Annotated in this window: 89 protein-coding genes and 3 tRNA genes (1 of these 92 running past the window's edge); 39 read left to right on the top strand and 53 right to left on the bottom strand. The window is 50.2% G+C overall.

Annotated features, from left to right (window positions below; genetic code table 11):
• Together CSQ88_RS00835 and CSQ88_RS00840 are read left to right on the top strand one after the other, a co-directional pair.
• The coding region (locus CSQ88_RS00835) for an integrase core domain-containing protein (RefSeq protein WP_143449372.1) at positions 1-385 on the top strand (385 nt) is incomplete at its 5' end.
• Between the two features lie 224 nt (positions 386-609).
• Complete coding sequence (locus CSQ88_RS00840; protein WP_180273481.1) at positions 610-1230, top strand: hypothetical protein; 621 nt, start codon at positions 610-612, stop codon at positions 1228-1230.
• Between the two features lie 623 nt (positions 1231-1853).
• On the opposite strand, the gene CSQ88_RS00845 is transcribed toward CSQ88_RS00840, so the two are convergent.
• From CSQ88_RS00845 to CSQ88_RS00855, 4 genes are all read right to left on the bottom strand, one after another.
• Positions 1854-2639 (bottom strand): site-specific integrase, encoded by a 786-nt coding sequence (locus CSQ88_RS00845; protein WP_099396235.1) that lies wholly within the window; start codon positions 2637-2639, stop codon positions 1854-1856.
• Complete coding sequence (locus CSQ88_RS22875; RefSeq protein WP_180273482.1) at positions 2612-2788, bottom strand: hypothetical protein; 177 nt, start codon at positions 2786-2788, stop codon at positions 2612-2614. Before CSQ88_RS22875 ends, CSQ88_RS00845 begins: the two co-directional genes overlap by 28 nt.
• Positions 2789-2820: 32 nt before the next feature.
• Positions 2821-2958: a hypothetical protein gene (locus CSQ88_RS22880; RefSeq protein WP_180273483.1), complete on the bottom strand. Its 138-nt coding sequence runs from the start codon at positions 2956-2958 to the stop codon at positions 2821-2823.
• A 176-nt stretch (positions 2959-3134) separates the two neighbouring features.
• Positions 3135-5141, bottom strand: coding sequence for a M13 family metallopeptidase (locus CSQ88_RS00855; RefSeq protein ID WP_099396237.1), 2007 nt, complete (start codon positions 5139-5141; stop codon positions 3135-3137).
• Between the two features lie 242 nt (positions 5142-5383).
• Between CSQ88_RS00855 and flgM the strand changes: the two genes are divergently transcribed.
• Together flgM and CSQ88_RS00865 are read left to right on the top strand one after the other, a co-directional pair.
• Positions 5384-5668 carry a flagellar biosynthesis anti-sigma factor FlgM gene (gene flgM, locus CSQ88_RS00860; protein ID WP_099396238.1) on the top strand — a complete coding sequence of 95 codons (285 nt, stop codon included), beginning with the start codon at positions 5384-5386 and terminating at the stop codon, positions 5666-5668.
• A 1-nt stretch (position 5669) separates the two neighbouring features.
• A complete protein-coding gene (locus CSQ88_RS00865; RefSeq protein ID WP_099396239.1) occupies positions 5670-6134 on the top strand; it encodes a flagella synthesis protein FlgN in 465 nt (154 codons plus the stop codon).
• On the opposite strand, the gene CSQ88_RS00870 is transcribed toward CSQ88_RS00865, so the two are convergent.
• From CSQ88_RS00870 to leuC, 6 genes are all read right to left on the bottom strand, one after another.
• Positions 6131-6631 (bottom strand): C40 family peptidase, encoded by a 501-nt coding sequence (locus CSQ88_RS00870; protein ID WP_257212364.1) that lies wholly within the window; start codon positions 6629-6631, stop codon positions 6131-6133. The genes CSQ88_RS00865 and CSQ88_RS00870 overlap by 4 nt on opposite strands.
• A gap of 19 nt (positions 6632-6650) precedes the next feature.
• On the bottom strand, positions 6651-7172 hold the full coding sequence (locus tag CSQ88_RS00875; RefSeq protein WP_099396241.1) for a GNAT family N-acetyltransferase: 522 nt from the start codon (positions 7170-7172) through the stop codon (positions 6651-6653).
• Positions 7173-7277: 105 nt separating this feature from the next.
• The gene (gene nagB, locus CSQ88_RS00880; protein WP_099396242.1) at positions 7278-8012 is read right to left on the bottom strand and encodes a glucosamine-6-phosphate deaminase; all 735 of its coding nucleotides are present in this window, start codon (positions 8010-8012) and stop codon (positions 7278-7280) included.
• A 93-nt stretch (positions 8013-8105) separates the two neighbouring features.
• Entirely contained in the window at positions 8106-8744 is a 639-nt protein-coding gene (gene leuD / locus CSQ88_RS00885; protein WP_099396243.1) for a 3-isopropylmalate dehydratase small subunit, read from the bottom strand.
• Entirely contained in the window at positions 8741-8869 is a 129-nt protein-coding gene (locus CSQ88_RS00890; RefSeq protein WP_099396244.1) for an entericidin A/B family lipoprotein, read from the bottom strand. Before CSQ88_RS00890 ends, leuD begins: the two co-directional genes overlap by 4 nt.
• A gap of 11 nt (positions 8870-8880) precedes the next feature.
• Positions 8881-10287, bottom strand: coding sequence for a 3-isopropylmalate dehydratase large subunit (gene leuC / locus CSQ88_RS00895; RefSeq protein ID WP_099396245.1), 1407 nt, complete (start codon positions 10285-10287; stop codon positions 8881-8883).
• Positions 10288-10428: 141 nt separating this feature from the next.
• Between leuC and CSQ88_RS00900 the strand changes: the two genes are divergently transcribed.
• The 3 genes from CSQ88_RS00900 (at position 10429) to CSQ88_RS00915 (ending at position 12140) form a co-directional block, all read left to right on the top strand.
• Positions 10429-10863 carry a ribonuclease domain-containing protein gene (locus tag CSQ88_RS00900; protein ID WP_099396246.1) on the top strand — a complete coding sequence of 145 codons (435 nt, stop codon included), beginning with the start codon at positions 10429-10431 and terminating at the stop codon, positions 10861-10863.
• Positions 10854-11135 (top strand): barstar family protein, encoded by a 282-nt coding sequence (locus CSQ88_RS00905; RefSeq protein ID WP_099396247.1) that lies wholly within the window; start codon positions 10854-10856, stop codon positions 11133-11135. Before CSQ88_RS00900 ends, CSQ88_RS00905 begins: the two co-directional genes overlap by 10 nt.
• Positions 11136-11420: 285 nt before the next feature.
• Positions 11421-12140 (top strand): DUF4214 domain-containing protein, encoded by a 720-nt coding sequence (locus CSQ88_RS00915; RefSeq protein WP_099396249.1) that lies wholly within the window; start codon positions 11421-11423, stop codon positions 12138-12140.
• A 37-nt stretch (positions 12141-12177) separates the two neighbouring features.
• Here CSQ88_RS00915 and CSQ88_RS00920 read toward each other — a convergent pair whose 3' ends face one another.
• Together CSQ88_RS00920 and CSQ88_RS00925 are read right to left on the bottom strand one after the other, a co-directional pair.
• Positions 12178-16059 (bottom strand): translocation/assembly module TamB domain-containing protein, encoded by a 3882-nt coding sequence (locus CSQ88_RS00920; protein WP_099396250.1) that lies wholly within the window; start codon positions 16057-16059, stop codon positions 12178-12180.
• Positions 16060-17802, bottom strand: coding sequence for an autotransporter assembly complex family protein (locus CSQ88_RS00925; RefSeq protein WP_180273484.1), 1743 nt, complete (start codon positions 17800-17802; stop codon positions 16060-16062).
• On the opposite strand from CSQ88_RS00925, the gene CSQ88_RS22885 reads away from it, so the two are divergent.
• A complete protein-coding gene (locus CSQ88_RS22885) occupies positions 17801-18049 on the top strand; it encodes a hypothetical protein (RefSeq protein WP_180273485.1) in 249 nt (82 codons plus the stop codon). The genes CSQ88_RS00925 and CSQ88_RS22885 overlap by 2 nt on opposite strands.
• A gap of 558 nt (positions 18050-18607) precedes the next feature.
• Here the strand turns inward: CSQ88_RS22885 and CSQ88_RS00935 are convergent.
• From CSQ88_RS00935 to CSQ88_RS00965, 7 genes are all read right to left on the bottom strand, one after another.
• Complete coding sequence (locus CSQ88_RS00935) at positions 18608-19171, bottom strand: chalcone isomerase family protein (RefSeq protein ID WP_099396253.1); 564 nt, start codon at positions 19169-19171, stop codon at positions 18608-18610.
• A gap of 72 nt (positions 19172-19243) precedes the next feature.
• A complete protein-coding gene (locus CSQ88_RS00940; protein ID WP_099396254.1) occupies positions 19244-20449 on the bottom strand; it encodes an acetyl-CoA C-acyltransferase in 1206 nt (401 codons plus the stop codon).
• 212 nt (positions 20450-20661) lie between these two features.
• Positions 20662-23031: a 3-hydroxyacyl-CoA dehydrogenase/enoyl-CoA hydratase family protein gene (locus CSQ88_RS00945; RefSeq protein ID WP_099396255.1), complete on the bottom strand. Its 2370-nt coding sequence runs from the start codon at positions 23029-23031 to the stop codon at positions 20662-20664.
• 90 nt (positions 23032-23121) lie between these two features.
• On the bottom strand, positions 23122-24426 hold the full coding sequence (locus CSQ88_RS00950; RefSeq protein WP_099396256.1) for an OmpP1/FadL family transporter: 1305 nt from the start codon (positions 24424-24426) through the stop codon (positions 23122-23124).
• A gap of 231 nt (positions 24427-24657) precedes the next feature.
• Entirely contained in the window at positions 24658-27207 is a 2550-nt protein-coding gene (locus tag CSQ88_RS00955; protein WP_099396257.1) for an acyl-CoA dehydrogenase, read from the bottom strand.
• Between the two features lie 12 nt (positions 27208-27219).
• Complete coding sequence (locus CSQ88_RS00960) at positions 27220-27867, bottom strand: TetR/AcrR family transcriptional regulator (protein WP_099396258.1); 648 nt, start codon at positions 27865-27867, stop codon at positions 27220-27222.
• 252 nt (positions 27868-28119) lie between these two features.
• Positions 28120-28512: a YchJ family protein gene (locus CSQ88_RS00965; RefSeq protein WP_099396259.1), complete on the bottom strand. Its 393-nt coding sequence runs from the start codon at positions 28510-28512 to the stop codon at positions 28120-28122.
• Between the two features lie 123 nt (positions 28513-28635).
• Here CSQ88_RS00965 and CSQ88_RS00970 point away from each other — a divergent pair, with 123 nt between their 5' ends.
• The 12 genes from CSQ88_RS00970 (at position 28636) to CSQ88_RS01030 (ending at position 41061) form a co-directional block, all read left to right on the top strand.
• Entirely contained in the window at positions 28636-29301 is a 666-nt protein-coding gene (locus CSQ88_RS00970; protein ID WP_099396260.1) for an HAD family phosphatase, read from the top strand.
• A 578-nt stretch (positions 29302-29879) separates the two neighbouring features.
• Positions 29880-31028, top strand: coding sequence for a methyl-accepting chemotaxis protein (locus CSQ88_RS00980; protein ID WP_099396262.1), 1149 nt, complete (start codon positions 29880-29882; stop codon positions 31026-31028).
• Between the two features lie 225 nt (positions 31029-31253).
• Positions 31254-31625, top strand: a complete 372-nt coding sequence (locus CSQ88_RS00985; protein WP_099396263.1) for a response regulator — start codon at positions 31254-31256, stop codon at positions 31623-31625.
• Between the two features lie 11 nt (positions 31626-31636).
• Entirely contained in the window at positions 31637-31939 is a 303-nt protein-coding gene (locus CSQ88_RS00990) for an STAS domain-containing protein (RefSeq protein ID WP_099396264.1), read from the top strand.
• A 1-nt stretch (position 31940) separates the two neighbouring features.
• Entirely contained in the window at positions 31941-34124 is a 2184-nt protein-coding gene (locus CSQ88_RS00995; RefSeq protein ID WP_099396265.1) for a chemotaxis protein CheA, read from the top strand.
• A 22-nt stretch (positions 34125-34146) separates the two neighbouring features.
• Entirely contained in the window at positions 34147-34458 is a 312-nt protein-coding gene (locus CSQ88_RS01000) for an MCP four helix bundle domain-containing protein (protein ID WP_099396266.1), read from the top strand.
• 137 nt (positions 34459-34595) lie between these two features.
• Entirely contained in the window at positions 34596-36242 is a 1647-nt protein-coding gene (locus CSQ88_RS01005) for a methyl-accepting chemotaxis protein (protein ID WP_099396267.1), read from the top strand.
• 11 nt (positions 36243-36253) lie between these two features.
• Complete coding sequence (locus CSQ88_RS01010; RefSeq protein ID WP_099396268.1) at positions 36254-36793, top strand: chemotaxis protein CheW; 540 nt, start codon at positions 36254-36256, stop codon at positions 36791-36793.
• The gene (locus tag CSQ88_RS01015; protein ID WP_099396269.1) at positions 36793-37665 is read left to right on the top strand and encodes a protein-glutamate O-methyltransferase CheR; all 873 of its coding nucleotides are present in this window, start codon (positions 36793-36795) and stop codon (positions 37663-37665) included. Before CSQ88_RS01010 ends, CSQ88_RS01015 begins: the two co-directional genes overlap by 1 nt.
• 1 nt (position 37666) lies before the next feature.
• A complete protein-coding gene (locus CSQ88_RS01020; RefSeq protein ID WP_099396270.1) occupies positions 37667-38749 on the top strand; it encodes a chemotaxis response regulator protein-glutamate methylesterase in 1083 nt (360 codons plus the stop codon).
• Between the two features lie 8 nt (positions 38750-38757).
• On the top strand, positions 38758-39963 hold the full coding sequence (locus tag CSQ88_RS01025) for an EAL domain-containing protein (protein WP_099396271.1): 1206 nt from the start codon (positions 38758-38760) through the stop codon (positions 39961-39963).
• Positions 39964-40059: 96 nt separating this feature from the next.
• Positions 40060-41061 (top strand): methyl-accepting chemotaxis protein, encoded by a 1002-nt coding sequence (locus CSQ88_RS01030; protein ID WP_143449373.1) that lies wholly within the window; start codon positions 40060-40062, stop codon positions 41059-41061.
• A gap of 14 nt (positions 41062-41075) precedes the next feature.
• Here the strand turns inward: CSQ88_RS01030 and CSQ88_RS01035 are convergent, their stop codons facing one another.
• Complete coding sequence (locus CSQ88_RS01035) at positions 41076-42026, bottom strand: D-2-hydroxyacid dehydrogenase (RefSeq protein WP_099396272.1); 951 nt, start codon at positions 42024-42026, stop codon at positions 41076-41078.
• Positions 42027-42061: 35 nt separating this feature from the next.
• Here CSQ88_RS01035 and CSQ88_RS01040 point away from each other — a divergent pair, with 35 nt between their 5' ends.
• Positions 42062-42613, top strand: coding sequence for a DJ-1 family glyoxalase III (locus CSQ88_RS01040; protein WP_099396273.1), 552 nt, complete (start codon positions 42062-42064; stop codon positions 42611-42613).
• Positions 42614-42674: 61 nt separating this feature from the next.
• Here CSQ88_RS01040 and CSQ88_RS01045 read toward each other — a convergent pair whose 3' ends face one another.
• The 5 genes from CSQ88_RS01045 to CSQ88_RS01065 all read right to left on the bottom strand — a co-directional run bounded on the left by CSQ88_RS01045 (position 42675) and on the right by CSQ88_RS01065 (position 47515).
• Positions 42675-43490, bottom strand: a complete 816-nt coding sequence (locus CSQ88_RS01045; protein WP_099396274.1) for a CheR family methyltransferase — start codon at positions 43488-43490, stop codon at positions 42675-42677.
• A gap of 64 nt (positions 43491-43554) precedes the next feature.
• Complete coding sequence (gene ubiD, locus CSQ88_RS01050; RefSeq protein ID WP_099396275.1) at positions 43555-45078, bottom strand: 4-hydroxy-3-polyprenylbenzoate decarboxylase; 1524 nt, start codon at positions 45076-45078, stop codon at positions 43555-43557.
• A gap of 26 nt (positions 45079-45104) precedes the next feature.
• Positions 45105-46001, bottom strand: a complete 897-nt coding sequence (locus CSQ88_RS01055; protein WP_099396276.1) for a D-hexose-6-phosphate mutarotase — start codon at positions 45999-46001, stop codon at positions 45105-45107.
• Between the two features lie 39 nt (positions 46002-46040).
• Positions 46041-46460 (bottom strand): MaoC family dehydratase, encoded by a 420-nt coding sequence (locus tag CSQ88_RS01060; protein ID WP_099396277.1) that lies wholly within the window; start codon positions 46458-46460, stop codon positions 46041-46043.
• Positions 46461-46639: 179 nt separating this feature from the next.
• On the bottom strand, positions 46640-47515 hold the full coding sequence (locus tag CSQ88_RS01065) for a dienelactone hydrolase family protein (protein WP_099396278.1): 876 nt from the start codon (positions 47513-47515) through the stop codon (positions 46640-46642).
• A 398-nt stretch (positions 47516-47913) separates the two neighbouring features.
• Here CSQ88_RS01065 and CSQ88_RS01070 point away from each other — a divergent pair, with 398 nt between their 5' ends.
• A complete protein-coding gene (locus tag CSQ88_RS01070) occupies positions 47914-48744 on the top strand; it encodes an enoyl-CoA hydratase-related protein (RefSeq protein ID WP_099396279.1) in 831 nt (276 codons plus the stop codon).
• Here CSQ88_RS01070 and CSQ88_RS22660 read toward each other — a convergent pair.
• The 10 genes from CSQ88_RS22660 to CSQ88_RS01115 all read right to left on the bottom strand — a co-directional run bounded on the left by CSQ88_RS22660 (position 48695) and on the right by CSQ88_RS01115 (position 58161).
• Positions 48695-48877 (bottom strand): hypothetical protein, encoded by a 183-nt coding sequence (locus tag CSQ88_RS22660; protein WP_143449374.1) that lies wholly within the window; start codon positions 48875-48877, stop codon positions 48695-48697. The genes CSQ88_RS01070 and CSQ88_RS22660 overlap by 50 nt on opposite strands.
• A gap of 143 nt (positions 48878-49020) precedes the next feature.
• Positions 49021-50853, bottom strand: a complete 1833-nt coding sequence (locus CSQ88_RS01075) for a SurA N-terminal domain-containing protein (RefSeq protein ID WP_180273486.1) — start codon at positions 50851-50853, stop codon at positions 49021-49023.
• A gap of 129 nt (positions 50854-50982) precedes the next feature.
• Positions 50983-51059: transfer RNA gene (locus tag CSQ88_RS01080), tRNA-Asp, on the bottom strand.
• Between the two features lie 29 nt (positions 51060-51088).
• Positions 51089-51164: transfer RNA gene (locus CSQ88_RS01085), tRNA-Val, on the bottom strand.
• A gap of 141 nt (positions 51165-51305) precedes the next feature.
• Positions 51306-51578 (bottom strand): HU family DNA-binding protein, encoded by a 273-nt coding sequence (locus tag CSQ88_RS01090; protein ID WP_046352775.1) that lies wholly within the window; start codon positions 51576-51578, stop codon positions 51306-51308.
• Positions 51579-51662: 84 nt separating this feature from the next.
• The gene (gene lon, locus CSQ88_RS01095; RefSeq protein WP_180273487.1) at positions 51663-54077 is read right to left on the bottom strand and encodes an endopeptidase La; all 2415 of its coding nucleotides are present in this window, start codon (positions 54075-54077) and stop codon (positions 51663-51665) included.
• Between the two features lie 172 nt (positions 54078-54249).
• On the bottom strand, positions 54250-55500 hold the full coding sequence (clpX, locus tag CSQ88_RS01100) for an ATP-dependent Clp protease ATP-binding subunit ClpX (protein WP_099396281.1): 1251 nt from the start codon (positions 55498-55500) through the stop codon (positions 54250-54252).
• A 126-nt stretch (positions 55501-55626) separates the two neighbouring features.
• The gene (gene clpP, locus CSQ88_RS01105) at positions 55627-56259 is read right to left on the bottom strand and encodes an ATP-dependent Clp endopeptidase proteolytic subunit ClpP (protein ID WP_099396282.1); all 633 of its coding nucleotides are present in this window, start codon (positions 56257-56259) and stop codon (positions 55627-55629) included.
• 89 nt (positions 56260-56348) lie between these two features.
• Positions 56349-57656, bottom strand: coding sequence for a trigger factor (gene tig / locus CSQ88_RS01110; protein ID WP_099396283.1), 1308 nt, complete (start codon positions 57654-57656; stop codon positions 56349-56351).
• A 420-nt stretch (positions 57657-58076) separates the two neighbouring features.
• Positions 58077-58161 (bottom strand) — tRNA-Leu (locus tag CSQ88_RS01115).
• Between the two features lie 236 nt (positions 58162-58397).
• Between CSQ88_RS01115 and gspL the strand changes: the two genes are divergently transcribed.
• Genes gspL through CSQ88_RS01135 form a run of 4 tightly spaced genes read left to right on the top strand, consistent with a single transcriptional unit; the run spans position 58398 to position 61037 of the window.
• The gene (gene gspL, locus CSQ88_RS01120; RefSeq protein WP_099396284.1) at positions 58398-59453 is read left to right on the top strand and encodes a type II secretion system protein GspL; all 1056 of its coding nucleotides are present in this window, start codon (positions 58398-58400) and stop codon (positions 59451-59453) included.
• Positions 59454-59466: 13 nt separating this feature from the next.
• The gene (gene gspM, locus CSQ88_RS01125; RefSeq protein WP_099396285.1) at positions 59467-59934 is read left to right on the top strand and encodes a type II secretion system protein GspM; all 468 of its coding nucleotides are present in this window, start codon (positions 59467-59469) and stop codon (positions 59932-59934) included.
• The gene (gspN, locus tag CSQ88_RS01130) at positions 59931-60650 is read left to right on the top strand and encodes a type II secretion system protein N (protein ID WP_099396286.1); all 720 of its coding nucleotides are present in this window, start codon (positions 59931-59933) and stop codon (positions 60648-60650) included. The genes gspM and gspN overlap by 4 nt, the downstream gene beginning before the upstream one ends.
• Positions 60651-60698: 48 nt before the next feature.
• Positions 60699-61037 carry a P-II family nitrogen regulator gene (locus CSQ88_RS01135; RefSeq protein WP_099396287.1) on the top strand — a complete coding sequence of 113 codons (339 nt, stop codon included), beginning with the start codon at positions 60699-60701 and terminating at the stop codon, positions 61035-61037.
• Positions 61038-61219: 182 nt separating this feature from the next.
• Here CSQ88_RS01135 and CSQ88_RS01140 read toward each other — a convergent pair whose 3' ends face one another.
• From CSQ88_RS01140 to CSQ88_RS01165, 6 genes are all read right to left on the bottom strand, one after another.
• The gene (locus tag CSQ88_RS01140) at positions 61220-62755 is read right to left on the bottom strand and encodes a M28 family metallopeptidase (RefSeq protein WP_099396288.1); all 1536 of its coding nucleotides are present in this window, start codon (positions 62753-62755) and stop codon (positions 61220-61222) included.
• A 96-nt stretch (positions 62756-62851) separates the two neighbouring features.
• Positions 62852-64663, bottom strand: coding sequence for a M4 family metallopeptidase (locus tag CSQ88_RS01145; RefSeq protein WP_099396289.1), 1812 nt, complete (start codon positions 64661-64663; stop codon positions 62852-62854).
• 570 nt (positions 64664-65233) lie between these two features.
• Positions 65234-66466, bottom strand: a complete 1233-nt coding sequence (locus CSQ88_RS01150; protein WP_099396290.1) for a glycoside hydrolase family 18 protein — start codon at positions 66464-66466, stop codon at positions 65234-65236.
• Positions 66467-66546: 80 nt separating this feature from the next.
• Entirely contained in the window at positions 66547-67026 is a 480-nt protein-coding gene (tadA, locus tag CSQ88_RS01155) for a tRNA adenosine(34) deaminase TadA (protein WP_099396291.1), read from the bottom strand.
• A gap of 190 nt (positions 67027-67216) precedes the next feature.
• Entirely contained in the window at positions 67217-68875 is a 1659-nt protein-coding gene (gene recN, locus CSQ88_RS01160) for a DNA repair protein RecN (RefSeq protein WP_099396292.1), read from the bottom strand.
• Positions 68876-69059: 184 nt separating this feature from the next.
• On the bottom strand, positions 69060-69935 hold the full coding sequence (locus CSQ88_RS01165; protein ID WP_099396293.1) for an NAD kinase: 876 nt from the start codon (positions 69933-69935) through the stop codon (positions 69060-69062).
• 156 nt (positions 69936-70091) lie between these two features.
• Here CSQ88_RS01165 and hrcA point away from each other — a divergent pair, with 156 nt between their 5' ends.
• The 5 genes from hrcA to CSQ88_RS01190 all read left to right on the top strand — a co-directional run bounded on the left by hrcA (position 70092) and on the right by CSQ88_RS01190 (position 78289).
• Positions 70092-71099, top strand: a complete 1008-nt coding sequence (hrcA, locus tag CSQ88_RS01170) for a heat-inducible transcriptional repressor HrcA (RefSeq protein WP_099396294.1) — start codon at positions 70092-70094, stop codon at positions 71097-71099.
• A 90-nt stretch (positions 71100-71189) separates the two neighbouring features.
• Positions 71190-72239, top strand: a complete 1050-nt coding sequence (gene mltB, locus CSQ88_RS01175) for a lytic murein transglycosylase B (RefSeq protein WP_099396340.1) — start codon at positions 71190-71192, stop codon at positions 72237-72239.
• Positions 72240-72478: 239 nt separating this feature from the next.
• Positions 72479-76276 (top strand): DUF2339 domain-containing protein, encoded by a 3798-nt coding sequence (locus CSQ88_RS01180; protein WP_099396295.1) that lies wholly within the window; start codon positions 72479-72481, stop codon positions 76274-76276.
• The gene (locus CSQ88_RS01185) at positions 76273-77601 is read left to right on the top strand and encodes a DUF3999 domain-containing protein (protein ID WP_099396296.1); all 1329 of its coding nucleotides are present in this window, start codon (positions 76273-76275) and stop codon (positions 77599-77601) included. The genes CSQ88_RS01180 and CSQ88_RS01185 overlap by 4 nt, the downstream gene beginning before the upstream one ends.
• A 73-nt stretch (positions 77602-77674) precedes the next feature.
• A complete protein-coding gene (locus CSQ88_RS01190) occupies positions 77675-78289 on the top strand; it encodes a class I SAM-dependent methyltransferase (protein WP_180273488.1) in 615 nt (204 codons plus the stop codon).
• Positions 78290-78296: 7 nt separating this feature from the next.
• Here the strand turns inward: CSQ88_RS01190 and CSQ88_RS01195 are convergent, their stop codons facing one another.
• The 3 genes from CSQ88_RS01195 to CSQ88_RS01205 all read right to left on the bottom strand — a co-directional run bounded on the left by CSQ88_RS01195 (position 78297) and on the right by CSQ88_RS01205 (position 82515).
• The gene (locus CSQ88_RS01195; RefSeq protein WP_099396298.1) at positions 78297-79109 is read right to left on the bottom strand and encodes an ABC transporter substrate-binding protein; all 813 of its coding nucleotides are present in this window, start codon (positions 79107-79109) and stop codon (positions 78297-78299) included.
• An 81-nt stretch (positions 79110-79190) separates the two neighbouring features.
• Positions 79191-79934: a 23S rRNA (guanosine(2251)-2'-O)-methyltransferase RlmB gene (gene rlmB / locus CSQ88_RS01200; protein WP_099396299.1), complete on the bottom strand. Its 744-nt coding sequence runs from the start codon at positions 79932-79934 to the stop codon at positions 79191-79193.
• Between the two features lie 76 nt (positions 79935-80010).
• Positions 80011-82515, bottom strand: a complete 2505-nt coding sequence (locus tag CSQ88_RS01205; protein WP_099396300.1) for an EAL domain-containing protein — start codon at positions 82513-82515, stop codon at positions 80011-80013.
• Between the two features lie 171 nt (positions 82516-82686).
• Here CSQ88_RS01205 and mfd point away from each other — a divergent pair, with 171 nt between their 5' ends.
• The 6 genes from mfd (at position 82687) to serB (ending at position 93605) form a co-directional block, all read left to right on the top strand.
• Positions 82687-86085 (top strand): transcription-repair coupling factor, encoded by a 3399-nt coding sequence (mfd, locus tag CSQ88_RS01210; protein WP_099396341.1) that lies wholly within the window; start codon positions 82687-82689, stop codon positions 86083-86085.
• Positions 86086-86287: 202 nt separating this feature from the next.
• Positions 86288-86485 (top strand): DUF1737 domain-containing protein, encoded by a 198-nt coding sequence (locus tag CSQ88_RS01215; RefSeq protein WP_099396301.1) that lies wholly within the window; start codon positions 86288-86290, stop codon positions 86483-86485.
• A gap of 17 nt (positions 86486-86502) precedes the next feature.
• Positions 86503-90561: a DEAD/DEAH box helicase gene (locus tag CSQ88_RS01220; protein WP_099396302.1), complete on the top strand. Its 4059-nt coding sequence runs from the start codon at positions 86503-86505 to the stop codon at positions 90559-90561.
• A gap of 601 nt (positions 90562-91162) precedes the next feature.
• Positions 91163-91858: a YecA family protein gene (locus tag CSQ88_RS01225; RefSeq protein WP_099396303.1), complete on the top strand. Its 696-nt coding sequence runs from the start codon at positions 91163-91165 to the stop codon at positions 91856-91858.
• A 71-nt stretch (positions 91859-91929) separates the two neighbouring features.
• The gene (locus CSQ88_RS01230) at positions 91930-92679 is read left to right on the top strand and encodes an ABC transporter substrate-binding protein (protein ID WP_099396304.1); all 750 of its coding nucleotides are present in this window, start codon (positions 91930-91932) and stop codon (positions 92677-92679) included.
• An 86-nt stretch (positions 92680-92765) separates the two neighbouring features.
• Positions 92766-93605 (top strand): phosphoserine phosphatase SerB, encoded by an 840-nt coding sequence (gene serB / locus CSQ88_RS01235; RefSeq protein WP_099396305.1) that lies wholly within the window; start codon positions 92766-92768, stop codon positions 93603-93605.
• A 92-nt stretch (positions 93606-93697) separates the two neighbouring features.
• Here serB and CSQ88_RS01240 read toward each other — a convergent pair whose 3' ends face one another.
• The 9 genes from CSQ88_RS01240 to CSQ88_RS01285 form a co-directional block, all read right to left on the bottom strand.
• On the bottom strand, positions 93698-94258 hold the full coding sequence (locus CSQ88_RS01240) for a hypothetical protein (protein WP_099396306.1): 561 nt from the start codon (positions 94256-94258) through the stop codon (positions 93698-93700).
• The gene (locus tag CSQ88_RS01245) at positions 94248-96182 is read right to left on the bottom strand and encodes a lamin tail domain-containing protein (RefSeq protein ID WP_099396307.1); all 1935 of its coding nucleotides are present in this window, start codon (positions 96180-96182) and stop codon (positions 94248-94250) included. The genes CSQ88_RS01240 and CSQ88_RS01245 overlap by 11 nt, the downstream gene beginning before the upstream one ends.
• A gap of 975 nt (positions 96183-97157) precedes the next feature.
• On the bottom strand, positions 97158-97691 hold the full coding sequence (locus tag CSQ88_RS01255) for a hypothetical protein (RefSeq protein ID WP_143449376.1): 534 nt from the start codon (positions 97689-97691) through the stop codon (positions 97158-97160).
• A gap of 127 nt (positions 97692-97818) precedes the next feature.
• Positions 97819-99051 carry an HlyD family type I secretion periplasmic adaptor subunit gene (locus tag CSQ88_RS01260; protein ID WP_180273489.1) on the bottom strand — a complete coding sequence of 411 codons (1233 nt, stop codon included), beginning with the start codon at positions 99049-99051 and terminating at the stop codon, positions 97819-97821.
• A gap of 348 nt (positions 99052-99399) precedes the next feature.
• Positions 99400-101463 carry a lamin tail domain-containing protein gene (locus CSQ88_RS01265; RefSeq protein ID WP_099396310.1) on the bottom strand — a complete coding sequence of 688 codons (2064 nt, stop codon included), beginning with the start codon at positions 101461-101463 and terminating at the stop codon, positions 99400-99402.
• 224 nt (positions 101464-101687) lie between these two features.
• Complete coding sequence (gene recJ, locus CSQ88_RS01270; RefSeq protein ID WP_099396311.1) at positions 101688-103376, bottom strand: single-stranded-DNA-specific exonuclease RecJ; 1689 nt, start codon at positions 103374-103376, stop codon at positions 101688-101690.
• Between the two features lie 283 nt (positions 103377-103659).
• On the bottom strand, positions 103660-104658 hold the full coding sequence (locus CSQ88_RS01275; RefSeq protein ID WP_099396312.1) for a hypothetical protein: 999 nt from the start codon (positions 104656-104658) through the stop codon (positions 103660-103662).
• 85 nt (positions 104659-104743) lie between these two features.
• The gene (locus tag CSQ88_RS01280) at positions 104744-105211 is read right to left on the bottom strand and encodes a GNAT family N-acetyltransferase (protein ID WP_099396342.1); all 468 of its coding nucleotides are present in this window, start codon (positions 105209-105211) and stop codon (positions 104744-104746) included.
• 11 nt (positions 105212-105222) lie between these two features.
• The gene (locus CSQ88_RS01285; RefSeq protein WP_099396313.1) at positions 105223-106071 is read right to left on the bottom strand and encodes a PA4780 family RIO1-like protein kinase; all 849 of its coding nucleotides are present in this window, start codon (positions 106069-106071) and stop codon (positions 105223-105225) included.
• 239 nt (positions 106072-106310) lie between these two features.
• On the opposite strand from CSQ88_RS01285, the gene CSQ88_RS01290 reads away from it, so the two are divergent.
• Both CSQ88_RS01290 and CSQ88_RS01295 read left to right on the top strand, forming a co-directional pair.
• Positions 106311-106781: a YhcH/YjgK/YiaL family protein gene (locus CSQ88_RS01290; RefSeq protein ID WP_099396314.1), complete on the top strand. Its 471-nt coding sequence runs from the start codon at positions 106311-106313 to the stop codon at positions 106779-106781.
• Positions 106782-107089: 308 nt separating this feature from the next.
• A protein-coding gene (locus tag CSQ88_RS01295; protein WP_099396315.1) for a retention module-containing protein crosses the window boundary here: on the top strand, positions 107090-115343 show its 5' portion. It continues 2540 nt past the right edge of the window; the window shows 8254 of its 10794 coding nt (coding positions 1-8254); its start codon is at positions 107090-107092; its stop codon lies off the right edge, out of view.

The following is a 115343-nucleotide window of genomic DNA, read 5'->3' on the forward strand; positions in this document are numbered from 1 at the left end:
CCGTCCAGCAGTAAGCAATGACAACCCATATTCTGAATCACTATTTAAAACGCTGAAATACCGCCCGATGCAATTACCTAAGCCCTTCGACGACCTGCTGGCGGCGCGCCAATGGGCGACTCAAGTGGTGCATTGGTATAACAATGAGCACCGCCACAGCAGCATCCAATATGTGACGCCAACCGAGCGCCACGCAGGTCAAGATCAGGCCCTTTTACAGCAAAGAATCGCCGTCTACGAAGCCGCCCGGGCCGCGCATCCCCTGCGCTGGACAAAGGGCACGCGAAACTGGGAAAGAGTGAATATCGTCCACCTCAATCCAGAAAAATCACCGGAAGCGGAGACGGGTGCTGTAAGGAAAAAAGCAGAGCAAAGAACGGCATAAATATTAAACGATTAAGGCGACAACTGGTTTGACAATTACCGATTCAAGACATCGACACCCCGATCAACCTCCTTGCCAGTGTACAGTCAGATCATTTGTCCGAGTATTCACAGGATCGCTTCAATGAGACTCTAACGAGAGAACAAGTCTCTATCGACCTAGTGAAAAAACACTCGCACTTCCGTATCGAGCAGCTTGGGGAGTTGCAAAACATGATCGAGATAATGGACGACACTGAATTCGCCACTCTGGTGTTTCACTGGCTCCCTGCGACCAACTTTCTCAAGACCTTTGCAAAAATCATTGTCAAGCTTGTACCCCGAGTGTTTAGTAGCAACGGAGTATCGGTTAATCCCACTGATGTCATGATCGCAAAGCTGGCCGGTTACCTCAACGCTTCAAGTTATTCGGACTACCTGAAAAGCCAGATCTCTCATGCGCGGCAGCGGATAATAGAAGGAGAGAACCTTACTCTTTCTAAAGCTATCAATAATGATTTGAAGATAATTACCAATGCGTTCGGCTTTACCCTTCCTAAGCTTCTCGGACTGATAGAGGATGTCGTTAAACAGCACGCGGTAAAACGGGGGATCCGAAGTAAAATCGATTACGCGCACGTAAGAATGGTTTTTGAGGGGCATCACCTGCCAACAGGGATCAATGCTTTAGAGGAAATTGGAATTCCCATTCAGACTCTTCATCGTCTGACAAAGCGGATGGAGTTTCCCGAGCAGGCTGACGTTGATGCCCTCGGTCAATATCTTCGGGATACTCAGGGCTCTTGGTGCCAGTTCTTGGGGAGTGTGGATCAAGCTTTCATCAGACGTGCGCTTGGAGTAGCGTGACATCAGTTTTGAGCTACCGTACTTCAATTAATGAGCGCCTGCTCAGCGCTCCAAGTCCGGGCAGGAGCTTTCCCAGTCGCCAGCTTGCAAGCAACAAGTAGATGCTTTAACTGCAATCAATACGTGAACGAGCATTTCGCCCCTTGCCTGTAGCTGTCTGCTTAGGCCAAACAGCTATGGCCCGCCATCAAAAAAAAGTAGGCCGCAACCAGATGGTTTTGCGGCCTTGCTTTTTTCAAGCTTTGGCATCAGCACCTCGGCTTTAGAGTGCAGCCAAAACCTCTATGTAGATGGTCGAAATCAGTAAGCCACTACTGGATCACTGATTTCGTACATCGATAAAGAGCGTATGGCTGCCTGCTAAGGCCGATGTGCAGAAGCTCAGAGCAGCCCTCTGAGCGGCAGCTTTACGATCGCAACCGGGCGTTCCATGACCACAGCTAGGTGGCGAAAACAGTCGCTAAACAATTATCTCTATCGAGCGTAAACAGCCGCGCGGCCAAAGCGAACACAGCCCAAATCTAGTTTTAAATGACTATTGCACTTGAGGTAGTCTAGTTATCAGCGAAATGGACTCAGAGCCAGATGAAGCAGCAATAAAAACATATCGGGGTGAAAGCCATTTATCGCCTATCCCCTCGCCCTCCCATTACCACCACCGCCAGAATATCCCGGTGCAAATCTACAGCTCGCAGCTGGGTATAGCGTTTTAGGTTTTTCCAGCTTTTATGGCCAGACACCAGGGCCACTTCCTGTATTTGATAGCCTTGCTCAAACAGCCTGCTGATGCCTTCATGACGCAGATCGTGGAAGTGCAGGTCTTGAATACCAGCCTTGCTGACAATGCCGCGAAAGGCCACGCCAACTGATTCGGATTTATAGGGAAAGATAAATTCGCTGGTACGAGGCTGCGCCTGGATGATGCTTAGAGACGTACCCAGCAGCGGCACGGTTTGGTCATTGCCGATTTTTTTCTTTGGGTCTTTTCTGTCCCGGATCAAAATGGTGCGGTTTTTCTCGTCTAAATCACTCCATTGCAAGCGGGTGATTTCACTGCGGCGCATGGTGGTTTCAATGGCAAAGCGCACCAGATCCGCGATAGGGATTTGCCTGAAATGTTCGGTGGCTTTTGCTCCTGCCAAAATCAAGCCTAATTCTGAATCCTGTAATCGCCGCTCGCGCTCAACAGAGCCACTAATCATGCCCTTTTCTTTTAAGTATTCATTGGCCAATGAATACTGAGCAATATCTACATCTAATTTGGCAAATAATTTGGCTTCTTTTAATACACAACCCAAATAAATAATATCTTGCTGAATAGATTGCGGCTTTACGCCAAATGATCGGCGATGGCGAACATAATCAATAATTTTATCGGCGGTTAATTCCAAGATAGCCACGTCAGCCATTGGGGAGCGGGCCAGCACACATTCAGCACGCTGCGCTTAGACGCCCAGAGGTGTTTGTCTTTCTCAAAAAACTCTATATATTTATCGATCAGATCTTTAAGGGTTAAGCCTTTTAATTTGCGCTGAGCAATGGCCTCTTGCTCACGCATTTTCTCGGTCAGCAGTGCTGCCCACTCCTCCGCTAGGCGTGAATGCCTACCCCTGCGGCAAGAAAGCTTCTGGACTCATTTAACAGCAGCTTGCCGTCCCGCTTAAGCCTCACCTGCGCCTGATAAGAAACAGAACCATCTTTGTTTTGTAAACGGATAATTGAGGCCATAAGTGTGAAAGTGCTATCTCTGTTTTTTGACGCCTCAAGATAGCACTCAGCTAACATAACCCCGCTTTAAGTGCCTTTTTACCGTAACAACGCCGGATGAGTGCTAATTATGGCCACCGTAAAATCCAGGCAAAAAAAGGCGCTGAGATCACTCAACGCCTTATTTCAAGCCATTCTTACCAGATACGGATGCGTTCTTTAGCGGGCTTATACATGCCGTCGCCTTCTTTTACCTTAAAGGCTTTATAAAATGCATCGCTATTAACCGCTGCGCCATTGGCGCGGAATTGGCCGGGGCTGTGGGGGTCGGTTAGCAGCATTTGCAAGGTCATGGGCTCGCGCATTTTGCTGGCCCATACCTGGCTCCAGCCTAAAAAGAAGCGCTGCTCACCGGTATGCCCATCTATTTTTTCGGCGGGCTTGCCCCCTAAAGATAATTGATAGGCTTTATATGCCACAGCCAAACCGGATAAATCCGCAATATTCTCACCAAGAGTAAGTTTTCCATTAACGTGCTTGCCCGGAATGGCTTCATAAGCGTCGTATTGAGCGACTAATTTGCTGGTCAGTGCGGTAAATTCCTTTTTATCCTGCTTTCCCCACCAGTTTTTTAAATTACCGTCGCCATCATACTGGCTGCCCTGGTCATCAAAACCATGGGATATTTCATGCCCAATAACGCCGCCAATTGCACCATAATTCACGGCATCGTCTGCCGCAGGATCAAAGAATGGCGCTTGCAATATAGCTGCAGGGAAAACAATTTCATTCATGCTGGGGTTGTAATAGGCATTAACGGTTTGCGGTGTCATTCCCCATTTTTTGCGATCAATGGGTTTTCCTAATTGATTTAGCTCACGCGCGCTGGAGAACAACTGAGCGCGTTGCAAATTACCTAATAAATCATCTGCCTTAATCTCTAAGCTGCTGTAATCAATCCATTGCTCCGGATAGCCAATTTTCACGGTAAATTTAGCTAGTTTTTGCTGTGCTTTTACCTTTGTTGTGGCGCTCATCCAGCTTAAATCTTTAATTGAGCTGCGATAAGATGCTAATAGATTATTTACCATCACATCCATTTTAGCTTTTGCTTCGGGCGTAAAATACTTTGCAACATATAATTCGCCCACCGCCTCACCCAAGCTGCCATTTGTGGCTGCAATTGCTCTTTTCCAGCGTGGCTTTTGCTCTGGCACGCCAGACAAGGACTTACCGTGAAAATCGAAAGATAAATCCGTATATGCTTTAGGCAGCGCATTAGCGTATTGGTCTAAAACTTTAAATTTAAGCCATACTTTTACCGTGGCTAATGGTGTTTTAGCCAGGGTTTCACTCATTGATTTGATATAGCTTGGCTGGGAAACAATAACAGACCCCACTTTACCTGCTATACCCATCGCCTGCCAATATTCATCCCACGCAAAATCAGGTGCTAGTTTTTTTAATTCGGCCAGTGATTTTTTATTATAGGTTTTTTGCGGATCGCGATTATCTACTTTAGTCCATTGTGCTTTAGCCAGCTCGGTTTCTAATGCCAGTAAGGATGCAACATCAACCTCTGTTTCACCTGATAGTTTTAATAAACTTTCAAAATAAGTGCTTAAGGCTTTACGTGCAGCAATGAATTTTTCATCCGATTTTAAATAATAATCCCGGTCAGGCAGGCTTAAACCCGATTGATGCACATTCACGATATAGGCCGTTGAATTCTTTTCATCCTGCCCCACATAAATCCCCAGAGGGGCATAGAGCCCAGCCTTGCTCAACAGGGCTAATTGCTCTGCCAGTGCCTTGCTATTTTTGATCGCAGCAATATCTGTAAAAGTGGATTGCAAAGGCGCTAAACCGCGCTGCTCGATTAAGCTTTCATTCATATAGCTTTGATATAAATCGCCCACTTTTTTTGCGGCCGGGCCTGGTGCCGCATTTTGTGCCGCCATTTCTACCATTTCACGCACCTGGCCTTCTGCGCGATCACGCAAAATTAAAAATGCGCCATGCGAGGACTTATCGCTGGGTATTTCAGTGTTTTTTAACCATGTACCATTGACTGCCTGATATAAATCATCCTGCACCCGGACACTTTGATCAAAACGCTCAGAATCAAGCCCGGAGCGGGATGCGGCTTGTACACCCATTGCCAAAGAAGCTGTAATCAACGTCAACACAAGCTTTTGTTTCATTCAAACCTCATCAATAAGCAGCAGGCCGCTTAGTCAATTAAACAATCATTAAGATCAATGAATACCATTCTGTGGCATATAATGCCTCAATACTGTCCGAATCTGAAAGGAAATAAAAAATGAATGGTAAAATACATCTGATTTAAATAAATGAAGTGCTAAAGTTTTTACGGATCAGGTCGATACTTGGCATAATGACAGTACAGAAAGTCACACTGGCCAGTGACGAAGGATGACATACCATGAAAATCGATCAAAACAAGCCTCTGAATACGACGCCCAGCCGCAGCAGCGAGCGTACAACGAGCACACCTGCCGCAAGTACGGAGCGCGCTAAAACAGACAGCGTAACGATTAACCCACTGGCAGCTAAGCTGAATCAAATCGAGCAGAACTCAAAGCCTGCCTTTGATACTGAGCGTGTTGAATCACTCAAAAAAGCCATCAGCGAAGGGCGGTTCACCGTACGTACCGAAGCCATAGCTGGCAAAATCATTCAAAGCGCTCAAGAACTATTAGGCAAGTGATATGACCACCGACTCGCCTTTAAACAGCCTGCTGAACCAGGCCATCAGCAGCATGCAGACCTTATTAGACTTACTTCAAAAAGAGCAAAGTCATTTAATTGCCAATGAGCTGGACCCCCTCTTGGTGCTCACCACAGAGAAACAGGCTGCAGCAATCGATGCTGAGCAAGCCGGGCAGGCGCTCAGCCAGTTTTTTAATGCTCAGGGTATTGATCCGCAGCATGATGCCACTACATGGATCACAGAGCAGCCCCCTCATACACTCAGCCAGTGGCAGACTCTTTTAGAGATCACCCGCCAGGCTGCCGCATTTAACAGCAGCAATGGCAAGTTAATTGAAACCCGCCAGCAGCTGATCAATGGCTTTATGCAGCAAATTTTAGACGCCAGCCACAGCCGTCCGCTTTATGCTCCGGATGGCAAGCTTACATCGCTTCCGCAAGGCCAAAGGCGCGATTTAGCTTAAGGGTTGAGGGCCATCAGGCTGCGCCCGCCTTCAAACCGTTGTGCAAAATACGGGGTGGATAGCGATTCAACCCTTATTTTTCCTTTAGATGACGGCGCATGAATAAAGCGCCCGTCTCCCAAGTAAATGCCCATATGTGAAAACGATCTGCCCAGTGTATTAAAAAACACGAGGTCCCCTGCCTGCAGCTGATCGCTTGCAACAGGCCGGGCCAGGCTGGCAATTTGTGCCGCATTATGCGGCAGCACCGCACCTACGGCATTTTTGTACACAAAGCTCACCATGCCACTGCAATCTAGGCCCGCTTCCGGATTATTGCCCCCAAACTGATAGCTGACATCCAGCAGGCCCAGCGCATACATGACGATCTCGCGCCCCGCCCCTGCTGCCTGAATATTACTCAAGGATTTAGATGCCGGGTAAGCCACTTTGGTGCGGGTGGGCGTGGAGCTGCACGCGCTTAACACCAAAATACTCAGCAAAATAATCTTTCTCAATCTGAATCCTTTAACAAACTCAGCCATCCACTGGATTTTCAGGTGTAGGCAAAATCAATTGATAAAAAGCTAAATCCAGCCAGCGGCCAAATTTAAATCCTGATTGTTTAATCGTGCCTGCATGGCTAAAGCCAAGCTGCAGGTGCAGCGCAATGCTCGCGGTGTTTTCAGCATCGATTCCACCAATTAAGGTGTGATAACCCTGCTCCTGCGCTTTTTCAATAATAAGCAGTAATAGTTTTTTACCCAAACCCTGGCCACGATAATCAGGGTGGATATAAATAGAATGCTCAATGGCATATTTATAGGCCGGGCGCACTCTGAATGCACCATAGCTGGCAAAGCCCAATAAAACACCCGCATCATTTTCAAAACCCAGCACAGGCAATTGTCTGGCTTCTTTATCAGCAAACCAATCCACCATACTGGCTAATGGCCTTGGGGTGTAATCATAAAGCGCCGTAGAGTTTTCAATCGCTTCATTGAATATATAGAGAATTTGCTCAGCGTGCCGTGCATAAGTACAAGAAACAATCCGCATTATTTACTCTTAGCTTGTTTAATTTAATCAAAAAAAAACACCTCAGGAGCAATCCTTCGGTGTTTTTTTGCAAAAAAGCCCTCTGCAATAGAGGGCAGCAATCTGTTAAGAATGCGAACGCTTGTAATCCACATCGCAATCGGTCAGTACAATCACACGAGGATGTGTCTGCAAGAAAGAAGCTGGCACCTGGGTAGTAATTGGGCCATTTAAAGTGCGGTCAAGGATTTCAGCTTTTTCTGCGCCTTTAACCACCAGCAGAATTGATTTTGCGTGCAAAATAGAACCCATGCCCATTGTTAATGCATGCGTTGGCACTTCATCAATGCTGTTAAAAAAGCGTTTATTGGCTTCGCGTGTTTCAGGCTTTAAAGTCACTTTATGTGTAAAGCGCGACAAGGCTTCATCAGGCTCATTAAAGCCAATATGGCCATTATGCCCGATACCCAAAATTTGCATATCAACAAGGCCTTTCTGATAAATCAGCTCATCATAACGACGGCCTTCTTCATCCAGATCTTCGGCATTGCCATTGGGCACATAGGTATTTTCGGTGCGGATGTCGATATGATTAAACAGGTGGCTATTCATAAAGCTGCGATACGATTCCGGATGAGTAACGGGCAAACCAGCGTATTCATCCAGATTGAATGTTGTTACTTCTTTAAAGCTCACCAGCCCCTGCTGATACGTCTTTACTATTTCCTGGTAAATGCCAACAGGGGTGCTACCTGTTGCCATACCGAGGATTGCATTAGGCTTGGTGCGGACAATAGATAGTAATAAATCAGCACCTACGCGATTCAGTTCATTTTGATCTTTGAATTTATGTAAAATCATGATTGTGTGAATTCCGAAATAAGTAAAACAACCTAGATACTATACGTCAACTGAATAAGATTTGTTGATGCAAACCACATACCGCACAAAAAATCAGGAAAATAACCAGGGTTGTCCGATTTTTCGCTGCGCTTCAAAAGCTTTAATCTCTTCTGCGTGATGCAAAGTTAAACCAATTTCATCTAAACCATTTTGCAGGCAATGCTTGCGATGGCCGGTAATATCAAAACCAAACACCTGGCCTGAAGGCGTTGTGACGGTTTGAGCCAGCAAATCCACATTCAGGCCATAACCTTCAGAGGCCACACTTTCTGTAAACAGCTGTTCAACAATCGCGCTATCCAAAACAATCGGCAGCAGGCCATTTTTGTAGCAGTTATTAAAGAAGATATCGGCAAAGCTGGGTGCAATTACCACACGAAAGCCGTAATCTTCAATCGCCCACGGTGCATGTTCGCGGCTGGAGCCGCAGCCAAAGTTGTCTCTGGCCAGTAAGACTTCCGCGCCCTGATATCGCGGGTAGTTCAGCACAAAATCAGGATTAGGCTTGCGCTGGCTGTTATCCATACCCGGCTCGCCATGATCCAGATAACGCCATTCATCAAACAGATTCGGGCCAAAACCAGAGCGCTTAATCGACTTTAAAAACTGTTTGGGGATAATGGCATCGGTATCCACATTGGCGCGATCCAGCGGGCACACCAAACCATTTAATTGAGTGAATGCTTTCATTTACTGGCCGCCTTTTCGATGGCTTCGCCACCTTTTTTGATATCTTTGCCCATGCCTGACACCGTATTACAGGCCGTAAGCCCCAGCATCAGAACCATCAACGTCAGCGTTGCAATTTTTTTCATCCCTGATCTCCTTAGGCGAACTGGCGCACATCAACAAAGTGGCCTGCAATCGCCGCAGCCGCAGCCATTTCCGGGCTTAATAAATGCGTGCGGCCGCCCTGGCCCTGACGGCCTTCAAAATTCCGGTTACTGGTTGAAGCACAGCGCTCGCCCGGCTCTAAGCGATCCGCATTCATCGCAAGACACATAGAGCAGCCCGGCTCACGCCATTCAAAACCTGCCGCGATAAAGATTTTATCCAGGCCTTCGGCCTCTGCCTGCGCTTTTACAAGACCAGAGCCCGGCACCACCAGAACCAGCTTCACATTAGCGGCCTTGGTTTTGCCCCTGGCAATGCCTGCTGCGGCACGTAAATCTTCGATACGGGAGTTAGTACAGGAGCCGATAAATACTTTATCAATCTGAATATCAGTCAGCGGCGTATTGGCGGTCAGGCCCATATACTGCAGCGCGCGCTCATAGCTGCCACGCTTGACCAGATCCGGCTCTGCGGCAGGATCCGGCACGGCCCCAGAGATGCCCAAAACTTGTTCTGGCGATGTGCCCCATGTAAGCTGCGGCTCGATTTCTGCGGCATCCAGCGTAACCAGTGCATCAAATACCGCACCTTCATCAGAGACCAGTGTTTTCCAGTGCGCGACCGCAGCATCCCATTGCGCTGCATTAGGTGAGAAAGGCCTGCCTTTGAGGTAATCAATGGTTTTTTCATCAACGGCCACCATGCCTGCACGAGCGCCCGCCTCAATCGCCATATTACACAGCGTCATCCGCCCTTCGATGGAAAGCGAGCGGATCGCCTCGCCGCCAAATTCAATCGCGTAGCCCGTGCCGCCTGCCGTGCCTACTTTGCCAATAATGGCCAGTGCCACGTCTTTTGCCGTTACACCCCGGCCCAACACGCCATCCACGCGAATCAGCATGGCTTTCGATTTTTTGGCAACCAGCGTTTGCGTGGCCATCACATGCTCAACTTCAGAGGTGCCAATGCCATGCGCAAGCGCAGCAAATGCACCATGTGTGGAAGTGTGGCTGTCACCACAGACCACCGTCATTCCTGGCAAGGTTGCGCCATTTTCCGGGCCAACCACATGCACAATGCCTTGCTTCTGATCTTTAAAGGGATAATAAGCCAGCGCGCCAAATTCTTTAATATTGGCATCCAGTGTTTCTACCTGCAGCCGTGAGATCGGGTCTTGAATACCCTTATCCCAATGATCAGTTGGCGTATTATGATCGGCAGTCGAAACAATCGAAGACTTGCGCCATAGCGTTCTGCCCGCTAACTTCAAGCCTTCAAAGGCTTGCGGGCTGGTGACTTCATGCACCAGGTGACGATCAATATAAATAAGGCAAGTGCCATCGTCTTCAGTACGAATAACGTGGGAATGCCAAAGTTTGTCATAAAGTGTCTGAGCCATGGCGATAGTCTGGAAAAGTCAGGGTCTTCGAAACTAGCATAGAAGGCCTTTTGCCACAACCGTGTAAGCAAGACTTATGCCGATGTAGTTTAAATAAAAGAATTACACACCACTTCAAATACCACAGGAAAGGAAACCTCTATGCACAGACCACTTCTCGCCCTGATGCTGCTTGTTGCCAGCGGCTGGGTTCAGGCCGCATCTTGCCAGAGCGTAGCAGAAGGATTAAACCGTCAGCTGCACCCCGGCACCAATACCAGTGAGCTGACAGAAATACTCAGCAGTCTGAATCAGCAAGGCCGCCTGCCCGCCAAATTTGTCACTAAACGCGAAGCACAGGCCGCAGGCTGGCGCCCTGGCAGCAGTCTCTGGCAAAGCCTGCCCGGCAAATCCATTGGTGGCGATCGTTTTGGCAACCGTGAAAACCGCCTGCCGCGCGGCCAGTACCAAGAAGCAGATTTAGACTACCAGGGCGGAAAACGCGGTGCAAAACGCATTGTATTCAGCAAAAATGGCCCGCGCTTTATTACAGTCGATCATTATCAAACCTTTACTGAGGTGGCAGCATGTCAATAAACCAACGCGTTGTACTCCAGCATATTTACAAGCTCAATGATGCTTACCAGCAACTGGCCGAACAACTGGATTTTTCCAGCGATTTTATTAATAACCTGGATGCACTTTACGATGAGCTGAGTGGCAACCTAGAAGGCCCTATCCAGATCACATGGGAAAACACCAAGGAAGCGCAAGCCGCGCTGGGCGAGGAAGACTACGCGGCCTTACTTGCAGTATTCAACGATGCGATCGCAGACCGGGATGATTTAAGCCTTATCCTGAAGCCATAGGCACTGCTGACGCTTGATTTATTGCACGGCGCAAAAAACCGTGCCGGTGATAGCTGGCATGGCTGCACGGCGAATGCTCATCGCACTCGCAGCGCCTTGCGTGATTTAACTTGTTCAGCCCGAAAACTTGCAGCCAGTGCAGCCGTAAATAAAACCTGGTGCATTGCAGCAAAACAAACTTGGATCATTGCCCGCTCTTTCCTATACTCAGGCTCTGGCAAAACAAACTTAAAAGCGCTGCCAGAGCCATGATCTGTTTTCTGCTGCAGAACCCGGGGAGGTCTTATGGATTTTGAATATCAAAATTATCCAAAAAAAATAAATATAGGCTGTGGTTATGATTTAAAAACCGGTTATCTGAATATTGATTTAAATGAATATCACCAGCCTGATTTAGTCGCCGACTGTACCCAGCTCAAATGCCTGCCTTCTGCCTATTACGAATATATTCTGGCCAACGATATACTCGAACACATCCCCAGATTAAAAACCAGCACCACATTAAGGGAGTGGAACCGCCTGCTCGCCCATGGCGGCATGCTTGAATTGCAAATTCCTAATGTAATTGGCTTGTTAAATCTTTTAAAAAAACCAGAAAACCAGACACTGGCCAAACATGAAGAGCTTTTGCGCTGCCTGTTTGGCACGCAATGCTATAACGGTGATTTCCATTTTATCGGTTTTACCGAAATAACCATTAAAAACGTCTTGTATGAAGCTGGCTTCACCATCAAAAGCCTGAATTCCGTTGATGACTGGCTGTTTAATGTAAAAGCCGTCAAAACAGGCGAGCCCCTGTACGATGGCCTGATTGATATTCAGGAAGATGATGATTTTTTATTTGCCGCCTTTATGCACTTACTCAAACGCAAACCAGACAGTGGCGGGTTTGATCATTACAAAGCGCAATTAAGCAAAGGCATGGAAAGAGAAGCGATTGTAGAAAACATCAAGGGCAGTCAGGAATATATTCAGTTAAATAAAACAACTCAGACTCAGATATAAAACAAAAAAGCGCCGCCCAAGGGCGGCGCTTTACATCTTAATCAAAAGAGAATGTGTAATAAGCATCCCCTGTGGTTTCATCCGTACCAATACGTGAAACCAAAGACCAGCCTTTAGTCAGCTGCCAGGTAAACTTCACCGCATCGCGTAAGCCATTCACGCTTTTTTCCAGTGATACCCGTACATTCTTACTTAACTGCTTACCCACCGAAACCACCTGGGTAGAGCTGCCATCCTTTTCCCTCTGGCTGCTGAAACCCACATCATCGAGGCCAACCTTACCCAAAAGCCCTTCGCTAAAGCTTGAATTATCTCCGGAAGTCAGCAACGCATTGGCCACCTGCAGCATCAGAGCACTGTCTGATTTTTCCATGCTGTCTGAGCCATGGCCAAACAAGAGCCAGCTGAGTTTTTCACTATCCGGAACACTGGGTTCGGAGTAGAGCATCACCCGTGGCCGCAAGGCGGTGCCGTTCACCTGCACACCCGCCTCAACCTGCTGGCCCCTGCGCATGGCCAGCACATCCAGCCCGGGGTTATCAATGGGGCCCTGGAACGCCAGCACGCCGCGCTCAATATCCAGCTTTTGCCCGTATGCGCTATAAGTGCTGCGGGCATTGCCTTCATTTTCTGCCACCTGCACCACGCCATGCGCAGTAGGCGGCTGATTGGCTTGTGCGCGCAAACGCAGCAGACCAGCCAGCCTTGCATCTAATCCATACCCCCGGAAGCGGAAGTTTTTTCCAAGATCAATATCCATCTGCAAGGTAAGCTTTGGCCCCGCATCAACCGGTGCTTTACTGCGGCCTTTGATCACCACATCATCCGACAGCTTGGGCACATCGTTAGACTGAAAGCGAATATCCCCTTCATCTGCCTTCAGCTGGCCACTGACGCTCAGCGCCTTATCTTTGAGCATGATATTGCCCTGGCCGGACATCACCACCAGCATATCGGCCTTACTGATCAAAGTCAGCTTATTGGCCGTAACCTGGGCCGTGGCGCTGGGGCTTGGGCCTGCCAGATCAAACGAGCCTTTCGCATCCAAAGTACCCTGCCCGCCTTTAAACTGGAATTGCTGCAAATTAATTAGCTGCTTATCCAGCGTTACCCTCACCTTCCCATCCTGCAAAGCCAGCCCTGTTGCGGCATCCCGCACCGATATGCCATCACCGTAGATAAAGCCGGTCCAGTCGTTTTCTTTAGGTAATCCTGCGTGCCGCACTTCAAAACGCCCGCTCCCGGCCAGCGTTAAATCCGGCCCTAGCAGCGGGCCAAACATTGAAAGCTTAGGCACATCCCCCTTGATAAAGACATCAAGCGGTGCGCGCTCTGCCAAGCGCCAATTCACAGCATCCAGCAGCGCAGTACCATTCGCCTGCATCTGACCAAAACGGCCCGAGCTTAAATGACCGTTAAAATTCAGGCCTGATTGTTTCGCCAGTACCTGCAGCCTGAAGTCTTGCAAATCAAACTTTTGCGGTGCGGTGTTTTGCGTTACATACTTTAAATCACCAGATTGCCGGTGGATTTCCAGCTGGCCATCTAAGCTGCCCGCAGATTTAAGCACCCAGCGCCCGCCCAGCATCAGATTGCCACTGACTTCTTTTTGCCCCAGCAGCGTCAGCCATTGCCCAACCGACACCTGCTCCAGCTCACCTGCGGTATCCAGATTGCCATCCTGCCAGTTCAGTTTTTCAATATGCACCCGCGTATCGCCCATCAACAGACGTGCATCGCCAAGCCGCACCAGATTAGCACCGGCCTCCAGCGATAACGGCGCAGCCAGACTCAGGGCCAGTGGCTGATTCACCTGCAGGCCCTGCACACTGCCGCGCCAGACCCACTGATCGCTTAAGCCGCCCTCAAAGCGCGAGCTGACATCAATCAGACGCTCATCCTGCTTACCTTTTAACTGCAGGCTGGCGCTGTGTTTTTCCCGGCTGCCATCCGCTTTAAAGTTAAGCGTCTGAACCTGCACACCAGCCGCTTTTGCATCCGTGATATCGGCAAGAATATGCATTGGCCCTTTTAAATCAGACTGCAGCTGAGCATCCAGCACCGCCTGATTGACCGAGACGCCAAAGGGCGTTTGCAAGCCTGCAACTGCCAGCTGAGTGGCAATTTGCGGGCTGAGCATGGCACCTTTTAACTGCGCATCCCCGCTGATTTTGCCGCTGAACCCCGGGCCAAATTGTTGTAACTGCGGCAGGCTGATTTTCAGCTTCAGCACATCACTGGCAAGGCCAAGTGCCCCCTCTGCATCGATGCGGTTTGCACCCAATGCCAGCCATAAATCTGCATTCGAAACACGGGTTTCTTCTATATTCAGCTGGCCTTTACCACTAAGCACTTCGCCATTAAAACGGCTGTCACTCAGGCTGTAATCCACACTGGCTTTTAAAGCGGGCTGTAAAGCGCCGGCTAGTTTAAATTGTCCTGTCAGCGATCCTTTCGGGCTGGCTACAAATTCAGCAGGATTAAGACCCGTAAATTCACCCGACAATTTAAAGTCATTTTTTGCCACGCCTTTTGCATCAAGCAAACCCAGCTCACCCTGCAAGGCAACGCTGCTGTTAGCCCGGGATAAGCGTGCCTCACGCAAAACAATACGCCGCTCATGCTTGGGGTTTAACCAGCCCATATCCAGATCCAGCGCCGCATTACGCTGCGCATCGGCCAGTTTGGCCAGCACATCGGGCGCCAGCCACGGGCCTTTCAACTCAATCGTGCCACCCAGTGATGCAGGAGGCTGACGCGTAAAAAGCTTGGCCGGGTCAATTTTGGCCAGATCAAGCTTTAATTTCAGCTGACCTTTATCCAGTTGCCCCGCCCCTTTAATTTGTCCTTGCCCCAGCAAATCCAGCGACATGGATTTAAGCGTAACCGTTTCTTTTAAATACCCCAGCTTGCTGCTGATCTGCGTAAACGGCAACCCGCCCTGATCAATCGTTAAAGGCATAGCATTGCGGATTTCCAGCGCGCCACTGGCCGCGTTTTCACCCAATGGAACAACAGACAAAGACACATCAATCAGCGCCTTAGGCAAGCCTTGCATCAGAGCGGCAGGATTAAGCTGCTGCAACTTAATCTGACCTTCACTTAAAAGCTGATAGGTATAAGGGGCAAACAGATCCAGCCGTGCATTGATCATGGCGTTGAGCTGATTGCTTTTGATATCGCCTTTTAATTGCAATTTACGCAGCTCGCCATCAAGCATGATTTGGGATTGCAAGGGCTGATTTTCCACCTTACCCGCAAGTGACAGCTGGCCAGACGTCACAAAAGGCTGTGTCCCAACCAGCGCCAGATGCCCTTTAAAACTGGCATCCAACTGTGGCAGCTTTAACTTAAGCTGATCCAAAGTAATTTGATGGAAACGGCCATTACTGGCTAATTTGAAACGAATATCATCCAGATCGGGCGATCCCTTAATACTCAGCTTTTTAATCTGTGCCTGATCAATATGCAGACCAATTGGCAGAGTAATGCTTTCTGGCGGGGGCGAAGCAGGCTTATCCGGCGGGCTGGGTTTAATGTCTATTTCCAAATGGCCGATACTTAATTCATCCAGCGATAGATCGCGGGCCAGCAGGCTGTACGGGCTCCATGCAAGGCTCACTTTATCCACAGCAAGCCCCATATCTGCGGTCTTCAGCACGAGGCCACGCAGGGCGAAATCAGACCATAAAGAACCCTCAATTGCGCGCAGCTTTGCCACACCGCTCTGGTTGATTTGCTTTACCAGCCAGTCGCGCCCCATTTGTGAATCAAAAAAGGCCAGCGCAATGGTCAGTAAAAAAACAGGGATAACTAATATAAACAGCAGCCAGCCAATAAAGCGGCGCATTTTTGAATAGCGTGCAACGGGCTTGGTAGCCGGAGTTTCTGCGGCAGCAGGCGTTGGATTTGTCTGCATTTAAAAAGTCACTCCCATGGTGAAATGCACACGAAACTGATTTTCTTCCACGCCTCTCGCCACATCTAAACCAATTACCCCCACCGGGCTTACCCAGCGCGCACCCACACCCACACCAGTCGAGCCGCGCCAGTCTTTCCACTGATCCCCGACACCACCGTGATCAACAAACACCGCGCCAAGCCAGTCTTTATAAACAGGGGTCTGAAACTCTATAGAGCTGACCGCCATAACTCTGCCAGGAATGGTCGAGCCCCCAAGCGATAAGCCTAAACTTTGATAATCATAGCCACGCACCGACGATGAGCCACCGGTCCGGAACAACCAATCACTTGGCACATTAAAAAATTCTTTGGTAAAGGTATCACCGGCTTCCAGGCGGGCAACCACTACGCTTTTTTCACCCACAGGCCAAAACTGCACACCACGCCCATACAGGCGAACAAAGCTTTCATCCGACAGCAGGCCCTTAAGTGCGCCCCCGCCTTCCAGAGTAATCACATTACCCGAGCGCGGGTTTCTGAGCCGGTCTACATCACGCCTTACCCACTGATATTTTGCGGTTAAAGACTGAGGATCAGAAACCGTACCGTCATTTAGCTCGCGACGCTCTATTTGATATTCAATCGCAATTAATCGGTCAATATTCTTTTCAGTGCTGCTGCGGGATACCCCGGTCTTCCAGGTGCTGGTATCCAGGCCCTGAATATTTTCATTCACATAGCTGGCATAGACCCGGTGCTCGTACCCTGATGCAAAGCGGGGGAAGGTAATCCCGGCACTTGCTGACTGCTCTTTTTGCTGCAGGCGCACGCCACTATCCAGTACCCAGCCCCTGTCCATCAGATTTAAATAGCGATAATCAAACGAGCCGCGCATACCGGTATTGGTGCTATAGCCCAAACCTGTACTGATTTTGCTCAAAGGCGCTTCTTGCACCGTTACTTTTACGGGCGCAATAAAGGGGGCTTCGGGCGGCAGATCAACATCCACCAAAACCAGAGAAAAATGCGGCAGATTCTGTAAATAGGTTTGTAATTCTAATAAATCATTGCGGCGATATTCTGCGCCCTCACGAAACTGAATATTGTTGCGGATTAATTTTTCAGGATAGCGGGATAAGCCCGTGATGCTTGCCGGCCCATAAAAATAAGCAGGCCCGCTGTCAACATCAACAGTCAGATCAACTGTATTTGCTTCGGGATCAACACTGGCTTCGGCATGAACTAATTTGGCCGCCGGATAACGGCGATTCAGCAATGAGCTTACCGCGCCACGCTTGGCGCTATCCCAATCACTCTGGCGAAAGATGCTTCCCTTGGGCAGGGGCCAGTTTTGCTCCTGGCGCTCTTCCAAACGCTTCATCCGCACTTCGTCGGGGATAATGTCGCCCAGATAATTCACATCCACACTGCGAACCAGGGTTGGCTTTCCGGCATCCACATCCAAAGAAACAATCGCCGGGATGGTCGATTCGTCCATGCTGGCGGTCACCCTGGGCGAAAAATAACCTTCCGTCGCCAGCAGGCCGGCAACGGTATCCGGCGCATTATCGATCAGGCGTGAAAGCTGCTCTTTGGTCATCCTTTTTTCAGTTTTCCAGCGAGCAAGATCCAGGTGTTTTTCTAAGAGCGCCTGCAAATCATCGGGCGCTTCAATATTCAAAACATAGGGAAAATAGACACTTTGCTCTGCATCCGCAGCAGGCAGCTCTTCGGCCAGCGACAGAACAGGAAAAGCCATGAGCAAAACGAAAAATGACCGAACAATCATAGGGATGATTTTAAAAGAGGCAAGGCCGCTACTTTACCGCATGGGAGGCGCAGCGGACAAAAAAGAACCCGGTCTGTATACGCATCCAAAGACGCAGAACACAGAGCCGGGTAACAAGAAAGACCAGATGAAGAGTCAAAACATACTACACACACAACAACTTACTACTTACCACACTTACAAACAGCTAAACCACCAGATCAACGAGTTGCAATAAAACCCTGGGACTTCAACAGCAGGTTTTGAGCAGATTCGATGTTCTTAAAAATAATTTGCAAGGTACGCATTTGCATCTCCTTAAAAGTTTGGGTCAGAGATCTGTTCCCAATCAAGCAATGACGCTACTTTAGCAAAACTACATCTCACTTGCAAGTGTTTTTGTAATAAAACTACCTATATAAGTACAATAATTCACAGATACAACTACATTATTTTAAAAAATATGCAACATATTCAACGATATAAAATGTATTAACAGTAAAAACAAAACACACTCTTATGTAATTTAACTACAAAACATCAAACAAAAGCTCGCGGCGCCCTCCGGCCTCTTACGCGAAGCAGGAAAACCCAAGGTTAGCCGCAAAAATCACGCAAAACACAGGGCCGTTTGCAATAAAAAAGCGGCACAAAGCCGCTTGATAAATAAAAGCAAAGGAAAAGACAGAGACAAAAAAAACCAGCTAAAACCCACACCAAAAAAGCAGCATGCAAAGGCGCCAGATTGCACCCCTGCACTACCCGCTTTACGACCAGACCCTAGTTGTGATCCAGATCACTTCCCTAATAAAGCCGCCTTCAATGAATCGTTCACTGGTGCTTTTCCCAGCCAGATTGAAAGCATAGCCGCAGCAAAATCGTCACCAGCAATGGTTGCATAGACCTTACCGCGCACGGTAACGCGCGTACCCTGGCCCGGCATAAAGTCCAGCACAATCACATCTCCTTTAGCGGCGGTTTTAACCAGCTTAAAGATTTGCTCCAGCTCGGCAATTTTCGGCGCAAGAGCAGCCAGTGTGGCCTCACTCTGATTGGACTTCAAACCATCCACAAAACCTTCATGCATGGCGGCGGCGGAAACTTCACGCAGCATGCGCAGCTCCATACGGCGTGGCACAGGCGAATTCACCACGGCGCTGGCATCCTGGCTTTTTACCGGCAAATAAAGCGCAGCCAAGTACACATCAAAGAATACTTTTTTACGCACGCCCGCACCGTTGAGCGCCAATGACTGACTGGACAACTCGGCGCGATCGGCTAAATTCACCCCAGCCACTTCAAGCGCCATACTGCTCTGTGCTGCAAGCACAAAAGAAGCGCCTATCAGTAATTTTTTCATTTTTTCATTTCCTTGAAAAAAAACCCACGGATTTGAATCCGTGGGCAAAAGCCTTGATCTGCGAATAAAGCCTTACAAGGATTGAATAATCCCTGCAGCGCCCATACCGGTGCCGATACACATGGAGATCATGCCGTATTTGCCGGCCATGCCGTGACGACGCATGCCGTGCACGATGGTTGCCGCACGAATCGCGCCGGTAGCACCCAGCGGGTGGCCTAAAGCAATTGCGCCGCCCAGTGGATTCACCTTGCTCATATCTAGGTTAAGATCACGCGCCACGGCCAGAGCTTGCGCCGCAAAGGCTTCGTTCAGCTCGATCCAACCCAAATCATCGAGCGTCAGGCCAGCTAACTTCAGCGCAGCCGGAATCGCTTCTTTCGGGCCAATCCCCATGATATGTGCCGGAACGCCTTTTACGGCAAAGGTCACATAACGCGCCAAAGGCACGAGGTTAAATTGCTTCAGAATGCGCTCAGAAACCAGGATCACCGCGCCTGCGCCATCAGACATTTGCGAGCTATTACCCGCAGTAACCGAACCTTTAGCCGCGAATACGGTTTTGAGCTTAGCCAGGCCTTCCATGGTAGTGCCAGCGCGTGGGCCTTCGTCGGTATCACAAATCTTGCTGGTGACTTCAACTTCGCCAGTCGCCAGATTAGGCGTGCGGGCAAATACTTCCAGCGGGCTGATTTCGTCTTTGAATTCGCCCGTGGCAATCGCATGCAAGGCACGGCGGTTGGATTCCACCGCAAATGCATCCTGATCTTCACGGGACACATTCCACTGCTCGGCTACTTTTTCAGCCGTCAGGCCCATACCAAAAGCAATGCCGAGGTTTTCGTTTTTAGTGAAAATCTCAGGATTTAGGGAGATTTTATTTCCCATCATCGGCACTTGCGACATGCTTTCTGTACCCGCCGCAATCATCACATCGGCTTCGCCCAAACGAATTTTATCTGCGGCCATGGCAATGGCGTTCACGCCTGAGGAGCAGAAACGATTGATGGTGACGCCACCCACCGTATCCGGCAACCCCGCCAGCAGCACGGCCATACGGGCAATATTCATCCCCTGCTCGGCTTCTGGCATGGCGCAGCCCACAATCACGTCTTCGATCAGCTTAGGATCAAGCTGAGGCACTTGCGCCAGCGCACTTTTTAATACATGGGCCAGCAAATCATCCGGGCGAACATTGCGCAACATACCGCGCGGTGCTTTACCAACCGGGCTGCGCGTCGCAGCAACGATATAAGCTTCTTGAATCTGTCTGCTCATTTTGAGCTCCTAAAGTATTAGATCGCCGCAACCTTCCAAACCTGAAAACCATAAACATTCAACACGGAGAACACGGAGGAAAAGGAGAAAACCCACATATCTGTAACAACTCAAAATATGAAATGGAATTCATCATGATTTTCTCCGTGAAACTCTGTGTCCTCTGTGTTCTCCGTAGTTCAAGATTTGGGTGTTGCAGTTTTAGATGTCAATTAGTTACGCAGCGGCTTGTTGTTTTCCAGCATATACATGATGCGCTCTTGCGTTTTTCCGGTTTTCAGCAGCTTCATAAAGCGCTCACGCTCAAGCTTAAGGATCCATTCTTCATCCACCAGCGTGCCCGCATCTACATCACCACCGGTCATGATTTCGGCGATATGGCCGGCAATCAGGTAGTCGTGCTTAGAGATAAAGCCACCTTCCAGCATATTGATCAGCTGGCCCTTGATCGTGGCAGCGCCTGCGCGGCCCGCTACAGCAAAGGATTTTGGCTTAACCGGTGCTTTGTAGCCTGATTCGCTCATGGCGCGTACTTGCGCTTTAGCCACGTAGAGCAATTCATTCGGGTTAAACACGATAATATCTGAGCTACGCAGATAGCCAATTTGCTGGCCTTCTTCTGCACTCGTACCCACTTTCGCCATGGCGACTGACAGGTAGTAATCTTTCAGCGCGCCAACGATATCGCCTTTTGCTTCTTGCGAGGCGCGCAGTGCAAATTCTTTACACCCGCCACCCGCCGGCAAGAGACCCACACCGACTTCAACCAAGCCAATATAGGTTTCAAGGCAAGCCACAACGCGTGCGCAGTGCATTAAGAATTCACAACCGCCGCCAAAGGCATAGCCCTGAGCCGCGCCAACTACGGGCACCGCAGCATACTTCAGACGCATGCTGGCTTTTTGGAATTCGGCCACCATATTTTCGATCGAAGCGAAGTCACCCGTCATAAAGGCAGGGCCCATGCTGACTAGATCTGCACCCACCGAAAACGGCGCTTCCGGATGCCATACTACTAAGCCAGCAAAGCGTTCTTCCGCAATGGTAATCGCCTGATTTACACCGGCCAGTACATCTGGGCCAATGCAATGCGCTTTGGTTTTAAAGCTTAATACGGCAACGTCTTCACCTGGCTGCACCCACATGCGCACGCCATCATTTTCAAACACAGTTTCACCGTAAACAGGTGCTGCATCCCCCACCACGGTTGGCGGATAAAGCTGACGCTTATAAACCGGCAAGTTAGAGCGTTGTTTCAGCGCATTATCTGCCGCGCTGAACGAGCCTGCTGCGGTATGCACCGCATCACGCGCCGCCACCCAAGCGGGCAGCGAAACATCGCTCATGGCTTGGCCAGCGGCTGAATCCGCAGCAATTGCCGAAGCGATGTCTTTCCAGCCAGCAGCTTGCCACTGCTCAAACGGGCCTTGATTCCAACCGAAACCCCAACGAATCGCAAAATCCACATCTCGAGCGTTATCTGCAATGGTATCAAGGTGATAGCTGATGTAATGCCATACATCGCGCATGCAGGCCCAGAGGAATTGTGCTTCTGGATGAGCGGATTCGCGCAGTGCTTTAAAGCGTGCAGCCGGATCAGTGATTTTGAGCAGCGCCTTAACTTCATCGCTCCCCTTTTGTCCACCGGCAATATATTCGCCTGTAGCAGGATCAAGCATCAAGACATCACGACCTACTTTCTTGAATACGCCAGCCTTGGTTTTTTGGCCCAAAGCGCCGTTTTCAATCAGCTTTTGCATCCAAGCCGGTACGGTAAAGTATTTGTGCCAAGGATCGGACGCCAATTGCTCGGTCATGGTTTTAACCACATGCGCAAAGGTGTCCAAACCAACCACGTCGGCAGTACGGAAAGTGGCTGATTTCGGACGACCAAGACGCGGTCCAGTCAGATCATCAACTACATCAAAACGGATGCCGAGGCGTTCGGCGTGGTAAATCGTCGCCAGCATGGAGAACACACCAATGCGGTTGGCAACAAAGTTAGGCGTGTCTTTAGCGCGTACTACGCCCTTGCCCATACGGGTAGCAAGGAAGCTTTCCAGCGCGTCCATCATTGCCGGATCAGTCCGGGAATCGGCGATCAACTCAACCAGATACATATAGCGTGGTGGATTAAAGAAATGAATCCCGCAGAAACGGCTGCGCAATTGCTCAGGGACACCGCCTGCCAAGGAGTTAATCGACAAGCCCGATGTATTGGAAGCCAGAATAGCGTGTGGGGCTACAAAAGGTGCAATTTTTGCATAAAGATCGAGTTTCCAATCTAGGCGCTCAGCAATGGCCTCGATAATTAAATCGCAATCTTTTAGTTTTTCTAAATCAGAGCCGTAATTAGCAGGCTCAATATGATCCGCGCGCATCCCTGAGGCTAATGGCGACGGTTTCATTTTTTTAAGATTGGCAATTGCTTTAGTTGCAATGCCATTTGCATCACCTTCTTTGGCTGGCAAATCAAATAAAACGGTTTTAATTCCCGCATTGGCAAGATGGGCAGCAATTTGCGCTCCCATAACGCCCGCGCCGAGAACGGCAACCTGACGGATATGCACGGTATTGGCCATGTTTAGCCTCGCTAAAAGGAAAGGAAGAGCGGCGAGAGCCGCCCAGAGTCAAACGAAACCTCCCCCGCAAAGGGGAGGGATAAACAAAATTTAGAAGCGGTAATTCAATTGCGCGCCAAACACATTGGCATGAGCGGAAACATCAGCCTTAGTCAGCACGGCATTACTACTATCCACATTACTCATGGATGAATTACTAAATTTCACATAGGTATAAGCCACATCAACTGACATATTTTTATCAATTGCATAGTTAAACCCGGTAGAGAACCAATAACGATCGCTGTCTGGTAAGTTAGCAATACGATATTCTGCCGCATCAGCCGGAGACTGATCGTAAGCTAGGCCCACACGCAACTTCAAAGGATCATTGTATTGATAGCTCAGACCCAATGAGAAGCGATCAGTATCACGCCATTTTTGTGCGATATCGGCATTAAACCCTGCATCCGTTTTCAAAATTAAATCTTGAAATTTGGAATGCCAGGTATGCGTCCAATCACCCGTCAATGCGAATTGATGATTTAATTTTTTATAGAAATTAATGGCAAATGAATCTGGCGTATCTAAATCAACCGTACCATTTGAATTAAGCAGTTTTCCAGCCACCGAAACGCTCGGCGGGAAAGCAGATGGCACGGTAAACTTAGTATCACCTTGCAGGCTATGGCTTAGGCTAGAACGATAAGCCGCACCGAAGCGCAAACTATCATCTACCTTCCAAGTGACACCCAGATTAAATCCATAAGCCCAATTATCACCCTCGTAATCCATCGATCCATCAAGTGCCGGGCTAGGATTCCCACCTACGGTTAGCTTGCCTAAATCAATCATTTTCTTAAAACGTGCTTTCATATATTGCGCAGTAACCCCTGCGCCTACCGAAAACTGCTCATTGATTTTGTAGGCCACCGAAGGATTTAAAGCCAAAGTCATGAGCTCAAGATCAGTACCGTTGTAACGACCAATCCATTTGTCATCAAAATTAGTTTTATCACCAAATGGCACAAACATAGCCAAACCCAGGAACAACTGGTCGTTCACTTGGTGGGTGATATAAGTTTGTGGAACATAGACAGGAGCCGTTGGCGAACCACCATCGTTACCTGTTACAGGCTTACCACGACTATTTGTGGCATTCAGATTAGAGAAGCTGATGTGTGGATCGACCACCACCAAAGCACCCGAAATATTGGTGCCCCGCAAATTGGTCATCCCTGCCGGATTGTAAAACAGTACAGAAGCGTCCTCTGCCTCGGCAGCGTTTGAATTGGCAACACCCTGCGAGCTGACACTTTGCACACCAAAGTGATAACCGGATGCAAGCGCATTACCCGCAAAAAATAAGCTTGCCACACCTAAAGTACGAATTGCCATACGAATAGTTCCAGACATCGTCTATCTCCTACTGTGGCCAGTGGCCTGTGGTTTAGTCCTATGCAGTCAATCTGCAACAAACCCCAAGTACTCTGTTGGTACTTTCAAAGAAGGTAAGATCGCCTTACTCATACCTTTGCTTTTTGGGCCGTTTTAATTAGGTCTTAAATATAACGCAAGCTTATTTTTATTCAAACGTCTGTTTAGGCGCATTAGGGATTTCATCAAAGGATGAAATCCCCCTGCTTTTTATGACACTGGGCGTGTTTCTGTTGCTATTTTTACACTTTCTTGACCAGCGGCCTTAGCTACAACCGTGTTGTCGCTGACTTTAGGCTGATTCAAAATATCGCGATGAATAGCATTGTCATCAGAAGTGCTTAAGGTTGAATCAAAATCATCCACCATAATCACTTCACGACGTAAGCGGCGGGCCCGCTCTACCGCAGCAAATTCAGCGGCTGAGATCAGCCCTGTGCTCTGCGCTTCTACAAGGCGCTCAGAAGCTGTAATGCTCTTTAAGCTGCCTTTACGCTGTGCATTACGCAATTTGCCTTCCAGTGCTTCAGTATCAATCACTGCTTTTAATGCATGCTCCAGCACGCCTACAGGATCGTTCTCATCTTTAGAGCGATACATATATTGAGTCAGACGATCACGCGCTACCGATGGCTCCATCAGAAGACGGGCAATCTTAGTGCCATCACTGTCTGTCGCTGCTTTTAAGCTCAGGCCAAGCGGGAACACCAGGGCACGCATCAGGAACGCCAGCGCACGGCTTGGGTGATTCGCCATAAAGCCATCCATCGCCACCTGGCAATCGTAAAGCGCCGAATCAACTGCCCATGCCACAAGTGGCAAATCTTCTTTAGGAGCGCCGTCGTCGTTAAACTTTTTCAGTGCAGCTGTCGCAATATAAAGACCTGACAACATATCACCCAAACGCGCCGATAGTTTTTCACGGAACTTCAGGCTGCCGCCCAATGAAGCCATTCCCATATCTGCCAGGAAAGCAAAGGCAGAAGAGAAACGAACCACATTGCGATAACGCTGAGCCATTGCGCCGGATTTTGGCGAACCAACCAATTTAGCGCCGGTCAGACCCATTACAAAAGCACGCACCGCATTGGATACGGCAAAGCCAATATGGCCAATCACCGCTGTATCAAACGCAGGCAAATCTTTATTCATTGCAGCGCGTAATTCAGTCAGAACAAACGGATGGCAACGAATTGCGCCCTGACCAAAGATAATCATGCTGCGGGTTAAGATGTTTGCACCTTCAACCGTAATGGCCACCGGAATCGCGCCATATGCACCTGCCAGATAGTTACGCGGGCCGGTACATACTGCTTTACCACCGTGTACATCCATCGCATCGTTAATCACCTTACGCATACGCTCGGTGTTGTGATACTTCAGAATGCCCGACAAGACCGATGGCTTTTCGCCCATATCCAGCCCTGATAAAGCCAAGCGCTGTGCAGCATCCATTTGGTAAGTCATCCCACCGATACGGCCCAGTGCTTCATCCACACCTTCAAAGCGGCCAATCGATAAACCAAACTGATTACGAATGCGAGAGTAAGCACCGGTGGTGTAAGACGACACCATGCCTGATGCGACCGACATCGCTGGCAGAGAAATACAACGACCTACCGACAAACATTCAACCAGCATGCGCCAGCCTTGGCCCACGTATTCCTTACCGCCAATCACCCAATCCAGCGGAATAAACACGTCCTTACCCCAGTTCGGGCCGTTCTGGAACACAGCCGTACCAGGATAATGGCGGCGACCAATATGTACGCCTTCGTGAGCAGTAGGAATCAGCGCACAAGTGATACCAATATCTTCTTTGTCACTGAGTAAATGCTCAGGATCGTAAAGCTTGAACGCCATACCGAGAACGGTAGCGATAGGGCCTAGCGTGATATAACGCTTTTCCCAAGTCAGGCGCACACCCAAAACATTTTCGTGATGCACACCGGTCCGTGGATCGGTGTAACTACCACGGCAAACGTTACCAAAGTCAGGAATACCACCTGCGTCAGAACCGGCATCTGGGCTGGTTAGCGCAAAGCAAGGAATATCGATCCCTTTAGCCAAGCGTGGCAGGTAGTAATTCTTTTGCTCTTCCGTACCATAGTGCTGCAACAGCTCGCCGGGTCCGAGTGAGTTAGGCACCATGACCGAAACAGCCGCCGAACCAGAGCGCGTAGCAATCTTGGTTACAACGCGAGCGTGCGCGGTATTGCTGAATTCTTTACCGCCATATTTCTTCTTGATGATCATGCCCAAGAAGCCTTGGTCCTTAATAAACTGCCAAGCCTCGGCAGGCAAATCTTTGTGCTGGGTAGAGATTTTCCAATCATCTAACATCGCGCAAAGCTGCTCGGTTGGGCCATCAAGGAAGGCTTGCTCTTCCGGCGTGAGCGTGGCTTGCGGGATGGCATGTAGGCGATCAAAATCAGGCTTACCCGAGAACAAATCGCGATCCCACCATACCGTTCCCGCATCCACCGCTTCTTGCTCGGTTTGCGACATGGCAGGAGTGATCTTGCGGAACACGCCAAAAATTGGGCCGGTTAAAATTGCGCGGCGTATCGGCTTGATATTAATCAGCGCCAGCACCACAGCAACCCCAATCAAAATACCGACAGGCATCGCGGAGGTTTTAACCCCAACTGCCGTTGCTGCTAAAAGCAGCAAGGAGCTAAGCCAAAGGGGAGCACGCCAATAGGCGAGCAGCAAAAACACGCCAAAAATAGGTAATATATGCAGCAATACGTTAGTCATGACCGTCTCCAATTATTGGGAAGCTGGCGCATTCAAGCCAGCACTGATAAAAGGCATTAACATTCGAACCACCAATGCAGGATCGCGGGCATTGACGAGTGAGCTTTCGGTAAATAAACGTAAAACATTATTACCAGCGAATGCATTAAACATAGCACTGGATAAAAAATGGAAACGCCATTGCACTTCTAATTCAGACAAATGTGGTAAAGCTCGCCCTAATGCCGCTAAATATCGCCGAGTTAATTCACCATAGCGTTGCGGCATCGTCGCTTTTAATTCCGGATGTGGCTCAACAAAGGTACGAGCCACTAAGCGAACAAACAATAAACCACCATATTCTGGATTTCTTCCCATTTCTAAAGACGCCATTACAAAGGCTTCTGCAACTTGATCTGCAGTTGGCTTTGCAACGCTTTTTTCTAATTCCTCAAGTTTGCCCAAAAGCAATCGGGCAAATGGTTCAGCGCGGCGTTCAAATACAGCACGAAATAGGCCATCTTTAGAATGGTAGTAGTAATTAACCGCCGCAATATTGACTCGGGCCGATTGCGTAATCATGCGCATGGACGTGGCATCAAAGCCGTGTTCTACAAAAAGAGGCTCAGCTGCATCCAAAATGCGGTTTGCTGTGTCTTGCGCCTTAACCGATTCGACCACGGTACGACTCCTGCTGGGTGTAGTTGATTTAGAACAATTTCAAACGACCGTTTGAAATTATAAGAAGTTAACGTCCGTGTCAAGCCAAGACGTAAAAATAGCGGAAAACCCCTAGGCCTTCCGCTCATCAATGCAACAGATTGCTTGCTTTAGTGCCAATGAAAAAGTTTTCTAGCTAGGCATGCCGACAAAGGCAATATATGTAATACGACGATAAGGCAGAACGACGCTGGGCCGTTTTTGCATCAACACTTAGCTATCTAAAATATCGCCATCGACGTAATACCAACAATTGTTTTCAAAAACAAAGCGGCTTCTTTCATGCAACCTCCACGCTTTACCGGCAACTTTATAACGCGCAATAAACTCAACCTCAGCGTGTGGCGTAGCCGTTTGCGTATCTTTAATTTTTAGCCCTAGCCATCGCACCGGCTCTTCATCGGCAAGCGTTGCTGGACGAGTGGATGCGTGCCACGTCTTTAATATGTAATCGTGCAACTCAAAAACAAACGCGCTATAGCGTGAGCGCATTAATTGCTCGGCCGTCCCTGCGGCGGCGCCTTGATGCAAAGGGCCACAACACTTGCCATAGGCCTGACCACTCTCACAGGGGCAATTTATTTCTTTCACCGTTACAACTCCCATTTAAAACGCTTACAAACGCAACTGGCGCATCATACTAGTTTTCAAATGTCGCCGTAATAATACACAGCCCCGCAACTTACTCTGTGGCGTAAAATAGAGCCCTTTTCTGCAAAGGGCTAGCATATGTATCTCACATCCCAACCTCAGGCGGCCTTGTTTGATATGGACGGACTGATGCTAGACACAGAAAGCATTGGCATTGAATGCTGGGCTGCTGCTGCCGACTCACTGGGTGTGGATATGCCGCGCGCCTTAATTATTGGCATGATCGGCATGTACTCCGGCAAAACAGATGTCTATCTGAAAGAGCACTTAGGCAGCCACGCCCCCATCGCAGAATTACGTGCGGCTTGCAACACCCTGTATACGGAGCGCACTCAAAACCCCATCGCGCATCGCCCTGGCCTTATCGACATACTCGATTGGCTAGAAGCCCACCATATTCCCAAGGCCGTTTGCACCTCTACCCGCCGCAGCGTTGCCGAGCACCACTTGCGTGCCGCTGGGATTTGGTCACGCTTTGCGTTTGCGATTTGCGGCGATGAAGTCACGCACCCCAAGCCCGCCCCCGAAATCTATCAAAAAGCGGCTGCAACTTTTAATCTGCCACCCGAATCTTGCGTCGTGCTAGAGGATTCTGATTTTGGCGTGCAAGCGGCACATCAAGCAGGCTGCAAAATCATTATGATCCCCGACCTGCGCCCACCATCGCGCCACTCTTTAGCGCTAAACATCCCGATTCTAGGATCCTTACTAGAAGCCAGAGATTTACTCACGCAAGCGGTTTAGGTCTTCAGGGTAAAGCGGCGAGCTTCGCCCCATGTGCACCAAGCAATTTGGTTCTTAGTGGCACACAAAGAAAAAAGAGGATGACGACGCTCTCGACACGGGGCTTAAATTTCCCCTTGAAACACGCCGGAGTGAGGAACAAGCGGGGCGGGGTTTCGGCCAGGGAGCGAGGCAGCGAGCTAATCCCGCCCGCCGCCGACTCGATTGTTCGCAGCGTAGGGGCCTTCGTGTTTCGTGGGGTCGCCTTCTTTGCTTACTTTCTTGGCGAAGCAAGAAAGTAAGGCCCACGCGGGGGACTCCCGCACCAAAACCAACGTGCCGCAGGCACTAAAAAGATCTTTTTGTATTTTGCTTAGCGCACCTGGAGTAGAACCCGCCAATTGCGCGGTGTTTCATGCCAAAGTCCGGCGGGGTTCACCCGCCTCACACAAAGATCATCCATAGCACCGGCTTAGCGCCTATCGCTTTAGCCCCCCCTCCTTCCAGCCATCCCCAAGTAAGCCCCTCGTTTTTTGTATTCCCTATATCCCCAGCTATACTTCATTTTCAAGACAGACACTTACTAAAGGCATTTCATCATGCTTTCACAGGGATATTTATGGCACTGGGTGAATCTGATCTGTGCCACGCTAGCCATTGCATGTGCAGGCTTATTCAATCTACCTTGGCTCGCGGCGCTTTATTTACCGCTTGGTATTTTATTGATGCGTTTAGCTTACGCACAAGCCACTAAAACAATTGAAACACCACCCAGCCTGCACGACTCGCCATCATCGTATTCCACACTCCCCCCCCTCCTTACAGCGGTACTACCCATTTGGCGGGGCAATATCGAACTTGCACGTAAACAATCCGAAGTAGCGGGCAATCAACTCGGCATCACCTTGCGTGATATGGCTGTGGACCTGCAAGCCACCATTAGAGATTCACGCGGAGAATCGGGGTCAGATAACAACAAACAACCGCTACTTAGCCATCTGATTGATAGCGTAAAGGAACGCACCACCAGCCTTGCCGACATCTTGGCTCAAACAGGCATACACCGCAGAGAGCTAATCGATCAAGTCACCAGCCTAGCCAGCTTCTCCAACGAGCTAGATTCAATGGCCAAGGGCGTGGCAGAGATTGCCAATCAAACCAATTTACTGGCGCTTAATGCCGCCATTGAAGCCGCCCGCGCAGGTGAGGCAGGCAGAGGCTTTGCCGTTGTAGCCGATGAAGTGCGCAAACTTTCTACACTCTCGGCAGATACAGGCAAGCAAATGTCGGTAAAAGTAGCCGCCATCGACCACGCATTGCGAGACGCGGGCAAAAAAGCCGCCTCCGTAAGCGCCACCGAAACAGAAAAAACAGCCGCCGCATTAGCCTTACTGAATGCCTCGCTCAATGATTTCACCAGCACCACACAACAAATGGCGAAGATCAATGCCAATTTGCAAGCTCATGGCAATAAAGTTGAACAAGAGCTGTTCCAAACCTTAGTTGAATTACAGTTTCAAGATAGGGTTTGTCAGATCATGTCACACGTTGAGCAAGATCTCAGCCGCATGGAAGAGCACTTAAGCGACCTATTGCAAACGCCAAGCGATGACTCAGCCCCCACAGTATCCTCTCAAGATTGGCTCAATCGGCTAAGTAGTAGCTATTCCACCAAAGAACAAGCAGCCCTTCACGGCGGCACAATCAAGCACAGCAGCGCTGCTGCGGGCGATACTGAGTTTTTTTAAGCCCGCCCATAATTTACAAATGAGATAAGCCGCCTAGCACAGCTTGCGCCAGCCTGCCCCTCGTATTCTGACCCCACATTAATATTAATTGACACCAGCAGGAAGCGTGCTATATCTAACTAAAGCAATTACTTACTAACAAACAAACACCACCCAGCCCTTATTACTACAGAACGCAGTAGACAAAGATTTTTCTAACCCAAATTAATCACGGCAACCTACATCATGGCAAAAAAAACGATTCTGATTCTCGATGACTCGGCCAGTATGCGAGCAACCGTTTCAATCGCCCTTGGTGGCGCAGGCTACGACGTTGTCGAGGCAAAAGATGGGGCAGAAGGTTTAACAAAACTAGGTGGGCAGCGATTTAATCTCATCATTTCCGATCTAAACATGCCGGGCATGGATGGCATCACTTTTCTCAAAAAGCTAAAAGAGCAAGCGGCTCTGCGTTATATCCCCGTCATCATGCTCACCACCGAATCTTCTGACGACAAAAAGCAGCAAGGCAAAGAAGCAGGCGCAAAAGCTTGGATTATCAAACCTTTTGATCCTGCCAAATTACTCGATGCGGTATCTAAACTAGTTCAACCCTAAGCGAGAAAATCATGCCGCTGCTGCTGGAGCAAAAAGATGACCATACAGAGGCTCGCCTGCAAGGAGAGCTCACTATTTTTAACATTGAAGAATATCAGGATGAGTTACTCAACTTACTCAACCACAAAGAAATCACGCTTGATCTATCCGAATTGCATGAGCTAGATGGCTGTGGCGCACAAATGCTGGCCATTTTACAAATTGAAGCACAGCGAGCAGGCAAAAGAATCTCCCTCATTGCCAACAATCCGGTCATTGAGCACACCATGCAGTGCCTAGGTATTAGCACCGTGCATCCAAACAAGGGGCACTAAAATGGATCTCAGCAAAGCAAGGTTGATTTTCTTTGAAGAAGCTTACGAGCTTTGTGATGCCTTCGAAACAGCCCTTCTCGACCCAGACACCTATCCCCCCTGCACAGAAACCTACAACTTAATCTTTCGTACCGCTCACACAATCAAAGGATCGGCGGGCATCTTTGGCCTTGAAGCCTTGGTTAAATTTGCCCATGTGGTCGAAAATGTACTGGAGCGGCTGCGCAGCGATCAACTCACCCTCACCGACGAGCTGGTCAATCTTTTATTAGCCAGCAACGATCACCTCAGACGGCTACTCCTTACCAGCGCAGCCAGCGAGCTACAAAGCTTGGTTGATTTACCCGAAGGCATCCCCTTACTAGCAAACCTAGAGCAATATCAAACCACCCAATTAATCGTAGCAGCAGCCCCAGATACCGCCGCAGCTGTAGATACAATTGACGACTACTCCCCCCTCGCCGCCACATCGCTCTGGCACTTATCGCTACGCTTTCATCCAAACACCTTTCGAGATGGCTTTGATCCACTGTCTTTTTTGCGCTATTTGCAAGACATATGCAGCATCAAAAATATCGACATGGTGTGGCGCGACTGGCCCCTTATTAGAACATTCGATCCGACCGAATGTTTTATGGGCTTTGAAATCAGCATGGAATCGGACGCCAGCTACGACAAAATCAGTGGCACCTTTGATTTTGTGATTGATGACAGCCTAATCGGCATTCTGCCGCCTCATTCCTCATTAGCTACTTTTCGCACCCTCGCCCAGCAGCTTTGCGAGCAACGTAATGAAGAGATAGCCGAGCAACTAGAGCGCTGGTGTAGGCACCATATCCTAACGCGAGATGAGGCGATTCAAGTCGAAAACGGGCAATTCACCGCCATAGAATCAAGCCCTAGCCCCAACGATATCGCCAGTTTCGCCGACACGGCAGCCGCCAACGCCAACGCCAGCAAGCCTAAAATAGTTCGCGCCGAAAACCAATCGATCCGCATTGAAACCGCCAAGCTCGACCGGCTGATTAATCGCGTGGGCGAATTAGTGATCGCCTCATCAGGCACCAAGCTGATCGCCCAGCACCGAGGCGACGCCGAGCTGATTGAATCTGTGGCGATTATCAACGCCTTAGTAGAAAGCATACGCGACGACGCGCTCACCTTACGCATGGTGCCAGTCGATGAAATCTTTAGCCGCTTTCCGCGCATGGTGCGAGAGGTTTCCAAGCAGCTCAACAAAAACATTCATCTTGAGATTAAAGGCGCAGAAACCGAAGTGGATAAATCCATGGTCGAAAAGCTGACCGATCCGCTGATGCACATTATTCGCAATGCCGTAGATCATGGTTTGGAATCCGCAGAGCAGCGCCTTGCCGCCAACAAGCCCGAAGTGGGCACGGTTACGCTCAACGCCTATCACGATGCAGGCTCGGTCGTGGTAGAGATCAAAGACGATGGCGCGGGGATCAACCGTGAAAAAGTGCTGGCTAAAGCCATTGAACGCGGGCTAATCAATGAAGATCGGCAGTTGAGCGATCAAGAAACCCTGCAACTTATTTTTCTGCCAGGGTTTTCCACCGCCGATACCGTCAGCGATATTTCTGGGCGCGGCGTGGGCATGGATGTGGTGAAACGCAATATTGAATCTTTGCGAGGCGAAATTGAGATTTACTCCCGCCCCGGCGAAGGCTCCACCTTTCGGCTGCGGCTGCCGCTCACCCTCGCGATTATTGATGGCTTTCATGTTGAGGTGGGCGATTCTGCCCTCGTTATGCCGCTGGATATGATGATCGAATGCGTCGACATGCCACCAGAAACCATGAACCACAATACCCGCCAAGTGAATTTGCGCGGCGATTGGCTGCCGTTTATTTCGCTACGCGAGCTATTTGACTTGCCCATCAAAACGCAGCCGGAATTCATCGTTATTGTTCATTACGGCGAAAACCGTGCGGGCATCGTGGTAGACCGCCTGATCGGCGAATTACAAGCCGTGATTAAGCCTTTAGGGGATATTTTTAAATCGCTACGTGGCATCAGTGGCTCCACCATCTTGGGCAATGGCAAGCCCGCGCTGGTGCTCGATATTCCGCAACTTATACAACACGCTTGGCGACGCGAACGAAGGCTGATTCGTCAACACACCGAAGCCATCGCCAAAGAAAAACAGCACCCTAACGCCTAATTAATCACATTTGGAAATCATCATGAACTGGTTTCATAGTTGGCAAGTACGCAGCAAACTTATTCTTTCCTTTTTGATTGTGTTGCTGATGTTGTTTCTAGTGGCCTTGCTCGGCTACTCATCAACCAGCAAAACCAATGATCTAGTGGGCAATATGCATGCCAATCAGCTCACGCCCATTAAAGACCTCGCCAATGCCAATATGCAGGCCATCTACCATAACCGCGATCTACTTCGCTACATTGCGGAAACCGAACGTCCCACGATGGACGCTACCGAAAAAAAGATGGATCGAGCAGTTTCCTTCTTTTATTTTTACCGAAGCGGGCATTGATATACCACTCAGTAAACGGGCGCTAATTCAATCAAACCTATCCACTCGTCCACGTTAATTGGGGCTCAACAGCATTAAGCAAGGAAAACCACTAACCTCAAACACTACTAGTCAGCATCTGCAAAGAGGAAATCAAAATGAACTGGTTCCACAATATTCGCATCCACGTCAAGCTGGCTATCGGCTATGGCCTTATTTTACTATTCATGGCGGGCATTCTCTGGACAGGCATCAGCAGCCTGACACTGATTAGCGAGCAAACACAAGAGATTGTGGGTGATCGATACCCTAAAGTTGATGTGTCTAATCAAATCATTATCAATACACTCAATAATGGCCGCTCAATTAGAAATATGGTTTTGGTCGAGCCTGATCAGCAAGAAAAACACAAAGCTGATATTGAAAAACGCCGAGCCGAAAACAAAGCTTTGCTTGATCAGTTAGACAAAACCATCAACACCACAAAAGGGAGGGATGGATACAATAAAACAATGACTTTTAGAAATACATTGAACGATAAGTACACTACCTTTTATGGCTTGGCGACGCAAAAAGATCGCAAACCTGCCATTGATTTTTTACTCAAAGAATTGGCTCCTAGCAATACCGCCTACACAGAAGCATTAAATGAATTTGGTGCTATCCAACAAGAAAGGATGCTGGCACTGGGTGAGGAATCAAAAGCCAACGCCGCAAGTACACGTAGTTTGATGCTGCTGTCAGGTGGAATAGCGCTAGCTATTACCATCTTGCTCGCCACCTTAATTACCCGCAGCATTTTGCGGCAACTTGGCGGCGACCCATCCTACGCAATGGAAGTGGTCGCTCGTGTCGCAGATGGCAATTTAGCCGCCCCTATCCGACTGCGAGAAAACGACGACTCCAGCCTTTTGGCCTCGATCAAAGGCATGGCGCATCGCTTATCAGATACGCTCACCGAAGTGGGCTCCATGGCCAGCGCCATCAGCGGCGCATCTGAGCAAGTTTCAGCCACAGCCAATTCATTATCACAGACCTCTTCAGAGCTGGCGGCCAGCGTAGAGCAAACCAGCGCTTCTGTTGAAGAAATGGCATCCACCATCAGCCAGAATGCAGACAATGCGCGGGTCACCGAGGGCATTGCATCTAAATCGGCAGGCAGCGCCACCGAAGGCGGCAAAGCCGTAGGCGATATGGTGCACGCCATGAAAGAAATCGCCTCACGCATCACAGTAATCAATGACATCGCCAATAAAACCGACCTGCTGGCGATTAACGCCGCCATTGAAGCGGCCCGTGCGGGCGAGCATGGCAAAGGCTTTGCAACGGTAGCCGTAGAAGTACGCAAGCTGGCCGAACGCTCGCAGGTGGCAGCCAAAGAAATTGGCGATCTGGCTGGCCGATCCGTCGGCGTGGCCGAGCGGGCGGGCATTTTATTACATGAAATGCTGCCCGGCATTGATCAGACCGCCACGCTGGTGCAGGAGATTTCTGCCGCATCCCGCGAGCAGCGTACGGGTATCGAGCAAATCAACGGCGCTGTTTCCCAGATCAATGGCGGGATGCAATCCTCAGCCGCATCGGCAGAAGAGCTGAGCTCTACCTCAGAAGAGCTCAGCTCAACCGCCATGCAGCTGCAGGCGCTGATGCAGCAATTTAATTTGCGCGGCAGCAGAAATAGCCGTAAACCAACGCTGCACCGCACCACGGCGACCTCACGCAAAGCCCCGCTTCAGGCCCCCGCTCCATTTTACGATGAAGACTTTGAAGATGAAGTCGATGACGATAAATTCAGTAAATTTTAAGGAGCAAGACCATGAAAGAGCGTCTTGATCCATCCGCAGCCAAACTGGATAACAAGTTTCATTGCGTTACTTTTATCCTTGGGGAAGACCTTTTTGGCATACAAATCAACTCTATTCGTGAAATTATCGAATTTGAAGGCATTACCCAGGTACCCATGATGCCCAATTTTGTACGCGGCATTATTAATCTGCGTGGCTCGGTGGTGCCGGTGATTGATTTATCAATCCGCTTTGGCAGGGCGCAAACACAGCTAAAACCTACAACCTGCGTGGCTATTTTATCCCTGCCCGGCATCGAAAGCGGCTACAGCGATGTGGGCATCCTGCTTGATGCAGTGTGTGAGGTACTGGAAATCCCAATGGAAGACATCGACCCATCCCCAAACTTTGGCACCAGCATCAGCGGCGACTTTATTCAGGGCATTGCCACCATCAAAGAGCGCTTTGCCATATTGCTGAATGTACAGCGCGCCTTATCCGTAGCCGAGCTGAGTGCCATGGCCGAATCGGTTGCCCTGCTTCATTTTGCTGATGATGCGGAGATCGGCTAATGCAAAGTGGGGAATCATCCAACCCTTTGCTGGAAACAGGCCCGCTGCTTAGCCATAGCGAGTTCGAGCAGTTCAGGCGTTTTATTTATACCGAAGCAGGTATCGATATGCCCCCCAGCAAAAGGGCGCTGATTCAATCCAGATTATCCAAACGCTTAAGGGAATTAGGGCTGGATAATTTCAGCAGCTATTGGCGGCTGTTGCAGCAAGCCGACGGCATTGATGAGCGGCAAAAAGCCATTAATCTACTGTCTACTAATGAAACCTATTTTTACCGTGAACCAGAGCATTTTTCCTGGCTGCAATTTCATGTATCAGCCCTGGCAAAAACAAAAAGAGAGCCTATTAAAATCTGGTCTGCAGCCTGCTCTACCGGAGAAGAAGCCTACACCATTGCCATTATTCTGGCCGAAACACTGGGCATAAATGGTAATTGGGTGCTTTATGCATCAGACATCAATACCCGCGTTACCGCGCTGGCAAAAAGGGCGATTTATCCCTTAGAACGGGTCAAAAAAACACCTCCCCATTTATGGCAAAAATACTTTCTGCGCGGCCAGGATCAATATGCAGGAAAAATACGGATTGTTCCCGAGCTGATCAAACGCGTGCATTTCTTTAATTTAAATTTATTACAAAGTCAGAGTTTTAATCAGCACGATTTCGATATTATTTTTTTAAGAAATGTTCTTATTTATTTTAATGAAGATACCAAGCAAACAGTGCTGAGTGGCTTATGCAATAAAATTGCCGATGGCGGGCATTTATTAATTAGCCATGCCGAATCGATACGCAATAAAGAATTACCACTGATAATGGAAGTGCCTTCGCGCTATCGATTAAATCTGGACCACGCTAAAAACGGGCAATGACATGGCCATTAATGTGCTGATTGTCGATGATTCCGCCGTAGTCCGGGAGATCCTGACTCAGGTACTGAGCTCTGCCCGCGATATCAATGTAACGGCAGCCGTACCCGACCCCATATTTGCCATGCAGCGAATGAAAATAAAGTGGCCGGATGTGATTGTGCTCGATATTGAAATGCCCCGCATGGACGGGCTGACCTTTTTACGCCAAATCATGGCAGAGCGCCCTACCCCTATTGTGATCTGCTCATCGCTTACCGACAAAGGAGCTAATATCACCCTAGACGCCATGTCGGCGGGGGCGGTTTCTATCGTGACCAAACCCACCCTTAATTTAAAAGCCTTCTTGGAAGGATCGGGCAATGATCTGATCCAGGAAGTACGGGCAGCGGCCATGGCCCGGATGGGCGCAGTCAGATCAAAAGCGGCCAATGGGGCCACTACCCCCTTTACCCCCGGCCCTAAGCTGACCGCCGATGCCATACTGGAAGCCCCTTCCGGCAAGGCGATGTTCCGCACTACCGATAAGCTGATCGCCATTGGCACATCAACCGGCGGCACACAGGCACTCGAATTTATCCTCCCTAAGCTTCCAACGCATTGCCCGGCCGTTGTGGTGGTGCAGCATATGCCTGAAAAATTCACCACTTCTTTTGCCGAACGCTTAAACCGCTTATCCAAAGTAGAAGTACTTGAGGCCAAAACAGGCGACCGGCTGCTGCCCGGCGTGGTTTTAATCGCCCCTGGCGGCAGGCATTTGCTGGTAAAACGCAGCGGCGCGCAGTATATCGCCGAGGTAAAAGACGGCCCGCTGGTCTCACGCCACCGCCCCTCTGTTGATGTGTTGTTCCGCTCTGTGGCCGTCAGTGCCGGCAGCAATGCCCTGGGCGTGATCATGACCGGCATGGGTGATGACGGGGCCAGAGGAATGCGTGAAATGTACGATGCAGGCGCACGCACCCTGGCCCAGGATGAAGAAAGCTGCGTTGTGTTTGGCATGCCCAAAGAAGCGATTGCCCATGGCGGTGTCAGTGAAGTTATTTCGCTTACACACATCACCCAGACACTCGCGTCATTACGAGGATAGAAGTCATCATGTCTCATTTAGAAAAATGGCGCGGGCGTATCGCACTGGTTGTGGATGATTCGCCCAGCCATCGTTTTGTTGCTGTTGAATATCTTAAGGAGATTGGCTTTGCCGGTGTTCATGAGGCCGCAGATGGCAACGAGGCACTCCATATATTACAAACACTGGAGCAGGTCGATTTAATCCTGACCGATCTCAGCATGCCCGGCATGGATGGCATTGAGTTACTGGGCTGCCTTGCCAAAACACCCAAGCAGTATTTTATTTCTGTGATGAGCAGCGTGCCGCGCGATGTGCTCGATACCGTTCAGGGTATTGCAGATGCATCCAGCTTAGAGCTGCTCGCCGTTATACCCAAGCCGCTTACCCTGGAAGCCATTTGCGCCCTGCTGCAAAACTCTGACCCGGATTTACATATTGTGGGCTCGCCCTGGCCTCAGCTTGAATTCAGCGTTGAAGATGTAGCTTGCGCCATGGAGGCCAACGAGCTGCGGCTTTATTTTCAACCCAAAGTCACTATTGTCAATAAAAAACTGGTGGGTTTTGAGGCTCTGGCACGCTGGCTGCATCCGGCGCACGGCGTTTTACCACCCATTGCATTTATTCATCATATCGAGCAAGGCGAATTAGCACTGCGTTTCTTTTATGCCTTATTAAGCTCTGCCTGCGATATGTTAAAAGCCATGCAAACAATATCAGCAGAGATTCATTGCTCGGTTAACCTGCCCGTGCCCCTGCTCGATAGTGCCGGGCTGGTCGATAAAATGCAGGCCATTGTGGAATCAAAAGGAATTGATAGTAAATATATTGTGGTAGAAGTCACCGAAACCACATTAATGTCTAATCTGGCCACATTTCTGGGCGCTTTAGCCAGGATGAGGCTCAAAGGATTTGGCGTGGCTATGGATGATTACGGCACCGGCTATTCTTCAATGAAGCAATTATCCCGCTGCCCGTTTACCGAAATAAAAATTGATAAAGAATTTGTGCACGATGCATTTAACAGCACAAAGAAACTTGCCATTTTAACGTCGGCCATTTCCATGAGCCAGCGGCTGAATCTTAAAACCGTGGCCGAAGGTGTGGAAACAGCAGATGACTGGGATCAACTTTCCGCCTTGGGCTGCGATATTGCTCAGGGCTATTTTATCAGCAGGCCCATACCGGAAGAAAACGTATTAGAGTGGATTGCAAACTGGCAGGCTGAATCGTAATTTATCTGCACCAATTAGCCGCTCATATCAGATAAAAAATTTCACACCAGAGAAAGAATTTAATTAACCGATCTGACAAATTTTCAAACCACCCAAATGCAAAAAGCCAGCTCGAAAGCCAAAACTGGCGCAGCTGACTCACGAAGCCTGATGTTAAGCGCTGGCGGGTTGGCACTGCTCATCACTATGATGCTGGGTGCATTAATTTCCCGCAGTATTTTGCACCCACTTGGCGGTGATCCTGCCTATGCCATGGAAGTGATGGCGCGAGTGGCCGAAGGCAATTTAGCCACCACAATCCGCCAGAAAGACAACGACCGCAGCAGCCTTTTAGCCTCAAATCAAAGGCATGGCCCATCGCTTGTCAGATACGCTCACCGAAGTGGGCTCCATGGCCAGCGCCATCAGCGGCGCATCAGAGCAGGTTTCAGCCAGAATGCAGACAATGCGCGGGTCACCGAGGGCATTGCGCCTAAGTCAGCAGGCGGCGCCACTGAAGGTGGCAAGGCGGTGGACGATATGGTGCATGCCATGAAGGAAATCGCCTCGCGTATTACGGTAATCAATGACATCGCCAATAAAACCGACCTGCTGGCGATTAACGCCGCCATTGAAGCAGCCCGTGCGGGAGAGCACGGAAAAGGCTTTGCAACCGTTGCCGTAGAGGCGCGCAAACTGGCAGAACGCTCGCAGGTTGCCGCAAGGGAAATTGGCGATCTGGCAGGAAAATCTGTAGCCGTAGCCGAGCGGGCCGACTTCTTACTCATGGAAATGTTGCCCGGCATCGGTAAAACAGCCGCTCTGGTACAAGAAATTTCGGCCGCCTCCAGTGAACAACGTAGCGGCATTGAGCAGATCAATAGTGCAGTCATGCAAATCAATGGCGGAATGCAATCTTCAGCCGCATCGGCTGAAGCGCTGAGCGCCATCGCAGAAGAGCTCAGCTCAACCGCCATGCAGCTGCAGACGCCGATGCAGCAATTTAATTTACGCGGGCACAGAAACACCCAGAGGCGCTCCTCTCCCCAAACGGTGCAGGATGATACGTTTGAAGACGATGACGATGAGACAGACGATTACACTTTCTGGCGGCATTAAAACAAGAACCGCATTTAAACAATGATATTTCTGGCCTCCCCGGCCAGAAAAGCATCAATATTATGAATCAGCTGATCTGCTAATTGCTGCATGGTAAATTGCCCTGCCCATGCAATATGCGGGGTGATAATCAGATTAGGCTGGCTGATATCCAATAGCGCATTGCCATTTTTTGGGGGCTCTGTGATTAAAACATCCAGCCCTGCCCCGCCTAACTGGCCCATTTGCAATGCATGCAATAAAGCCGCTTCATCGACCAGGCCACCTCTTGCCGTATTAATCAGCACTGCATCTTTTTTCATCAGCGCCAATTCTGCTGCACCAATTAAATGGCGGGTTTGCTCATTCAAGGGACAATGCAAGCTCAGCACATCGGCACGGGAAAGCGCTTCGTTAAAATCAACATAGCCCTGGCGCACTGTTTCAGCGTGCTTTCTTTCTGCAAAAAGCACGTTCATGCCTAAGGCACGGGCCAGAGCCGCCATCGCCTGCCCCAGCGCGCCTGAGCCGATTAAAGTCAGCGTGCTGCCTGCCAAATCATGGATAGGCGCGGCAAAATGGCAAAAACTTTTGGCCTGTTGCCACAGGCCCGCTTCAACATCCGCCCGGTACGCCAGCAGCTGGCGGCGTAATACCAGCATCAGCATCAGGGCATGCTCCGGCACACCGGCAAGCGCGTAATCACGAATATTACACACGCGGATTCCACGCGCTTTGCAAGCGGCCAGATCAATCTGGTTATAGCCGGTGGCCGCGACAGCAATCAGTTTAAGATTTGGGCAGGCCGCAATGGTTGCTGCTGTAAGCGCTACTTTATTGCTGATCGCAATATCGGCATTAATCAGACGCCCTGCTGCTTCATCCGCGCTTGTATTGGCATATTCCTGCCATTGATGCGGCGCTTTTAAGGGGAGTAAAGTAAGCGGCAAAGAGTCTCTGTCTAAAAACACAATCCGTGGCAGCATATATCACGCTCTCAATTAATTAAAAAGGCAGCAAAATGAATCAAGTCGATCTCTTTCTGGCTCCCGGTTTTGAAGAAATAGAATTAGTAACGGTCGTGGATATTTTACGCCGCGCCGATATAAGCACCCGCCTGATCTCGATTCACAGCGAGCTGGCTGTCACGGGCGCACATCAAATCACTATTCAGGCGGATCTGTCCATGGATAAGGCAGATCACAATGCCCAGATGCTGGTTCTGCCCGGTGGCGGGCCTGGCACGCAAGCGATGCTGGCCTGTACTGAGCTGCATACCCGCCTGCAACAGCACCTTACCCAGGGCAAGCCCCTGGCCGCAATTTGCGCAGCCCCCATGGTGCTGGCCAAAGCGGATTTACTCAAGGGGATCAATGCCACTTGCTACCCTGGCTGCGAAGCGGTGTTAACGGATGCAGGTGCAAATATTGTGATCAGGGATGTGGTACAAGATGGCCTGATCACCACCTCACGCGGCCCAGGCACGGCTGCCGCATTTGCTTTCGAGCTGGTGCGCCAACTTAAAGGAGAGGCTATTTCACAACAGCTGAGTAAAGAAATGCTGTTTGCCTGAGCAATACGCATACAGCAGACACAAAAAAGCCCGCATTTTTTATGCGGGCTTTTACGCTGAATTAAACCAGCTCATACACCGTTTTACCGCGCAATTTAAATAATTGCGCTGCGTGGTAAAGATTTTCTGAATGCCCCACCACCAATAAACCTGAAGATTTCATTTGCGGCGCAAAGCGTTCAAGGATTTTAAGCTGAGTGGGTTTATCAAAATAAATCATTACATTACGGCAGAAAACCACATCAAACGGGCCGCGAATTGTCCATGTGGCCTCCACCAGATTCAGCCGCTTAAATGTAATTAAATCGCGCAGCTCCTGCTTGGCCTGATAGCGGCCATCGGGCAGCTTATCAAAAAAGCGCTTCACCCTTTGCGGGCCCATGCGCTCGACTTCTTCACCCGCATAAATGCCGATGCGGCCGGTTTCCAGCACATTGGTATCTAAATCTGTGGCCGTAATTTTAACCGGCGGCCGCATGCTATCGAAAGCTTCACACGCTGTCATGGCAATGCTGTAAGGCTCTTCACCTGTACTGGAAGCAGATGACCATACCTGCAGTGCACCCGAGCTGCGATGCGCCAGCAAATGCTCAGCCAAAATAGGGAAATGATGCGCCTCACGAAAAAACGAGGTGAGATTGGTGGTCAGTGAATTGGTAAACAATTCAAATTCTTTGCTATTGCCCCGCTCTAAGAGCTGCAAATAATCATTAAATGATTGCAGCCCTAAGGCGCGCAGACGTTTAGCTAAACGCCCGTAAACCATATCTTGTTTAGCAGGAGAAAGAGCAATGCCTGCGTAGTTATAAATTAATTTACGCACCTTTTCGAAGTCTTGCTCCGTAAACTGAAATTCACGAGAAGGCGTTGGCAACATGGGGATCCTTTAATCAAATTCTTATCAACAAACGTGACAAATAAAAAACAGCAGCTTAATAGTGTTATAGCCCCAAATCTGACCAAATAGCATCTACACGCGCTTTTACTTCATCATTCATGGCAATGGTTCTGCCCCATTCACGGCTGGTTTCACCCGGCCATTTATTGGTGGCATCCAAGCCCATTTTACCGCCCAGCCCGCTGATGGGCGAGGCAAAGTCAAGATAATCAATGGGCGTGCTTTCTACCAGGGTGGTATCCCTTACCGGATCCATACGCGTGGTAATGGCCCAGATGACTTCTTTCCAATCCCGAATATCAATATCGTCATCTACCACCACAATAAATTTGGTGTACATAAACTGACGCAAAAATGACCACACACCAAACATCACCCGTTTTGCATGACCCGGATAGGATTTTTTAATAGAAACAATCGCCATCCGGTAGCTGCAGCCCTCGGGCGGCAAATAAAAATCGACGATTTCGCTAAATTGCTTTTGCAAAATAGGCACAAACACTTCATTTAAAGCCACGCCCAGCACCGCAGGCTCATCTGGTGGCTTGCCGGTATAGGTACTGTGGTATATCGGGTTTTTACGCGTAGTAATGCGCTCCAGCGTAAATACCGGGAACCAGTCTTTCTCGTTGTAATAGCCGGTGTGATCCCCATACGGGCCTTCAAGCGCATACAGATACCCCCCCACTTCTTTAAGCGGAATACCTGCTTCGCTCACGCCGCTAAAGCCCGCTTCAGCAGGCTGAATATGCCCTTCAAGGATAATCTCGGCCCGGGCAGGCACTTGCAAATCAGAGCCTAGGCACTTGACCAGTTCTGTTTTGGAACCGCGTAATAAGCCCGCAAACTGGTATTCAGACAAAGTATCAGGAACAGGGGTGACTGCACCCAAAATAGTGGCAGGATCACAACCCAAAACCACAGCAATCGGAAATGGCTGGCCGGGCTTTTGCAGCGCGTGCTCTCTGAAATCCAGAGCACCGCCGCGATGCGCCAGCCAACGCATAATTACCTGATTGCGGCTGATCACCTGCTGGCGGTAAATCCCCAGATTCTGGCGCTTTTTATTTGGGCCACGCGTCACGACCAAGCCCCAAGTAATCAGTGGCGCGGCATCTTCTGGCCAGCAGTGTTGAATCGGAATGCGCGCCAGATCAACCGCCTCGCCTTCCCAAATCACTTCTTGGCAGGGGCCGTTTTTGACTTCTTTGGGCGACATATTCAAGACTTGCTTAAGCAGAGGCAGCTTATCCCATGCATCGCGCAAGCCTTTGGGCGGCTCTGGCTCTTTTAAATAAGCCAGTGTCTTGCCGATTTCGCGCAGCGCGCTAATTTCAGCCGCGCCCATGCCATTGGCCACCCTTGTTGGCGTGCCAAAGAGATTAGCCAGTACGGGCATGCTATGGCCAGGTACATTCTCGAATAAAATCGCCGGGCCTTCTGAACGCAAAGTGCGATCACAAATTTCGGTCATTTCGAGATAGGGCGAAACAGGGATTTTCACCCGTTTTAACTCGCCACGTTTTTCCAGCTGCTCAATAAAATCACGCAAATCTTGGTATTGCATAAACAGAACTCAGGCAAAAACAACCATTACTCGGACAAAGTCATGCTGGCGCGGTAAATGCCACCGGCGGCAATCGTCAATGCATTATCCAGCACGTCTCCACGCTCCACACAAACAAAGCCCGGATAATTACCCTGGCCCACATCGGCCAGTTTTGCTGCGTCTTCCCAAGGGTTCCAGACAATAGCGGAGCGGGTATCACTCACGATATGGGTTTGCCCTGAGCCGTGGCTGATCACTTGTTTTGCAGGTACGTTTAAGTAGACACGATCAGTAAGCGACTGCACCTGCAGATCGCCTTCCTGCACTTTACGCGGATGGCCTTCCAGCAGCGTATTGACAAAGGTACACCCTTCCAGCCCGCTGATTGCAATTTCACTTACATCAGGCACGGCCAGGTAGCTGTGAAAGGCTTGCGAAAAGGGGGCAGGCTGATCGCTTAAGTTTTCTACACTCAGCGCAAGCGTTAACTCACGGCCCACCGTTAATGCCAAGCGAAACACAAACGCATGGGGCCATATGGCCTGTGTTGCCGCTGTATCGTGTAATTCGAGCACAACTTTGATATCACCATTACCCAGGATCTCGGCTTCAGTAACATCCCAATTGGATGTGCGCGCAAAACCATGGGCTGGCTGGCCATCAGGATGGCGGCCAAACCAGGGCATACAGAGGGGAATCCCCCCGCGAATTGCTTTACCTGCGGCAAAAACAGCTTTGGGCGACAGCCAGAGCAGCTCCCGCCCATCCGCTGGAATAAATGACAGTAAATGAGCGCCCTGCAAAGCAAGCGCGGCACGGCCTGCTGCCCCCTGAATTTGCAAAACAGGCAAGCCCGGCTCTTCCCCGCCATAAAGATCTGCGGATGAGCACAGGCTGATTTCCGGGATAGTTGCCAGCAAGGTGGCAAGATTTGCTTGCATAGAGAACTCCTTCAACACGTCATCTTTAAATTACTGGCTTCAGGCCGGGCGACGGGGCACCCAGACCAGTGCATCACCATCAATTACTTTTTCATCTTTTACCCAGCACTCTGTCAGCAAGCGGGCACGCTGTTTATCCGGCAGCACTTCACTGACGGTTACCCGGGCAGTAACGGTGTCACCAATTTTAACCGGCTTCAGGAACTTCAGATTTTGCCCCATATAAATCGCCCCAGGTCCCGGCAGCCGGGTACCAATCACGGTAGAAATCAGGCTGGCACTGAGCATGCCATGCACAATCCGCCCGCCAAAGCGCGTAGCCGATGCGTACTCTTCATCAATATGCATGGGATTATTGTCGCCAGAAATACCGGCAAATAAAACAATATCAGCCTCAGTTAAGGTTTTGCGATATTCAGCAATCTGATCCGCCTGCAAGTCTTCAATGTAATATGCCATTTAATACACCTCATTAACGCGTTAAGTGATTTAATTTTCAGACTCCTGATTTATTGCTTCAATAAATCAGGACACAAACAGACTCACCAACAATATGCACTTGCAGTGCAAACACGGATGAGCCACAGGTCACGATAAGTTTGCTAATTCATGAAAAATTAATACCAAATACAGGCAAATTAATTAAGTACCGGTGTTTTACCCACACCTGTTACACCATGACGCGATGCAGGCGGCGTAATAGGGATACGATTTAAATCAAGCCAGGGAGACAGCCATTTAAAAGTACGCCGGTATGCATCAGAGCTTGCCTCTGCATTAAACGCTATCGACACGCTGGATGCACCCAGTGTCAGCCGCTTTGTTTCATCTGGTTTTAAGCTGATATTATCAAAATCGTGCAAAGCATCAGGATAGGTAATCAAGCGAAACGTTGGCTGATCTGCACGCGCCACTAAGGCCCGGCAAGGCTCGGCCGGCGTCCAGTCATCATCCTCCCCCACCAGCAGGAGCAGCGGCGCTGTTACCTGGTACTTATCCCGGAGTAAGGAAGAGCTGCAAGATGGAAAAAACCCCACAGCAACCCTCACCGATGGTTGTTTTTGCCCCAGCAAAGCCAGCACTGAAGTGGCGCCGTGTGACCAGCCGATCACCCCTATACGATCTCCATCAATCTCTTTACGTGTTTTCAGCCATTCAAGTGCATGCCGGGCATCTTCTGCACGCATTCTGGGGCTGAGTGTGCGTTTACTTAATGGCACACTGCATATTTCTTGTAAATCGCGGGCGCTAAAACTATCCAGCATCAGCACTGCATAGCCCTTTTCCTGCAAAAGAGCCGCCATCCGGTCCGGGCGGGGGTTAATCCCGTTGCTGTGGCTTAAGCCATTGCAGCCGTGCAGCAGAAGCACCGCCGCCGCAGGGCCTGCGTCTGGAAAAGGAGGGGGTAAGTATTTTGCAGATAAAATGATCTCAGCGCCGGGAATCAGGACACGCTCGGCCCAGGCAGGCAAAGCAAGCACACCAAGCAGGTAAAGCCAGTAAATAATTCGCATCGCATCTAATAAATCAAACGTAGAACAAAACGATAAGTCTTAGTTTGCCTGCTGTCCTTCAAGGCAAACACAAAACACCCAGCCATACACTTAAACACATCCTGCCTGCTCAGGCAGAATTTTCATTCCATACAACTTTTGCCAGAAAAAAAAGCGCACTATCTCAGCACTTTCACACGCCAACATTACAGTAAACTTGTCTAATCCAAAGCATGAATGAAGTCAATATTTTCACTGCCTTCCATCAGCCCAGAGTGGCGCGCACTCTAACACACAGCACCGGGCTTGACTAAACTGACTCGCAAATTCCTGTCATTCCCCCCGGTGGCAATACCTTACCCTGATTTATTGCCCTGATCCTGATTTCAAATCAATGCAAGCCTTATTAAGGTGCGAGTATGAGCGATACACTACACACACACTTTAGCCATGGTATCGCCACAATTACCCTCAACCGACCCGAAATTTGTAACGCCTTCGACGATATGCTGATCGCCGAGCTGACCGCCACCCTCACCGCCTTTGGCCAGAACTCTGATCTAAGAGTTGTTGTTCTCACTGCCGAAGGATCCACATTCAGCGCCGGCGCAGATTTAAGCTGGATGCAGCATGCCACCCAATTTGATCAGCACCGCAACTTTGAAGATGCATTAAAGCTGGCCCGGCTGATGCAGACACTGGAGCGCCTGCCCGTACCTACTATTGCACGTATACAAGGGCCGGCATTAGGCGGAGGAGTGGGATTAATTGCCTGTTGTGATTTAGCCGTAGCCAGCAGCAACACTTGGTTCCGGATCAATGAAGTCCGCCTTGGCCTGATCCCTGCGGTTATTGGGCCTTATATCATCAGCAAAATCGGCATCAGTGCTGCCAGACGCTTTATGCTAACAGCAGAACAGTTTGACTGCCACACCGCCCTGCAACTTGGTTTATTGCATGAAGTAAAAGCCGATGAAACAGCAATGGATCATCAGGTGCAAACTTGGATTAACGAGCTGCTACAAAACAGCCCGCATGCGCTTACTGCAGCAAAGCGGCTGATTACTTCTGTTGTCCACCGCCCCATAGACGACGCAATGATCTCTGATACCGCACACCGCATCGCCCATATCAGAACCCATGAGGAAGCCAGAGAGGGAGTAGCCGCCTATTTAGGCAAGCGCCTCCCGTCCTGGCACATTAACCGGGCGGTAAAACTAAATGGCGATGAGGCCCCGCAGAACGGCTAACAAACTCAGACTCGGCAACAGTAAGCAGTTGCAAACGCGGCAAAGGATAGTGAAAAACATCATCCTCACCTGTGAGGATATCCACCTTATCCAGCTCTGTGCTTCCGTCTTCCATATTGAATACGGTCATCATGGCAATATCTCCTCGGGGCTAAAACAGAAATCTAGCGTCTCTGCTTATTCTTAATATCGGCATAGCAGTAAGAAAATTCAATCCATAAAATAAAAAATGGCAAGGCACAGGTCCTTGCCATCTTTTTATGCCCCCATCAAAGCTTACTCAGCCGCCATCGCCTTCAGCTTGTAGTCCACTTTAATTTGAGACTTAAGGGCCTGCAAGTAGCTAGCCACTTCAACCTGGCCATACATTTGCACCATGTTTTCATTAAGCTGGCGGCGCATTGTGGCATCCAGCGCAGGTGCGGGGGTCGATTTCACCACCTTAAACAATGCAAAACCCTGGCCCTTCACTTCAGCCCCTGCATAAGCAGGTAATTGATTAGCCGCAGCACGGAAAATCTCTTTGATCTGTGCTTCAGGAACTGCAGATTGGCCCATACGCGCCATGGCCTGAGCAGCTGGCCACGTTAAGGTATCAGCACCGCCTTTTTTTAGATCGGCTAATTTCTTGGTCCCTTCTTCAATCGCCAGCTTTAGCGCTTTCTCTTGCTTAAGCTTTGCAGTGATGTCCGCGCTGACAACTTCCAGCTTCTGCGACTGCGCCGGTTTAGATTCAATTACCCTGACCGACACCAGCGTACCGGATGCCACTTCAATGGCTTCAGAGTTATGTTTCTTTTTCAGCACATCGTCACTAAAAGCCGCTTCACGCAGCTTCTCGTTATTCAGCAGCTCATCCTTAGCGGCAGCACGTGTAAGCCAGTCACTTTGCTGTACATGCAGTTTAAAGGCCTCTGCTGCAGGCTTCAGGCTGTCTGCCTGCTGATAAACCAGCTCATTAAACCGCTCTGCCTGCTTCTGGAAGCTCTGGCTTACTTTTTCAAGCTTTAATTTTTGCTCAACATCAGGCTGAACTTCTGCAAATGTTTTGCTGCGCACATCATCAAGACGAATAATGTGCAAACCAAAATCGCTGGCCACAATACCGCTGATCTCCCCTTTTTTCAGCTTAAATGCCGCATCATCAAAAGGCTTTACCATTGCACCATGGGCAAAGAAGCCCAAATCACCGCCATTTCCTGCTGAACCTGGGTCTTGCGATTCTTTTTTGGCAATATCAGCAAAGCGTGCCGGATTTGCTTTCAGCTCCAGTAAAATAGCTTCAGCCTTAGCCTGTGCTGCTTTTTTTGCTTCTGGTTTTGCATCTTTCGCCAAAGCAATCAGGATATGGCTGGCTTTACGCTCTTCACCCGTCAGCTGAGCCTGATGCGCCTCAAAATATTTTTTTACTTCATCAGGGCTGATCGAAATGTTTTTAGCCAATTCTTGCTGAGAAAAAACCAGATATTCTAAACGGGCCATTTCAGGCAGTTTAAATTCGGCAGTATGCGCGTCGTAGTATTTTTTTACTTCGGCATCAGACACCGTAATCTGTGGCAAAAAAGCTGCAGGTGAGATTTGCAGCATCGCCACATCCCGTTTTTCGCCCAGCAAAGCGGCCATATAGTCGGCCACGGCAGTGGATTGAATGCCGCTGGAGAAACCTGCAAGCAGATGGCTGCTTGCAATATCGTCACGAACACGTTGCTGAAAATCGAGGGGGGTCATTTGCTGAGCGGCAAGCAGGTCTTTATAGCGCTGAGCGCTGAACTTACCGTTTTCCTGGAAATCAGGAATCGCAGCAATCGCATTACGAATCTGATCATCAGACACATCTAGGTGCAACAGGCCAGCCTGCTCGAGTAAAAGCTGTTTTTTAACCAGCTGTTCAAGCACCATAGGCTTCATCTCATTGGGAACGGCGCGGTTACCAATAGCCTGAGCGAGTTCACGCGGTGTGATCTTGGTCTGGCCCACTTTGGCCAAATACGATCCACCACCTTCCATAGCGCTATAGCCAGTCAGGCCAACACCAACAACAAGACCAAGAGACACAAGGCCAAGTACCACCTGAACGGCGGTTTTGTTCTTTTCAACAAAGGAAAACATGAGACAGGCAACTCCGCGAGTGATTCGCGGCATATAATGCCAGATTGACGCCTGCCTGTCTTCCTCAGGCAGCTAATAGACAAACAAAAAGCCAAACATTTCTGTTTGGCTTTTTGTTTTAATCTTTATTGGCGGAGCGGACGGGACTCGAACCCGCGACCCCCGGCGTGACAGGCCGGTATTCTAACCAACTGAACTACCACTCCACAATGCGACCACTTCTTCGTACAGCGAGTGGTGGGTGATGACGGGGTCGAACCGCCGACATTCTGCGTGTAAGGCAGACGCTCTACCAACTGAGCTAATCACCCATTTCCATTTCACACAAGCAATTTATCATACATGACGCATGCAAATTATCTGTGTAAAAGGCAAAAGCTCAGACAACCGAGCGAATCACCTTAAGGACACATTACCGCACTAAAAAAGACTTAGTCAGCAAAGCAAGACGATTATTGTACTGCATCTTTCAGAGATTTACCAGCCCTAAATTTAGGCTGTTTCGCTGCGGCAATCGCAATAGTCTCACCTGTACGTGGATTACGGCCGCTGCGCTCAGCACGCTCAGACACATAGAAAGAACCAAAGCCGACCAGCGTTACTTCGTCGCCGCCCTTCAGTGCGTTCGTTACGGCTTCTACTGTTGCATCCAGAGCTTTACCTGCATCAGCCTTGGAGAGACCAGCGGATTCTGCGATGGCGTTGATGAGTTCCGATTTATTCACTTACGTCCCCTTACAATTCTGATTGGATTGATACGATTAACTATTGACTACAGCTTTATAGCAAGCCACAAAATCTTGTGTCAACTAATGTTTTGTAAGCTGTCCGGTCACTTCCACCCCAGCTTGCGGCAGAACGGGCTCCACACTCACAACTTCTTCCGGCAAAATCTCCGGCAAACGCTCCAAGGCAAACCCCAACACCTGGTCGATCCACTTAACTGGGTGAATGGTTAGTCCGCGCTTCACATTGTCAGGAATCTCGGCAAGATCCTTAACATTGCCCTCAGGAATTAACACCTGCTTAATGCCACCGCGGTGAGCAGCAAGCAGTTTCTCCTTTAAACCACCAATTGGCAATACTTCGCCACGCAGCGTGATCTCACCGGTCATTGCAACATCGCAGCGAACCGGAATACCCGACAATACCGACACCATTGCAGTTGCAATACCGATCCCTGCAGACGGGCCATCTTTTGGCGTTGCGCCTTCAGGAAAGTGGATGTGCATATCTATTTTTTGATAAAAATCCGGGTCAATTCCCAACGCTTTTGCACGACTGCGAACAACCGATAAAGCCGCCTGGATGGACTCTTGCATCACATCACCGAGCTTACCAGTCTGAATCATTTTGCCCTTGCCTGGGAATTTTACCGCTTCGATCGTGAGCAATTCGCCACCAACTTCGGTCCATGCAAGGCCTGTTACCTGCCCCACTTGGTTGGTTTGCTCGGCCACACCGTAATCAAAACGATGTACACCCAAGTACTTTTCCAAGTTTTTCGGCGTAACAGTAATCTTTCTATCACTAGGCTTCATCAGAAGACTTTTCACCACCTTACGGCAGATACGAGCGATCTCCCTGTCCAGGCTACGCACACCCGCCTCACGCGTGTAGTAACGCACCACATCACGCACAGCCGTGTCTGTGATCACCAGCTCGCCTTCCTGCACCCCATTGGCCTTCACTTGCTTAGGCACCAGATACTTGAGGGCAATATTCACTTTTTCGTCTTCGGTATAGCCCGACAAACGAATAACTTCCATCCGATCCAGCAAAGCAGGCGGAATATTCAAAGAGTTGGCTGTTGCAACAAACATCACATCCGACAAATCAAAATCAACTTCCAGATAATGATCGCTGAATGCGTGGTTTTGTTCCGGATCCAACACTTCCAGCAAGGCAGAAGATGGGTCACCACGGAAATCCGCCCCCATCTTATCGACTTCATCGAGTAAAAATAGCGGATTTTTTACGCCAATTTTAGTCATCGACTGCAAAATTTTACCTGGCATAGAGCCAATATAGGTACGGCGGTGACCACGAATCTCAGATTCATCGCGCACGCCACCCAGGGCCATGCGCACAAACTTGCGGTTTGTTGCGCGGGCAATCGACTCACCCAAAGAAGTTTTACCCACCCCTGGCGGCCCTACAAGGCACAGAATCGGGGCTTTTAGCTTTTCAACACGGCTTTGTACCGCAAGGTACTCAACAATGCGCTCTTTCACCTTTTCAAGGCCATAGTGATCGGTATCGAGCACCAACTCAGCAGCCGGCAATTCCTTGCTGATTTTGGTTTTCTTTTTCCACGGCAAATCGAGCAGCGTATCGATGTAATTACGCACAACGGTCGCCTCAGCAGACATTGGCGACATCATGCGAAGTTTTTTAAGCTCGGATTCAGCCTTATCTCGCGCTTCTTTACTCATCCCTGCGTTCTTGATTTTTTTATCAAGCTCGTCGATATCGGCGTTTTCGTCTAATTCACCCAGCTCTTTCTGAATCGCCTTAACCTGCTCATTCAGATAGTACTCGCGCTGGCTTTTTTCCATCTGGCGCTTTACGCGGCCACGAATACGCTTTTCAACCTGCAAAATATCCAGCTCGGATTCCAGCTGTTTTAATAGCTGTTCCATACGGCGGCGCAGATCAAACATTTCGAGAATAGATTGCTTTTGCTCCAGCTTTAAAGGCAGGTGCGCAGCAATGGTATCGGCAAGGCGGTGAGCATCTTCAATACCGGCAAGGGAGGTCAGAATTTCAGGTGGTATTTTTTTATTAAGCTTCACGAACTGATCAAATTGAGTCAGTAAGGCGCGGCGCATGGCTTCAACTTCATGCCCCTGCTCGCCACTGACATCAACCGGATGAGCAATGGCGCTGTAAAAACCCGCCTCCTCATCAATATCAGTTACCTCAGCGCGCTGCCCGCCTTCCACCAGCACTTTAACAGTGCCATCGGGCAGTTTCAGCATCTGCAAGATGCTGGCAATCGTACCTACAGGATAAATATCGGCCAGGCCTGGCTCATCTTTCTGGGCGTTTTTTTGCGCAACCAGCAGGATATGGCGGCCATCTTCCATCGCGGCTTCAAGCGCACGAATCGACTTTGGGCGACCCACAAATAGCGGGATAACCATATGCGGAAACACCACCACATCTCGTAGCGGCAGCAGCGGCAAATGGACATCGTCAGCAAACGCAACAGTTTGGGACATCAACAAGGGTCCTCAATAATGGATTTATCCCCCAGATCATGGGGGTGCAGGCAAGGAAATACAATGCCCAAGAACTAAAATCTGACCTGAATATTTCAAATATCCATGGAACATATGAAATATTCTGAATTTAAAAACACTTGCACGCATCGCATGCAAGCGTCATCTCACATTAAGCCGCAGCAGGATCTGCGTAAACAATCGTTGGAGCAGTGGCGTTTTTAATCATAGATTCATCCACAACCACGCGCTCAACCCCCTTCAGTGAAGGCAGCTCGTACATGATATCCAGCAGAGATGATTCAACAATCGAGCGCAGACCACGCGCACCAATTTTACGCTCCATGGCCTTGTGCGCAATCGAAGCTAGGGCTTCTTTGCCCACTTCCAGCTCAACCCCTTCCAGCGAGAACAGCTTTTGGTACTGCTTGATCAGCGCATTTTTTGGCTCGGTCAAAATAGAAACCAAGGCAGCCTCATCCAGCTCTTCCAGCGTAGCAGTAACCGGCAAACGTCCCACAAACTCAGGAATCAAACCGAAACGAATTAAATCGTCTGGCTCAACCGTGTGTAACATTTTACCAACACTGGAGTTTTCATCTTTGCTCATGACTTCAGCACCGAAACCAATACCACTCTTCACTGAACGATTACGAATAATCTTGTCGAGGCCTTCAAACGCACCACCACAAATAAACAGAATATTAGTGGTATCAACCTGCGGCATGTCCTGATTAGGGTGCTTACGCCCCCCCTGAGGCGGCACGGAAGCAACCGTACCCTCTACCAGCTTCAGCAGTGCCTGCTGCACACCCTCACCCGATACATCACGGGTAATTGAAGGGTTTTCAGATTTACGGGCAATTTTATCGATCTCATCGATATAAATAATGCCGCGCTGAGCTTTCTCTACATCGTAATCACACTGAGCCAACAGCTTGGCGATGATGTGCTCGACATCTTCACCCACATAGCCCGCTTCGGTCAGTGTTGTGGCATCCGCAATCACAAATGGAACATCGAGGAGCTTAGCCATGGTCTGTGCAAGCAAAGTCTTACCCGAGCCAGTAGGCCCGATTAAGAGGATATTTGACTTGGCTAATTCCACATCATTATCGCTGGACTTATTACTGGTCAGTCGCTTGTAATGATTGTAAACCGCAACCGCTAAAATCTTTTTAGCGCGCTCTTGCCCGATGACATAGGAATCCAGCGTGGTCCGAATTTCCATCGGCGTAGGCACACGCTTACCATCTGTAACTTGCTCAGTTTCGCCAATCACAGCAGCGGCTTCGTCTTTCAGCACATCACGACAAAGCTCAATGCATTCGTTGCAGATAAAAACTTGTGGCCCAGCAATCAGCTTAACCACTTCGTGCTGGCTTTTACCGCAAAAAGAACAATAAAGGAGTTTTTCTGACATCGCCTAACCTACACCCCAAAAAACGGGCCATTGCAGCCTGTCTGATTGAAAACAGTAAACCTGACAGGCCACTAGAATAAAAAACCGCCAGGCACGCTGGCGGCATTGTCACGATCCGACGCAGCCTTATTTAGCGGCTGCCGCGCTGCGAGATTGCAATACATCATCAATCAGACCGTAGTCTTTTGATTCTGCAGCACTCATAAAGTTATCTCTGTCTGTATCACGCTCAACGGCTTCGATACTCTGACCAGTATGTTTCGCCAGCATTTCATTCAGCGAGCGTTTAGTTTTAATTAATTCACGCGCATGAATTTCCACATCAGATGCCTGGCCCGACAAACCGCCAATCAAGGGCTGGTGAATCATAATTCGTGAATTAGGCAAAGCGTAACGCTTACCCTTGGCACCACTGGAAAGCAGGAAAGCCCCCATACTGGCCGCCATCCCCACGCACATTGTCGACACATCCGGCTTAATAAAATTCATGGTGTCGTAAATGGCCAGACCTGCAGTGACCGAGCCACCCGGGGAGTTGATATATAAATGAATATCTTTATCTGGATTTTCGGATTCCAAAAACAACATCTGCGCAATAATCAGATTTGCGCTTTGATCGTTTACCGGGCCGACCAAGAAAATAACACGCTCTTTTAAGAGGCGCGAGTAGATATCATAAGAACGCTCGCCCCGGCCGCTTTGTTCAACGACCATCGGGATATACCCAAGGTTTTGCGGATCAAATTCTTGTCTCGACATCTTTTTCTCTCAGAAATTTATGGTCATTCAAACGATAAGGTGTCACCTATGATGACACCTTATCGTAGCACCTCAGTAACCGAGAATGATCAGCCTTGCTGGCCCATCAGCTCTTCAAAGGACATGCCTTTTTCAGTTACCTGTGCCTTAGCCAGAACGAACTCAACCACATTGTCTTCCAACGCCATTGATTCCGGGCCAGCCAAACGCTCACGATCTTCAAAGTACCATGCTACAACTTCGCTTGGATCTTCGTAATTCTGCGCCAAATCTTCAACAACCGCTTTTACCTGATCCGCTTTCGCTTCAAGGCCGTTACCCTTAACCAGCTCAGCCAATGCTAAACCAAGGTGAACACGGCGCTGTGCTTGCGCTTCAAACATTTCTGGCGAGAACGGAACATACTTTGGGTCGATACCGCGTGCTTTCAAGTCTGCAAGCGCACCTTCAGCCAAACGACCGATTTCCAGCTGAACCAGAGCCTTAGGCAATTCAACCGGCGCAGCAGCAATCAGTGCCGTCATAACGTTTTCTTTAGCGCGGGCTTTCAGGCGGAAGCGCACTTCGCGCTCCAGGTTGCCACGGACTTCAGCGCGCATTTTTTCTACATCGCCATCAACAATACCCAGGCTTTTTGCGAAGTCTGCATCCACTTCCGGCAAGATAGCAGCAGCCACATTTTTAACCGTGATTTCGAATACTGCAGTTTTGCCTGCAACATCGGCACCATGGTAATCAGCAGGGAATTCAACGCTTACCGATTTGGTTTCGTCTTCTTTCATACCGATCACACCGGCTTCAAAGCCTGGCAACATCTGGCCCTTGCCCAGCAGGAAAGCGTGGTTTTCAGCAGAACCACCATCAAACAATACGCCGTCGATTGAGCCTTTGAAATCTACGATCACGCGATCGCCATCCGCTGCTTCGCGCTCTACGCGCTCAAAACGAGTACGCTGGCGACGCAGGATGTCTACTGTTTTTTCTACTTCAGCATCAGACAATTCCAATACTGGTTTTTCAATTTGAGCAGCAGCTAAATCACCGATCACAACTTCCGGATACACTTCAAAAGTAGCCGAGAACTGGAAATCGCCTGTTTCTTCCGCCGCATCTTTTGGCTCGAAACGTGGGTAGCCTGCTACACGCAGCTTTTGCTCTTGTACTGCCTGACCAAAACTCACTTCAACCGTTTCGCCCAATACTTCTTCCTGAATACGGAAGCCGTAGTTTTGTGCAACGATTTTCATCGGCGCTTTACCTGGACGAAAACCTGCAATTTTTGCAGTCTTAGCAACATGCTTCAAACGCGCGTTAACTTGCTCGGTAATTTCTGCGCGTGGCACAGAAATAGACAGGCGACGTTCGAGTTGATTCAGGGTTTCTAGTTGTACTTGCATTTCAAACCATTCCTATGGGGGATCAACGCGCGTACACGCATCTTAATAAATAGGGGATAAAGCCAGCTCATCAGCAGTAATATGCAGATCATCAGTCATGATCTTTGCCTTTCCAGCTCTCCCCGTCTCAGACCAGCCAAAACAGACAGAAAAACCAGATCAGCACGCAGCACTCACCGCGATTTACCAACAAAGTCGGTAAGTTTAGCGCACAACGGCACGCAAATCCAAACAGAATTATTAACCAGCGCCCGTGCGACCAAAAACACAGCAGCCACAAGACTTAGACCGCAAGCTCCGGCCAATAAAAAAACAGATGCTTTGTGCGATTTTCCAACAAGAAAAGTGTTATGCAGCCGGAATTTTAGGCATGAAAAAAGCCGCAAGAGCAATGCTCTTGCGGCTTTTTTTCAGAATATTTGGTGGGGGATAAGAGACTCGAACTCTTACACCTTACGGCGCTGGAACCTAAATCCAGTGCGTCTACCAATTCCGCCAACCCCCCACTTCTCATCGCTACGTTTGCTTGTGCACCGAAGGAAGACCCGCATTCTAGTTGAAGGTTTTTACTTTGCCAAGCCTTATTTTGAAAATATTTCAAAATAATTTAAGCAACCGTCACAACAGACACGAAATTCTTTAATATAACAGTAAGATAATCGCAATCTATACAGCCCATAAAAAGTTTATGTCATACTCCGCACAGCTTTTCACCCTATACACTCTTACTTCACCCCTCCCGTGAACGATCATATACATACACTCCTGCGTATTCTTCCTGCTTGCGATCTTGCTACGACAGAAGTTCGCTGGTTTGCCGGCCAGCAATCCGGCACGGCACAGCTCAGCGCGCTTCCGCCCTCGCAAAGAACCGAGCTTATTGTTCCTGCGGCGCTCTCAAATATTTATCGCGCAGAGCTGCCAAAGCAATCTTTAGCAAGGCGGCAAAAACTTTTGCCCCATCTTTTAGAGGATCGCCTGCTCAGCCCTGCTGCATCACTGCACTTTGGGCTCAACGACCAGAATAATAAAATTATTGCTGCAGACCGAAAATGGCTGACTCAATACCTGAGCTTACTGGCCGGGCATCAGATCATTCCTTCAGCGGTGTGGAGTCTTTATGATTTTCTGCCTGATAGCGAAGGCTGGTGTGTTGCTACTGATCAGCAAACATACCTCGTGCGCACGCCGGAAGGACAATACAGCCAGCTTGATGATGCCCTTATCGTTGAGGCACTGATTGGTGACGCATCAAGGCAAGATCTCCACCTTGCTGATTTAATCCCAAACAGCGTACCGGGTACAAATTTACTGCAAGGTGATTTTGCCCAGCGCAGCCAGTGGCGTTTTGACTGGAAAATCCTGCAAACCCCGGCACTACTATTAAGTGCTATTTTTGCACTGGTTTTAGCGGGGCAAATTGGTGACTGGTGGCAATTACGCAGCAGCAAACTGGCTTTGCAGCGTGAAATGCGCCAGACCTATGCGGCGGCCTTTCCCGGCGAGCCAGTCTTTGACCCCGTATTACAGCTGCAAAGCAAACTGCGTGATCGCGGCGGGCTTCGCAGCGGCAACGGTGACGGGCTGGACCTGCTCCTGCAAGTAGCCGGCATTGCCGGTAATGGCCTGCAACTGACACAGCTCGATTACACCAATGGCCAGCTCAGTTTGGAGTTACCAGATTCTCAGGCGGGCAGCCTGCAGTCTCAGCTTAAAGGGGCAGGATTATCTGCAGAAACCCAGCCTGCAACAACAGGGCGCATGAAAGTTATGATCCGCGCCCAAGCCGTAAAATGAGCAACCTAAGAAAATGAACAAACTGAAAGAATTCTGGCAACAATGCAAACCCCGCGAGCGGCTTTATTTAAGCGGCTGCGGCCTGTTTGCCCTTTTTGCAATCCTCTATGCGGGAGTATGGCAGCCGGTTAACAGCTCCCGGGCACAGCTCAGCAAGCAAGTGCCTCAGATGCAAATGCAACTTGCAGAGCTGCAAAGACAACTCGCGCAGATCAAATCCACCCCCGCAGGCCCAAGCCGCAATGGCGATTTGCGCGCTGCAGTGCAAGCCAGTCTGGACGCCAGAAACACCAGCGCAGACATTCAGGCACTCACAGCAGACAAACTGCAGATTAAAATCGCACAGATTCGCTTTGCCGATGCACTTCCCCTGCTTTCAGCACTTCGCAGCGAAACCGGCTCGCATATCAATCACCTGCAAATCAGCGGAGCAGAACACAATGGCATTGTGCAGCTGAGCGCAGAGGTAGAACGCCAATGAAGCAATATCTTTATCACCGCAGCAAATTCATTATTCCTTTGCTGATTTTATTTTTGATGTTGCAATTTCCAGCCTCATTTATTTTGAAATTTGTCCCCGCCCCCGTGCAGTTAGGCGGCGTAAGCGGCACCATATGGTCCGGCAGGCTGACCCCCCTTGGCATCAGTGGCCAGCAGTTGCTGGATGAAGTGCGCTGGCAGTGGCAACCCCTTAAGCTTTTCAAAGGGCAACTGGTGTGGCAGCTGGATACCCGCTATGGCAGCCAGGCAGGCAAAGCATGGTTAGCCCTTGGCGCGGGCGGCAACCGCCTTGAATCGGTCAGCCTCACCCTGCCTGCCGCACCTTTATTTGCACTCGATAAAAAGCTAGCCCCTTTTCAGCTTGGCGGCCAGCTCACCTTGGAAGCCAGCCGGATAAGCAAGCCACAAACAAGCGAAATCAACTTACACTGGCAAAATGCCAGCTCGCTCGTGACCCCGCAGGCCAATCCCTTTGGCAGCTACCAGATCAAATTACAGCCTGATTTAAACTGGACTATCTCGCCTGAGGGCGGTGCTGCCCTGGCCATTTCAGGACAGGGTAAAGCTGATCCTCAGCGCGGCCCGCAGGGCTCACTCCAGCTCAAAGCGGGCAGTGGCAAAGAAAGCCTCTTTGCCCCCCTATTGGATCGCATGCCGTTAAACGGTGATCAGCGCGAACTAAAACTTGGCTTATAAACGCCCGCCCTATACTCCAGCAGAAAGCCACCGCGAAAAGGAAAAAAGATGAAAAAAATTGAAGCGATTATCAAGCCATTTAAACTGGATGAAGTCCGTGAAGCCCTGTCGGAGCTTGGCATATCCGGCCTCACTGTAACCGAAGTGAAAGGATTTGGCCGCCAGAAAGGCCATACCGAGCTTTACCGGGGAGCAGAATACGTCGTCGATTTTTTACCTAAGGCCAAAATCGAAGTCGTTCTTGAAGATGACAAGGTAGAAACCGCCATTGAAGCCATTATTAAAGCGGCTAACACGGGCAAAATTGGCGACGGAAAAATCTTTGTCACCCCTGTTGAATACGTGGTGCGGATTCGCACAGGCGAGATTAACGAGCAGGCCATTTAAACCATCCGCCACATAGAATACAACGCGAGCTCAAACTGCCCGTGCTGAAGAAATGCAGCACCTGCTAACGGTTTAATCAAAAAAAATGCGGCTTATCAGGCCGCATTTTTTACAAAGACACACGCCACACCTTCCTTTTTACCACTCAGACATGCCGCACAATCTGCACGGCCTGATTCTGCTTATTGCGGGCGATACGTTACTTTAAGGGTGTAATTTGCTGCGGAATAGCCATTCAGCAGCAAATAAACATCGCCATTTGCGCTTAAGTTTAATGCGCAGGTTTCCGAGCTGCTTGGGCCATCAGACTTGCAATCAAACACGGTTGTGCTGGGTGCACTGCCTTTACGCAAGTATAAATCTGCATCACCTGTGCCACTCAGTACAGCAGTAAAATCACCGCCAGCGCCCACTTTAAACGGGCCATAACTTTGCTTTTGTCCCACCGCCAGCTTGCCGGAGAAGTTTTCCACCTTATCCACGGGCCCTGGTCCTACTGGACCATCGCTTCCCAGCTCAACCATAAATGCCAGCGCCATTTTAGAAAACTTCAAAGCATGCTGAGCCTGATTGCCGCTGTTAGCGTAGGTGTCGTTGGCCGTATGGATATAAGGGTTGTCTTGTGTAAATGAGGATTCAAAAGGCATAGAGGCAAAATAGCCCTGCCCACTCCAGGATGCATGATCTGAGCAAGCGTAACCGCATTTATCGTAACCAATCTTTATCGCTGGCAGATAGGTCGTCAGCAAATTAGCCACAAACTGATTTTGCGCGTTATCGGTGTAATCGGTGTAAAGGTAGATGTCCTTATCCGAGCCTTTATAGTTGGTCATATCCAGCTGCATCACCCCAACCACATTGGTGTTCGCCGCTTTAAAACTTTTGGCAATATCCTGTGAGCCGCGCAGGCCGACTTCTTCTGCGGCATAGCCCATCAGCTTCAGTGTCCGGCGTGGCTTATATCCCCCTGCTACCAACACCCGCAGTACCTCAGTCATGCTGGCAATGCCGGATGCATCATCGTCGGCTCCTGGTGCACGTGTACCCTCGCTGGTTCCCTGGCCATTAATTGAATCAAGATGGCCGCCCAGCACCACCACCTCGGACGGATTATCGGAGCCCTGAATCGTCAGAATCACTGATTTTTGCGCCCATGAATGGCTAAACTGCTCAACCGTAATATCACTGCGGCCAGCCGCTATTTGCTGCCAGCGCGTTTTCAGCCAGTTGGATGCATTAACACCATGCGTCGTGGTGTAGTAGCGATTGGTAAAAGCAGATAAATCATTAATGGTTTGCGCGATATTGCTGTCCTGCATTTGTGGCAATAAGGCATTCACGACGCTTTGATTATCCAGCGTATACGAGGGGTGAGCCGCTGCCAACAAGCTGCTGACTGGTGTTAAGGCCTGACGCCCGGCTGCTTCACTGGCATGAAACATAAAGCCGCCGCAGCGATGCAACTCTTCATGCACAGATGCAGATAAACGGGCGAGCTGCTGCTCATCCACCTCAACCAGATGCACCCGCTCAGCCGCCAGCAAACCCACTTGCGGTAAAATAGCGCGGCTCTCTTTTGCAATAGTTTGCGGCGCAAGCTTTTGCAGCTGTAAATAAGCCGCATCACCCAGGGTTATCCAGACTTTTTTAGGTGCAGCATCAGCGGCAGCGCTCAGCAAGACACCGCACAAAAGCAGAGGGATCACTTTTAGTTTCATTTTGACGTTCCTTTGAATTTATTAAATCCAAAAAAAAGCCCTGCTCACATTCGTAGCAGGGCACGCGGCCTAGCACAGCCGCATCAGCTGACTTAATTACTGATAGTTACCCACCAGAGTGACATTGCTAAAGGCGTTGTACGCTTTCAGCAGCAGGTAATAAGTGCCTGCCTTAGGCGCTGCTACTGTGATGGTTTCTGTATTGGTGCCACCATCTGATTTTGCGTCATAAACAGTCGTTGTTGGTGCTGCGCCAAATTTGGCGTAGATATCAGCATCCCCAGTGCCACCCGATGTTTTAAATGTCAGGTTTCTTGCGCCTGCTGGCACCACAATGGTGTAAGTGACTGTGGCATTGCTGGCAAGCGCAAGCCCTGTTACCGGCACGCCCTTAGTCAGCACTTTGACAACAGGGGGTTTAACGATACAACTTACACCCACTGCTTCAAACGCGGATGTCACATCAGCCACGGTATAACCACGGCTTGCTGCAGCTTTTTCCACGCCGCAAGCGCCTTGGTCAAAGGTGCTGTTTGCTGTCCAGTGCAAACGGTTGGCATCAACCATCACTTCAAACGCTTTACGAGTACCCCAACCCGCCTTGCTCGCCAATAAATAGAAGGCTTTGTTGTACACACCACTGCTTAAATGCACATCAAGGCTGTCGTTATACTGGCTGGCATGGCCAATAGAGCGGCCATCCTTGGTTGGATCAGCCATATAACGCAATGCACCGTTGGCCTTGAAAATTTCTGCCCCAACAAGGAAGTCATTCGCGCCCTTCATATAAAACTCAGCCGCTTCCCCTGCCATATCAGAGAAAGCCTCGTTCATCCCGCCCGATTGCTTGGAATAAACCAGACCCGAGTTTTGCTCTGTAAAACCATGGCTGACTTCGTGAGCGGAAACATCCAGGGACACCAGCGGATAGAACGTATTTGCACCATCACCAAAGTGCATCGCGCTTCCGTCCCAGAAGGCATTTTCATAGCTATTGCCATAATGCACTTTCATAGAAAGATTCTGGCTGATCGGACGCAGAGAAAACCAGTCTTTATACAAATTGAACACCACATTACCAAAGTAATGGGCATCATTCAGCGGCGAAAAAGCGCCATTTACGGATTTATAGGTATTGCGCGGGCACGTAAACTGATAAGGCGTGCTGCCTGTTGTGCCGTTTTTCAAATCAACGGTAATCACATTCCCGCTATCCATCTTGCAATCATCGGTGACGACTAAAGGGCCATATTTAGTCCCATACTCATACTGACCCGTTTTGGCATTACCGCCAGGTCCTGTCGCATCTTTATGAGCAATCCCTTCCCAGCGATCCAAAACCACACCCGTATTGGCATCAATAATAAAGTGCGGACGGCTTGGCTTCATTGCACTGCCATTAACAAACGACACCACATAAATCAATTGAGCCACATTATTAGAACCCAGCTTCACATAAAGTTTGGCCTGTTCATTTTCGGTTTTAATGGCTTTCGCCTGTGTTTTAGCAATGCTCAAAATCTGGGTTTGCGAGTACGCTGGCTTAGCGCTTGGCAGGTCATTACTCAGATCACGCAGCAGTGCACCCGACAAAGCTGGCTGAGCCAAGCCCGCTGCACGGTTTTCAACCACGCCTTCGCCCCAGACAGGCACGCCTTGGTGGAATTGCTGATAGCGGGTAACAACCTTGCCATCAGGGTAAGTCTGGCTGCGTGCAGCTTGTAATTCATCAGCCTTAAGGCCAAGTAAGTTATGTACCCCCTCGTCTGCCAAACCACGCGTTGTAAGCCCGGCAGGGGCAACATAATTTTCCAGATCCACTCGTTCAGCGGCCATGGCATTGAAAGCTCCGGCTAATAAAACGACCATCAGCAGAGGACGTGCTACGCGATTTAATGCTTGCTTCATTATTAGCGACCCTTTTTAAGTTTAGCGGGGATATTCCCCAATGAACGCCGGTATCTGCCAGGGATAAATGACAGGCACAGACTAGCTAATCAGCAGTGCTTAACTGCGTAATAGCAATTCGGATTAAGTCAACGCTGGATAAATGCGCCCCATAGAACTATCAATTACAAGCCACTTATATGAACCGCGACTTTGTTATTAAAGACTAGAGAATAGTTTGACCAACATCAAGATTTTTTTTCAATTTGATGTTTTTTTAAAAAACCCTAATTATTTTCGTATAGATGACGCAATAAAATTCCAGGCTTTTAAGGAAAAATCTGCGCTATCAGGGTTTACACACTAGGGAATACACTAATATAAAGCCATTCAAAAAAATTGGTCACCGCCCATTCACCCACGTTTAAAACAGCATGCGATAATTATTTATATATTTTATAAATATCGACTGGAGTCATTAGCAACAAAGTTGCAAATAAACAGCAAAAAAAAAAAAACCACCATTTTTATATATGCCAATAAAAAAAGGCCACTCGAAAGTGGCCTTTTTTATAAACAGATCAACACCGATTACATTAATGATTCATTAATCACGCGTGGCAACTCGCTATCCATATCATGGGCATACTCCCAAACCATGATGCCGCCCAGACGCTTCTGTTTAATATACTGAGCTTTGTATTTTAAACTCTCCTGATCTTCATAAGTCACCATCAAATCACCATCAAACAACCATGGCGCTTTGGCAACCGGATCCCAGTAACGTGTCGCCCCCCTGGCTTTTAAAGCCTTAATATCCTGCCAGGTGATGCCATCGTCGTACGCCGCTTTTTTATAAGCATTAAACAGGCCGTTGTTTGCAGCCGCTACTCCCTGCCATGCACGCCCGTAAAAGGCGCTGCCCATAAGCAGCTTCTCTGGCTTAACCCCTGCATCCAGATACAAATTCATCGCCTGATCGGTGCTCCAGCCACCGCCTTCAGGATCTGCTTTGTTCTGGTACAAATTGGTATGATGGCTGGTTTTTTTACTCCATGATCCGGCAAAGTCATACGCCATTACTTTCATAAAATCGACTGATTTGGCTACACGAGCCACATCAATATTTTGCAAAAACCAAGCTGCTGCCGGTACGGCAACCGACAATTGATATTGCTTTCCTGTTTTTTCGCCGTGCTTATTAAATGCCGCTTTTGTTTCTTCTAAAAGGCGGGGATAGTTTTCTTTATCACTCGGGTCTTTTGCAATCGGCAGCCAATCCGGGCCAACTGGGTATTCCCAATCATAATCAATGCCTGCCAGATTATGCTCATCAATTAACTTAATCACATTTGCAATAAATTTTTCGCGTGATTCTGGTGTTCGGGCTAATTGTGAAAAACCATCCGCGCCCCAGCCTCCAATGGAAACATTCACTTTTAAATGCGGATACTGACTTTGCAATTTAGCAACTTCATCCCACATATTTGCAAATGGGGCAATAGTGGCGGTCTTATCCGAATTAGGCTGAGGCTCCAAATCTTTAATATAAACCTCGGTGCCATTACGAATTAAACCAAAGCTTAAGTTTAAAGTTGTGAGCTGATTTCCCTGAATATCACTGGCCCGCCAGCGGCGCCCCATATCCATATCTTTTGGCGTAGAGCCAATTGGCCAGGTACGGATATAAGCCACAACCTGCTTATTATGTGATTTAACGGTTGGAATAACAGCCTCTGCCAAGGCTGCTGTATTTTTTGAAGGTGTTGAAGCACATGCGCCAAGTAGTGATGCTGCGGCGAAGGCAATTAGTATTTTTTTCATCCCCACATCCCGATCAAGTGTGAGGATTTAGTTTACGACTTTATTTACCGCAATGTAAATATTTCACAAAAAAATGAAATTTATACGACAGTTCTCTTGCGATCTTTTTCAGCCTGCCGCCGCTCGCGGAAAAAAGCCTTTAGTAAGTTTGAAGACTCTTCAGCCATCACCCCATCAAGCAGCTGTGTCTGATGATTTAAACGGCAATCTGCAAAAGGGTTAATCACACTGCCTGCAGCGCCGGTTTTAGGATCTTTTGCCGCATACACAACCCGGCTGATGCGGGAGTGCAAAATAGCTCCGGCGCACATAATGCACGGCTCTAAAGTGACAAACAGCTCGCACTCGGGCAGCCGGTAATTACCCACATGACGTGCCGCCTGGCGGATAGCCATCATCTCAGCATGAGCACTCGGATCATGGCGCAAAATGGGCTGATTACACCCCCTGCCAATTATCTCGCCACGATAGGTAACAATCGCCCCCACGGGCACCTCACCCAGCTCTTTGGCCCGCTCTGCCTCAAACAGGGCCTGCTGCATAAAACCTGAATCATTCATAAACCAACAATCTTATAAAAGCTCTGTAAGCACAGAGATAAAAAGAACACCGGGCACAGGAAGAAAAACAAGAGCGCCCTTATTAGGCATTGCATCAACTGTATGGCGCCCATAAGAAAACACCATAAACCTAAGTAAAATACGCCAGAGTGATGCTCTGGCAGGTTGGGTTAGCATGCTTGCAAAAACATTACACTGCCACACCCAGCATTTCTGCCGCGTGCTGCCGGGTGGTAGAGGTGATTTCCACGCCGCCCAGCATGCGGGCGATTTCTTCGATGCGCTCTTCCACACTCAACATATGGATAGTGCTTAACACACCGGATTTAGACTGGGTTTTGCTGACCTGCAGCTGCTGAAACCCGCAGGCGGCAACTTGCGGCAGATGGGTAATACACAGCACCTGCCGCGCCGCACCCAGGTCCGCCAGCATGCGGCCGACAATTTCGGCCACCCGGCCGCCAATCCCCACGTCTACCTCGTCAAAAATCAGCGTAGGCACGTTAGCCACCTGGCTGGTAATCACCTGCAGGGCGAGACTAATACGGGATAACTCACCACCCGAAGCAACCTTTGCCATGGCTCTTGCCGGAGTGGTGGGATGATTAGCCACCATAAACTCAACCGTTTCCAGGCCAAAACTCGCGGGTGCTTCATGGGGGTGCAGGGCAATTTCAAAGCGGCTGCCCACCAGGGCCAGCAGTTGCAATTCTTTAGTCACCATTTTAGAGAGCTTATCTGCTGCGGCCTTGCGGCTGGCAGAGAGTTGCTTTGCTGCTTTGCGGTAATCTGCTTCCAGCTTTTCTGCGCGGCGGCGCACCGCATCCAGCCCTGCGCTGCCGCCTAATTCGGCAAGGCGCTGCTGCCAGGCGGCCAGTTTTTCCGGCAGCTCAGCGGGCTCTACCCGATATTTACGCGCCATGCGAAAGATGGCATCCAGGCGGCTTTCTACATCGGCAAGGCGCGCCGGATCCAGCTCTAAGTGATCGGCATAGCGGCGCAATGCATACACAGATTCAGTCAGCTGCGCTTCGGCACTGGCTAAAAGCTCCAGTGTTTCTGAGATGCCTGCATCAAAATCAGCGAGATCAGATAAGCGCCCCGCTACCGAGCCCAGCCAAGACTGGCAGTTTTCATCGCCATCGGCCAGCATCAGCAAGCCGCTTTGCACGCCTTCAATCAGGCTGGCCGCATGGTGCAGGCGTTTATGCTCGGCTTGAAGCTCCGGCCATTCTGCTGCGGTAAATTGCAAGGCGGCCACTTCGTCCACCTGCCATTGCAGGCGTTCACGCTCTGCATCAAAGGCTTCAGCGTTATTCTCGGCAATCGCCAGCTCATCAACGACGTTTTTCCAATCTTTAAATAAGCCCGCCACGTCTTTAGCGAGGCCAGTGCATTCTGCATAACCATCAACTAATTCGCGCTGCACTTCAGAGCGCAGCAAGGATTGCGGCGCGTGCTGGCCGTGGATATCCACCAACTGCTCGCCCAGTGATTTAAGCTGCGTCAGCGTGGCGGCAATACCATTAATCCAGGCGCGGGATTTACCGCTGCTGTCGATGCTGCGGCGGATCAGCAGCTCATCCGGCTCGTCCCCCAGCAAGGCTTCTTCTTCCAGCCAGGCCCTTGCATTTTTAGGCGGGGCAAACCGTGCCTGCAAATCGGCTTTTTCGGCACCGTGGCGCACCACAGCGCTTTCTGCCCGCCCTCCCAGGAGCAAACCCAGCGCGTCGATCACGATCGATTTACCCGCTCCCGTTTCACCTGTGAGGGTGGTCAGGCCGGCACGAAAGTCAAGAGACAGCTCTTGTACAATGACAAAGGATTTGAGCGAGATAGAAAGCAGCATGACGCTTTTTTACACCTTGGTTACGGTTGCCACGAAACAAACCTAAATCTTAAAACACGAAGTAAAGAAGAACACGGAGAATCACGGAGAAAAACTTAATTTGAATGGTTTTCTCTGTGTAAACTGCGTCTTCCGTGCTCTCTGTGGTTCAGGATCTGGGTTTTAAATTAAATTGAGAAATGACTTACAAACGCTCACCCCAGCGCAGTTTTTCGCGCAGGGTGTCGTAGTAGTGATAACTATTCGGGTGCAACACCCTTAAGGTATTGCGGTAGCGGCTGATCAGCACCCGGTCTTTTTCTTGTAAATCACAGTGTGACTGATTGTCGTAATACACCCGCGCATCTTGGGCACGGGTCAGTAAAAACTCAACGGCACAGGTGTCATTCACCACAATCGGGCGATTTGATAAGGATTGCGGGCAAATAGGCACCAGTGCAATCGCGGGCAGGCTTGGATGCAAAATCGGCCCGCCGGAGGCAAGGGCGTAAGCCGTAGAGCCTGTTGGCGTTGAAATAATCAGGCCGTCCGAACGCTGGCTGTATACAAAACGACCATCAATAAAGATTTCAAACTCGATCATGGCGCCGGTATTGCCCCGGCTGAACACCACATCATTAAACGCTAAGGCGTTGTCAATTTCATGACCATCACGCACCACAGTGGTTTCAAGCAAAATGCGCTCTTCGGGGATAAATTCGCCATACAACATGGCGATCACCAGCTCGTCCATTTCATCAACCGAGATATCGGTCATAAAACCCAGGCGGCCCTGGTTAATCCCCACCAGAGGAATACGATAGGGGGCCAGCAAACGAGCCACCCCCAGCATGGTGCCATCGCCGCCCAGTACAATGACCAGATCGGCCACTTTGCCGATATTATCCCGGCTAACATCCTGATGTTCAGTAATGCCATGCTCTTCTGCTGTGGCCTGATCGAGCAAAACTTTAACACCTGCTGCCGCTAAAAGTGCAGCCAGGCGGCGAATGGGTTCGTCTAAAGTGGGTGTGCCAGTACGCCCCACAACAGCGATGGTTTTGAACAGTAGACTTTGCATAAGCTCATTAGACCCGATTTTTTAAAAAATAACAGCAGCAGTCAGTTAATTAAAGTGCTTCGCCCGGTGTTTTCACCAGGCAAGTGCTTGCCCGAAAGCGAAACTCCTTGTAAAACGAAGTAAGATTCGAAACATAGCCCACCCTCACCGCCTAATATGCTGAACGATCGTTCTCAAATTCTACTTAAAACCCTCGTCGAGCGCTACATTGCTGAAGGCCAGCCTGTTGGCTCCAAAGCCTTGCAGCATTTTTCCGGGCTGGATATCAGCTCTGCGACGATCAGAAATACCATGGTTGATTTAGAAGCGCTGGGCTTTGTGGCCAGCCCGCACACCTCGGCCGGACGCATACCCACGGTACTGGGCTACCGGCTTTTTGTTGATTCTTTGCTTACAGTGCAAACTTTAGATTCCCCCACCCTGAGCGAATTACAGCTGCCGGTAGACAGCCCGCAACGCAGTGTTGCCGCGGCTTCACAGGTTTTATCGCAGCTGACCCAATTTGCAGGCCTGGTGCAAAGCCCCAGACGCCATGACATTTTGCTGAAACAAATTGAATTTATGCAGCTGTCAGAACGGCGTGTTTTGCTGATTCTGGTGACCAGCGATGGCGATGTACAAAATCGTATTTTACAAACCGAGCGCATCTATTCCGCCAGTGAGCTGACTGAAGCCGCGCATTTTTTAAATGAATATTGCTCAGGTAAAACGCTGGCGGCATTAAGCCATATTGTACAAAAGGAATTAGTCAGCCTGAAAAGCGATATTGTCAGCCTGATGAATGCCGCCGTTGCAGTAGGTGCAGAATTAAGCAAACGCAGTGATTCTGTGGTGATTGCAGGCGAGCACCAGCTGCTGGGTGTTGGCGATTTATCCTTTAATGTGGCCAGAATGCGTCAGTTGTTTGCCCTTTTCGAACAAAAAACCGCTCTGCTGCAACTACTGGACTTAGGCAATCATGCCGATGGTGTAAAAATATATATCGGTGGCGAATCAGGCTTGGCGCCACTGGACGAGTGCTCAGTAATCACAGCGCCTTATCGCGTCAATGGCGAAATTGTTGGCACACTAGGCGTAATTGGCCCCACCCGTATGGATTATGAAAGGGTGATTCCCATCGTGGATATCACCGCCCAGCTCTTATCCTCGGCACTTTCTTTGTGACATTTTTGCCAGTTATTCCTGTTTAATATTCCCGCATCATTGCACTGCCTTTCGTAGATAATGTGGGCCACTTTAAGAAAAGCGAAAACCATGCGTAAATTTTTACCCCTGTTATTAGTCAGCCTGATGGGCATGGCCCACGCCGACGAGGCTTTAGTTGCACGGGAAGATGTGCAGGCTTATATCAAGGCTACCGCAGCAACTTATCAATTCAGCGAAGAAGAACTGGTGCAAACGCTTAGCCGGGCCACGCATAAAAGCAATGTGCTGGATATTTTAGACCGCCCTTCTACCGCACGGCCTTGGTATACCTTCCGCGTTAATTTTGTAAATCCTGCACGCAGCCTGGCGGGCGCAAAATTCTGGCGCGAGCACGCGATTGCCATCAAAGAAATCAGCGAGCGCTACGGGGTAGAGCCAGAGGTTATCGTAGCGATTCTGGGGGCCGAAACAAATTATGGCAAAAACACCGGCAGCTTTCATATTCTGGATGTGCTGAGCACCATTGCCTTTGATTACCCGCGCCGCGCCGAATTTTTTCAAAAAGAACTGACTGAATTTCTCTTACTGGCCCGTGAAGAAAAAGAAGACCCGATGGACTTTACCGGCTCCTACGCGGGTGCCATGGGCTGGCCACAATTTATGCCTTCATCGTTTCGCCAGTATGCCGTCGATTACGATCAGAACGGCCATCGTGATATCTGGAATCACCCCAACGACGCCATCGCCAGCGTGGCTAATTACTTAAAAGCACATGGCTGGGAAAAAGGGCAACAAGCCTATGCCGCAGTCAATATCAACGCCGATATGAGCGATGTTTTTGCCGACAAATTTAATCTGCACTACACCGTGGGCGAGCTGATGCAAAAAGGGGTAGTACCAATCAGCGAAGTGAATACCGAAGATAAAGCCGTGTTATTTGCCCTTGAAACCGAGCCAGGCTTTACCAGCCACTATCTTGGCTTTAATAATTTTTATGTGATTACCCGCTACAACAAAAGCACGCTCTATGCGACAGCGGTATTGCAGCTTTCTGAAAGCATTTTAAAAAGCTACCAGGAAGGCGAAGATTTAAAACCAGCAAAAACGCCTGCCAGGCCCGTTGTTAAGCCGGTCAAAAAACCCGGCGCATGGCGCTAAACAGTAAAAGGGGCACAGTTTAATCACTGCACACCCGTGCGCTATTATCCGCATGGGCACAGGGTGTGCAGCCTTTTCATTTATTGATCAGAACTAAAGCAACACATTAAATTGATCAGCTGAAGGTACTGCTTATATTGATGGCCAATGCCGCAACGCAGCCCTTCAGCAGATAAAGCAGAGCCCCTTCCTGACTCCGGCTCTTTTTTATCCTCAATACGCCCAACCCTGAGGCCACTATGAAAGCAAGCATCATTATCCTGATTGCCATGATTTGGGGAGGGCTGCAATTTGGTACTGGCGGGGCATTGGGCGCCGGGCTGCTGGCTTTTATTGCCTATATTTTTTTAAGCAAAAAAAACCCTGCTCCAGAGCAAGACTCTGAAACCTCTGCCAGCGGGAATCATTCACGCCTCCCGCCTGCCCCCGGCAATACGCAGGTCAACATCGCCCCAATAAGCCTTGAGCAAAGAGTATTGCAGCTGGAGCAATCTCTTGCCGCCCTGCAAGACGAAATGCAGCAGCTTAAAGCACAAAACAGCAGCCAGATCAGCCCGGTTTTTGAAGCCGGCAGCACGCCCGTATCAGCAGCCCCCCCCGCAGAAAGCAGCCTGCCAGCATCCCGGCAGGAAATCACACCAGAAATCAGCACAGCGCCTCTTAGCCTGGAAATAAACGATACTTCAGTGGCCATGCCTTCTGAAACCAGCACCGCTGATATTGCCGCTGCGCTCAACACCCTCAGCCAGCAAACAGCAAGCAACCTAACCATTACCGGGGAATCACAAGATTCAGCAGATCTCTCTTCCACCGAGCCACCGTCAGCAGCCGCTACCCCCAGCCCGCAAGCTGCGCCAAGCCGCCCTGCACCGCCGCCCCCCCTGCAGCCTGCAGAGCCAGACTGGCTCAGCGTGCAATTATCCAAAGCCTTTCAAATGGGCAAAGACTGGCTACTGGGTGGCAATACCGTGGTGCGGGTCGGGATACTGATCCTCTTTTTTGGCCTGGCGTTTTTGCTTAAATTTGCCGCCGACAACAGCATGTTGCCAGTGGAGTTTCGCTTTGCAGGCACCGCCATTGGTGCGATTGTGCTGCTGGTGATTGGCTGGCGATTACGGGACAAGCGCCGCGAATATGCTTTGATTATGCAGGGCGGCGGTGTGGGCGTGCTGTATCTCACCGCTTTTACTGCGCTGAAATTTGCTGTGATTCCGGCCGGATTTGCGCTGGCGTTTTTGGTACTGGTCGGCGTGTTTTCGGCCATTTTAGCCATCAAACAAGACGCCAGATCGCTGGCGGTGATGGGTATTACTGGTGGCTTTTTAGCGCCGATTCTGACTTCCACCGGCCACGGCAGCCATATCGCCCTGTTCAGCTATTTTGCCCTGCTTAATGCAGGTATTTTTGCGATGGCCTGGTATAAAACATGGCGGCCGCTTAATTTGCTGGGCTTTGTGTTTACCTTTGGGATTGCCACCAGCTGGGGCGCACTTAAATATAAGCCTGAGCTGCTCGCCAGTACCGAGCCCTTTTTAATCTTGTTTTTCCTATTTTATGTGGGCATTGCCCTGCTCTACGCCCTGCGCCAGCAAGTGGCACTCAAAAGTTATGTTGATGGCACGCTGATTTTTGGCACGCCGCTGGCAGCGTTTGGCCTGCAAGCCGCTCTGGTCCATGATATTGAATTTGCGCTCGCTGGCAGCGCCGTCGTGCTCTCTGCTTTTTATCTATCGATTGCACAGTTTTTAAGGGCAAAAAAACGCGACGAGCTGCGTTTGCTGTTTGAAGCCTTACTTGCGCTGGGCGTGCTGTTTGCCACACTGGCTATTCCGCTAGCCTTTGATGCCCGCACCACCGCCGCCAGCTGGGCCGTTGAAGCGGCTGCCATTATCTGGGTGAGCCTGCGCCAGCAACGTTTACGCTCGCTCTGCTGCGCCCTAGCTTTGCAAATCATCGCAGGCATCGCCTTCTTTAACCATAGCGGCCCCTTAGCCGACAATGCCTTAGCCATCCTGAACAGCGGCTATATCGGCGGCCTGATGCTGGCGCTATCGGGGTTTTTCAGCGCCTATTTAATGCAAAAAGAAGCGGCTCTGGCGTGGTTTAAGCCTGGAAAAATAATTTCACCCCTTCTCGCTGCATGGGGATTGCTGTGGTGGACGGGCGCAGGCCTGAATGAAATCTGGCAATTTATTATCCACACCGAGCAGTCCTCAGCCATCGCCCTGTTTGCAACTTTCAGTGCGCTGCTTGCCAGCCTTGCTTGCAAAAAATGGCAATGGCCGCTGCTGCGCCTGCCTGCTCTGGTGCTGTTTCCTGTGTTGGCGCTGATCAGCATGCCGGTATTAGCAACGCACCTTCATCCACTGGCGGGCTGGGGCCTGCTGGCCTGGCCGCTTAGCCTGCCTCTGGCGCTTTATTTATTGTGGCGGCATGAAGACTCCGATCAGCAAGCACTGCCCATTCTGCACACCGCCGGTATTTGGCTGACCAGTATTTTAATTGCCGCCGAACTGGCCTGGCTGATTAGCAAGGCCGCACCCGAAGGCGTTTGGCGAACTACCGCATGGCCCATTATCTGCGCCGCCGTGCTTTGGTTGCTGGCGGGCTACGGCAGCAAAATACGCTGGCCGATTGCGCGTTTTCCACAAACTTATTTTATTGCGGGCGCGGCACCGCTGGCGGCAGGTTTGCTGCTGTGGGCGCTGTTTGCGCTGGGCAGCGATGGCAATCCTGATCCGCTGCCGTATTTACCGCTGCTTAACCCGCTCGATATTGCCCTTGGATCAGGCGTGGTGGCGCTCCTGGCCTGGAAGCGCAAATTACTGAGCCTGCAGCTGCTTGATCTATCCAAATGGACTGCCCCTGTTCTGCTGACACTGGGATTTCTATGGCTTAACGCCGAGTTACTCAGAGTATTCCACCATTTTGGCAATGAGGCTTACAGCCTGACGACGCTGATCGATTCGCTCAGGATACAGGCGGTGTTTGCGCTATTTTGGAGCGGCATCTCTGCGCTGGCGATCATTGCACTGAAACGCTTTGCAAGAGAGGAATCTTACGCCTCAGTGGCGACTCGCCATGCACTGCGCGGCTTGCTGCTGGTGCTTTGGGCATGGCTATTGGCGGCTAATTTTAGCGATGGCAGCCTGCTTAATGTCCGCTATCTGCCGCTGCTTAATTTACTAGAGCTGGCGCAACTAGCGGTGCTTGGCGCGCTGTATCTGGCGTGGCGTGATTTCAAATCGGCATCTGCCGATGCCGAACTACCCAACTGGCTGGCTTACGCCGCCCTCGCTACCTTATTTATTTGGTTTAACGGTGCATTGCTGCGCGGCCTGCATCATCTGCTGGCCTTCCCGTTCTCCCTGCTCGAAGCACTGCATTCCAGCAACTTACAACAGATTCTGATGCTGGCCTGGGGTCTGTTTTCACTGGCCGCGCTGCAATTTGCCAAACGGGACAGCATGCTGCGCCTGTTGGCCATTGCCTGCGCGCCGGTGATGCTGGTGATGTGGCTATGGACTTTCTATGCCAACCTCAGCCAAGCCGGCAGCCGCTGGCCGCTGATCAATCCGCTCGATTTAATTCAGATCGGCATCTTTGCCCTGCTAGCGCTCTGGCTCTACCGCGTGGACAAACTGCGCGGCGGGCTGCCGGTGCAATGGCTCAAGATCGGCACAGGTGCCACGCTGTTTGTCTGGCTGAACGGCGTATTGCTGCGCACCTTGCATCATTGGGGCGATGTGCCCTATCAGCTGGGGCCACTATTGCAATCAACGATGGTGCAAGCTTCGCTTTCAATATTCTGGACGGTACTGGCCTTTGGCTTAATGCTCTATGCCACCCGCAAGACCGACCGATCACTCTGGTTTAGCGGCGCAGCACTGCTGGTTATTGTGGTCGGTAAGCTATTTATGCTCGATCTGTCCAGAATCAGCGGCATAGAGCGCATCATCAGCTTTATTGGCGTGGGCGTCTTACTGCTCATCATTGGCTATTTATCGCCGCTGCCGCCCAAGAAGGAAGAGCCATGAGATTAATCTGCATGCTGATCTTATGCATCAGCCCGCTGGCTTTCGCGAAAAAACCCACGCCATCGCCCCTGCCATCGCCGTTGGCAACCGCTGTTTTCAGCCATCTGCAAGCTTTGTTACTCAGTGAATCGTCGCCCTTTTACCGGCTGGATGTACCTGTCACGGTATACCAGTTCAGCCAGCGGGCCGACTTAGGCGATTTGCGGGTCTTTAACGCGGCAGGTGAGCTGGTGCCCTATGCGCTGGAAACAAGTGCAGCAGCGCAGCAAAATCAGCTCAGCCAGACTGCCCTGCGGTTTTTTCCTTACGGCAGCAAGGCCAGCATTGCACAGCGCGATGTCTCTATTGAGATCCGCAGCGACGGGCAGTTGAGCGCGCAGAGTCATACTGTCAGCAAGCAGCAACAGCTCAGCTATCTTGTTGACGCCTCGCAAATCAAAGGGCAGCTTGAGTCGCTGATTCTAAGCTGGCAGGAAGCCAACTATCAGGGCCAGATCAGGCTGGCGGCCAGCGACGATTTGCAGCAATGGCGGGCGCTGGGCAGCACTGAAATCATCCAGCTGGATTATCAGGGGCAAACGCTCAGCCAGCCGAAAGTGGAATTGGGCGGCATCCGCGCCAAATACCTGCGCATCAGCAGCGACACCCCGCTCACGCTTAAAGAAGTGCGCCTGCAATCATCCATGGCGCAATCTGCCCCGGCAAAAAGAGCATGGCTGGCCCCTGTCACCGCACAGCTTAAACAAGCCGGAGAATATCAATTTGATCTGGGCGTGCACGCACCGGTTGATAAGCTGGAGCTGGCCTTGCCGCAGCTCAACACGGTGGTGCAAGCATCGCTGGCCAGCCGCGCCAATCCTGCCGAGCCATGGCAAAGCGGGCAAAGCACCACGCTTTACCGCTTACAAGGCAAAACAAGCGAAGCCCACAGCCCTGCACTATCCATCAGCCCCAACAACCATCGCTACTGGCGTTTAAGCGTAAATCAAAGCAGTGGCGGACTAGGCCAGGGCCTGCCGCAGCTGAAAGCAGGCTGGACTCCCCAGCAAATCGCCTTTGTCGCCCGAGGGCAAGCACCATTTGTATTGGCCTTTGGCAATGCACGGGTCAGCAGCGCGGCACTGAATACGGAAGATTTAATTATCGGCAACGTGGTAGCGTCAGCAACGGCCGGCGCTTTGCTCACTAAAGCCGCCGCTCCGGCAACAGCCGTCGCCAGCGCCCCCTCATCCGCCCGTAGTTACGGACTTTGGGCGGCGCTGGTTTTGGCAGTAGGAGTGTTGGGCGCGATGGCTTGGAAACTGATTCGGCCAGTACAGGAGTAAGCCATGTCTGATCACTTTTCACAGGTTTCAGCACACTATTTCACAAGCAGGCCTCATTACCCCAAAGCTCTTTTTGAGTGGCTGGCAGGATTATGCCCTGAGCGACAACAGGCATGGGATTGTGGTGCGGGAAGTGGTCAGGCAAGCACAGTTGGATTTGCTCCCGGAAAATCCAAAGATACTTACCCGGTGCACCAGTGCAGCAAATAGCCAGCTGCCCCCCGATAGCGTGGATCTTATTTGCATTGCCCAAGCACTGCACTGGTTTGATCTGGATGCTTTTTATTTGGAAGCAAAACGAGTTTTAAAAAAAGAGGGCCTGATTGCCGCCTGGTGCTATGGCACGCCCATCATTGGCGATGAGCACATTAATCAATTATTCCAGGACTTTTATCAAAACGGCGTGGGCGCTTATTGGCCGCCAGAGAGAGAACACGTTGAAAATGGCTATGCCGGCCTGCCTTTTCCATTTGCCCGGCTAAGCAGCCCCAATTTTGAGCTGAGAGAAAAATGGCAGCTTGAGCAATTAATGGGTTATGTACAAAGCTGGTCTGCCACTGCACGTTTTATTCAGCAGGAAGGCTACAACCCCGTTAATACACTCAGGGATGCTTTAGCTGAGCTGTGGCACGCTGAAATCACTGTTATCTGGCCGCTTACCTTATTAGCAGGGCGTGCAGCTTCTTAGCCTTTATTTATTTTACGTATTTTATTAACAATTTATTGAGTTCACCAGAACGTTTCATTTGCTGTATTTCTTTATTTATTAAATCTCTCAGCGCTTCGCCCAGCGGGTCTTTTTTGGTAATAATCATATGAAATTTATTTTCCTCCACGCCCGGCAATACCGCCATACCCAGCTGGGCATCACCTATAAAATCGTAGGACCCAACCTCGCCCATACCCGCAATCGCTTCAATATCTTCGGCAAAAACATCGACCCGGCCAGCATGCAGCATTTTTACTAAAGCAATGTAATCTACCGTTCTGCTTATTTTTTCTTTGTCCACATCCACCAGCGCAGAATAGGCATAGCCGTTAACACCCCCCATTTTGTAATTATTTAAATCAGCTTGCGATTTAATATTCAGCCCTGTGGGGTGTATTTTTTTAGAGTAAAAATAATAATAATGGGTCTGATAAAATGAATCAGAAAAAAGATAAGCCCGTTCACGATCCGGGTTTTTTGTTGCATTTAATATCATCTGATATTGCTTACCCTGCTCCACTTCAAACAGGCAGCGTTTCCATGGCAATAATTCAATTTTATATTTAATTTTATTCTTTGCAAAAACAGCCTGTATTACATCAACAGAAAACCCTTTAACATTCTGAGTTTTAATACCCTCTTCCCGTTTATAGTAGGTATAGGGCGGCCACTCTGCTACATCATCGCAGATATTAATTACGGGCCATTCAGCCGCACAGGCAGAAGCAGAAAGAAATAATAAAAGCAGGCGATAAAAGAACATAAGGCCTCCACTGAAATTTATGCCAGTGTAGACCATATGTAAATTGAGATAATCATCTCAGACAAGCGTGCCCCCCCCAAAAAACCACAGCAAGGTCCGGGAGGGGGGGGTAAATCTTTATTTATTCATTTCACGCTGACGGCGGCTTTCAGCAAGAATAATCCCGCTGGCAACCGATACATTCAGGCTTTCTACCGAACCAAACATCGGGATAGATACCAGCGTATCGCAGGATTCACGTGTCAGGCGGCGCATGCCTTCGCCTTCATTACCCAATACCCAGGCCAGCGGGCCAGTTTGGTTGAAGTGGTGCAAGTCGGTTTTAGCATCGGCATCCGTACCTACAATCCAGACATTCTGGTCTTTTAAGTCACGTAAAGTACGCGCTAAATTAGTGACCATAATGTAAGGAATCACTTCGGCAGCACCGCAAGCCACTTTAGATACGGTGGCGTTAATGCTTACCGATTTATCTTTAGGCGCAATCACGGCGTGCACGCCCATCGCATCGGCCACGCGCAGGCAAGCGCCCAGATTATGCGGATCGGTAATGCCATCCAGAATCAGCAAGAATGGCGGCTCGCTCAGGTCTTCCAGTACGTCTTCCAGCACCACATAGGATTTACCCGCATCGATCATGGCAGCTACCCCCTGGTGGCGGGCGTGGCCTGTCATGCCATCCAGGCGGGCGGCATCAACCATAATCACATGCACGCCCTGCTGTTCTGCCAGTTTCAGCAGCTCTTTAGCACGCGGGTCAGCACGATTACCATTGAAAAACAACTCTAAAACACTGTCCGGAAAACGCTTAACGCGTGAAGCCACCGCATGAAAGCCGTGAATTAATTTTTTTTGCATCAGTTCTGTACCTAATAAAACGCCGACCCTCTTTATAGATCACCATCATCAACCGCTCTTCAGGCCGTTTTCAGATGGCTTATAAAATGGAGTCGGCTGTTACCAGCCCTTGCCGGGCCAGATAAATCTCGAGATCATCTGCCGATAATGCACGGGAATATAAATATCCCTGCACACTTTGGCAGCCACTTTTGCGCAAGAATAACATTTGTTGAGTCGTTTCTACGCCTTCACCCACTACAGAAAGACGTAATTTTCGCGCCATGGCAATAATTGCCTCGGTAATGGCCGCATTATCCGTGTCTTCCGGCAGCCCCTCGACAAAGGAGCGGTCAATTTTCAGGCTATCAATCGGGAAGTGCTTCAGGTTTGAAAGCGATGAATAACCCGTACCAAAATCATCAATGGCCAGCATCACACCCATGGCTTTCAGCTCATTCAGGGTCTGCACAGCACGTTGCGGATCCTGCATGATCATGCTTTCAGTAATTTCAAGCTCTAAACGGGAAGCAGCAAGGCCCGTATTTGCAAGCGCGGTTTTAACCTGCTGCACCAGATTGGCTTTTTGAAACTGCCGGGGCGATAAATTCACCGCCACATGGGGAATATTAAATCCTGCATCCAGCCAGACACGCATTTGCCGGCAAGCCTCAAACAACACCCATTCGCCAATGGCAACAATAAGACCATTTTCTTCTGCAAGCGGAATAAAGCTCACGGGCGGCACCAGACCAAGGCTGGGATGATTCCAGCGGATCAGGCTTTCCAGACCACTTAAGTGCCCGCTTGCCAGATCAATTTTAGGCTGATAATGCAAACAAAATTGCTTACGTTCTAAAGCATGACGCAAGCCGTTTTCCATCATCAGATGCTCTAAAGCCATATCATTCATATTGGCGGCAAAAAACTGCACATTATTTTTTCCGGTTTCTTTTGCCCTGTACATTGCCACATCTGCGTTTTTAAGCAGCGCAGCAGGTGTTTTGCCGTCGCCCGGATAAACGCTGATTCCGATCGAGCAACTGACAAATAATTCCTGACCATTAATCAAACAGGGCTGAATCAAGGCCTGACGCAAACGCTCTGCCACCTGGCCCACCTGCTCAAGGCACACCGTATTTTCAAGTAAAATGGTAAATTCATCGCCGCCAATCCGGGCCAGCACATCATTTTCATTTAAAGCATTTTGCAAGCGTTGCGCCACAATCACCAGCATCGCATCGCCCACTTCATGGCCCAGTGTGTCATTAATCGTTTTAAAGCGATCCAGATCAATAAAGAGCACCGCAAACGGGTTATCTTTTGCCCGCTGCACCGCGCTGTGCAGCTGATCCTGCAAGGCCATCCGGTTATATAAGCCGGTCAGCGGGTCATGATTTGCCAGATGAAACAAGCGCTGCTCAGCTTCTTTTCTATGGGTGTAATCAGAAAAAACACCCACGTAATTACTCATTCCTCCCTGCTCATCCCGCACCGCGCTGATAGACAGCCAGGCCGGATAGGTTTCACCGTTTTTACGCCGGTCTTCCATCTCGCCCTGCCAATGCCCATAAGCCTGCAGCTCGGAGAGCATGGACTGATTAATAGCCCGCCCGCTGCCGCGCTGATTAAACATCCGGGAAACACGGCCAATGGCATCAGCAGAATCAAAACCTGTAATTCGGCTGAACGCGGGATTTACCGCCACAATTCTGGCGTTGGCATCGGTAATCAGAATACCTTCACTTGCATTACCAAATACCTGAGCAGCAAGGCGGGTGCTTTTGGCGGCCACAAATTCTTCCTGATTTGACGCGGCCAGCACCACCCCGGTCACCACCACTGAAAGCAGCAGCAATAAGTTCGATAACAAACCGCCGGGCCACACCGAACCTGAATGAGAAAAAATGGCCAATAAACCGACCACAATCCCAAGCACACCATTGCCCACATGGCCTAAGCGAAGGGCGGACCAAATCATCAGCGGAAACAATAAGAACATCAGCTCCTGATAGCCATGAAACTGCCGCAATAAAATGGCACCAAAGCTGGCAATGGCCACAATCAGCATCATTTCAGGCAAACGACCAGACCAGACCATCGCTTTTTGGTGTAATAAGCCAAGGCAAAGAGGAACAACAATCAGAATAAATAAAGCGTCGCCCAGCCACCATGAAACCCAGTCAGAAAAAAGGGCTACAGAAGGAAGGGGAAAGAAAACACTTTGAATCAAAACGCCACAGCTTGCCCCAAAGAAGGCGCCCACAAGCGGGCCGGCAATGATTAATCGCAAGCTGTCTTTTACCCTCAGCTCGCCATCCAGCACAAACTGGGGCAATAAAGAAACAATCAGTAAAGGCTGCAGAACCTCAAGTAAAGAGAGCTGCACCACACCCCATAGAGGGTAACCTTGTAAAGCTGGCAACAGCCACGAAACCGATGCAATCGTCAATAAAGTACGTGAACCGCATAATAATAATGCCGCAACACCCACACCTGTATGTAAGTTAAATAAATGCTGCCCCGATGACAACTTCCAGCTAAGAAAACTAGACAGGCTATATACTGAAGCAATAAGAAGCTGCTGTAGCCATGGCCTACGCATTAATATTGCTCTCCCCAAAACTAATTATTTTTTAGATACCTAACAGGCAAATCTAATATTTGGTAAGCATCATTAGATAGTTACCCAAAAAAATCAAGCCCCAGCTTTCTCAAACAGATCAGGCAGGACGGGTATAATCCGCCACTACGCTTTCTAAGAATGCCATCTGCCATGACACTACCTGCACTTCCACTTAACGGCCAACGTACCCAAATCAATGCCTTACATGGCTCTGGTGATGCTTTGGCATTAAGCCATTACGCCGATGTTTCGCATCCGCTGGTGGTGTTTACATCCAATGCGCAGGTGGCCAGCCGCTTAAAAGAAGAGCTCAGCTTTCTGGCTCCGCAAAAAAACATCGTGCTTTTTCCGGATTGGGAAACGCTGGCCTACGACCATTTCAGCCCTCACCACGATTTAATCTCCGAGCGGCTGGCGGCTTTATGGCAAATCCGTCAAAACCAGGCAGATGTCGTGATTGTGCCGGTACAAACGGCGATGGGTGTTTTGCCCCCGGTAGAATATCTGGCGGCTTACACTTTCTTCCTGAATAAGGGCGAGAAGCTTGATGCAGATCAGCTACGTGCCGATATGGCCTTTGCAGGCTACAGCCACGTCACCCAGGTTTATGGCCCGGGTGAATTTTCAATTCGTGGTGGGCTGATTGATTTATTCCCTATGGGTTCTACCCTGCCGTTTCGCCTGGATCTTTTTGGCGACATCATTGAAACCATCCGCACCTTCGATGTAGACACCCAGCGCAGCCTTTACCCCGTACCTGAGATCCGCCTCTTGCCAGCGCGTGAATTTCCACTGGATGAAAAGGGCCGCAACCAATTCAGGCAGCGTTTTCGGGAAGTCTTTGAAGGCGACCCAAGCAAGGCGCGTATTTATAAAGAAATAGGCAACGGCAGCACCCCGGCCGGGATTGAATACTATCTGCCGCTGTTTTTTGAGCAAACGGCCACATTATTTGATTACCTGCCCAAAGACGCGGTATTGGTGCAGCATGGCGAGCTATTGCAAGCCGCCGAACAATTCTGGGCAGAAACCTCAGACCGTTACCGAAATTTATCCGGTGACAAAGAGCGCCCGATTCTCCCGCCCAAAGATCTTTACCTCAGCCCTGATGCATTATTCAGCGGTTTAAAAAAACACCGCCGTATCGAATTTATCAGCGGCGAATCAGCCTTTACCACCGCACTACCTGCCCTGAATGTAGACCGTCGCAGTGACAATCCCATCAGCAAGCTCACCGATTTTATTGCCAGCTACAGCGGGCGTATTTTGCTCTGCGCAGAAAGCCTGGGCCGCCGTGAAACCATGGCGCAGTTTTTTGCCGAATATGGCTTAAAACCTAAGCTGATCGAAAGCTGGGTCGATATCAAAACCAGCAAAGATAAAGTGCTGCTGACTGCTGCACCGTTTTATAACGGCTTTATCTTAAATGACGGCCCTTTAGCCATTATCACCGAAGCCAATCTTTACGAGATGGTGGCGCAAAGCCGTGGTAAGCGTCAGCAAAAACGCAGTAATACTGACGCAATGCTGCGCGATTTATCTGAGCTAAAAATCGGCGATGCCGTGGTACACGAAGGCCACGGTATTGGCCGCTATTCTGGCCTGACCAGCATGGACCTGGGCGAGGGCGAAACCGAGCTGGTGGTGATTGAATACGCAGGCAACGATAAGCTCTATGTGCCCGTCAGCCAACTGCACGTCATCAGCCGTTATTCTGGCGGCAGCGCAGATGCAGCCCCTTTGCACAAGCTGGGCAGCGGCAGTTGGGATAAATCCAAGCGTAAAGCCGCCGAGCAAGTCAGAGACACTGCCGCCGAGCTGCTTAACCTTTACGCCCGCCGCGCCGCGCGTAAGGGCCACGCCTTTGAATGGGATTTCCACGATTACGCCGCCTTTGCAGCAGGCTTTGGCTTTGACGAAACCGCCGATCAGGCCGCAGCCATCGAAGCCGTGCTGGTGGATATGCGTATTGATAAGCCAATGGATAGATTAGTCTGTGGCGATGTGGGCTTTGGTAAAACCGAAGTGGCACTGCGTGCCGCCTTTGCGGCGGTAGCCGGTGGCAAGCAAGTCGCCGTACTTGTGCCAACCACCCTGCTCGCCGAGCAACATTTCCAGACCTTTAGCGATCGCTTTTCTGACTGGCCGATTAAAGTAGCCGAAATCTCACGCTTCAGAAGCGCTAAGGAAGCCGCCGCAACAATGAAAGGCATGGCGGAAGGCACCGTTGATATTGTGATCGGCACGCATAAACTGGTGCAGCCGGATGTGGAATTCAACAAGCTGGGCCTCGTGATTATCGACGAAGAACACCGCTTTGGTGTGCGGCAGAAAGAGCAGCTTAAAGCGCTGCGCGCCGATGTGGACGTGCTCACCCTCACCGCCACGCCGATTCCACGCACGCTGGCGATGAGTCTGGAAGGCTTGCGTGACTTTTCCGTCATTGCCACCGCGCCCAATAAACGCCTGGCAGTTAAAACTTTTCTCGCCAAATTTAGCGACGGCATTATCCGTGAAGCGGTATTGCGCGAGCTAAAGCGCGGCGGCCAGGTGTTCTTTTTGCATAATGAAGTCGACACCATCGACAATATGCGCGAAAAACTCACGGCGCTCTTGCCCGAGGCCCGTGTTGGCGTAGCCCACGGCCAGATGCGTGAACGAGACCTTGAACATGTGATGCGCGACTTTGCCCAGCAGCGTTTTAATATTCTGCTTTGCACCACCATTATTGAAACCGGGATCGACATCCCCAACGCCAATACCATCTTAATGAACCGCGCCGATAAATTTGGCCTGGCGCAGTTGCACCAGATGCGGGGCCGTGTGGGCCGCAGCCATCACCAGGCTTACGCCTACCTGCTGGTGCCCGAGCCTGAAGCCTTAAGTGGCGACGCGAAAAAACGCCTCGAAGCGATTCAGATGATGGATGAGCTGGGTGCAGGGTTTTACCTGGCGATGCATGACCTGGAAATCCGCGGCGCGGGTGAAGTGCTGGGCGATTCGCAATCGGGTGAGATGCAGGAAATCGGCTTCTCGCTTTACAGCCAGATGCTGAAAGAAGCGGTTAAATCACTCAAAAAAGGCATCGAGCCGGATTTATCGCAGCCGCTGGGTGTCACCACCGAAATCAATCTGCGCGCCCCGGCACTGCTGCCCGCCGAATACTGCCCGGATGTGAACGAGCGGCTCAGCCTCTATAAACGCCTGGCCCATTGTGAAAACAATGAGGATCTGGATGACCTGATGCAAGAGCTGATCGATCGCTTCGGCCTCTTGCCTGCGCCTGCCAAAGTGCTGCTCGATTGCCACCGCCTGCGTATGATTGCAGGCACGCTTGGCATTGCTAAAATCGACGCGGCTGATAACGCCATCGTAATCAGCTTTACCACTAACACCGTGATCGAGCCGATGAAAATCATCAAACTGATCCAGACCAAAAAGAATTACAAAATGAGTGGCCAGGATAAATTACGGGTAGAGGGTAACTGGCCAGAAAGCCCACTGCGGGTGGTGAGGGTGAAAGAGCTGCTGCATGAGTTGAGTCATTAATCCCAGATCGGCTGTGTATCAAAACCCAAATCTTGAACCACAGAGGACACAGAGAGCACAGAGTTCCACAGAGGAAACCCAAGGTAGATTTTCGGTTTTCTCTGTGTCCTCCTTTTTTTCTGTGGTTTAAGGTTTTGCACAGCGTTCGCACCATCAGTAAACATTTGCAAAAGCGCTCCTAGAATAAGGTTATTGAACACTTATGGACTCACTTCTAAACTCAGCACCACCCAACCATCTACCCCGCTATCGCTTAATCACTGGCCCCGATGATGCCGCATTCTGCCAGCGAATCAGCGATGCACTGGCGCTTGGATATCAGCTCTATGGCTCGCCCGCGGCCACTTTTAATGGCCAGCATGTCATCGTTGCCCAAGCCGTGCTCTGGCCTTCACTTTAATATTCACATAGACCACTATGCCAACTTCACTTCCAGCCATTCACCCAGACGATTTGCCGCTGCTTTATAGCATGGCTTTACTGCAAGAGCCTGCCACTCAAACACGCCAGCTCGCGCTTCTGTCGCTACGCAAAGAAAAAATGGCGGATGGCAAAGCCTATGATCAGCCCAAGCTCAAAGCCTGTCTTGCGCGGCTTATGGTGCAAAAACGAGTCACCCTACAAGTAGGCATGGGCTATGTACTGGAAGACGAGCAAATTTTCCCGCTACTTTTAAAGCTTAAACAAAGCGGCTGGCTACCCAGCTGGGTTGGCAGCCTGCGTGAGCTATTTACCCAGCAACACGAATACTCCCCTTGGAAGAATTACGACGCGGCATTTTGCCAGCGTGAAGTGATGTTTGCGGCTTTTTGCGGGCAGCTAGAGCTGCTTGGCGAATGGCGACAGCGCCTTGGTTTGACGCATCAGCTAACCCAACATTTTTTTGCCAGTAGTAGCGGTCAGTTGTTATTTTCCTTGCTAGATGACGATATCCAAACCCAATTACTGCACGATGCCTTACTAGAAAGTGCATGGAGCTTGAGTGATTGCAACGCCATCTATCACTACGCTATCAGCCAATTTGACTCTCTTTTTCACGAATGGCCACTGCTTAGCTGCCAATTAGCCGCCCATGCGCTGCTACGGGGTGATCTGGCCCAGCTCAAGCAAATTCAAGCCAAAACACCCTCGCAATTTTTAGCCGAAAACCTCGCCGCCCTTGCTACCTTGCGCGGCGAGTACGCTATCGCAGTTGAAGTTTACGAAGCACTGATTAAAGCCATCAAACAAGAAACTGGTAAGCGTAAGTTATTTTTAGAAAACATCGATGGTCTGCTTTATATTGTGGCGCTCTTAGGTCACAACACGCCTGCCAGCCTAAAACTAGCCAAGGCCCAAATTGACGATGGCTTTAAGCAAAAGCACGCCAATGCTTATTTTAAACTCAAACCCTTAAGCGATCATCTGGTGCAAGGCCTGCCGCTGATTAGCAGCTCACCCAGCTTTATGCACCAGCCAGACGACTGCGATGGCCTTTTTGAAGCACTAGCCCTCTTTTGGCAAGACAGCCATGTAGATGATAGCTGGTGCAAAAAACTGATGGCCGCCCGCAGTAAAGCCGAAAAAAATGGCTACCAATGGATTGCGGCCGAGCTAGATGTACTGATCCACCGCCAGTTTGCCAAGCCACTCACCCTTCCAGGCTGGCATGCCCAGCTACAACTCACCCCTTTGGTTTCCGCCATCGTGCGTGAAGAAGGCTGGCAACGTGCACTTGTGGCACTGAGCCAGCTCAAAGCAGGCAGCCCAGCCAGCACTAGCGACACACGGATCGCATGGCTAGTCGAAGAAAGCCACGGTGATATCCGTATCGAGCCACGCGAGCAAAAGAAAAGCGCCAAAGGCGTTTGGAGCAAGGGCCGGGCAGTGGCGCTGCGCCGTATGCTGCAAGAGCAAGACACGCTGGCAGGAATGACAGATCAAGATAAACGCGTGGCCAGCTGCATCAGAAAATCATACAACAACTACTACGGCGGCAGCGATTATGAGCTGGATGCCGAGTCCGCCCTCATCCACCTGATTGGCCACCCCGCCCTGTTTTGGTTTGATGCGCCTGATGTGCGCATCGATATTGCCAAAGGCGAAGTGGCGCTGCTGCTTAAAGAAAAACAAGGCCAGATCACCCTGCAGCTCGATCCCGAAATGGATAGCAATGCCGCGCTGATCTGGAAAAAAGAAACCCCAACCCGCTTAGTGATTTACAGCAGCAGCCCAGAGATCAAACAAATTGCGGGCATTTTGGGCACAGGCCTCGCCGTGCCGGTGGCCGCCAAAGCGCAGCTAGTGGATGTGATTACCGCAATTGCCCCACATATTGCCATTCACTCCGATTTGCCCGAGCTGGCCGCCCATGTGGATAGCGTGCCCGCAGATGCCACGCTTTATGCACATTTGTTGCCGCTGCAGGAAGGCCTGCGTATGCAGCTACTGGTGCGCCCACTGGCTGGTGGCAGCTGGATGACGCCCGCAAAAGGCAGCGTAAATGTGCTGGGCGAAATCGAAGGCAAGGCAGTACAAGCCGCGCGCGATTTGGCTGCTGAAAAAAAACGACTTAAACGCGTGGTCGATGGCTCGCCCACCCTCAGCCAGGCCGAGCAAAATGGCATTGAGTGGGAGCTGTTCCATCCCGAGCTTTGCCTCGAGCTGCTGGCAGAGCTAAAAGCCTTTGGCGACGACACCCTGCAACTGGTCTGGCCCGAAGGAGAGCGTTTCCGCCTCAACAGCACGCGTGGCCTGGCGCAAATGTCGCTTACGGTTAAAAAACAAGGCGAGTGGTTTGTAGCCGGCGGCGAGCTCACGCTGGACGACGGCCGCGTGCTGGCGCTTCGTGAACTGCTGCAAATGATGGATAAAGCCGAAGGCCGCTTCTTGCCGCTGGGCGACGGCGATTATCTGGCCCTTACCGCCGCCTTTAAAAAGCGCCTTGATGAGCTGCGTGTGCTGGCTGAGGTCAATAAAGACGGCCTGCGTATCAGCGCCCTTACAGCGCCGCTGCTGGCCGAGCTGGCGGGTGAGGTAGGCGATTTGCAAAGCGATGCCGCATGGCAGGAGCAAGTAGCCAAGCTCGATTCTCTGGCCGATTTTCAGCCTAAAGTGCCCTCTACCCTGCAAGCCACCCTGCGCGATTATCAGCTGGAAGGCTTTCAATGGTTATCCCGCTTGGCACGCTGGGGCGTGGGCGCGTGTCTGGCCGACGATATGGGTTTGGGCAAAACCGTGCAGACGCTGGCGCTGCTCTTAACCCGCGCGCCGCAAGGCCCGGCGCTGGTGATTGCACCGCTTTCGGTGGCGCTGAACTGGCAGACCGAAGCGCTGCGCTTTGCGCCAACGCTTAAAGTGCAGACTTATCACAGCAACCGCGATCTCAGCGACTTAGGCCCTTTTGATCTGGTCGTCGCCAGCTACGGCATGCTGCAGCAAGACAGCGAAGCCTTTGCCGCACGGCACTGGCACACCGTGGTGCTGGATGAAGCACAGGCCATTAAGAATTCCGCCACCAAACGCAGCCAGGCTGCGATGGCGCTCAATGCCGATTTCAAAATCATTGCCAGCGGCACGCCGGTTGAAAACCACCTTGGCGAGCTATGGAATCTGTTCCGCTTTATCAACCCTGGCCTGTTGGGATCAAAAGAGCGCTTTGCAGCCAAATTCAGCGGCCCGATCGAGCGCGGTGACAAAACCGCAAAGCAACATTTGAAAAAACTGATCCAACCGTTTATCCTGCGCCGCACCAAGACCCAGGTACTGAGCGAATTACCACCGCGCACCGAGATCACGCTGAAAGTCGAATTATCCAAAGACGAGCGCCATTTATACGAAGCACTGCGCCAGGAAGCGGTAGAAAAACTGGATGCCGCAGGCGCAGATGAAAACCGCGCCATGCGTGTGCTGGCCGAAATCACCCGTTTACGCCGCTTTTGCTGCAATCCTAAGCTCACACTTCCCAATTCAACCTTAGAAGGCAGTAAACTCGCCGCCTTTGGCGAGATTACCGAAGAGCTGCTGGAGAACAATCACAAGGCGCTGGTATTCAGCCAGTTTGTCGATCATCTGGCAATTGTGCGTGAATGGCTGGAAGAAAAAGGCATCAGCTACCAATATCTGGATGGCAGCACGCCGGTGCTGGAGCGCAAAAAGCGCGTGGATGATTTTCAGGCCGGAACAGGGGATGTGTTTTTGATCAGCTTAAAAGCCGGTGGCACAGGCTTAAACCTGACCGCCGCCGATTATGTGATTCATCTGGACCCATGGTGGAACCCCGCAGTTGAAGACCAGGCGTCGGACCGGGCGCACCGCATGGGGCAGCAAAGACCGGTAACGATTTATCGCCTTGTGGCGCAAGACACCATCGAAGAGCAAATCCTGGCCCTGCACGCAGAAAAACGCGATCTGGCCGACAGCCTGCTCGAAGGCGGCGACGCCACAGGCAAGATGGATACGGCAGCGTTATTGGGGTTGCTGCGAGGTGGGAATTAATTTTATAAAAAACAAACCCAAATCTTGAACCACAGAGAACACGGAGGACACAGAGTTCCACAGAGAAAACAGCTTTACCTAGGGTCTGTTGACGTTTCATTCACAATTGCGCTGAGCTGGAAAACGGCCAAGCACAAGGCATGCGACGAAGGCAATAACTGGTTATTGTCGAGGAGCATAACGCAGTGAATGGCCGTTTTCCGGCTCAGCCCTTCGGGTTGACTGCATTTTTGGGGCTGCACATCGTTAAAAATCGCTAATGGTACTCGTGCCATGTCGCAATTTTTGCCTTGTTCAGCCCCAAAACTGCAGCCAACGCAGCCGTGAATGAAACGTCAACAGACCCTAGGATTTTATTTTGCCTTCCTATGCAAAGCTGTTGCGGGCATACATGGATTTGCGTAGGGCGGGTGAAACCCGCCGTTTTTAGAGCATCTAATCCTTAAATCTGGCGGGTTGCACCCGCCCTACAAATAAAACGAAATGCTTCGCATCAACGACCCGCATTTCTCCGTGAGACTCCATGTTCTCTGTGTCCTCCGTGTTTTAAGATTTGGGTTTTAATAGCAAGCAACTTTTTTAATTGAATTGGAAATACAGTATGTCAGCACTAAAGCAAGCCGAACTGGAACGCCTTGATGCGTTTTTAATGTCTGAAGCCACCGGCGCAGAGACCATGGATCTGGAAATGATCGATGGTTTTTTTGTTGCACTGGCGATCAGCCCGGAACAAGCGCCAGAAGAAGAATGGCTGCCACATATCTTTGAAGGTCAGGCACCTGAATTTAAAGATGCAGAAGAAAAAGACGAGATTATTGGTTTAATCCGCCGCCACCACGCCGCTATTCAGGCTGCCTTCTCGCTTAAAGCGCGCAATAAAGAAACCGAAGCGCCTTTATACGTGCCTATCGTGCTGCAAGACGAAGGCATTGATGAAAAATGGCGTGAAACACTGGGTGCTTACTGGGCTTCGGGCTTCAGAGCCGGTGTCTTGCTGCGCGAAGACCTCTGGCAAGATACCCTGGATGAGAACGAAGACCTTTACGAAATCGTTGCTAAAATTCTGACACTGGAACTGGGCCATCATCCTGATGACGAAGAACTGGTGCTCAGCGCCAACGCCCGCGACGCGCTGATCGACGAGCTGCCATGGCTGATCGAAGACGTGCTGCACTGGTGGCTGAATAAGCAGTTTGGCAAAGTAGAAACCATTGTGAACGAGGGCCCAAAAATCGGCCGCAATGATCCTTGCAGCTGTGGCAGCGGCAAGAAATTCAAAAAATGTTGCGGTGCGTAATTAACGCAGAATAAGCCAGCAAAGAGAATGAGGCGCGCTATGCTGAAGGTAGATTTTAGTGAGCTTGCACCATGAAACGCCTTATCCTCCTTGCTTGCCTTTTGGCTCTGCCCTGTGCAGCCAAAGAAACCGTCAGGCTTTGCTTTGATAACGAAGACGCCTACCCCAGCACTTTAAAAAATGGTACGGGATTCAGCTTTCTGCTGCTCAACACCGTGGCTGATCAGCTTGACATCCACTTTATTTACACCCCACTTCCCTGGAAGCGCTGCCTGAAAGAAGTTCAGGCAGGCAGCTATGACGGCGTAATTGGCATTGCCTATTTGCCTGAACGACGCAGCATTGCGGCCTATCCGCTCAATAGCAAGGCAGAGCCGCTGCACGAGCAACGCTTACTCACCACCACCCGCTCTGTTTACCGGCGTAAAGACAGCAAAAATGATTGGGATGGAAAACAATTTTTCCCTCTGACCGGCTCAGTGGGTGTGCAAGCTGGTTATATGGCCGCCAGCATTTTAAAACAAAGACAAATCCCCAGCGAAGACAGCTCCCAATCCGTAGATGATTTATTCAGAAAGCTTAGCGTTGGGCTAATTCAAATTGCGATTGCAGAAGAGCGTCAGGGGGACAGATCACTTAAAACCCACCCTGAATATGCAAAAGAAATTGAAAAACTGCCGCAGCCCTTTTTAATCAGCGATTTATTCCTGGCTTTTTCCTACTCATTTCAAAGCAAACAGCCCAAGCTTAGCCAGGCCATATGGCAAAACTTAGCCATTGTTCGTGAATCCAGCCAGTTTAAAGAGACGACTCAGGAATAAAGCAGCTATTCCATCCCTAATCTCGCAGCAGGCAGCAAGTTTAGTTACAATCAAGCCCTTCGCCCCAAGCCCTGCAGAGAATAAATATGTATCGTCTTGTTATCCAAGCACCAGAAATCGCTACGCAAAACTTAAAACAACTCGCCCGTTTATCTGGCGCGCACAGCATAGAAGCGATTCACCAGCAGGCGTTTCGTTTGCAAGGTGCGGATATCGCAAATGAAGAAGCGGTTGCCGATTTTTGTGAATCCAATCAGCTGGATTTTGCTTTTATCCCGGAAGACTGCAGCGTGCGGGATATTGGCCTTGTGGTGATGGATATGGATTCCACACTGATTACCATTGAATGCATCGATGAAATCGCCGATATGCAGGGCATTAAAGCAGAAGTATCGGCCATTACTGCCAGCGCCATGCGCGGCGAGATTGACTTTAAAGAAAGCCTCAGCCGCCGCGTGGCCCTGTTGGCAGGATTAGACGAAAGCGCACTTGAGCGCGTTTATACCGAGCGGCTTAAACTCATGCCGGGCGCAGAAGCCATGCTCAAAGGCTTTCATGATGCAGGCGCTAAAACCCTGCTTATTTCAGGTGGATTTACTTTCTTCACCGAAAAACTACAAGCGAAGCTAGGCCTCACCCGCACGATTGCCAATATATTAGAAATTGAAAATGGCAAACTCACAGGCAAAGTGACTGGCGATATTGTGGATGCAGAGCGCAAAAAATCTGAGCTGATCAAATACCGGGCCGAGCTGGGCCTGCGTGCCGATCAGGTGGTTGCCATGGGCGATGGCGCCAATGATTTACCCATGCTAAAAGAAGCAGGCTTTGGCGTAGCCTGCCATGCCAAGCCGCTGGTGCAACGCGAAGCGCCGTATTGCATTAATCAGGTGGGATTAGACGGGGTATTGAATTACTTTATTTAAGGCCCCTGGGACAAAACCCAGATACTGAGATACGCAGGGCGGGCACAACATTGTGCCCGCCCTGCATTTAGATCAGTGAATGATCACGCACATCACTCGCATCGCCCTTTACGCGGCAAATAGCGCAGCCAGTCCGCCTTAATTTGCGCTTCCTGCGCCATGCCAGAGGCCACCTTCGGCGCATCATGCGTAGCGAGCAGGCGCAAACACCACCGTGCCCCCGCCTGATCTTTCATTCGCATTTTGCTTAAAAATGGCTGGCTTTTGTCCCCAAGCACTAACAAGGCCTTGCCCTCTTTAAACCCCAGCCGCCAGCCATCCTGCACCACGGTGCCAGCGTAGCCACCCGCAATCATTTCCAGCCACGGCTGATCACCATTCAGTAATCGCAAACGGCTGACCGGCCCGGCCGGATGAGGCGCACGCTCTGCCAGCAGCTGCGTACCTTCAGGCAAGGCGCGCCATGCCAGCGGCCAGGGCGCAACCACGGCCTCGCCCTCAGCCAGCTTAAAGTACGCCGCCCCCGCCTCCAGCCTGGCCGATTCCACTTCACCAGAAAGGGGCTTCATCGCACTCGCCCCGCTGATCTGCAGCGCGGCCCCCTGAGCAAACCCTGCCACACACAGCAGGGCCCAAACCCAGTCAGCGCGCACGATGGCGCATCGCAGCAAAGAAGGCCGCCGATGGCTTGGCTTCAGCTGCCCAGCGCTGCTTATCGTTCAGAATTGGATTAATCGCCACTTTACTGCTCCTTTGCATGGATACGCCGCTATTGCCACTTTCTACGCGTGCAAAAGCTAAATTTAAATTAGCCCAATCATTGTGATCACGCAAAAGTCCTTTAATACCATCATTATTCAGATCCAAAGCATAATTAACCGTGCTTTGCTTATTGTCTAAATCCCAATCTGCATAGACACCCACAGACCGGCCACGCCCAATTAAGGCCGCTTCATTCAGACTGTTTTCATCAAGGGTACTACCCGTTCCATCGGAATAATCAATCCGGAAACGATTACTGCATGGCCCGCCTTCAAGCTTGCAGAGTGAACCCCAACTAAAACCATTTGCCTCTATTTGAGAAAAATAACGCTCTACAGGCGATATTGATTTGGGTGATGAGCCCAGGCCCTGTAACTGGTACAGATAATTCATCACACTATAGTAATTAGGCTTATTATTTGTGCCCTCATTACCGCCATGTTCCAAGCCTAAATTATGCCCTAACTCATGCATAATCGTACCCGCCTGAAAATTGATTAACTGATTCATTTCCTCAGTGGAATCGGCATTTAAACCCCATCCCCCTAAAGTAACGATAAAGTCATTACCCACAACTTCGGCATAACCAGAAGACCCCATACTGCCATCAGGCTCTTGTGAATTAGCCATTAATAAGTAATGGAAAACCTGCTTGCGGCGAATATCCATACTCAGGTTTTTATAATCATAAATCGATGCGCAGCCTGCAGATGAATCAATCCCCAAGCAAGACTGATACGCCACTTCATTTCTTGAATTTAAAAGGCTACCGCCTAGATTAAAATCCGCCGCACTAAATTTTGTACTATATAAACTGCCTGTATCAAAATGCACCGCTATATTTCGCAATTTAAAAGCATCCACCACTTTTTGCAGCGCTTCTTTCCTGGGTGTAATTCCTAAATCTGCCGACTTCATATGATCAATTTGAATGAAAATATCCGGCTGATTTGCTCTTGCCCCCATTGCAAAATAATCAATCCCCCCAAATGTGCCACCTGCAACTTCAGCGCTATCCGGGATACCGTCTTTATCAGTATCTGTGGCATAAGCAGGCACATCATTAGGGCCACCAGGGGTAGAAAACGGCACAACAGCCCAGTCCTGCGCACTGCGCGTATTGCCTTTGACCAGCTCCGTACGCGCCAGGGAATAGCCATAATCCCAAACAAAGGAAGGAATACTTACAGCATTTCCCCCTGCCCAGGCGCCTGCCGTCAATGGCTGAACCTGGCTATTACCAAAGCGAACAAAATCAAGCGTTACGCCGCCTTTAACTAATTCGATTGCACCGCTGCCACTCCAATCGGGCACCTTAGACTGATTACTCACATAAGCAATTTGATCCGTACTCTGCATGGCATCATCACTTTTGCCTGCCACAATAAAATACGCGCCCGGCTTAATCACCATTGTTTTTGGCAAATCAAACGACGTCCAGTCAGACCAGGATGAAGTACGCAAACTCACCCCATTCAGAGATACATCCTGCACACCGCTATTGTAAATCTCTAACCATGCCCCCTTCCCAGAGTCATAATTACTCGAAACCTCACTAATAAGTAATGTTGAGCTTAAAGTTGGCCCCGGTGCAGGCGTGGGCGTTGGCAACAGGCTTACGGGTGGCAAAGTTGGAACAGGCGTCGGAACCGTAGTCGGCACTAAAGTGGGGGGCTGCGACGGCACAGATGTCGTAGCAGGAGATGCACTACCTGAATCTCCCCCTCCGCCCCCACCACCGCAAGCCACTAATATCACACTCAAACTTAAACCTGCCAAACGCACGCCATACTGCTGAAAACGATCGTTATTCATTTACTTTCTCAAAAATGACCTAGTCAAAAAAGGTACTATCCCAATACGTGGCGGCTAAAACACGGCCAGTGTTTAAGGATTTTCTAATGCTTGCGCAGCCTACACCAATGTCATTACCGAACCAATCATTTTCTTGTGTAAAATTACCAAAAACTGACTAAACATAAATAAAAACCCAAATAATGCTTAGTTGCATGGCAGCTAAAGCTAATGATTGATCAATCCTATATACATCAATTAATCCAATGGCATAAAAATCAAACGAATGTGCCTGCTTTACTGCTCAACTGCTATGCAATTTTCGTTTAAAAAATCCCATATTTTTTACATCCCCAGTTTTTATCTATATTCCCCTGCCGAATCTCCCTATGAATCGATGAATAAGGCCAGTCAACCGCCTTTGTGACATAACCATGCTTCACCGGATTGAAATAAATATACGCAACATGTTTTTCTAAATCGTCATCATCCCTAATTAAGTGCTCCCATTAACGGCGCTGCCATATTCCACGCTCACGTTTTAATTTTCTGCTTTGCCGGATAAGCTTAGTTTTTGGTATCGATCTGGAAAAAGCAGCTTCAATCAAAGTCCAGTGCAATGGGAAATCAGCATCTCCAACAAATAAGCGCCAAATAGCATGCAAATGATCTGGCAATACCACACACGCAATAATCCCGAAAGAGTGAGATTGCCGGATTTTTCGCATTGCTCACGCAGCAAATCAATTTGCTCCACCAATAAAGTGCTTTTTCTATCTGCAAGGTTGACGGTAAAAAAACAAGTAGCACCGCCTATATTTGCTCTTCGATATCGCATGAAGTGTCCATTATTAAATGTTGGGCTGATAAAGCTTTAGCCCAACCTACCGTGCTTGAGAGTAAAGAAAAAATCGACCCCATTTTTTTAAAATCAACTTCACTAAAATTCATTTAACACCTCTAAATTAAACATCAATTAAAATTAAGAAAACCATCTCACAACAATTTTAATAATTCACTAGCCACAGATGGATTTTGTATAAACTCAAGCAAATCATAATCATACTTCAGCCACCCCTTAGGAGCATTTTCATGCCCCATAGGGGTAAAAAACTCATACCCAGGCACTACTAGAACACCATTCCTATACTGATAATATCTGTCAACTAAAAAAAGTGTATTCATTCCCTTCCTAGAGATAATTGACAACGCTGATGTACATGTATTTGAAACCAATGACGATATGTAAATGGCACCATTTCCCTTCAACTCTTTATCAGAAGAATTTGCTCGCAAAACTTTATAGTTTTTCAATGAAAAATAAACAATAGCGGCCGCTCCCCTTTCTTTTTTTTTGCAATACTCATTTAAATTAACAGTAGGAGCTCGTTTTTGATCCGACACTGCCCCTATCAGCTCCTCCACTTCAACCCGATCAACAACACCTTCAATTACGTTCTCCAGCCGGCTAATATTCTTAATAAAATCGACAGGGGGTGTATATTCGGATCTTGCTTGAACAATATCCACGAAAAACACCATAAAAACCATCAGAAATTTATTTGACATATCTACTTTTACCCAATATAAAAAAGATAAAATAATAACTTTTTAATTAATCTACAACATTATCCTTCAATAGAGCCAACAAATAGAATCACCTCTCCCTTACACTTTCTGAAACATGCGCCATGAGTGGCGATAAGAAATATTCAATAATTCTGCGCTGCCCTGTTTTAATTTCTACCGTCACCGCCATTCCCGGAGCCAGCTTTAGCCATTTACCATCGACATTCATTTTATTTTTTTTTAATTTAATTCTGGCCTGATAAATCAGCCCTAATTTTTCATCAGGCACAGCATCAAATGAAACGTTTCTCACTTGTCCGTCAATTAGGCCGTATTTGGTGTAATTAAAGGTTTCAATTTTAATAGCGGCGGCCTGCCCGGCATTGACAAAGCCAATGTCTTTATTTTCCAGTACCACTTCGGCCTCAACGGCCTCATACCTAGGCACAATCACCAGCAGGGCTTGCGCGGGGGTGACTACGCCGCCCACGGTGTGTACGGCCAGTTGCTGCACCACTCCGGCTACGGGCGCGGTTAGGCGGGTTTGCTTTTGTAATTGCCCAGTTTTAACCACATCTTGTGTAAACGAGCGGGCTTGCTCGCTGGCTTGGGTAAGCAGATCGTGCTGGGTGCGGCGAAACTCTGCCTGAATGGCAATTCTTTGCTGGGCATTGCCGCGAATGGCGGCATCCAGCTCTGATTGTTTATGCCGCTGGTTGGCCAGATCTTGCTCGGCCTCTATTCTGGCCTGCTGTTTCTCTAACACCCCGTGTTTGGAAACAAAGTTTTGCAGCGCCAAGTCCTGAAAGTCTTTTTCGCGTTGCTTAATAATCGGTAAGGTTTGCTCAAACCTGGCGATCTGATCTTGCACCCCAGCCCGCTCGGCTTGCTTACGTGAAGTATCACTATCCAGGGTAGATAGCCTGGCTTGTAATTCCTGCCACTGACTAAGCGCCAGGCGGCTGGCCTCCAGAGATTGCAGCTCCTTACCTGCCACCGCATTAGTAACAACAGGGGCTTGCCCGCTATCTAAAGCGGCGAGCAAGGCTTTAGCGCGCAGGGCGTTTAGCTCTGCATCGTGCAGATTGGTTTGCTGCTTGGTGTTTTCTGCACCTGAGACGGTGCCATCCAGCTCGATCAGCAGCTGCCCCGCTTTTACCATTTGCCCGTCTTGCACATGAATCGACTTCACCACCCCTGCCTCTAAGGGCTGAATGGTTTTACTGCGATCAGACACAATCAACCTGCCAGGTGCCACGGCCACAATATCAATCTTGCCAAGGCAGGCCCATAGCAGGGCGATCAGGATAAAAGCGAGCAAGGGGGTGATACGGGCGGCGGGGTGAGGGGGACTAGCGCGGCAGCAAAAATTTGTCGGTACTTTGTAAGTAACTCGCCGACAACTTGATATTTCATCTTTACTTCACTATATGCATTTCAAAAGCATATAGTAAGCATAGAAAATTAAACGGTCAATTTAAAACAAAGATAAAAAAAGACTAAAATCAAAAAATTTGAAAATAAAGCAATAATATTGAAAGCGACACGTTATTTTAAGTAATTAAAAACCCACACAAAACAACATTTTATTGCCATTTTCAAGAATGTACCTCGCCTTAATCAGCCCCTCAAACTCTTACACAAGTGCAAGCAACTTCCAGCATGGCAATTACTGCGCCCTCTGTTTAAGGCTACTTATCATTTGAATCAGCTCTGAAGCAGGGCGCTGCTCAGTTGCTGTTGTTTGCCTGTCCTGGCTAAGCACACGCAGGGGGATAAATACGCGCCTTGATAACAGGCTGGCCCCGCTATTGCCCGTGCTTTGCCGGGCAAAGGCTATATTGAGATTGGCCCAGTCGTTGTAATCGCTTAATACTGAAAAGCTAGCGTCCTGATTAATATCTCTTGCATAGGCATTGGCATTTTGTGTGCCATTGGTATTCCAGTCTGCATAAAACCCGCCATTATTTCCCCGGCCAATGATGGCGGATTCAAGCAGGCTGCTTTCATTTAAGCTGATGCCGCTGCCATCGGAGTAATCCATTTTATATTCTGTACCGCAGGGGCTGGCGTCTATATTGCAAATATTTCCCCAGCTAAAACCCAGCGCATTATTATTTAAGTAATAGCGCTGCACGGCGCTGTTTGTTTTAGGATCAGAGCCCAGGCCTGGTAATTGATATAGGTAATTCATAACGCTATAGTAATTAGGCTTGTAATTATTAGATTCATTACCGCCATGCTCTAAGCCAAAATTGTGGCCCAATTCATGCATAATTGTGCTGGCCTGGTAATTAAGCAATAAGTTGGTATTACTGCCTGAGCCGCTGGATAACCCCCAGCTGCCTAATGTCACCATGGAATCATTGCCATTAATTTCTGCCAGGCCAGAAGAGCCTGCCGATCCGTCTGATTCCTGAGAATTAGCCATTATCAGATAATGAAATATCGTTTTGCGCCGGATATCTAAACTTGCTGATTTATAGCTGTATAAAGAGGCGCAGCCTGTTTTGCTGTCTAAAGTTAAACATCTGGCATAGCTCACCGCATTAGATCCGCCTGCAAGCCCGCCACCCAGATTAAATAAGGCGGGGTTAAAACTGGCGGCATAGAGGCTGCCGGTATCAAAATGAATGCTGAAACCTCTGGCGGCAAAGACATCCACTACTTTTTGCAGCGCTTCTTTGCGCGGGGTAATGCCGGCATCGCTGGAAATCATATGATCAACTTGTACAAAGATATCGCGCTGATTCGCCCTTGCCCCCATCGCAAATAAATCTAAGCCGCCAAATGTGCCGCCCGCAACTTCTGCACTATCAGGGATGCCATCGTTATCGCTATCTGCCGCTGTGGCAGGCACATCGTTGCGCCCGCCGGGCGTGGCAAAAGAAACCTGCAGCCAGTCGGCGGCACTCTTACTATTAGCTTGCAACGGAAAAGGCCGTACCAAAGACTTGCCATAATCTTGCGATGTAGCGGGCATGGCGGCCACATTGGCTCCTGCCCATGCGCCACTGCTTAGTGGTGCATGGCTGCTGCTGCCAAAGCGGACAAAATCTAAAGTGGCCCCAGCAAAAGTCAGCTCTGCAGCGCCATTGGCATCCCAAAAGGGCACGGCTTCGCCATTTCTGATATACACCGCCTGGCTGTTATCACTGACGCTGTCGTCAATTTTAGCGATCACCACTAAATACCCGCCTGCTGCCAGCGTAACGGCAGGCAGGCTAAAGCTGACCGGCGCACTGGAAACGGTAAATGGCGATGAGCGCAGGCCAGATCGGGTACGCAAGCTGACGCCGCTAAGGGAAACGGCACTGCTGCCCGGATTATGGATCTCCACCCACGCCCCGGGATTGGTCGAATCATTACTGGATACTTCGCTGATGATCAGGCCCGCATTTGCAGCCGTAACCGGCACAGAGGTTGGAACAGGGCTGGGCGAAGGGCTGGGAGCCGGGGCCAGTGAGGGCGTTAATGTAGGGCTGGGGCTGGAGCTGGGTAAAAAAGTGGGTACCGCCGTGGGCAGGGGCGCAGCAGTTGGAATAGCGGTGGGTGTAACACTGGGAATAACAGTAGGCTGCGCGGTAGGGATCGCTGTTGGGATGGGTGTGGCGGTTACAACTTGCGAAACAGGCGTTGGCACCACACTCTCTGAAGAGCCGCCGCCTCCCCCTCCGCAGGCCGTTAAACTGATTAAGACCAACAGCAATAAATACCACAAAGTTGGTTTCATTCAGCCAGCCCCTTATTCACACCCAAACACGCTCTGGCACATAGCTGCGCCCCCTCTTTACCATAGCAAACAGACGATGGCCTGGCAGGGAATCATTGGCGAGATAGCGTGGTTGTTAGGCTTTTTCGCTGCTTGCTAATGAAAAAACAATTTGGTTAGCGCATCTGGGGTTGCACCCGCCTGCGATCATTCAGTACTGCTAAGCCGCATCACACACTTAAGCGCTATTCGCTCACATGCTCAATATGCAGCTGCACCACGCGGTTGCCTCGGAACTCGTTTACGCCGATGCGGTACACGGCGAGGATTTTGGCTGGCAGCGGGTCGGCATGGCCAAAGCGCATGGCATCCAGCACTAGGCCATGTGGATTGGCGAGTTTGAGCTTTAAATGCCGCTCGCCCACCAGGCGCTGCTCAACCACAGTGAATTCACCCTGAAACATCGGCGCGGGGAAGCCCTGGCCCCAGACTTGTTTATCCAGTGTTTCGGCTACGTCCAGCGCAAAAGATTCGGTGGCCAGCTCGCCATCAGTTTCAATTTTTCGCTCCAGCGTGTCGGCATCCATCAGCTCGTGACACACCGCCTCGAACGCGGTTTTAAAGCGTGCAAAGTCGGCCTGGCGCAGGCTTAAACCCGCCGCCATCGCGTGGCCGCCAAATTTTAAAATCAAATCAGGGTGGCGTTTGGATACCAAATCCAGCGCATCGCGCAGATGCAGGCCGGGGATGGAGCGGCCCGAGCCTTTGATTTCATCATCGTTGCCATCGGCAAACACGATGGTTGGGCGATGAAATCTATCTTTCATTCTGGAGGCAATAATCCCCACCACGCCCTGATGCCAATCGCCCTGATAAAGGCTGATGCTGTAAGCGTCTTCCACCGCAATGCCTGCCAAAATCGCCTCGGCCTCGGCGCGCATGCCCACTTCAATCTCGCGCCGCTCGCGGTTCATGCCATCCAGCTCTTTGGCGAGCGGTGTGGCGGCGGCTTCTGAATCCGCCAAGAGGCAAGCGATGCCCAGGCTCATATCGTCCAAACGCCCTGCCGCATTCAACCTTGGCCCCAGGGTAAAGCCCAGATCAAAGCAAGATGCTTTGTAAGGCAAGCGCCCCGCCGCCGTAAACAAAGCCATGACACCGGCACTGGCCCGCCCTGCCCGCATACGCTTTAAGCCCTGCTCCACCAGAATGCGGTTATTGCCATCCAGCCTCACCACATCGGCCACCGTTCCCAGCGCCACTAAATCCAGCAGCGTCGCCAGATTTGGCTCTTTGATACCCGCAAAAGCCTGCCGCTCGCGCAGCTCGGCACGCAGCGCCATCAGCACATAAAACATCACGCCTACACCAGCCAGATTCTTACTGGCAAAGGTGCAGCCTGGCTGGTTAGGATTCACAATCAGCGTGGCGGGCAACTCGTCGCCTGGCAGGTGGTGATCGGTAATCAGCACATCAATGCCCCGCGCCTGCGCTGCGGCCACACCGGCCACACTGGCGATGCCGTTATCCACCGTTAAAATTAAATCCGGTGACTTTTGCGCTGCCAGATCAACGATTTCTGGCGTGAGGCCATAGCCATATTCGAAGCGGTTTGGCACCACAAAATCGACCACCGCGCCCAGCATCGCCAAGCCCCGCATCCCCACCGCGCAAGCCGTAGCGCCATCGGCATCGTAATCAGCCACGATCAGAATCCGCTCTTTGGCCGCAATCGCATCCGCAAGGCGCTTGCCCGCTTCAATAATATTTTTTAAGCCATGGAAGGGCAGCAGGTGCGCCAATTCGTGCTCCAGCTCGGTTCGCGTAGCAATACCGCGAGCCGCATACAAGCGCGCCTCGAGCGGGGATAAGCCTTGCTCGCAAAGCAGAGATTCGGCAGCGGATGGGACAATACGGGGGGAAATGATGGTCATGGCTGACTCAAAGTGACGGGTATAAAAACTTCTAAAACGAGCTTCTGCGGGCACAGAAAACACAGAGTTTAAAGGCAGAACAGGGAGAAAAACCAAGGGAATACAACGACTCTCCTAAAGCTAAACGACTGCGTCATTCCCGAATGCTGTTGAAGGGAATGACGGCTTTAACGTTTTTGAGCGTCTGGCTAAGGAGTGAAAAGGGATCAATATTAAACCCTTATGTTTTTCTCTGTGTACTCTGTGTTCTTCATGGGCTTTGCATCTGCAGACTTTTTTAGCCCTAAGCAAACGCCCAAGGTAATTTTGGCTTTTGCCAGATCTTCCAGCGTAAGGATCGGTCTGTTTGCAAGGCAAGGCCCAGCTCGGGGAAGGTGATCGCCAGTGATTTACGCTTGCCCGATTTTAAGTCTGCGAGCAGCGGCGCAAACCAGTCTTTTTCTAATGCAAGCCAGCCTTCCCGCCAATCGTGGGCATTGCCATAACAGGCCCCAAGGCGCAGGTGATCGAGCATCACCAAGGCATCACCGCTTGGTAGTGCGGCAGCGTTAGCAGGCAGGGGCTGCACATCTGAGCCACCAATATGCATCAGGCCACGCAGCAGCAAATCATCCGCATAAACCGGTACGCTAGGCACGACAGGTGTATCCGCAACAGGGTAGTCAGAGCCCCCCCACAGCCAGAGGCTATTGATGGTTTGTGCGTCGCTGCGTTTATCGTTCACGGCATGGGTGTAGAGGTACATCTGAATTTCATTCAGCAGACGGTGCCACTTCAGCGCGTCCTTACCCTTGGGCAAGAGCGTATTGATATCGCGGCCAATGGCGGCATCAAGCGATGTCCATGTCAGCTGCGGATCGCTTGGTAAGCGCAGATACCAGCGCGTTGGCGTGGCAGCCACAAACAGCATGCCATCGTCCTTAAATACGCTATTCAAGCCCGCCACCAGCGCATCGGCCTCGGCCTGAGCAATTTGAAAATGGTGTGCATCAAACAGCAGCAGCCCATCCCGCTCAATTTTTAGATGTACCGGATCGGCTCTGAGCCAAAAGCCCGCCTCAGCGGCTGGCTGATCCAAGCCCAGCGTTAAAGCCGCCGCAGGCAAATGCTCCATACCAAACCGCCCTGCCAGCCATGCCTCTGCTGTTTGCTTGTGCGCAGGCAGGCGTTCACCCCGGCCGCACAGCAGCGCCGCTGCGGGCAAATCCAGGCCGGTGGTAATAAAGCGGCACTGATCCGAATCGGGCCAGTCGGCGTAAGAAATAACAAAATGAAGTGACATAAGGGGATTTTACGACAAGATGTGAGCAGGAGGCACAGAGGGCTGTGAGCAGCCACCCTAAAAATAAAAACGCCAGATTGAATAATCAGACCTGAATGCTCGTTGCAAAAACATACTCAAGCACTTCATCACCATATTTATCACACTGACCTGTGGAGCGCCAGCCCAAATGCCTGTAAAAGCCAAAGGACCTCACTTCAGGATCAGCAGCGCAGCCAAGAAAAAGCCGGGCGTGCCCCAGTGCTTTCAAATCTGACATCACGCTTTGCAACAGCGCTTTACCCATTCCCTGGTTTTCATAATCTGGCAGCAGTGCTAAGACCACAATTTCGCCCGTACTTACAGAGCCAAAGCAATAGCCAGCCATTTGCCCTTCAACAAGACAAATGCGACCCAGCAATTCGCCGGATTCGACTTGAGCAGCCCATGACGCTTCGGTAATGCCAAGCTCAGCCAAGCGGGTTTTAGAAATCGCGTTTTCCCGCGTCTTGCCTCTGATGACAATGCACTCTGCGATATCAGAGGGCACTGCCGGGCGGGTATTCAAAAGCATATTTTTCAATCTTAATCTTCTTCCAGCTGAAAGCGGCGGCGGTTAAGTTCTTCTTCTTTCACACTGTCGATTTCACGCATCAGGCCACGTACATCGGCTTTTTTCTCGCTGCGGCGGGCGCGGCCAGTCAGCACAACATCAGGATGCAGCTCGCCTTTCTCGTAGTGGCTCCAGATCTCAAATGCGTAATCCGTATTCAGTAACTCTGGCGCAAACTGGCCAAAGTAAGTGGCCAGATTACCCACATCGCGCTCCAGCATGCTAAAGGCGCTGTTATTGCCTGCCGCATCCACAGCCTGCGGCAAATCAATAATCACCGGGCCATCTGCATCAACCAGAATATTGTATTCAGATAAATCGCCATGAATCACACCAGCGCAAAGCATTAATACCACTTGCTTAATCAGCATGGCGTGATAAGCCAAAGCCACTGAATGGCTCAGCACAACATCATTTAATCGTGGGGCAGCATGGCCTGCGGCATCGGTCACCAGCTCCATCAGGAGCACACCTTCAAAGCAGTTATATGGAGTGGGCACGCGCACGCCTGCTGCGGCTAAGCGGTGCAGAGCATCCACTTCGGCGGTTTGCCAGACTTCCTCGGCCATTTTGCGGCCATAACGGCTGCCTTTTTCCATAGCACGGGCATCACGTGAGCCCCGAACCTTACGGCCTTCTTGGTAAGCCGCATTTTGTTTAAAGCTACGCTGATTCGCTTCTTTGTAAACCTTGGCGCAGCGAACATCGTCGCCACAGCGCACTACGTAAACCACGGCTTCTTTGCCACTCATCAGCTGGCGGAGTACTTCATCAACAAGTCCATTCTGAACAAGTGGTTCTAATCTTTTCGGGGTTTTCATTTTCCAAAGTCCGGTATAAGCAAACAGCAGTGTGCCTTATGCCATAAATTCGCTTTTAGCGCAAAGATCGGGGCCAAAAAGGTTTTTTAACATGTTAATATCCAACACTAAGCTGACACTAAACATGCAACTAAAAAAAGATTACGCCATGATTAAGTATCTTGCAATCGGCCATATTCTCATCGTGGGCAAAATCACTCAGATATAATGCGCACATTCCATAAAGCTATGAGAACACCATGTATCTGGGCCATTTGCACCAAGCTGGCTTGCCCCTGCCCGCCGCCATAGAAACCGCACTCCAATATCTGCGCAACACAGATTTCTCCTGCATGGAAACCGGCCGCTATCCTATTGATGGTGAACGGATGTTTGCTTTGGTACAAACACCACTTACGCAGCCATGGGATGGCGGCAAGCCCGAGTTTCATGCCCGCTATATTGATATTCAGTATTTATATGAAGGCGAAGAGCTGATCGGCTACGCCCCGGCCAATGAGGCGCTGGCTAAAACCCAAGATCAGCTTTTAGAAAGAGATATTGCCTTTGTGGCGCCCATAGAAGGCGAATCCCGGCTTTATCTCACCCCCGGCATGTTTGCCATTTTCTACCCAGGCGAGCTACACAAACCCTGCCGCGCCAGCCATCAGCCTGTGGCCATTAAAAAAGTGGTGATCAAGATCGCTAAAGAGCTGATCACTGTGGTTTAAAAGCACAGGCAGCCTCCACGGGGCAGAGCAGTGTTCAAATATGCTCTGCTTTTTACTCACCGCCCGCCCTGCACTTACAAACTGCAGACAGAACCATTTAATTGCATACAAAAACAATAGCTTACAAAACCGCACTTTTACTAAAAATGACATAGCTAACGGTATTTTTAATGAATTAATGCCAAACAATCAGCACTCATGAGTGATATCAGCCACAGCAGACCAAGACACTGTACTTCAGTACAGTATTAGAGCTTACTAAAGCTCTATAAGCTGGCTCAATTCCCTCATTTCCTGGTTAATACCTCATGGCCGAACAGACTAATACCACTAAAGCGCACGCTACAATCGTTCATATTGACGGTAAAGCTTACCTTCGTGACGAAAGTGGAAAAACTGTCCCACTCCAGCCCGGCCAGAAAATTGATGAACAACAGGTTTTAGTTACCGCCAATGATGGCCATGTTCAGCTGCAGCTGCCTAATGGCGAGCTCGTTGATATCGGCCCGGCCCGCACAGTACAAATCGATGCGCAGATACTGAATACCGCTCCGGCAGATTCCGCCACCGCAGCCATCAGTGATTTAGCCGAATCCACCGCAAAAATTGCCGCTGCAATTGCAAACGGTCAAGACTTGAGCACTGAATTAGAGGCCACCGCAACAGGTTTAAATGGCACAGGCGCAAGTGAAGGCCACTCTTTCGTGCAGCTGTTACGGATTGCTGAAGGAGTTGAACCACTGGCCTTTAATTTTGGCAACAACAACTTTGCAGCAACAGACTTACCCGTAAATCCAAACACGGTGCAGCTAGGCATTCAAGCCGTAAATGATGCGGTTACTCTTGAAGAAGACGGCGAAAGCCGCATCAATGTGCTGGGCAATGACATTGGCAACAACTTAAAAGTAAATACCGCCGTTGCTAATAATGGTACGGTCAGTATTAATCCGGACGGTACTTTAAGCTACAAACCCAATGCCAATTTCAACGGCAATGACCAGATTACTTACACGATTACCGATGCAAATGGCACAAGCAGCACGGCCACCGTTGCAGTTACCGTTACCCCGGTTAATGATTTACCTCAGCCTACAGACAGCAATGGCAATCCGCTGACTGTACCGGTTCAAATCAGCACCAAAGAAGACACCCCGATTGCAGGCAAAGTAACAGCTACCGATCCCGATGGCGACACCCTGACCTTTACCCCAAAAGATCAGCCCACCCATGGCACAGTCACCGTCAACCCTGACGGCAGCTATATCTACACCCCTGCGCCTGATTACAACGGTAAAGACAGCTTTACTGTTACCGTAAACGACGGCAAAGGTGGCACGGCCATTATCACTGTGAATGTCACAGTTGACCCGGTAAACGATGCGCCTGTTGGCACCAATCAGACCATCACCACACCTGAAGACACCCCCATCACCGGCAAGCTGGTGGCTACAGATAAAGACGGCGACCCGCTCACCTTTACCGCAAAAGATCAGCCCGCTCACGGCACAGTTACCGTAAAACCAGACGGCAGCTACGAATACACCCCTGCACCGGATTACAACGGTAAAGACAGCTTTACGGTTACCGTAAACGACGGCAAAGGCGGCACTGCCGTCATCACTGTAAATGTCACAGTTGATCCAGTAAACGATGCGCCTGTTGGCACAAATCAAACCATCACCACACCAGAAGACACGCCAATCACTGGCAAGCTTGTTGCTACAGATAAAGACGGAGACCCGCTCACCTTTACCGCAAAAGATCAGCCAGTACACGGCACAGTTACCGTAAAACCAGACGGCAGCTACGAATACACCCCTGCGCCTGATTACAACGGTAAAGACAGCTTTACGGTTACCGTAAACGACGGCAAGGGCGGCACTGCCGTCATCACTGTAAATGTCACAGTTGACCCGGTAAACGACGCGCCCGTTGGCACCAATCAGGCCATCACCACACCTGAAGACACACCAATCACTGGCAAGCTTGTTGCTACAGATAAAGACGGCGACCCGCTCACCTTTACCGCAAAAGATCAGCCCGCTCACGGCACGGTCACCGTAAAACCAGACGGCAGCTACGAATACACCCCCGCGCCCGATTACAACGGTAAAGACAGCTTTACCGTTACCGTTAGCGACGGCAAGGGCGGCACTGCCGTCATCACTGTGAATGTCACAGTTGATCCAGTAAACGACGCGCCTATTGGAACCAATCAGGCGATTACAACGCCAGAAGACACACCAATCACTGGCAAGCTTGTTGCTACAGATAAAGACGGCGACCCGCTCACCTTTACCGCAAAAGATCAGCCCGCTCACGGCACGGTCACCGTAAAACCAGACGGCAGCTACGAATACACCCCCGCGCCTGATTACAACGGTAAAGACAGCTTTACCGTTACCGTTAGCGACGGCAAGGGCGGCACAGCCATTATCACAGTCGATGTGGGTATCACCCCGACTGACGACCCTGCAAATATCAGCGGCAATGACCAAGGCACCGTGCAGGAAGACGGTGTACTTATTGCCAACGGCAAGCTGACGGTTGCTGATAAAGATGCCGGTCAGTCAGAAATGAAGCCACAAACGGTGACCAACGAATACGGCACCTTCAGCATTGCAAAAGATGGCACATGGTCGTTCACACTGGATAACGCCGCCAATGAAGTGCAGAGCCTGAGCGACAAAGACAGCCTGAATAAAACATACGTTGTAGAGTCGCTTGACGGCACCAAGCACGATGTCGTCATCACCATCAATGGTAAAGATGATGCAGCGGAAATCACCCCTAGCAAACCGGGTGATGACGCTGGCCAGGTCAAAGAAGATACCGTTCTGACTACCAGCGGCACGCTGCTGGTTAACGATAAAGATGCTGGTCAATCCAGCTTCCAGGCTCAGACTGACACCAACGGTACTTACGGTAAGTTCAGCATTGGCACGGATGGTAAGTGGACTTATGTGCTGAACAACGCTGCGGCCAATGTTCAGGCTCTGGCTGAAGGCGAAACCAAGACTGAAACCTTCACTGTTAAGTCTGCTGATGGCACGACTTCCAGTGTTGTAGTGGCTGTTGTCGGCACGAATGATGCTGCAGTGATCACACCGAATAAGCCAGGTGATGATGCTGGTTCCGTCAAAGAAGATACAACGCTGACTACCAGCGGCACCTTACTGGTTAACGACAAGGACGCAGGCCAATCCAGCTTCCAGGCGCAGACTGACACCGATGGCGCTTACGGTAAGTTCAGCATTGGCACAGATGGGAAGTGGACTTATGTTCTGAACAATGCTGCAGCCAATGTTCAGGCCTTGGCAGAAGGCGAAACCAAGACCGAAACCTTCGCCGTTAAATCGGCTGATGGCACAACTTCAAGTGTTGTTGTGACTGTTGTCGGTACGAATGATGCTGCAGTGATCACACCGAACAAGCCAGGCGACGATGCGGGCCAGGTTAAAGAAGACGCCGTTCTGAGCACTGGCGGCACCCTGCTGGTTAACGATAAAGATGCTGGCCAATCCAGCTTCCAGGCGCAGACCGACACCGATGGCACTTACGGTAAATTCAGCATTGGCACGGATGGTAAGTGGACTTATGTTCTGAACAACGCTGCAGCTAATGTTCAGGCTCTGGCTGAAGGCGAAACCAAGACTGAAACCTTTACCGTTAAATCTGCGGATGGCACGACTTCCAGTGTTGTGGTGACTGTTGTCGGAACCAACGATGCCGCCACCATCACCCCAAGCAAACCGGGCGATGACGCTGGCCAGGTGAAAGAAGATACAACGCTGACGACCGGCGGCACATTGCTGGTGAATGACAAAGATGCTGGTCAATCCAGCTTCCAGGCACAAACTGACACCGACGGTACTTACGGTAAGTTCAGCATTGGTACCGATGGCAAGTGGACTTATGTTCTGAACAATGCTGCAGCCAACGTTCAGGCCTTGGCTGAAGGCGAAACCAAGACTGAAACCTTCACCGTTAAATCTGCTGATGGCACCACTTCCAGTGTTGTGGTGACTGTGGTCGGCACGAATGATGCAGCCGTGATCACCCCGAATAAGCCAGGCGATGACGCAGGCCAGGTCAAAGAAGATACAACGCTGACTACCGGCGGCACGCTGCTTGTTAATGACAAAGACGCTGGCCAATCCAGCTTCCAGGCACAGACCAACACCGACGGCACTTACGGTAAGTTCAGCATTGGTACGGATGGCAAGTGGACTTACACGCTGAACAATAACGATCCAGTTGTTCAGGCATTGAAAGACGGCGATGTGAAGACCGAAACCTTCACGGTTAAATCCGCCGATGGCACAACAAGCACCATCACCGTCACCGTCAACGGAACCAACGAATCCGCCACCGTCGGCCACGGCGCGGTGCAGGAAGACACTGTTCAAAGCAGCACCGGCACACTCACCGCTACCGGCGGCGCGACCTTTGTGCCGCAAACTGATGCAGCAGGCACTTACGGTAAGTTGACGCTGGGCAGCGATGGCAAGTGGACTTACACGCTGAACAACGATGCGGATAATGTGCAAGCCCTTAAAACTGGCGAAACAAAAACCGAATCCTTCAACGTTGTACTGAGCGACGGCACCAAAACCACCATCACCATCGATGTGCAAGGTCTGGATGACAAGGCCGTGATCACCCCAAGCAAACCGGGTGATGACGCAGGCCAAGTTAAAGAAGACTCCGTTCTGACTACCAGCGGCACGCTGCTGGTTAACGATAAAGATGCTGGCCAATCCAGCTTCCAAGCGCAGACCAATACCGACGGCACTTACGGTAAGTTCAGCATTGGTACGGATGGAAAGTGGACTTACACGCTGAACAATAATGATCCTGTTGTGCAGGCATTGAAAGACGGCGATGTGAAGACTGGAACCTTCACGGTTAAATCCGCCGACGGCACAACAAGCACGATCACCGTCACCGTAAACGGCACAAATGAATCCGCCACCGTCGGCCACGGCGCGGTACAAGAAGATACCGTTCAAAGCAGCAGCGGCACGCTCACCGCCACCGGCGGCGCGACCTTTGTGCCGCAAACCGATGCCGCAGGCACTTACGGTAAGTTAACGCTGGGCAGCGATGGCAAGTGGACTTATACGCTGAACAACGATGCGGATAATGTGCAAGCCCTTAAATCCGGCGAAACCAAAACCGAATCCTTCGATGTTGTACTGAGCGACGGCACAAAAACCACCATCACCATCGACGTGCAAGGTCTGGATGACAAGGCCGTGATCACCCCAAGCAAACCGGGTGACGATGCTGGCCAGGTCAAGGAAGACTCCGTTCTGACTACCAGCGGCACGCTGCTGGTTAACGATAAAGATGCTGGTCAATCCAGCTTCCAGGCACAGACCAATACCGATGGTACTTACGGTAAGTTCAGCATTGGTACCAATGGCAAGTGGACTTATGTTCTGAACAATGCTGCAGCCAATGTTCAGGCCTTGGCTGAAGGCGAAACTAAGACTGAAACCTTTACCGTTAAGTCTGCTGATGGCACGACTTCGAGCGTGGTGGTGACGGTTGTCGGCACGAATGATGCTGCAGTGATCACACCTAATAAGCCAGGCGACGATGCGGGCCAGGTTAAAGAAGACGCCGTTCTGAGCACTGGCGGCACCCTGCTGGTTAACGACAAAGACGCTGGCCAATCCAGCTTCCAGGCACAGACCAATACCGATGGTACTTACGGTAAGTTCAGCATTGGTACCGATGGCAAGTGGACTTATGTTCTGAACAATGCTGCAGCCAATGTTCAGGCCTTGGCTGAAGGCGAAACTAAGACTGAAACCTTTACCGTTAAGTCTGCTGATGGCACGACTTCCAGTGTTGTGGTGACTGTGGTCGGCACGAATGATGCTGCAGTGATCACACCTAATAAGCCAGGCGACGATGCGGGCCAGGTTAAAGAAGACGCCGTTCTGACTACCAGCGGCACCCTGCTGGTGAATGACAAAGACGCTGGTCAATCCAGCTTCCAGGCACAGACTGACACCAACGGGACTTACGGCAAGTTCAGCATTGGCACGGATGGTAAGTGGACTTATGTTCTGAACAACGCTGCAGCCAATGTTCAGGCTCTGGCAGAGGGCGAAACCAAGACTGAAACCTTTACCGTTAAATCGGCTGATGGCACGACTTCCAGTGTTGTGGTGACTGTTGTCGGCACGAACGATGCAGCCGTGATCACACCTAATAAGCCAGGCGACGATGCTGGCCAGGTTAAAGAAGACACCGTTCTGACTACCAGCGGCACCCTGCTCGTTAACGACAAAGACGCTGGCCAATCCAGCTTCCAGGCGCAGACTGACACCAACGGGACTTACGGCAAGTTCAGCATTGGCACGAATGGTAAGTGGACTTATGTTCTGAACAACGCAGCAGCTAATGTTCAGGCTCTGGCAGAGGGCGAAACCAAGACTGAAACATTCACTGTTAAGTCTGCGGATGGCACCACTTCAAGCGTTGTTGTAACGATTGTAGGTACCAACGATGCCGCAATCATCACCCCAAGCAAACCGGGTGACGACGCAGGCCAGGTCAAAGAAGATACAACGCTGACTACCAGCGGAACCTTGATGGTTAACGACAAAGACGCTAGCCAATCCAGCTTCCAGGCTCAGACCAATACCGATGGTACTTATGGTAAGTTCAGCATTGGCACGGATGGCAAGTGGACTTATGCTCTGAACAATGCAGCAGCCAATGTTCAGGCCCTGGCCGAAGGCGAAACCAAGACTGAAACCTTTACTGTTAAGTCTGCGGATGGCACGACTTCCAGTGTTGTGGTGACTGTTGTCGGAACCAACGATGCGGCAGTGATCACACCTAATAAGCCAGGCGATGACGCAGGCCAGGTTAAAGAAGACACCATCCTAACCACCAGCGGCACCCTGCTGGTTAGCGATAAAGATGCAGGTCAATCCAGCTTCCAGGCTCAGAGCAACACCGATGGCACTTACGGTAAGTTCAGCATTGGCACCGATGGTAAGTGGACTTACACGCTGAACAATAACGACCCAGTTGTGCAGGCATTGAAAGACGGCGATGTGAAGACTGAAACCTTCACGGTTAAATCCGCCGACGGCACAACAAGCACCATCACCGTGACGGTCAACGGAACCAACGAATCCGCCACCGTCGGCCACGGCGCGGTGCAGGAAGATACCGTTCAAAGCAGCACCGGCACACTCTCCGCTACCGGCGGCGCGACCTTTGTGCCGCAAACAAATGCAGCAGGCACTTACGGTAAGTTGACGCTGGGCAGCGATGGCAAGTGGACTTACACGCTGAACAACGATGCGGATAATGTTCAAGCTCTTAAAACCGGCGAAACAAAAACCGAATCCTTCAACGTTGTACTGAGCGACGGCACAAAAACCACCATCACCATCGACGTGCAAGGTCTGGATGACAAGGCTGTGATCGGCCAAGGCCAAGGCGACATCGGAGCCGGTACCGTTAAAGAAGACACGCCAGCGCAAACTACCGCAAGCGGTCACCTGACGATCACCGATAAAGACGCCGGCCAAGCCAGCTTCACACCGCAAACTGTGAAAAACGCTTATGGCACCTTCACGCTGCAAGCCAATGGCGACTGGAAGTTTGATATCGACAACAGCAGCGCCACAGTTCAGGCACTGAAAGAAGGCCAGCAGATCAAGTTTGATCTGCCCGTAACGAGCCTGGATGGTACGGCTGGCAAGGTCAGCATCACCGTGATCGGCACTAACGATGAGGCGGTGATTGGCCAACAAGGTGACATCGGCGCAGGTACCGTTAAAGAAGACACGCCAGCGCAAACCACTGCAATCGGTCATTTAACGATCACCGATAAAGACGCCGGTGAAGCCAGCTTCACGCCACAAACCGTTAAAAACGCTTACGGCACCTTCACCCTGCAAGCGAATGGCGACTGGAAGTTTGATATCGACAACAGCAGCGCCACAGTTCAGGCATTGAAAGAAGGCCAGCAGATCAAGTTTGATCTGCCCGTAACGAGCCTGGATGGTACGGCTGGCAAGGTCAGCATCACCGTAATCGGCACGAATGACGCTGCCATCATCGGTCAAGGCCAAGGCGACATCGGCGCAGGCACTGTCAAAGAAGACACGCCAGCGCAAGCCACCGCAAACGGCCACCTGACTGTTACAGATAAAGATGCCGGTGAAGCCAGCTTCACGCCGCAAACTGTGAAGAACGCTTACGGCACCTTCATGCTGCAAGCCAATGGCGACTGGAAGTTTGATATCGACAACAGCAGCGCCACAGTTCAGGCACTGAAAGAAGGCGAGCAGGCTAAGTTTGATCTGCCAGTGACAAGCCTGGATGGTACGGCAGGCAAGGTCAGCATTACCGTGATCGGCACAAACGATGCACCAGCCAGCACAGGTGGCACGGTCTCCGGCACAGAAGATACGGCTTACACCTTTAAATGGAACGACTTTAATGCCGCCGACAGCGATACTGCCGCAAGCGGCCTGTCGATCAAATTAAGCTCGCTTCCTGCCGATGGGGTGTTGCAATTTAATG

The organism is Iodobacter sp. BJB302 (genome assembly GCF_002735645.1).
In the GTDB taxonomy this organism is placed as follows: Bacteria; Pseudomonadota; Gammaproteobacteria; order Burkholderiales; family Chitinibacteraceae; genus Iodobacter.

What these genes read in the sequence shown, in the direction of transcription:
- CSQ88_RS00840 (WP_180273481.1), top strand. Translation starts at nt 610, where the DNA reads ATGGACGACACTGAATTCGCCACTCTGGTGTTTCACTGGCTCCCTGCG.
- CSQ88_RS00845 (WP_099396235.1), bottom strand. Translation starts at nt 2,639, where the DNA reads ATGGCTGACGTGGCTATCTTGGAATTAACCGCCGATAAAATTATTGAT.
- CSQ88_RS22875 (WP_180273482.1), bottom strand. Translation starts at nt 2,788, where the DNA reads ATGCGTGAGCAAGAGGCCATTGCTCAGCGCAAATTAAAAGGCTTAACC.
- CSQ88_RS22880 (WP_180273483.1), bottom strand. Translation starts at nt 2,958, where the DNA reads ATGGCCTCAATTATCCGTTTACAAAACAAAGATGGTTCTGTTTCTTAT.
- CSQ88_RS00855 (WP_099396237.1), bottom strand. Translation starts at nt 5,141, where the DNA reads ATGAAACAAAAGCTTGTGTTGACGTTGATTACAGCTTCTTTGGCAATG.
- flgM (WP_099396238.1), top strand. Translation starts at nt 5,384, where the DNA reads ATGAAAATCGATCAAAACAAGCCTCTGAATACGACGCCCAGCCGCAGC.
- CSQ88_RS00865 (WP_099396239.1), top strand. Translation starts at nt 5,670, where the DNA reads ATGACCACCGACTCGCCTTTAAACAGCCTGCTGAACCAGGCCATCAGC.
- CSQ88_RS00875 (WP_099396241.1), bottom strand. Translation starts at nt 7,172, where the DNA reads ATGCGGATTGTTTCTTGTACTTATGCACGGCACGCTGAGCAAATTCTC.
- nagB (WP_099396242.1), bottom strand. Translation starts at nt 8,012, where the DNA reads ATGATTTTACATAAATTCAAAGATCAAAATGAACTGAATCGCGTAGGT.
- leuD (WP_099396243.1), bottom strand. Translation starts at nt 8,744, where the DNA reads ATGAAAGCATTCACTCAATTAAATGGTTTGGTGTGCCCGCTGGATCGC.
- CSQ88_RS00890 (WP_099396244.1), bottom strand. Translation starts at nt 8,869, where the DNA reads ATGAAAAAAATTGCAACGCTGACGTTGATGGTTCTGATGCTGGGGCTT.
- leuC (WP_099396245.1), bottom strand. Translation starts at nt 10,287, where the DNA reads ATGGCTCAGACACTTTATGACAAACTTTGGCATTCCCACGTTATTCGT.
- CSQ88_RS00900 (WP_099396246.1), top strand. Translation starts at nt 10,429, where the DNA reads ATGCACAGACCACTTCTCGCCCTGATGCTGCTTGTTGCCAGCGGCTGG.
- CSQ88_RS00905 (WP_099396247.1), top strand. Translation starts at nt 10,854, where the DNA reads ATGTCAATAAACCAACGCGTTGTACTCCAGCATATTTACAAGCTCAAT.
- CSQ88_RS00915 (WP_099396249.1), top strand. Translation starts at nt 11,421, where the DNA reads ATGGATTTTGAATATCAAAATTATCCAAAAAAAATAAATATAGGCTGT.
- CSQ88_RS00920 (WP_099396250.1), bottom strand. Translation starts at nt 16,059, where the DNA reads ATGCAGACAAATCCAACGCCTGCTGCCGCAGAAACTCCGGCTACCAAG.
- CSQ88_RS22885 (WP_180273485.1), top strand. Translation starts at nt 17,801, where the DNA reads ATGAGCAAAACGAAAAATGACCGAACAATCATAGGGATGATTTTAAAA.
- CSQ88_RS00925 (WP_180273484.1), bottom strand. Translation starts at nt 17,802, where the DNA reads ATGGCTTTTCCTGTTCTGTCGCTGGCCGAAGAGCTGCCTGCTGCGGAT.
- CSQ88_RS00935 (WP_099396253.1), bottom strand. Translation starts at nt 19,171, where the DNA reads ATGAAAAAATTACTGATAGGCGCTTCTTTTGTGCTTGCAGCACAGAGC.
- CSQ88_RS00940 (WP_099396254.1), bottom strand. Translation starts at nt 20,449, where the DNA reads ATGAGCAGACAGATTCAAGAAGCTTATATCGTTGCTGCGACGCGCAGC.
- CSQ88_RS00945 (WP_099396255.1), bottom strand. Translation starts at nt 23,031, where the DNA reads ATGGCCAATACCGTGCATATCCGTCAGGTTGCCGTTCTCGGCGCGGGC.
- CSQ88_RS00950 (WP_099396256.1), bottom strand. Translation starts at nt 24,426, where the DNA reads ATGTCTGGAACTATTCGTATGGCAATTCGTACTTTAGGTGTGGCAAGC.
- CSQ88_RS00955 (WP_099396257.1), bottom strand. Translation starts at nt 27,207, where the DNA reads ATGACTAACGTATTGCTGCATATATTACCTATTTTTGGCGTGTTTTTG.
- CSQ88_RS00965 (WP_099396259.1), bottom strand. Translation starts at nt 28,512, where the DNA reads ATGGGAGTTGTAACGGTGAAAGAAATAAATTGCCCCTGTGAGAGTGGT.
- CSQ88_RS00970 (WP_099396260.1), top strand. Translation starts at nt 28,636, where the DNA reads ATGTATCTCACATCCCAACCTCAGGCGGCCTTGTTTGATATGGACGGA.
- CSQ88_RS00980 (WP_099396262.1), top strand. Translation starts at nt 29,880, where the DNA reads ATGCTTTCACAGGGATATTTATGGCACTGGGTGAATCTGATCTGTGCC.
- CSQ88_RS00985 (WP_099396263.1), top strand. Translation starts at nt 31,254, where the DNA reads ATGGCAAAAAAAACGATTCTGATTCTCGATGACTCGGCCAGTATGCGA.
- CSQ88_RS00990 (WP_099396264.1), top strand. Translation starts at nt 31,637, where the DNA reads ATGCCGCTGCTGCTGGAGCAAAAAGATGACCATACAGAGGCTCGCCTG.
- CSQ88_RS00995 (WP_099396265.1), top strand. Translation starts at nt 31,941, where the DNA reads ATGGATCTCAGCAAAGCAAGGTTGATTTTCTTTGAAGAAGCTTACGAG.
- CSQ88_RS01000 (WP_099396266.1), top strand. Translation starts at nt 34,147, where the DNA reads ATGAACTGGTTTCATAGTTGGCAAGTACGCAGCAAACTTATTCTTTCC.
- CSQ88_RS01005 (WP_099396267.1), top strand. Translation starts at nt 34,596, where the DNA reads ATGAACTGGTTCCACAATATTCGCATCCACGTCAAGCTGGCTATCGGC.
- CSQ88_RS01010 (WP_099396268.1), top strand. Translation starts at nt 36,254, where the DNA reads ATGAAAGAGCGTCTTGATCCATCCGCAGCCAAACTGGATAACAAGTTT.
- CSQ88_RS01015 (WP_099396269.1), top strand. Translation starts at nt 36,793, where the DNA reads ATGCAAAGTGGGGAATCATCCAACCCTTTGCTGGAAACAGGCCCGCTG.
- CSQ88_RS01020 (WP_099396270.1), top strand. Translation starts at nt 37,667, where the DNA reads ATGGCCATTAATGTGCTGATTGTCGATGATTCCGCCGTAGTCCGGGAG.
- CSQ88_RS01025 (WP_099396271.1), top strand. Translation starts at nt 38,758, where the DNA reads ATGTCTCATTTAGAAAAATGGCGCGGGCGTATCGCACTGGTTGTGGAT.
- CSQ88_RS01030 (WP_143449373.1), top strand. Translation starts at nt 40,060, where the DNA reads ATGCAAAAAGCCAGCTCGAAAGCCAAAACTGGCGCAGCTGACTCACGA.
- CSQ88_RS01035 (WP_099396272.1), bottom strand. Translation starts at nt 42,026, where the DNA reads ATGCTGCCACGGATTGTGTTTTTAGACAGAGACTCTTTGCCGCTTACT.
- CSQ88_RS01040 (WP_099396273.1), top strand. Translation starts at nt 42,062, where the DNA reads ATGAATCAAGTCGATCTCTTTCTGGCTCCCGGTTTTGAAGAAATAGAA.
- CSQ88_RS01045 (WP_099396274.1), bottom strand. Translation starts at nt 43,490, where the DNA reads ATGTTGCCAACGCCTTCTCGTGAATTTCAGTTTACGGAGCAAGACTTC.
- ubiD (WP_099396275.1), bottom strand. Translation starts at nt 45,078, where the DNA reads ATGCAATACCAAGATTTGCGTGATTTTATTGAGCAGCTGGAAAAACGT.
- CSQ88_RS01055 (WP_099396276.1), bottom strand. Translation starts at nt 46,001, where the DNA reads ATGCAAGCAAATCTTGCCACCTTGCTGGCAACTATCCCGGAAATCAGC.
- CSQ88_RS01060 (WP_099396277.1), bottom strand. Translation starts at nt 46,460, where the DNA reads ATGGCATATTACATTGAAGACTTGCAGGCGGATCAGATTGCTGAATAT.
- CSQ88_RS01065 (WP_099396278.1), bottom strand. Translation starts at nt 47,515, where the DNA reads ATGCGAATTATTTACTGGCTTTACCTGCTTGGTGTGCTTGCTTTGCCT.
- CSQ88_RS01070 (WP_099396279.1), top strand. Translation starts at nt 47,914, where the DNA reads ATGAGCGATACACTACACACACACTTTAGCCATGGTATCGCCACAATT.
- CSQ88_RS22660 (WP_143449374.1), bottom strand. Translation starts at nt 48,877, where the DNA reads ATGATGACCGTATTCAATATGGAAGACGGAAGCACAGAGCTGGATAAG.
- CSQ88_RS01075 (WP_180273486.1), bottom strand. Translation starts at nt 50,853, where the DNA reads ATGTTTTCCTTTGTTGAAAAGAACAAAACCGCCGTTCAGGTGGTACTT.
- lon (WP_180273487.1), bottom strand. Translation starts at nt 54,077, where the DNA reads ATGTCCCAAACTGTTGCGTTTGCTGACGATGTCCATTTGCCGCTGCTG.
- clpX (WP_099396281.1), bottom strand. Translation starts at nt 55,500, where the DNA reads ATGTCAGAAAAACTCCTTTATTGTTCTTTTTGCGGTAAAAGCCAGCAC.
- clpP (WP_099396282.1), bottom strand. Translation starts at nt 56,259, where the DNA reads ATGTCGAGACAAGAATTTGATCCGCAAAACCTTGGGTATATCCCGATG.
- tig (WP_099396283.1), bottom strand. Translation starts at nt 57,656, where the DNA reads ATGCAAGTACAACTAGAAACCCTGAATCAACTCGAACGTCGCCTGTCT.
- gspM (WP_099396285.1), top strand. Translation starts at nt 59,467, where the DNA reads ATGAACAAACTGAAAGAATTCTGGCAACAATGCAAACCCCGCGAGCGG.
- gspN (WP_099396286.1), top strand. Translation starts at nt 59,931, where the DNA reads ATGAAGCAATATCTTTATCACCGCAGCAAATTCATTATTCCTTTGCTG.
- CSQ88_RS01135 (WP_099396287.1), top strand. Translation starts at nt 60,699, where the DNA reads ATGAAAAAAATTGAAGCGATTATCAAGCCATTTAAACTGGATGAAGTC.
- CSQ88_RS01140 (WP_099396288.1), bottom strand. Translation starts at nt 62,755, where the DNA reads ATGAAACTAAAAGTGATCCCTCTGCTTTTGTGCGGTGTCTTGCTGAGC.
- CSQ88_RS01145 (WP_099396289.1), bottom strand. Translation starts at nt 64,663, where the DNA reads ATGAAGCAAGCATTAAATCGCGTAGCACGTCCTCTGCTGATGGTCGTT.
- CSQ88_RS01150 (WP_099396290.1), bottom strand. Translation starts at nt 66,466, where the DNA reads ATGAAAAAAATACTAATTGCCTTCGCCGCAGCATCACTACTTGGCGCA.
- tadA (WP_099396291.1), bottom strand. Translation starts at nt 67,026, where the DNA reads ATGAATGATTCAGGTTTTATGCAGCAGGCCCTGTTTGAGGCAGAGCGG.
- recN (WP_099396292.1), bottom strand. Translation starts at nt 68,875, where the DNA reads ATGCTGCTTTCTATCTCGCTCAAATCCTTTGTCATTGTACAAGAGCTG.
- CSQ88_RS01165 (WP_099396293.1), bottom strand. Translation starts at nt 69,935, where the DNA reads ATGCAAAGTCTACTGTTCAAAACCATCGCTGTTGTGGGGCGTACTGGC.
- hrcA (WP_099396294.1), top strand. Translation starts at nt 70,092, where the DNA reads ATGCTGAACGATCGTTCTCAAATTCTACTTAAAACCCTCGTCGAGCGC.
- mltB (WP_099396340.1), top strand. Translation starts at nt 71,190, where the DNA reads ATGCGTAAATTTTTACCCCTGTTATTAGTCAGCCTGATGGGCATGGCC.
- CSQ88_RS01180 (WP_099396295.1), top strand. Translation starts at nt 72,479, where the DNA reads ATGAAAGCAAGCATCATTATCCTGATTGCCATGATTTGGGGAGGGCTG.
- CSQ88_RS01185 (WP_099396296.1), top strand. Translation starts at nt 76,273, where the DNA reads ATGAGATTAATCTGCATGCTGATCTTATGCATCAGCCCGCTGGCTTTC.
- CSQ88_RS01195 (WP_099396298.1), bottom strand. Translation starts at nt 79,109, where the DNA reads ATGGTCTACACTGGCATAAATTTCAGTGGAGGCCTTATGTTCTTTTAT.
- CSQ88_RS01205 (WP_099396300.1), bottom strand. Translation starts at nt 82,515, where the DNA reads ATGCGTAGGCCATGGCTACAGCAGCTTCTTATTGCTTCAGTATATAGC.
- mfd (WP_099396341.1), top strand. Translation starts at nt 82,687, where the DNA reads ATGACACTACCTGCACTTCCACTTAACGGCCAACGTACCCAAATCAAT.
- CSQ88_RS01215 (WP_099396301.1), top strand. Translation starts at nt 86,288, where the DNA reads ATGGACTCACTTCTAAACTCAGCACCACCCAACCATCTACCCCGCTAT.
- CSQ88_RS01220 (WP_099396302.1), top strand. Translation starts at nt 86,503, where the DNA reads ATGCCAACTTCACTTCCAGCCATTCACCCAGACGATTTGCCGCTGCTT.
- CSQ88_RS01225 (WP_099396303.1), top strand. Translation starts at nt 91,163, where the DNA reads ATGTCAGCACTAAAGCAAGCCGAACTGGAACGCCTTGATGCGTTTTTA.
- CSQ88_RS01230 (WP_099396304.1), top strand. Translation starts at nt 91,930, where the DNA reads ATGAAACGCCTTATCCTCCTTGCTTGCCTTTTGGCTCTGCCCTGTGCA.
- serB (WP_099396305.1), top strand. Translation starts at nt 92,766, where the DNA reads ATGTATCGTCTTGTTATCCAAGCACCAGAAATCGCTACGCAAAACTTA.
- CSQ88_RS01245 (WP_099396307.1), bottom strand. Translation starts at nt 96,182, where the DNA reads ATGAATAACGATCGTTTTCAGCAGTATGGCGTGCGTTTGGCAGGTTTA.
- CSQ88_RS01265 (WP_099396310.1), bottom strand. Translation starts at nt 101,463, where the DNA reads ATGAAACCAACTTTGTGGTATTTATTGCTGTTGGTCTTAATCAGTTTA.
- recJ (WP_099396311.1), bottom strand. Translation starts at nt 103,376, where the DNA reads ATGACCATCATTTCCCCCCGTATTGTCCCATCCGCTGCCGAATCTCTG.
- CSQ88_RS01275 (WP_099396312.1), bottom strand. Translation starts at nt 104,658, where the DNA reads ATGTCACTTCATTTTGTTATTTCTTACGCCGACTGGCCCGATTCGGAT.
- CSQ88_RS01280 (WP_099396342.1), bottom strand. Translation starts at nt 105,211, where the DNA reads ATGCTTTTGAATACCCGCCCGGCAGTGCCCTCTGATATCGCAGAGTGC.
- CSQ88_RS01285 (WP_099396313.1), bottom strand. Translation starts at nt 106,071, where the DNA reads ATGAAAACCCCGAAAAGATTAGAACCACTTGTTCAGAATGGACTTGTT.
- CSQ88_RS01290 (WP_099396314.1), top strand. Translation starts at nt 106,311, where the DNA reads ATGTATCTGGGCCATTTGCACCAAGCTGGCTTGCCCCTGCCCGCCGCC.